The 114,425-nt window shown below is 71.2% G+C and carries 109 protein-coding genes, 1 tRNA gene, 1 other RNA gene, 2 pseudogenes and 1 riboswitch (1 of these 114 cut by a window edge); of the genes and pseudogenes, 46 read left to right on the top strand and 67 right to left on the bottom strand.

Annotated elements, in window-relative coordinates:
- Positions 1-129 precede the first annotated feature (129 nt).
- Entirely contained in the window at positions 130-1,116 is a 987-nt protein-coding gene (locus M8C13_RS18945) for a glutathione S-transferase family protein (RefSeq protein ID WP_252481947.1), read from the bottom strand.
- Between the two features lie 46 nt (positions 1,117-1,162).
- Here M8C13_RS18945 and pip point away from each other — a divergent pair, with 46 nt between their 5' ends.
- Complete coding sequence (gene pip / locus M8C13_RS18940; protein WP_308202818.1) at positions 1,163-2,119, top strand: prolyl aminopeptidase; 957 nt, start codon at positions 1,163-1,165, stop codon at positions 2,117-2,119.
- Here pip and M8C13_RS18935 read toward each other — a convergent pair.
- From M8C13_RS18935 to cobC, 18 genes and pseudogenes are all read right to left on the bottom strand, one after another.
- Positions 2,109-2,867, bottom strand: a complete 759-nt coding sequence (locus M8C13_RS18935; RefSeq protein ID WP_252481946.1) for a helical backbone metal receptor — start codon at positions 2,865-2,867, stop codon at positions 2,109-2,111. The two genes, pip and M8C13_RS18935, sit on opposite strands and share 11 nt — an antisense overlap.
- The gene (gene npdG, locus M8C13_RS18930) at positions 2,868-3,539 is read right to left on the bottom strand and encodes an NADPH-dependent F420 reductase (protein ID WP_252481945.1); all 672 of its coding nucleotides are present in this window, start codon (positions 3,537-3,539) and stop codon (positions 2,868-2,870) included.
- 61 nt (positions 3,540-3,600) lie between these two features.
- The gene (locus tag M8C13_RS18925; RefSeq protein WP_374213094.1) at positions 3,601-5,025 is read right to left on the bottom strand and encodes an RNB domain-containing ribonuclease; all 1,425 of its coding nucleotides are present in this window, start codon (positions 5,023-5,025) and stop codon (positions 3,601-3,603) included.
- 11 nt (positions 5,026-5,036) lie between these two features.
- Complete coding sequence (locus M8C13_RS18920; protein WP_256509311.1) at positions 5,037-5,225, bottom strand: hypothetical protein; 189 nt, start codon at positions 5,223-5,225, stop codon at positions 5,037-5,039.
- A gap of 78 nt (positions 5,226-5,303) precedes the next feature.
- A complete protein-coding gene (locus M8C13_RS18915) occupies positions 5,304-5,744 on the bottom strand; it encodes a hypothetical protein (protein WP_252481942.1) in 441 nt (146 codons plus the stop codon).
- A 41-nt stretch (positions 5,745-5,785) separates the two neighbouring features.
- Positions 5,786-6,229: a hypothetical protein gene (locus M8C13_RS18910; RefSeq protein WP_252481941.1), complete on the bottom strand. Its 444-nt coding sequence runs from the start codon at positions 6,227-6,229 to the stop codon at positions 5,786-5,788.
- Positions 6,230-6,290: 61 nt separating this feature from the next.
- Positions 6,291-7,106, bottom strand: coding sequence for a hypothetical protein (locus M8C13_RS18905; protein WP_252481940.1), 816 nt, complete (start codon positions 7,104-7,106; stop codon positions 6,291-6,293).
- Positions 7,107-7,129: 23 nt separating this feature from the next.
- Positions 7,130-8,125 carry a C40 family peptidase gene (locus tag M8C13_RS18900; RefSeq protein ID WP_252481939.1) on the bottom strand — a complete coding sequence of 332 codons (996 nt, stop codon included), beginning with the start codon at positions 8,123-8,125 and terminating at the stop codon, positions 7,130-7,132.
- Position 8,126: 1 nt separating this feature from the next.
- Positions 8,127-8,732, bottom strand: a complete 606-nt coding sequence (locus tag M8C13_RS18895; RefSeq protein WP_252481938.1) for a hypothetical protein — start codon at positions 8,730-8,732, stop codon at positions 8,127-8,129.
- A gap of 14 nt (positions 8,733-8,746) precedes the next feature.
- The gene (locus M8C13_RS18890) at positions 8,747-10,696 is read right to left on the bottom strand and encodes a chloride channel protein (RefSeq protein WP_252481937.1); all 1,950 of its coding nucleotides are present in this window, start codon (positions 10,694-10,696) and stop codon (positions 8,747-8,749) included.
- Positions 10,693-13,521, bottom strand: coding sequence for an ATP-binding protein (locus M8C13_RS18885; RefSeq protein ID WP_256509307.1), 2,829 nt, complete (start codon positions 13,519-13,521; stop codon positions 10,693-10,695). Before M8C13_RS18885 ends, M8C13_RS18890 begins: the two co-directional genes overlap by 4 nt.
- 268 nt (positions 13,522-13,789) lie before the next feature.
- Positions 13,790-14,167, bottom strand: a pseudogene (locus M8C13_RS18880) (hypothetical protein); the annotation flags it as partial.
- 6 nt (positions 14,168-14,173) lie between these two features.
- Positions 14,174-14,443, bottom strand: a complete 270-nt coding sequence (locus M8C13_RS18875) for a hypothetical protein (protein ID WP_185002384.1) — start codon at positions 14,441-14,443, stop codon at positions 14,174-14,176.
- Positions 14,444-15,022: 579 nt separating this feature from the next.
- Positions 15,023-15,423: RNase P RNA component class A (rnpB, locus tag M8C13_RS18870), an RNA gene on the bottom strand.
- A 551-nt stretch (positions 15,424-15,974) separates the two neighbouring features.
- Positions 15,975-17,087 carry a bifunctional RNase H/acid phosphatase gene (locus tag M8C13_RS18865; protein WP_252481957.1) on the bottom strand — a complete coding sequence of 371 codons (1,113 nt, stop codon included), beginning with the start codon at positions 17,085-17,087 and terminating at the stop codon, positions 15,975-15,977.
- Positions 17,088-17,089: 2 nt separating this feature from the next.
- Positions 17,090-17,821 (bottom strand): zinc ribbon domain-containing protein, encoded by a 732-nt coding sequence (locus tag M8C13_RS18860; protein WP_252481936.1) that lies wholly within the window; start codon positions 17,819-17,821, stop codon positions 17,090-17,092.
- A complete protein-coding gene (locus tag M8C13_RS18855) occupies positions 17,818-18,969 on the bottom strand; it encodes a Nif3-like dinuclear metal center hexameric protein (RefSeq protein WP_252481935.1) in 1,152 nt (383 codons plus the stop codon). The genes M8C13_RS18860 and M8C13_RS18855 overlap by 4 nt, the downstream gene beginning before the upstream one ends.
- Positions 18,966-20,018, bottom strand: coding sequence for an Rv2231c family pyridoxal phosphate-dependent protein CobC (gene cobC, locus M8C13_RS18850; RefSeq protein WP_252481934.1), 1,053 nt, complete (start codon positions 20,016-20,018; stop codon positions 18,966-18,968). The genes M8C13_RS18855 and cobC overlap by 4 nt, the downstream gene beginning before the upstream one ends.
- Before the next feature lie 99 nt (positions 20,019-20,117).
- Between cobC and M8C13_RS18845 the strand changes: the two genes are divergently transcribed.
- From M8C13_RS18845 to M8C13_RS18830, 4 genes are all read left to right on the top strand, one after another.
- The gene (locus M8C13_RS18845) at positions 20,118-20,489 is read left to right on the top strand and encodes a PIG-L family deacetylase (protein WP_252481933.1); all 372 of its coding nucleotides are present in this window, start codon (positions 20,118-20,120) and stop codon (positions 20,487-20,489) included.
- A 67-nt stretch (positions 20,490-20,556) separates the two neighbouring features.
- Positions 20,557-21,009 carry a low molecular weight protein-tyrosine-phosphatase gene (locus M8C13_RS18840; RefSeq protein ID WP_252481932.1) on the top strand — a complete coding sequence of 151 codons (453 nt, stop codon included), beginning with the start codon at positions 20,557-20,559 and terminating at the stop codon, positions 21,007-21,009.
- A complete protein-coding gene (locus tag M8C13_RS18835) occupies positions 21,006-21,857 on the top strand; it encodes a fructosamine kinase family protein (protein ID WP_252481931.1) in 852 nt (283 codons plus the stop codon). Before M8C13_RS18840 ends, M8C13_RS18835 begins: the two co-directional genes overlap by 4 nt.
- A 22-nt stretch (positions 21,858-21,879) precedes the next feature.
- On the top strand, positions 21,880-22,701 hold the full coding sequence (locus M8C13_RS18830) for an SURF1 family protein (RefSeq protein ID WP_252481930.1): 822 nt from the start codon (positions 21,880-21,882) through the stop codon (positions 22,699-22,701).
- Here the strand turns inward: M8C13_RS18830 and M8C13_RS18825 are convergent.
- Positions 22,642-23,607, bottom strand: a complete 966-nt coding sequence (locus tag M8C13_RS18825; RefSeq protein ID WP_252481929.1) for a cobalamin biosynthesis protein — start codon at positions 23,605-23,607, stop codon at positions 22,642-22,644. The two genes, M8C13_RS18830 and M8C13_RS18825, sit on opposite strands and share 60 nt — an antisense overlap.
- A 103-nt stretch (positions 23,608-23,710) precedes the next feature.
- Here M8C13_RS18825 and M8C13_RS18820 point away from each other — a divergent pair, with 103 nt between their 5' ends.
- From M8C13_RS18820 to M8C13_RS18805, 4 genes are read left to right on the top strand one after another with little or no spacing between them, the layout of a single operon-like run.
- On the top strand, positions 23,711-25,243 hold the full coding sequence (locus tag M8C13_RS18820; protein ID WP_252481928.1) for a DUF2397 family protein: 1,533 nt from the start codon (positions 23,711-23,713) through the stop codon (positions 25,241-25,243).
- A complete protein-coding gene (locus tag M8C13_RS18815) occupies positions 25,240-26,475 on the top strand; it encodes a TIGR02678 family protein (RefSeq protein WP_252481927.1) in 1,236 nt (411 codons plus the stop codon). The genes M8C13_RS18820 and M8C13_RS18815 overlap by 4 nt, the downstream gene beginning before the upstream one ends.
- A complete protein-coding gene (locus M8C13_RS18810; protein WP_252481926.1) occupies positions 26,472-30,569 on the top strand; it encodes a TIGR02680 family protein in 4,098 nt (1,365 codons plus the stop codon). The genes M8C13_RS18815 and M8C13_RS18810 overlap by 4 nt, the downstream gene beginning before the upstream one ends.
- Before the next feature lie 34 nt (positions 30,570-30,603).
- Positions 30,604-31,200, top strand: a complete 597-nt coding sequence (locus tag M8C13_RS18805; RefSeq protein ID WP_252481925.1) for a Uma2 family endonuclease — start codon at positions 30,604-30,606, stop codon at positions 31,198-31,200.
- Here the strand turns inward: M8C13_RS18805 and M8C13_RS18800 are convergent.
- Positions 31,197-31,781, bottom strand: a complete 585-nt coding sequence (locus M8C13_RS18800; RefSeq protein ID WP_252481924.1) for a TIGR03086 family metal-binding protein — start codon at positions 31,779-31,781, stop codon at positions 31,197-31,199. The genes M8C13_RS18805 and M8C13_RS18800 overlap by 4 nt on opposite strands.
- 158 nt (positions 31,782-31,939) lie before the next feature.
- On the opposite strand from M8C13_RS18800, the gene M8C13_RS18795 reads away from it, so the two are divergent.
- Positions 31,940-33,352, top strand: a complete 1,413-nt coding sequence (locus M8C13_RS18795) for a M14 family zinc carboxypeptidase (protein ID WP_252481923.1) — start codon at positions 31,940-31,942, stop codon at positions 33,350-33,352.
- A gap of 69 nt (positions 33,353-33,421) precedes the next feature.
- Here M8C13_RS18795 and M8C13_RS18790 read toward each other — a convergent pair whose 3' ends face one another.
- The 7 genes from M8C13_RS18790 to M8C13_RS18760 all read right to left on the bottom strand — a co-directional run bounded on the left by M8C13_RS18790 (position 33,422) and on the right by M8C13_RS18760 (position 40,064).
- Complete coding sequence (locus M8C13_RS18790) at positions 33,422-34,465, bottom strand: trans-acting enoyl reductase family protein (protein ID WP_252481922.1); 1,044 nt, start codon at positions 34,463-34,465, stop codon at positions 33,422-33,424.
- Positions 34,466-34,680: 215 nt separating this feature from the next.
- On the bottom strand, positions 34,681-35,460 hold the full coding sequence (locus tag M8C13_RS18785; RefSeq protein WP_252481921.1) for an ESX secretion-associated protein EspG: 780 nt from the start codon (positions 35,458-35,460) through the stop codon (positions 34,681-34,683).
- A 2-nt stretch (positions 35,461-35,462) separates the two neighbouring features.
- Entirely contained in the window at positions 35,463-36,674 is a 1,212-nt protein-coding gene (locus M8C13_RS18780; RefSeq protein ID WP_252481920.1) for a hypothetical protein, read from the bottom strand.
- A 68-nt stretch (positions 36,675-36,742) separates the two neighbouring features.
- Positions 36,743-37,306, bottom strand: a complete 564-nt coding sequence (locus M8C13_RS18775) for a DUF3558 domain-containing protein (protein WP_252481919.1) — start codon at positions 37,304-37,306, stop codon at positions 36,743-36,745.
- Between the two features lie 53 nt (positions 37,307-37,359).
- On the bottom strand, positions 37,360-37,779 hold the full coding sequence (locus M8C13_RS18770; protein ID WP_252481918.1) for a hypothetical protein: 420 nt from the start codon (positions 37,777-37,779) through the stop codon (positions 37,360-37,362).
- A 188-nt stretch (positions 37,780-37,967) separates the two neighbouring features.
- Positions 37,968-39,029: a hypothetical protein gene (locus M8C13_RS18765; RefSeq protein ID WP_252481917.1), complete on the bottom strand. Its 1,062-nt coding sequence runs from the start codon at positions 39,027-39,029 to the stop codon at positions 37,968-37,970.
- A gap of 693 nt (positions 39,030-39,722) precedes the next feature.
- Positions 39,723-40,064: a hypothetical protein gene (locus tag M8C13_RS18760; RefSeq protein WP_252481916.1), complete on the bottom strand. Its 342-nt coding sequence runs from the start codon at positions 40,062-40,064 to the stop codon at positions 39,723-39,725.
- Between the two features lie 160 nt (positions 40,065-40,224).
- Between M8C13_RS18760 and M8C13_RS18755 the strand changes: the two genes are divergently transcribed.
- Complete coding sequence (locus M8C13_RS18755) at positions 40,225-41,157, top strand: helix-turn-helix transcriptional regulator (RefSeq protein ID WP_252481915.1); 933 nt, start codon at positions 40,225-40,227, stop codon at positions 41,155-41,157.
- 941 nt (positions 41,158-42,098) lie between these two features.
- Here M8C13_RS18755 and M8C13_RS18750 read toward each other — a convergent pair.
- On the bottom strand, positions 42,099-42,380 hold the full coding sequence (locus tag M8C13_RS18750; protein WP_252481914.1) for a hypothetical protein: 282 nt from the start codon (positions 42,378-42,380) through the stop codon (positions 42,099-42,101).
- A gap of 223 nt (positions 42,381-42,603) precedes the next feature.
- Between M8C13_RS18750 and M8C13_RS18745 the strand changes: the two genes are divergently transcribed.
- Together M8C13_RS18745 and M8C13_RS44550 are read left to right on the top strand one after the other, a co-directional pair.
- Positions 42,604-43,491 (top strand): helix-turn-helix transcriptional regulator, encoded by an 888-nt coding sequence (locus M8C13_RS18745; protein ID WP_252481913.1) that lies wholly within the window; start codon positions 42,604-42,606, stop codon positions 43,489-43,491.
- Positions 43,481-43,687: a DUF397 domain-containing protein gene (locus tag M8C13_RS44550; protein ID WP_256509263.1), complete on the top strand. Its 207-nt coding sequence runs from the start codon at positions 43,481-43,483 to the stop codon at positions 43,685-43,687. Before M8C13_RS18745 ends, M8C13_RS44550 begins: the two co-directional genes overlap by 11 nt.
- Here the strand turns inward: M8C13_RS44550 and M8C13_RS18735 are convergent.
- Complete coding sequence (locus tag M8C13_RS18735; protein ID WP_252481911.1) at positions 43,684-44,928, bottom strand: helix-turn-helix transcriptional regulator; 1,245 nt, start codon at positions 44,926-44,928, stop codon at positions 43,684-43,686. The genes M8C13_RS44550 and M8C13_RS18735 overlap by 4 nt on opposite strands.
- 496 nt (positions 44,929-45,424) lie before the next feature.
- Here M8C13_RS18735 and M8C13_RS18730 point away from each other — a divergent pair, with 496 nt between their 5' ends.
- From M8C13_RS18730 to M8C13_RS18720, 3 genes are all read left to right on the top strand, one after another.
- Complete coding sequence (locus M8C13_RS18730; RefSeq protein WP_252481910.1) at positions 45,425-45,901, top strand: recombinase family protein; 477 nt, start codon at positions 45,425-45,427, stop codon at positions 45,899-45,901.
- Positions 45,898-46,326: a hypothetical protein gene (locus tag M8C13_RS18725; RefSeq protein ID WP_252481909.1), complete on the top strand. Its 429-nt coding sequence runs from the start codon at positions 45,898-45,900 to the stop codon at positions 46,324-46,326. The genes M8C13_RS18730 and M8C13_RS18725 overlap by 4 nt, the downstream gene beginning before the upstream one ends.
- Positions 46,327-46,943: 617 nt before the next feature.
- The gene (locus M8C13_RS18720) at positions 46,944-47,147 is read left to right on the top strand and encodes a hypothetical protein (RefSeq protein WP_252481908.1); all 204 of its coding nucleotides are present in this window, start codon (positions 46,944-46,946) and stop codon (positions 47,145-47,147) included.
- A 100-nt stretch (positions 47,148-47,247) separates the two neighbouring features.
- Here the strand turns inward: M8C13_RS18720 and M8C13_RS45795 are convergent.
- A pseudogene (locus tag M8C13_RS45795) lies at positions 47,248-47,457 on the bottom strand (GntR family transcriptional regulator); the annotation flags it as partial.
- Between the two features lie 388 nt (positions 47,458-47,845).
- Between M8C13_RS45795 and M8C13_RS18715 the strand changes: the two are divergent.
- The 7 genes from M8C13_RS18715 to M8C13_RS45790 all read left to right on the top strand — a co-directional run bounded on the left by M8C13_RS18715 (position 47,846) and on the right by M8C13_RS45790 (position 53,672).
- A complete protein-coding gene (locus tag M8C13_RS18715) occupies positions 47,846-48,034 on the top strand; it encodes a hypothetical protein (RefSeq protein WP_252481907.1) in 189 nt (62 codons plus the stop codon).
- Positions 48,035-48,171: 137 nt separating this feature from the next.
- On the top strand, positions 48,172-50,328 hold the full coding sequence (locus M8C13_RS18710; protein ID WP_252481906.1) for an FtsK/SpoIIIE domain-containing protein: 2,157 nt from the start codon (positions 48,172-48,174) through the stop codon (positions 50,326-50,328).
- A gap of 5 nt (positions 50,329-50,333) precedes the next feature.
- Entirely contained in the window at positions 50,334-50,702 is a 369-nt protein-coding gene (locus tag M8C13_RS18705; protein ID WP_252481905.1) for a hypothetical protein, read from the top strand.
- Positions 50,703-50,734: 32 nt separating this feature from the next.
- Positions 50,735-50,965 (top strand): hypothetical protein, encoded by a 231-nt coding sequence (locus M8C13_RS18700; RefSeq protein WP_252481904.1) that lies wholly within the window; start codon positions 50,735-50,737, stop codon positions 50,963-50,965.
- A 24-nt stretch (positions 50,966-50,989) separates the two neighbouring features.
- Positions 50,990-51,343, top strand: coding sequence for a hypothetical protein (locus tag M8C13_RS18695; RefSeq protein WP_252481903.1), 354 nt, complete (start codon positions 50,990-50,992; stop codon positions 51,341-51,343).
- 228 nt (positions 51,344-51,571) lie between these two features.
- Positions 51,572-51,841, top strand: coding sequence for a helix-turn-helix domain-containing protein (locus M8C13_RS18690; protein WP_252481902.1), 270 nt, complete (start codon positions 51,572-51,574; stop codon positions 51,839-51,841).
- Positions 51,831-53,672, top strand: coding sequence for a recombinase family protein (locus tag M8C13_RS45790; protein WP_374213093.1), 1,842 nt, complete (start codon positions 51,831-51,833; stop codon positions 53,670-53,672). The genes M8C13_RS18690 and M8C13_RS45790 overlap by 11 nt, the downstream gene beginning before the upstream one ends.
- Here M8C13_RS45790 and M8C13_RS18680 read toward each other — a convergent pair.
- The 3 genes from M8C13_RS18680 to M8C13_RS18670 form a co-directional block, all read right to left on the bottom strand.
- Positions 53,632-53,703, bottom strand: a tRNA-Val gene (locus M8C13_RS18680). The two genes, M8C13_RS45790 and M8C13_RS18680, sit on opposite strands and share 41 nt — an antisense overlap.
- Positions 53,704-53,752: 49 nt before the next feature.
- Complete coding sequence (locus M8C13_RS18675) at positions 53,753-54,217, bottom strand: peroxiredoxin (RefSeq protein ID WP_252481900.1); 465 nt, start codon at positions 54,215-54,217, stop codon at positions 53,753-53,755.
- Between the two features lie 74 nt (positions 54,218-54,291).
- Positions 54,292-54,723: a DUF3052 domain-containing protein gene (locus M8C13_RS18670; RefSeq protein ID WP_252481899.1), complete on the bottom strand. Its 432-nt coding sequence runs from the start codon at positions 54,721-54,723 to the stop codon at positions 54,292-54,294.
- Between the two features lie 332 nt (positions 54,724-55,055).
- Here M8C13_RS18670 and aceE point away from each other — a divergent pair, with 332 nt between their 5' ends.
- On the top strand, positions 55,056-57,824 hold the full coding sequence (gene aceE, locus M8C13_RS18665) for a pyruvate dehydrogenase (acetyl-transferring), homodimeric type (protein WP_252481898.1): 2,769 nt from the start codon (positions 55,056-55,058) through the stop codon (positions 57,822-57,824).
- A gap of 62 nt (positions 57,825-57,886) precedes the next feature.
- On the opposite strand, the gene M8C13_RS18660 is transcribed toward aceE, so the two are convergent.
- Entirely contained in the window at positions 57,887-59,140 is a 1,254-nt protein-coding gene (locus M8C13_RS18660) for a M14 family metallocarboxypeptidase (protein ID WP_252481897.1), read from the bottom strand.
- Positions 59,141-59,200: 60 nt separating this feature from the next.
- Complete coding sequence (locus M8C13_RS18655; protein ID WP_252481896.1) at positions 59,201-59,836, bottom strand: nicotinamide mononucleotide transporter family protein; 636 nt, start codon at positions 59,834-59,836, stop codon at positions 59,201-59,203.
- A 96-nt stretch (positions 59,837-59,932) separates the two neighbouring features.
- Positions 59,933-60,061: riboswitch (FMN riboswitch) on the bottom strand.
- Between the two features lie 104 nt (positions 60,062-60,165).
- Here M8C13_RS18655 and M8C13_RS18650 point away from each other — a divergent pair.
- Positions 60,166-61,440, top strand: coding sequence for a phytase (locus M8C13_RS18650; protein WP_252481895.1), 1,275 nt, complete (start codon positions 60,166-60,168; stop codon positions 61,438-61,440).
- A 1-nt stretch (position 61,441) separates the two neighbouring features.
- Here M8C13_RS18650 and M8C13_RS18645 read toward each other — a convergent pair whose 3' ends face one another.
- On the bottom strand, positions 61,442-62,221 hold the full coding sequence (locus M8C13_RS18645; protein ID WP_252481894.1) for a hypothetical protein: 780 nt from the start codon (positions 62,219-62,221) through the stop codon (positions 61,442-61,444).
- A 217-nt stretch (positions 62,222-62,438) separates the two neighbouring features.
- Positions 62,439-64,079, bottom strand: a complete 1,641-nt coding sequence (locus tag M8C13_RS18640) for an alpha/beta fold hydrolase (RefSeq protein ID WP_252481893.1) — start codon at positions 64,077-64,079, stop codon at positions 62,439-62,441.
- A 188-nt stretch (positions 64,080-64,267) separates the two neighbouring features.
- Here M8C13_RS18640 and M8C13_RS18635 point away from each other — a divergent pair, with 188 nt between their 5' ends.
- The 5 genes from M8C13_RS18635 (at position 64,268) to M8C13_RS18615 (ending at position 69,123) form a co-directional block, all read left to right on the top strand.
- Positions 64,268-65,473, top strand: a complete 1,206-nt coding sequence (locus M8C13_RS18635; RefSeq protein WP_252481892.1) for a CdaR family transcriptional regulator — start codon at positions 64,268-64,270, stop codon at positions 65,471-65,473.
- A 231-nt stretch (positions 65,474-65,704) separates the two neighbouring features.
- Entirely contained in the window at positions 65,705-66,592 is an 888-nt protein-coding gene (locus tag M8C13_RS18630) for an ACP S-malonyltransferase (RefSeq protein WP_374213092.1), read from the top strand.
- A 20-nt stretch (positions 66,593-66,612) separates the two neighbouring features.
- Positions 66,613-67,578: a beta-ketoacyl-ACP synthase III gene (locus M8C13_RS18625; RefSeq protein ID WP_252481956.1), complete on the top strand. Its 966-nt coding sequence runs from the start codon at positions 66,613-66,615 to the stop codon at positions 67,576-67,578.
- A 79-nt stretch (positions 67,579-67,657) separates the two neighbouring features.
- A complete protein-coding gene (locus M8C13_RS18620; RefSeq protein ID WP_252481890.1) occupies positions 67,658-67,900 on the top strand; it encodes an acyl carrier protein in 243 nt (80 codons plus the stop codon).
- Positions 67,897-69,123 (top strand): beta-ketoacyl synthase, encoded by a 1,227-nt coding sequence (locus M8C13_RS18615; protein WP_252481889.1) that lies wholly within the window; start codon positions 67,897-67,899, stop codon positions 69,121-69,123. Before M8C13_RS18620 ends, M8C13_RS18615 begins: the two co-directional genes overlap by 4 nt.
- Before the next feature lie 41 nt (positions 69,124-69,164).
- On the opposite strand, the gene M8C13_RS18610 is transcribed toward M8C13_RS18615, so the two are convergent.
- Positions 69,165-69,749 (bottom strand): hypothetical protein, encoded by a 585-nt coding sequence (locus tag M8C13_RS18610; RefSeq protein ID WP_252481888.1) that lies wholly within the window; start codon positions 69,747-69,749, stop codon positions 69,165-69,167.
- 35 nt (positions 69,750-69,784) lie between these two features.
- Complete coding sequence (locus M8C13_RS18605) at positions 69,785-70,288, bottom strand: DUF3145 domain-containing protein (protein ID WP_252481887.1); 504 nt, start codon at positions 70,286-70,288, stop codon at positions 69,785-69,787.
- Positions 70,289-70,590: 302 nt separating this feature from the next.
- On the opposite strand from M8C13_RS18605, the gene M8C13_RS18600 reads away from it, so the two are divergent.
- Positions 70,591-71,907, top strand: a complete 1,317-nt coding sequence (locus M8C13_RS18600) for a hypothetical protein (protein ID WP_252481886.1) — start codon at positions 70,591-70,593, stop codon at positions 71,905-71,907.
- Positions 71,908-72,065: 158 nt separating this feature from the next.
- Here the strand turns inward: M8C13_RS18600 and M8C13_RS18595 are convergent, their stop codons facing one another.
- Together M8C13_RS18595 and M8C13_RS18590 are read right to left on the bottom strand one after the other, a co-directional pair.
- Positions 72,066-72,881: a cytochrome c biogenesis CcdA family protein gene (locus M8C13_RS18595; RefSeq protein ID WP_252481885.1), complete on the bottom strand. Its 816-nt coding sequence runs from the start codon at positions 72,879-72,881 to the stop codon at positions 72,066-72,068.
- Positions 72,878-73,735, bottom strand: a complete 858-nt coding sequence (locus tag M8C13_RS18590; RefSeq protein ID WP_252481884.1) for a thioredoxin domain-containing protein — start codon at positions 73,733-73,735, stop codon at positions 72,878-72,880. Before M8C13_RS18590 ends, M8C13_RS18595 begins: the two co-directional genes overlap by 4 nt.
- 137 nt (positions 73,736-73,872) lie before the next feature.
- Here M8C13_RS18590 and M8C13_RS18585 point away from each other — a divergent pair, with 137 nt between their 5' ends.
- Positions 73,873-75,219, top strand: coding sequence for an acyltransferase (locus M8C13_RS18585; RefSeq protein ID WP_252481883.1), 1,347 nt, complete (start codon positions 73,873-73,875; stop codon positions 75,217-75,219).
- Here M8C13_RS18585 and M8C13_RS18580 read toward each other — a convergent pair.
- Both M8C13_RS18580 and M8C13_RS18575 read right to left on the bottom strand, forming a co-directional pair.
- Complete coding sequence (locus M8C13_RS18580) at positions 75,184-76,515, bottom strand: glutamate-1-semialdehyde 2,1-aminomutase (RefSeq protein WP_252481882.1); 1,332 nt, start codon at positions 76,513-76,515, stop codon at positions 75,184-75,186. The two genes, M8C13_RS18585 and M8C13_RS18580, sit on opposite strands and share 36 nt — an antisense overlap.
- Positions 76,515-77,198 (bottom strand): GNAT family N-acetyltransferase, encoded by a 684-nt coding sequence (locus M8C13_RS18575; RefSeq protein ID WP_252481881.1) that lies wholly within the window; start codon positions 77,196-77,198, stop codon positions 76,515-76,517. Before M8C13_RS18575 ends, M8C13_RS18580 begins: the two co-directional genes overlap by 1 nt.
- A 15-nt stretch (positions 77,199-77,213) precedes the next feature.
- Between M8C13_RS18575 and M8C13_RS18570 the strand changes: the two genes are divergently transcribed.
- Together M8C13_RS18570 and M8C13_RS18565 are read left to right on the top strand one after the other, a co-directional pair.
- Positions 77,214-77,966 carry a WecB/TagA/CpsF family glycosyltransferase gene (locus M8C13_RS18570; RefSeq protein ID WP_252481880.1) on the top strand — a complete coding sequence of 251 codons (753 nt, stop codon included), beginning with the start codon at positions 77,214-77,216 and terminating at the stop codon, positions 77,964-77,966.
- Positions 77,967-77,986: 20 nt separating this feature from the next.
- Positions 77,987-79,081: a glycosyltransferase gene (locus M8C13_RS18565; protein WP_252481879.1), complete on the top strand. Its 1,095-nt coding sequence runs from the start codon at positions 77,987-77,989 to the stop codon at positions 79,079-79,081.
- Between the two features lie 38 nt (positions 79,082-79,119).
- Here the strand turns inward: M8C13_RS18565 and M8C13_RS18560 are convergent, their stop codons facing one another.
- The 9 genes from M8C13_RS18560 to M8C13_RS18520 all read right to left on the bottom strand — a co-directional run bounded on the left by M8C13_RS18560 (position 79,120) and on the right by M8C13_RS18520 (position 88,788).
- Positions 79,120-79,485 (bottom strand): hypothetical protein, encoded by a 366-nt coding sequence (locus tag M8C13_RS18560; RefSeq protein WP_252481878.1) that lies wholly within the window; start codon positions 79,483-79,485, stop codon positions 79,120-79,122.
- Position 79,486: 1 nt separating this feature from the next.
- Positions 79,487-80,092, bottom strand: a complete 606-nt coding sequence (locus tag M8C13_RS18555) for a DUF1707 domain-containing protein (RefSeq protein WP_252481877.1) — start codon at positions 80,090-80,092, stop codon at positions 79,487-79,489.
- A gap of 108 nt (positions 80,093-80,200) precedes the next feature.
- The gene (locus tag M8C13_RS18550; RefSeq protein WP_252481876.1) at positions 80,201-81,199 is read right to left on the bottom strand and encodes a glycoside hydrolase family 6 protein; all 999 of its coding nucleotides are present in this window, start codon (positions 81,197-81,199) and stop codon (positions 80,201-80,203) included.
- Between the two features lie 202 nt (positions 81,200-81,401).
- The gene (locus M8C13_RS18545; RefSeq protein WP_252481875.1) at positions 81,402-82,886 is read right to left on the bottom strand and encodes an oligosaccharide flippase family protein; all 1,485 of its coding nucleotides are present in this window, start codon (positions 82,884-82,886) and stop codon (positions 81,402-81,404) included.
- Positions 82,883-83,707: a glycosyltransferase gene (locus M8C13_RS18540; RefSeq protein WP_252481874.1), complete on the bottom strand. Its 825-nt coding sequence runs from the start codon at positions 83,705-83,707 to the stop codon at positions 82,883-82,885. The genes M8C13_RS18545 and M8C13_RS18540 overlap by 4 nt, the downstream gene beginning before the upstream one ends.
- A gap of 2 nt (positions 83,708-83,709) precedes the next feature.
- A complete protein-coding gene (locus M8C13_RS18535; protein WP_252481873.1) occupies positions 83,710-84,651 on the bottom strand; it encodes a glycosyltransferase family 2 protein in 942 nt (313 codons plus the stop codon).
- A complete protein-coding gene (locus tag M8C13_RS18530; RefSeq protein ID WP_374213091.1) occupies positions 84,648-85,931 on the bottom strand; it encodes an O-antigen ligase family protein in 1,284 nt (427 codons plus the stop codon). Before M8C13_RS18530 ends, M8C13_RS18535 begins: the two co-directional genes overlap by 4 nt.
- A gap of 2 nt (positions 85,932-85,933) precedes the next feature.
- On the bottom strand, positions 85,934-86,659 hold the full coding sequence (locus M8C13_RS18525) for a hypothetical protein (protein WP_252481871.1): 726 nt from the start codon (positions 86,657-86,659) through the stop codon (positions 85,934-85,936).
- Positions 86,660-86,673: 14 nt separating this feature from the next.
- Positions 86,674-88,788 carry a glycosyltransferase gene (locus M8C13_RS18520; protein WP_252481870.1) on the bottom strand — a complete coding sequence of 705 codons (2,115 nt, stop codon included), beginning with the start codon at positions 88,786-88,788 and terminating at the stop codon, positions 86,674-86,676.
- Between M8C13_RS18520 and M8C13_RS18515 the strand changes: the two genes are divergently transcribed.
- A complete protein-coding gene (locus M8C13_RS18515; protein WP_252481869.1) occupies positions 88,787-89,362 on the top strand; it encodes a dTDP-4-dehydrorhamnose 3,5-epimerase family protein in 576 nt (191 codons plus the stop codon). The genes M8C13_RS18520 and M8C13_RS18515 overlap by 2 nt on opposite strands.
- 5 nt (positions 89,363-89,367) lie before the next feature.
- Here M8C13_RS18515 and M8C13_RS18510 read toward each other — a convergent pair whose 3' ends face one another.
- The 6 genes from M8C13_RS18510 to M8C13_RS18485 all read right to left on the bottom strand — a co-directional run bounded on the left by M8C13_RS18510 (position 89,368) and on the right by M8C13_RS18485 (position 95,780).
- A complete protein-coding gene (locus tag M8C13_RS18510) occupies positions 89,368-90,402 on the bottom strand; it encodes an NAD(P)-dependent oxidoreductase (protein WP_252481868.1) in 1,035 nt (344 codons plus the stop codon).
- A gap of 5 nt (positions 90,403-90,407) precedes the next feature.
- The gene (locus M8C13_RS18505) at positions 90,408-91,061 is read right to left on the bottom strand and encodes a PIG-L deacetylase family protein (RefSeq protein ID WP_374213090.1); all 654 of its coding nucleotides are present in this window, start codon (positions 91,059-91,061) and stop codon (positions 90,408-90,410) included.
- A gap of 1 nt (position 91,062) precedes the next feature.
- A complete protein-coding gene (locus M8C13_RS18500) occupies positions 91,063-91,887 on the bottom strand; it encodes a sugar phosphate nucleotidyltransferase (protein WP_252481866.1) in 825 nt (274 codons plus the stop codon).
- Positions 91,884-93,152: a class I SAM-dependent methyltransferase gene (locus tag M8C13_RS18495; protein ID WP_252481955.1), complete on the bottom strand. Its 1,269-nt coding sequence runs from the start codon at positions 93,150-93,152 to the stop codon at positions 91,884-91,886. The genes M8C13_RS18500 and M8C13_RS18495 overlap by 4 nt, the downstream gene beginning before the upstream one ends.
- Entirely contained in the window at positions 93,149-94,522 is a 1,374-nt protein-coding gene (locus M8C13_RS18490; protein WP_374213089.1) for a sugar transferase, read from the bottom strand. Before M8C13_RS18490 ends, M8C13_RS18495 begins: the two co-directional genes overlap by 4 nt.
- 442 nt (positions 94,523-94,964) lie before the next feature.
- Positions 94,965-95,780: a hypothetical protein gene (locus M8C13_RS18485; protein WP_252481865.1), complete on the bottom strand. Its 816-nt coding sequence runs from the start codon at positions 95,778-95,780 to the stop codon at positions 94,965-94,967.
- 35 nt (positions 95,781-95,815) lie between these two features.
- Here M8C13_RS18485 and M8C13_RS18480 point away from each other — a divergent pair, with 35 nt between their 5' ends.
- The 4 genes from M8C13_RS18480 to M8C13_RS18465 all read left to right on the top strand — a co-directional run bounded on the left by M8C13_RS18480 (position 95,816) and on the right by M8C13_RS18465 (position 99,245).
- Positions 95,816-96,283, top strand: coding sequence for a MarR family winged helix-turn-helix transcriptional regulator (locus tag M8C13_RS18480; RefSeq protein ID WP_252481864.1), 468 nt, complete (start codon positions 95,816-95,818; stop codon positions 96,281-96,283).
- Positions 96,283-96,903 (top strand): TetR/AcrR family transcriptional regulator, encoded by a 621-nt coding sequence (locus M8C13_RS18475; RefSeq protein WP_252481863.1) that lies wholly within the window; start codon positions 96,283-96,285, stop codon positions 96,901-96,903. Before M8C13_RS18480 ends, M8C13_RS18475 begins: the two co-directional genes overlap by 1 nt.
- Before the next feature lie 10 nt (positions 96,904-96,913).
- Positions 96,914-98,932: an MFS transporter gene (locus M8C13_RS18470; RefSeq protein ID WP_252481862.1), complete on the top strand. Its 2,019-nt coding sequence runs from the start codon at positions 96,914-96,916 to the stop codon at positions 98,930-98,932.
- Between the two features lie 109 nt (positions 98,933-99,041).
- On the top strand, positions 99,042-99,245 hold the full coding sequence (locus M8C13_RS18465; protein WP_252481861.1) for a hypothetical protein: 204 nt from the start codon (positions 99,042-99,044) through the stop codon (positions 99,243-99,245).
- Between the two features lie 807 nt (positions 99,246-100,052).
- On the opposite strand, the gene M8C13_RS18460 is transcribed toward M8C13_RS18465, so the two are convergent.
- From M8C13_RS18460 to M8C13_RS18435, 6 genes are all read right to left on the bottom strand, one after another.
- On the bottom strand, positions 100,053-101,384 hold the full coding sequence (locus M8C13_RS18460) for an FAD-binding oxidoreductase (RefSeq protein ID WP_252481860.1): 1,332 nt from the start codon (positions 101,382-101,384) through the stop codon (positions 100,053-100,055).
- A gap of 29 nt (positions 101,385-101,413) precedes the next feature.
- Positions 101,414-102,385 carry a penicillin-insensitive murein endopeptidase gene (locus tag M8C13_RS18455; protein WP_252481859.1) on the bottom strand — a complete coding sequence of 324 codons (972 nt, stop codon included), beginning with the start codon at positions 102,383-102,385 and terminating at the stop codon, positions 101,414-101,416.
- Between the two features lie 53 nt (positions 102,386-102,438).
- Positions 102,439-103,413, bottom strand: coding sequence for a hypothetical protein (locus M8C13_RS18450; protein WP_252481858.1), 975 nt, complete (start codon positions 103,411-103,413; stop codon positions 102,439-102,441).
- Positions 103,410-105,611 carry a hypothetical protein gene (locus tag M8C13_RS18445; protein ID WP_252481857.1) on the bottom strand — a complete coding sequence of 734 codons (2,202 nt, stop codon included), beginning with the start codon at positions 105,609-105,611 and terminating at the stop codon, positions 103,410-103,412. The genes M8C13_RS18450 and M8C13_RS18445 overlap by 4 nt, the downstream gene beginning before the upstream one ends.
- Positions 105,605-106,285: a hypothetical protein gene (locus tag M8C13_RS18440; protein ID WP_252481856.1), complete on the bottom strand. Its 681-nt coding sequence runs from the start codon at positions 106,283-106,285 to the stop codon at positions 105,605-105,607. The genes M8C13_RS18445 and M8C13_RS18440 overlap by 7 nt, the downstream gene beginning before the upstream one ends.
- An 84-nt stretch (positions 106,286-106,369) precedes the next feature.
- Positions 106,370-107,026 carry a Crp/Fnr family transcriptional regulator gene (locus M8C13_RS18435; RefSeq protein ID WP_185002317.1) on the bottom strand — a complete coding sequence of 219 codons (657 nt, stop codon included), beginning with the start codon at positions 107,024-107,026 and terminating at the stop codon, positions 106,370-106,372.
- A 207-nt stretch (positions 107,027-107,233) separates the two neighbouring features.
- Between M8C13_RS18435 and M8C13_RS18430 the strand changes: the two genes are divergently transcribed.
- Positions 107,234-108,178, top strand: a complete 945-nt coding sequence (locus M8C13_RS18430) for an NAD-dependent epimerase/dehydratase family protein (RefSeq protein WP_252481855.1) — start codon at positions 107,234-107,236, stop codon at positions 108,176-108,178.
- Positions 108,179-108,193: 15 nt separating this feature from the next.
- Positions 108,194-108,808, top strand: a complete 615-nt coding sequence (locus tag M8C13_RS18425) for a flavin reductase family protein (protein ID WP_252481854.1) — start codon at positions 108,194-108,196, stop codon at positions 108,806-108,808.
- Positions 108,809-108,824: 16 nt separating this feature from the next.
- On the opposite strand, the gene M8C13_RS18420 is transcribed toward M8C13_RS18425, so the two are convergent.
- Positions 108,825-109,172, bottom strand: a complete 348-nt coding sequence (locus M8C13_RS18420) for a hypothetical protein (protein WP_252481853.1) — start codon at positions 109,170-109,172, stop codon at positions 108,825-108,827.
- Positions 109,173-109,284: 112 nt separating this feature from the next.
- Between M8C13_RS18420 and M8C13_RS18415 the strand changes: the two genes are divergently transcribed.
- The 5 genes from M8C13_RS18415 to M8C13_RS18395 all read left to right on the top strand — a co-directional run bounded on the left by M8C13_RS18415 (position 109,285) and on the right by M8C13_RS18395 (position 114,257).
- Positions 109,285-110,268 carry an RNA polymerase sigma factor gene (locus M8C13_RS18415; protein WP_252481852.1) on the top strand — a complete coding sequence of 328 codons (984 nt, stop codon included), beginning with the start codon at positions 109,285-109,287 and terminating at the stop codon, positions 110,266-110,268.
- A gap of 9 nt (positions 110,269-110,277) precedes the next feature.
- The gene (locus M8C13_RS18410; protein ID WP_252481851.1) at positions 110,278-110,613 is read left to right on the top strand and encodes a nucleotide pyrophosphohydrolase; all 336 of its coding nucleotides are present in this window, start codon (positions 110,278-110,280) and stop codon (positions 110,611-110,613) included.
- A 25-nt stretch (positions 110,614-110,638) separates the two neighbouring features.
- Positions 110,639-111,601 (top strand): LysR family transcriptional regulator, encoded by a 963-nt coding sequence (locus M8C13_RS18405; protein ID WP_252481850.1) that lies wholly within the window; start codon positions 110,639-110,641, stop codon positions 111,599-111,601.
- A gap of 78 nt (positions 111,602-111,679) precedes the next feature.
- Positions 111,680-113,107, top strand: a complete 1,428-nt coding sequence (locus M8C13_RS18400; RefSeq protein WP_252481849.1) for a S1 family peptidase — start codon at positions 111,680-111,682, stop codon at positions 113,105-113,107.
- A gap of 97 nt (positions 113,108-113,204) precedes the next feature.
- Complete coding sequence (locus M8C13_RS18395) at positions 113,205-114,257, top strand: NAD(P)-binding domain-containing protein (protein ID WP_252481848.1); 1,053 nt, start codon at positions 113,205-113,207, stop codon at positions 114,255-114,257.
- Here the strand turns inward: M8C13_RS18395 and M8C13_RS18390 are convergent.
- A protein-coding gene (locus M8C13_RS18390) for a PH domain-containing protein (protein ID WP_252481847.1) crosses the window boundary here: on the bottom strand, positions 114,168-114,425 show its final stretch. Its footprint extends 1,293 nt past the window's final position; only the last 258 of its 1,551 coding nucleotides appear in the window; the start codon falls outside the window, past its right edge — the gene reads right to left on this strand; the stop codon is at positions 114,168-114,170. The two genes, M8C13_RS18395 and M8C13_RS18390, sit on opposite strands and share 90 nt — an antisense overlap.

Raw genomic sequence — 114,425 nt, 5'->3', positions numbered from 1 at the left:
AAAAATCAAACCCACCGCTGGGTTCAGAGCCCGGCGTGTCGCTGGCGCGCCACGCCTCTTTCGCGGGACGTTGCCGCCTGTGGGGTTTCGCGTGCCGTTCGGTGTGCGTGCCGTTGCTCCTGATGGTTGTCAGGCGTGTGTGGCGGGTGCGGTGCCGTTGCCGAAAGGCCTGCCGCCCAAGGCTTCCCGGCCGTGTGGCTCGTACCAGTGGGTCAGGTCGGGGCCCAGTGGCACGATCCGGGTCGGGTTGATGTTGTCGTGCGTGACGTAGTAGTGCCGCTTGATGTGGTCCCAGTCGACCGTGTCGCCGAAACCCGGTGTGGTGTACAGGTCTCGGGCGTAGGCCCACAGCACCGGCAGCTCGGCGAGCTTGTGCCGGTTGGCCTTGAAGTGGCCGTGGTAGACCGCGTCGAAGCGGACCAGCGTGGTGAACAGCCGGATGTCGGCCTCGGTGATGGTGTCGCCGACCAGGTAGCGGCGGGTGGCCAGGCGGTCGGTGAGTTCGTCCAGGCGGGCGAACAGCGCGGTGAACGCCTCCTCGTAGGCCTCCTGGGTGGTGGCGAAGCCGCAGCGGTAGACGCCGTTGTTGACGTCGGTGAAGATGCCCTCGCTGACCTCGTCGATCTCCGCGCGCAGCGCCTCGGGGTACAGGTCCGGCGCGCCCGGGCGGTGCAGCGCGTGCCACTCGGTGTTCAGGTCCAGGGTGATCCGCGGGTAGTCGTTGGTGACCACCTCGCCGGTCCGGATGTCCACAATGGACGGAACCGTGACCCGGCCGTCGTACTCCGGATCGGTGCGGTGGTAGGCCTGCGCGAGGAACTCGATGCCCAGCACCGGATCGCGACCGCCGGGGTCGAGGGTGAAGCGCCAGCCGCGCTCGTCCCGGATCGGGTCGACCACGCCGAGGGAGAGCGCCTCCTCCAGGCCGAGCAGCCGCCGCACGATCAGCGCGCGGTGCGCCCACGGGCAGGCCAGTGAGACGACCAGGCGGTAGCGGTCCCGTTCGGCCGGGAAGCCGGAGGAGCCGTCAGCGGTGATGCGGCGGGTGAACCGGTTGCCCTGGCGTACCCACTCGCCGCGGGCGGAGGTCTCCTTGCCGAACTGGGCAGCAGCCATACGCTTGAATCTACGGGCTGGCAGACCTTCAGGCGAGGAGAGACGCGTGCGCACGTTGTACCCGGAGATCGAGCCCTACGAGCACGGCTGGCTGGAGGTCGGCGACGGCCAGCGGGTCTACTGGGAGACCAGCGGCAACCCCGGGGGCAAGCCGGTGGTGTTCCTGCACGGTGGTCCCGGCGGCGGCACCTCGCCCGCGCACCGCAGGCTGTTCGACCCGGCGGCGTACCGGATCGTGCTCTTCGACCAGCGCGGCTGCGGCCGCAGCACCCCGCACGCCAGCGATCCGGCCACCGACCTGTCGGTGAACACCACCTGGCACCTGGTGGCCGACCTGGAGCGGCTGCGCGAGCACCTGGGCATCGACCGGTGGCAGGTCTTCGGCGGGTCCTGGGGCAGCACGCTGTCGCTGGCCTACGCGCAGACGCACCCGGACCGGGTCACCGAACTGGTGCTGCGCGGCATCTTCACCCTGCGCCGCACCGAGCTGGACTTCTTCTACCAGGGCGGCGCCGGGTTCCTCTTCCCCGAGGAGTGGCAGGCCGTGCTGGACGTGCTGACCGAGCCGGAGCGGGCCGATGTGCTGCGCTCCTACCACCGGCGGCTGGCCGACCCCGACCCCGCGGTGTGGCAGCCCGCCGCGATCGCCTGGAGCGTCTGGGAGGGCTCGACCACCCGGCTGTACCCGGACGCCGAGCACATCGCGCACTACGCCGACCCTTCCTTCGCCGCGGCCTTCGCCCGGATCGAGACGCACTACTTCGTCAACGGCGGTTTCTACGAGGAAGGCCAGCTGATCAGGGACGCGGGCAAGCTGGCCGGCATCCCGACCGTGCTGGTGCAGGGCCGCTACGACGTGGTGACCCCGGCGCTGACCGCGTGGGAGCTGCACCGCGCGCTGCCCGGCTCGGAGCTGATCATCGTGCCGGACGCGGGACACGCGTTCAACGAGCCCGGCATCCTGCACCACCTGATCGAGGCCACCGACCGGTTCAGGAGCTGAAGGCCGCCGCCAGCTCGGTCCTGGCCCGCACCAGCGAGGGTCCGTGCCAGGTGAGCAACCGGCCTGACAGCAGCACGCACCGGCGGCCCGGGAACGCGTCCGGGCCGTCGGTGGCGGTGAACTCGTACGGCTCGTCCGGCAGCACCACCAGCTCCGCGCCACAACCCTGGAGCTCGGCCAGCGGCGGGCGCGGGTAGCGCTCCGGGTGACCGGCGTAGACGTTGGTGAAACCCAAGCGGCGCAACACATCCCCGGCGAAGGTGTGCCGCCCGAGCACCACCCACGGCCGCCGCCACACCGGCACCAGCACGGTGGCCGCGGGCTCGGGCACCTCCTGCCAGAGCTCGCGGGCCTCGGCCAGCCAGCCCGGTTCGGCGGCCCAGACCTCGCGGAAGAGCCGCGCCAGGGAGTCCAGCGCCTCGGGCACCGTGGCCGGGGCGGCGGTCACCCACACCGGGACGCCCGCGGCGCGCAGCTGGGCCACGTCCTCCGGCCGGTTCTCCTCGGCGTTGGCCAGCACCAGATCCGGCCGCACGGCAAGGACATCGGTCACCCTGGGGTACTTGGAGCCGCCGATCCTGGGCAGCTCCAGCACCGGGTGGGTGCAGTAGTCGGTGATCCCGGCGAGCACGCCCGGCACGGTCTCCGCGACCGCCTCGGTGAGCGAGGGCACCAGCGAGACGACCCGCCCCGGCCCAGAAGATGTCACCGGGCCGAGGCGGACCGTCGCGCCGAGGTCGTCGCGCACTCAGACGCCGGTGACCCGGATGCCCGCGTGCGTCTTGTACCGGCGGTTGACCGCGATCAGGTTGGCGGTCAGCGCCTCCACCTGGTGCGCGTTGCGCAGCCTGCCGCCGAAGACCCCGCGCATGCCGGGCACGGTGTCGGCCAGCGCGCGCACGGTGTCGGTGGCCTCGCGGTCATCGCCGAGCACCAGCACGTCGATGTCCACAGTGGACACCTCGGGGTCGGCCAGCAGCACCGCGGAGACGTGGTGGAAGGCGGCGGTGACCCTGGAGTCCGGCAGCAGCCCCGCCGCCTGCTGGGCCGCGCTGCCCTCGGCCACCGGCAGCGCGAACGGGCCCTGCTTGTCGAAGCCGAGCGGGTTCACGCAGTCGATGACGATCTTCCCGGCGAGCTGCTCGCGCAGCGCGGTCAGCGTCGGCTCGTGCGCCTCCCACGGCACCGCGACCAGCACCAGGTCCGCGGCGGTGGCGCAGGCGGCGTTGTCCGCGCCGGAGACCGCGCCCCCGCTCAGCTCGGCCAGCTCGGCGGCGGCGGACTCGGCGCGGGCGGCGTCACGGGAGCCGAGGACGACCTTCAGCCCGGCCTTCGCCCAGCGGTAGGCCAGGCCCTTGCCCTGCGGACCGGTGCCGCCGAGCACCCCGACCGTCAACCCGCGCACGTCCTGCTCGCTCACTTCGCCTCCAACGACTGTGGTGGAACTACCCGCACCCTACGCAACCGTCTGGTGTGGAGGGTCATTCCGTCTCGAAGGACACCTTGCGCCGCACCGGATCCGCCTCCACCAGCCGCACCCGCACCCGCTCGGCCTCCACCAGGCCCGCACCCCGGCACTTGGCCAGCACCGGCGGCTCGGTGACGAAGATCTCGCCGCCCTCGCTGTTCGTGCGCAGCACCACCGCGTCGAAGCTCTGCCCCACCGCCTCGGCCAGCAGCCAGGACTCCACCTGGTCGATGCAGGCCCGGTCGACCTGCGCGGCCAGCCGGTCGGAGGCCTCCATCAGCGGGGGCAGCTCGGGCAGGGCCGCGCGCAGCCAGGCCGGCACCGGATCGCCCGCCACCACGGCCAGGCAGACCTCGGTGGCGAACCGGTCCACCAGCCGCCGCAGCGGCGCGGTGACATGCGCGTAGGGCGCGCCGATCCCGGCGTGCGTGACCACCTCGGGAGGCGCGCCGTCGAAGGCGGTGTAGCCCGCGCCGCGCAGCAGCCGGGTGGCATCCGCGGACAGCGCCAGCGAGGTCGGCTCGGCCGGGTCCAGGCTGGCCAGCAGCTCCGCCGCGCCCATCCGCTCCGGCCAGTCCAGGCCGAGCGCGGCCGCGGTGCGGCGCAGTTCGTGCACCGCGCCCTCGTTGGCATCGGGCAGCGTGCGCAGGATGCCGATCCCGGCGTCGAGCATGATCCGGGCCGCGCACATCCCGGTGAGCAGCGAGATCTCCGCGTTCCAGCCGTCGACCTCGGTCCGCGGCCGCACCACCAGCCGCCAGCCACCCTCACCCGCGGGCTGGATCTCCTGTTCCGGCAACGCCAGCTCGATCGCACCGCGCCGCACGGCCAGTCCCCGCCGCAGCCTGCCCAGCTCGGGCAGCGCGGCCACCGAGGGGTGCACGGTGCCGTCGGCGATGGCGGCCTGCACGGTGGCGTAGTCGAACTGCGCGGTCGAGCGGACCACCGCCCGCTCCACGTGCACCCCGGCGGGCTCGCCGTCGTCGTCCAGGTCGATGGTCCACAGCACCGCGTTGCGAGACTGCTCCGGCAGCAAGCTGGCCGCGTCCTCGGAAAGCACCGGCGGGTGCAGCGGCACACTGCCGTCCGGCAGGTAGAGCGTCTGCCCGCGCCTGCGCACCTCGGCGTCCAGCGCGCCACCCGGCGGCACCACCGCGCCCAGGTCCGCGATCGCGTAGTGCACCCGGAACCCGGCGGGCAGCCGCTGCACGAACACGGCCTGGTCCAGGTCCTTGGCGCCAGGCGGGTCGATGGTCACCAGCGGCAGGTCGGTGGCATCCCGCCTGGCCAGCCGGTGCACGGTCTCACTGGAGGTCTGCTCCGCCTCGGCCAGCGCCGCGGTCGGGAACTCCCCCGGCAGGCCGAACTCCACCCGGATCGCGGCGAAGTCCGCCGCGGCCCTGGTCCCGCCCTCCGGCGTTCGACCCACGCCGGCCAGCCTATGCGCCGTCAGTCATCGTCGTCGTCCCACTTACGCCGCTGCGCGTCCGCGGCCTCGTTGCGTTCCTTCGAGATCTCCAGCGCGCGCTCGGCCGTGGCCTGGTCCGGATAGGGCCCCATGCGCTCCGCGGCCTTGCACCCGAGTCCGTGCTCGACCTCATGGTGCCGCAGGCAGAAGTACCAACCGTTGAGATCCACCACACACTGACCCTTTCATGCGAGGCAGCGCATGTCACTCCGACGCCACGGTGGCAGTGCGATCGCCGCCCGTCCGGATCAACGCAGCCTGCCGGTCAACGCCCTGGCCTGCTCCCGCATCCGATCCACCAAGCCGCCCAGCTCCTCGCCCAGCGCGGGCGGCTTGCCGTCAGCGGCGCAGCAGGGCGGCTTGGTCCGCTTGCCGGTCGGCACCGGGATGCCGGCCAGCGCGTACAGCCTGGTGTAGACGTCCAGTCCGGGATCGGTGTCATCGTGCGGCCCGAGCAGCACGATGACGGCTGACCTGGGACTCTCGAAGGCCACCACGACCCGCAGCGCCTCGTAGAGGTGGCTGACGCACAGGTGCTCGACGACCTCGCCGTGCAGGCGGTACTGCATGGCGGCGCAGCCGCGCAGCTTGAGATCGGCCAGCCAGCGGTCATAGCTCTTGCGCTGCCTGCCCTTCAGGCCCTTGCTGTGCTCGACCGCCAGCCGGTCCGCGGTGACCCGGACACTCATGCACGCAGAGTGCCACAATGATCACCCAAAGCGACAATCGGTCACAGCTCGACGAGGTCTCCACGCCGCACGCGGGCCAGCGACTCGCGCAGGTCGCTCCGGTCCAGCAGTGCCTGGTCGGCCAGCCGGTCCCACAGCTGGTCCAGCAGGTTGCCCGGTTTCGCCCCGGCCGCCCTGAGCTCCCGCACCAGCCCCATGACCGCGTGCAGACTGCGTGGGTCAACTCGCCGAGTGCTCGCGTCACCCTCGGCCTCGGCCAGCACACCCCGGTCCAGCCAGGCGCGGACCGTTGGCGTGGTCACGTCGAGCAGCTTCGCCGTGACCGAGACCCGCACCGGGGCCAGGCAGGCGACCTGCTTGCGCACCAGCGCGCGCAGTCGGTCGGCGGTCTGCGGGTCAGCGTCCTCGGCGATGCCCTCCAGCTCTCCGATGAGGCCGAACTGCTCGCTCGTCTCCTGGCACTCACGCTCGACGGCGTTCCCCATGACCCACCTCCCTCACCTGGGCTACTTTCCAAAAGTGTAGCGCTTTTGGAAAGGACAGGGGTCACCAGGACGGGTTGGGCCGGTTTCCGCTGCCGGTCGGTCCGAACGGCTGGTCGTAACCGGTGTCCTCCGGCTCCTCCGGCGGCGGTCCGAAGGTCCGCTGACCAGGCACGTTGGCCGGCGGCACGGGCGGCGTGCCCAGCCCCGGCCCACTGGCATAGCCGGGCGGTGGCGCGCCAAACCCCGGCACCGGCGTACCCGCCGGCGGAGTCTGCTGCGGACCGGCCGGGACGCCGGCGCCGGCCGCGAACGGCGAGGGCGTGGGTGGCGGCGGGAACTCGAAGATCGGCGGCTCGCCGCGGGGCGGGGTCGGTGGCGGGGCGGGTGGGGGCGTCGGGGGGACCGCGGGTTCGTTGGCGGGCAGGGGCGGCACCGGGCGGGGGGCGACCGCGGGCTGCACAAAACCCGACTGCTGGTTCGGGATCGGGTCCAAGCAGGAGACCAGGACCCGCTTGTCCTCCGGGTTGGGGATGCGGGCGCCGTTGCGTTCCCGGTAGACCAGCTCGCCGTCGCCGTCGATCTCCACGATGCAGCCGACCTCGGCCAGCTGGTCCTCGTCCAGGTCGACCAGGAACTCATACCGGGACGGCACCACCCGGTACACCGGCCACGGCAGGTGGCCGTAGGCCTGGTGGAACTCCGCGAGCAGGTGCACCATCTGCTGCTGCCAGGGCAGCGGCATGGACTCGGCCAGTGACCGGGGCAGCACCGCGTACCCGCCGTCCACGCCGTGCCGGGCGCCGCTGAGGTAGTCCGCCAGCGGGCTGCTGGAGGCCGGGGGCCGTCCAGGGCGCGGGATCGGGTCGTTGCTGAACATGCGCTGCCTCCCTTGGGGTCGCCTCAGGCCGACTTGTTCGACTTCGGGCGGACCGCCATGGACATCAGCTCGCCCTCGGTCCACTTCAGGTTGCGGATGTGCACCGGCACCCCGCTCTGCTGCGCCTCGAGGATCTTGTTGTCGCCCAGGTACATCGCGACGTGGTGGATGGTCTTCGGATCGGCGGGGTTGTTCGCCCAGAAGATCATGTCACCGGGCTGGGCCTCGCGCAGCGGGACGTAGGCGCCGGCGAACCACTGCTCGCGGGAGGTGCGTGGCAGGTTCAGCCCGGCCAGCCGATAGGACCACTGCATCAGCCCCGAGCAGTCGTAGGTGTCCGGGCCCTCCGCGCCCCACACGTACGGCTTGCCCAGCTCCTTCATCGCGAACTGGATCGCGGTGGCCGCGACCTCGCTCGGCTGCGGGAGCTGCTTGCAGCTGACGAAGGAGGTCTCGTCGGTGATCTGGTTGATCAGGTGGACCGCCATCGACTCCCACCGGTGGTACCGGTCGGGGAAGGCCGAGCGCTCCACCGCCTGGGCCGCGTCGCCGGGACGCCTGCTCTCCCAGTTCGGCACCTTCAGCAGCACGTCGTAGAACTTGTGGATCTGGTACGGGATGTCCTGCAGCTGCTGCGGCGTGCCCCAGCCCATGGAGGTGCGCATCTGGAAGATGCCGACCGAGTCGCGGTCGCCGTAGCTGAGGTTGCGCAGCCCGGACTCGGTGCGCCCGGCCTGGATGGCCACCTGCCAGGCCCTCGGCGGCAGCTTCCGCTCCCGGCCGATGGTGATGATCATCGCGACGATCATCCTGGACTCCTCGGCCAGCTTGGCCGCGTCCTGCGCGCCCAGGTGCGCGCCGCCGATCCCCCAGTCCATGTCCGGGGTGCACAGGCTGTTGGCCACGGCCTTGGGCTGGTAGGTCTCGGTGCCGCCGACCACCGTGCGGATCACCCCGGTGGTGGTGACCGCGACCACCACGGTGGCCGCCAGGGCGACACCGGCGAGGGCGAGCTTCATGTCAGTCCGCCTTGGTGTACGACGCGACCCGCCACCCGGCCCCGGTGGAGATCACGGTGAGCCGCAGCACGAGCGCGTCCGTGGGCAGCTTCACCTCCACCGAACTGGCCGTGGCGCTGATCGAGGACGGCTTCCCGGTGACCTTGCCCGCCGGCACCATCCTCGGGTCCACCGAGGCCAGCTGCCCCAGGTACTCGTCGGTGGTGAACGGCTTCAGCTTCGCCAGCCACTGCTCGCTGGTGATCCCCTCCGGGTGGTCCACCCAGGCCTTGCCCCAGGACTCGGCCACCGCCAGCGCTTCCGGCGCGGGCGCGGCAGGCGGCGGGGCGGCCTGCGGGTAGGAGGTCACCGGCGCGTGCGTGCTGGTGCTCGGCGCGGCGAAGGCCCTGGTGCCGCTGGTGGGCGCGCCGCTGGTCTGCTGGCTGATGCCGCCGGTCTGCGGCAGCGGGTCAGGGCGCGGTTCGGTCTCCGGCAGCAGGATGCCCACCCCGATGATCACCACCGCGAGCAGGACCAGCGTGGTCACGAAGTGCCGGGGCGAGCGCAGCGGCCAGCCCCACAGCCTGCGGTAGACCGCGGCCCGGCCGCGGTTGGTCCGAATCGGCATGTCTCCCCCTCTCGCTACCCGCGCACCGCGTCGCCGTCACGGAGCTCCACCCCGCGCGACGGCCGGTACACCGCCCACACCGGCCGTCCGGCGACGACCTCCATGTCCGCCCGCCGGGGGCCTGGCAGGTTGTTCGCGTTGCCGTCCAGGCGGGAGGGCACCACCACGGCGTCCTCGTCGTTGCGGTCCCAGCTGCGGTCGAACACCGAGGCGGTGTCCACCGTCCGGCTGCCCCGGCCCGACGGCAGCGCCGCCGTGGCCCGGTTCGCGCCCAGCGCGCCGCCACCGGACTCGTGCAGCCGGTCGCTGACCGTCCCGGTGAGCGCGCCAGCCGTGGGCAGCGCGCCGCCGGAGGCATCGCCCCGGAACCCGCCGGGCCCGGCCGCCTCGTAGGAGGCCTCTGGCCGGTCCCGCCGCCGGGCCCGCCTCGGCTCGGTGACCCCGTCCGGATCCACGTCCCGCACCTGCTCCCAGAACTCGTCCTGCGGCGTCCGCTCCTGCCCGCCGCGGCCACGCAGCCGCGACCACAGGCCGGTGCGCGGCGCGGGCATCGCGTTGCCGACCGCGCCGACGGAGAGCTCCACCATCTGCCAGATCCGCCGCACCGGCTTGCCCACCAAGAAGAACACCAAGGTGACCAGTCCGGCCAGAGCCATCTGGGCGAGCAGTCCCAGTCCCCTGGTCGGGGCGAAGATCCAGGTCAGCAGGAGGGTGTGCAGCCCGGCCAGCGCGGCGATGACCACCACGTTGAGCAGGGCCGCGCCGATCGCGCGGCCGACACCGCGCAGGATCGCGTGGTAGAGCATCGCGATCAGGCCGATGATCGGCCCGGCCAGGATGACCACCCGCAGCAGCACCTGGGCGAGCAGGATGGCGGCCTTGGCCAGCAACTGGAACAGCGAGTAGACGATCGACTGGAACAGCCCGAGCGCGCCCGCGCCCATCCGGCTGCCGTCGATGCCCTGGATGTGCCCCTTGGCCCCGACCTCGTCGGCGCGGGCGACCACGCCATCGAACGCGGCCTTCTTCGCGGTGATCGGCTCCTTGCCCTGGTCCTTGCCCTCGGCCACCTCCTGCTTGCTGAAGGCCTGGGCGCGCAGCAGGTCCCGGCCGAGGTCCTTGGCCGGGGTGCTGTCCGGGGAGCCGAACTCCCCGCGCAGCCAGTTGCGGTAGATCACCTGGTCGTGCAGCACGGTGGGCAGCGAGTTCCGCTCGTCCACCCCGACCTCGCGCAGGAACCCGGCCTGGATCTGCGAGGTGCCCTTGATCAGCACGTCGTCCAGCAGGCGGGTGTAGAGCAGCGGGGTCAGGTAGGTGGCCGCGGCCAGCCAGATCGCGGCCAGCGCCCACATCGAGCGCTTGCCGATGCTGGCCAGGTCGCCCTGCCAGATGTGGCGGAACAGGAAGATCGCCAGGATCAGCGCGGCCAGCCCGAACCAGGGCGCGTAGACCGTGTCGTACAGCGCGATGGTGCCGGTGGAGACCAGGTCGTCCAACGGCTTCATCAGCTCGCCGCCGAGCAGCGCGTAGTGCAGGCCGTTGGTGGCGCCGACGATGACCTTGGCCATGTTGAAGGTCTGGTTGCCCGCCCAGGTGTCGATCACCGCGTTCGGGTTGCGCAGGCCCTCCGGACCACAGCCCAGGTCGTAGGTGTGCCAGACCAGGCCCGCGTAGCCGACCTCGTCGTAGGCGCTGCCCGGCACACCGGTGCCCAGCGGCGCCGCGTCGAAGGCGCCCACCATGCCCGAGCCGGGGCGGTCCGGGTTCGGCGCCTCCTTGCAGATGCTCTGCGCGTGGGCGGTGCCGCCCAGCATGATCTGCAGACCGAGCAGGCCGATGACCGCGGTCAGGGCCAGGCGGCGCCTGCCCCGGCCGGGGGCCGGGAGCGGTCGGGGGTTGCGTTTAGCCCGCCGCCGCGCCGCGATCAGCAGCACGGCGGCGACCACCGCCAGCAACATGATCATCGTGCGCTGCCCCGGCCGACGTGGTGCCTGTCCCCGTGCCCTTCGTTGTCCGGTGCGGTCGAAGGGGTGTACGGGTCCTCTAGGTCGTCCTCCGCCAGGCCGAGCTCGGCGGCGAACTCCGCCTCCAGCTCCTCCTCGGGGGGCAGGTCGGGCAGCACGCCGTCGACCCGGCCCGCGGTCAGGGCGGGCGCGCCGGTGGGGTTGTGCCGCATGGCATCGGGGGTGGTGTCCATGACGCCGCGCAGGTGGTTCAGGTGCGGGCCGCCGAAGTCGATCCGGATGCGCTCCACGCCGCCGGCGCCGTCGCCGAAGATGAACTGACGCGGCGAGCGGTCGCGTTCGGTGTTGGAGGTGCGCACCCCGCCGGGGCGGCGGCCGAGGCTGGCCACGACCTGCTCGTAGCCCGCGCCGACCGGGACCTTGAGCAGGCGCAGCGCGTCGGCCTGGGCGTGCTCGTCGTCGAGGCGGCCGACGAAGACCGAGTCGAGCAGCGAGACGAAGCCCTGGATCTTGAGGAAGTCGGCCGGGATCTGGCTGGAGAGCAGTACCCGGACGTTCCACTTGCGGGAGTCACGGGCGAAGCGGTTCATCAGCACCCGGCCGGTGGGCACCTCGGAGAGGAAGAACGCCTCGTCGATCCAGACGCCCTTGCGCATGTCCTTGGGCCGCTCGTAGATCGAGCGCTGGGTGAGCCAGGCGGCCAGGTTGAGCATCTCGACGCCGAGGGCCTCCGCGTCGGTCCAGTGCTCGCGGCCGACCCCGTCCTTGGGCAGGGTCAGCCCGGCCATGGTGAGCACGGTGAGCCGGTCGTCGCGGGTCTCGGCGTACGGGTCGGCGTCCCGCTCCGGGATGAGCAGCGACATCCGCTCGCGCATCTCGTCCAGGAAGTCGGCCACCACCACCGCGTGCTCGTGGTGCTCGCCCGCGTCCCGGCGCAGCGCGTCGAAGACCAGGCCGGGGTGCGCGGTGGCCCGGCCGCCGACCGCGCGGACCGCGCGCAGCAGCACGATCCTGGTCTGCGGCATCCGGGCCACCTCGTAGGGCAGCAGGCCGTTGAGCACGTCCAGCACCAGCCGCCGCCGGGTCGCGGCGGCCAGCGCCCGCTCCCGCCGCCAGGCGCGTTCCGGGTCGTCCTCGTCGGTGAAGTGCTCCAGCATCGGCTCGGCGACCACCCGGTACGGGTTGAGGATGCCGGGCTGGGCGTTGAGCAGGTTGATCGGCCGCGCGTAGGGCCGCAGCTCCGGCAGGTCGCACAGCTTCGCCAGCGGACCGGAGGGGTCCAGGATGGTCCAGTAGGCCCCGGCGCGCAGGGTCTTGTAGACCACGCCGCCGCCGAGGAAGGACTTGCCGCCACCCAGCCCGGCCACCATCGCGGTCAGGCCGGAGGACTCGCGGACCTCCTGCGCCATCCACGGGTCCCAGGCCACCGGGCGCCGGGTCGCGGTGCAGGTCTCGCCGAGCAGGATGCCGCGCCGGTCACCGACCTCGGCGGTGGCGGTGGGCACCGCGGAGGCGGCCCAGGACACCGAGCCGCGGCGCAGGTAGGCGGCCGAGGCCAGCGGCTCGCCGGGGATGAACTCCCTGGCCATCGCGAACTGGGCTTCCGGGTGCTCGATGGCGATCTTCGGCTTGTACAGGTCCACCAGCTGCTGGGCCAGCCGCAGCGCCTCGCGCTCGGTGGCGCCGGAGACCGACAGCCGCCACCAGGAGCGGACCCTGGTGGCCAGCGAGGTGAACCCGGTGGTCATCTCGTCGTCGATCTCCAGCACCCGCGCGGCCTGGCGGGCCAGCGACTGCGGCGGTTCCAGGTCGTGCTCGTCGGTGTAGTGCCGGACCTGGGAGCGCACCTTGTTCATCTGCCGCTGCAGCTCACCGGTGACGTCCTCGGGTTTGCGCACGTAGATGCGGGCAGACCACTCCACCGGCGCGGGCAGCCGGTCCGAGCGCTGCAACCACGGGTCGTCGATCTCCGGGATCTGCAGGCCGTGCATCAGGCCCACGGTGAGCACCACGACGTGCCGCTTCACCCCGGCGTTGGAGCCGGTGCGGCCGCGCACGGTGACACTGGGCGAGTACGGCTCCTGGTGGAAGTCCGCGGCGTCGGTGAAGGAGGCCAGGTCCTCCGGCTCCCAGGCCGCGCCGGGCACCGCGGGCAGGTTGCGCGGCGCGGGCAGGCCGAGTGAGCAGGAGCGGTGCATCAGCCAGGACATCTCCTCGGCGGTGACCGGCCTGCCGTCCAGGCCGGAGGAGCCGAGGATCTGGTCCAGGTGCTCCACCTCGCTGTCCAGCGCGACCAGCTCGGCGTCCACCGCCTCCGGGAAGATCTTGCGCAGCACCGGCGCGGCCCGTTCCACCGCGCGGTCCATCACGTTGCGGGTCTGCACCTGGACGCCGAGGTAGACCTCCTTCTCGGCCATCGAGCGCCCCATCAGCTGCTGCTGCTCGCCGACCATGTAGTCGTCGAAGGAGAGCGTGCCGGGGGTGTCGGGCAGGCGGCCGACCGCGTTGTGCACGTGCGCCTCGGCCCACATCCGGATCGGATAGGGGCGGGTGGTCACCCGCAGGTGCAGCCAGCGGCCCTGCAGCTCGGCGTACTGGCCGGCGATGGCGTGGATGAGGTCCTGGCGCTGGGAGTCCGAGCGGAAGGACCAGCGCTGCGGGGCCAGCCGGTACCAGGCGTAGACGTCCTGACCGGTGCGCACCAGGTGGCCGTCGATGCTGCGCGCGGAGATCGACGGGGTGTAGGTGGGGATGGCCGACTCGCCGGGTAGGCGCCTGCCCCGCTTGCTGTACACCCGCTGGTCGTTCACCTGCCCCGGCGGCAGCTGCCGCGCGTGGCGGCCGTTCTGCTCGGCGGCGCGACGGTCACGGTCACGGTTTCGACGGCGACGAAACACCGCGAACCTCCTTGGTGCGAGCACGGCGCGAACGTCCACGCCGTGACGGGGAAGAGGGTGACGGCGCGTCCGTGCCGTGACCAGATGGCATTGAGGCTGCTGAACCAGCGGCCCTCGCCGCTGTATCAGAGATCACAGAGCCATCGGAGATCACAGAGCCGGACTGGCTCTTCCCCCGTTGCTTCTTCTGCTCGGTCTTCTTGGGCTTGGGCCGGGGCCGGGCGGCGCTGACCCGGATCCTGGCCGCGGTGGCGGCCCCGCCGTTGCCCGAGGTGGTCTGGCGGGGCGCGGTGAGCTCACGCAGCCACATCACGCTGACCGCGCCCAGCGGCCGCTCCTGGTTGATCCGGGAGCAGATGACGCGGGTGATCACCACCGTGATGATGATCGCCCACGCGGTGGAGAAGAAGCTGAAGCCGAAGCCCATCCGGCGTTCGACCGCGAGGACCAGCAGGAACACGACGAGACCGACTCCCCAGGCCACGTAGCGTGCCCGCCAGGGGAAAGTGGCCTTGGGCGGGCCGAGCCACACGGCGTCGACCCGGTACACCTCGTCGTCAGTACGAATCCGCAAGCTCGATCACCCGGTGAACAGACTGGCGATCCACTTGCCGATGTTCACACCGGCGCCGCTGACCGCGAGACCGATGATGGCGAGCGCGACGATGACACCGCCGACCCGGCGCATCACACCCGCGTTGTCACCCTTGCTGCCGCCGAGCCAGAGCAGGAGCAGCGCCACCAGCAGGAGCAGCAGGGGGACGATGTTCTCCAGGATCCAGCGGGTGATACCCCCGGTTTGCAGTTGGTTGCCCTGGGCCAACGTATCCAGGAGGGTCATGGTCGTCATCGTGGGACTCCAGTGTGCTGGGGCGTGCTCAGGGCATCCGGACGCAGACGCCTGGCTTGCCCAGCGGACGGCGGTGGACGTTACGAGTAGAGCATGAGTGGCTGACAAGGTGTAGTGGACGAGGTCCCGTGAGTGGACCCGTGAGTTGCTCTCCCGGAACCGGCGCTACCTCCGAACTGACCACTCCATGATGGCTGTGCGCCACTCAGCGGTAAGCACACGACGCGGTCTTCTTGCACCAGCAAGCAGAGTTCACCCACTTGCCCAGAGAGCCGTCACAGATTGTGTTCGAGGCAACCGAACAATCGGTTGCCGATGCACATCTTCGGGCTAACGCGGGCCACATCAGGGGATTGTCGACATGGTCGAACCTGTACCCGCAAGCCAGTCCTCGCCGGTTCGTCGGCACGAGTGCCGTTGATCTGAGGCAGTCCGGGTGGGTGCGATGACCCCTCCCGGTGACCACGATGTTACCGGGCGAGCACGGTGCGACCGAGCCCGGGGTGGCCTACGCCACGCCGGTCCGCCCGAACGGAGGAACCCGTCCGGGCGAGCGGCTGACGCCCGGTGCGGACCGGGCGGATGAGCCGGCCTGTAAGCCGGATCCTGTCCCCGCCGGACCTCGCGGTCGGCGGGTGGCGGCCATCCATCTCGGCCTGCCGTCGCCGGCAGGCTCCAGCGGCCTACCCGCAGGCTCGGGCGGGCCGCCCTCGAACGCCTGCGCAGACGCCTCGCGGCGCCCTCTTGGCCTTGCTCCGGGTGGGGTTTACCTAGCCATCCCGGTCACCCGGGATGCTGGTGGTCTCTTACACCACCCTTTCACCCTTACCCGGCTCGTTCGCACGATCCGGGCGGTCTGCTCTCTGTGGCACTGTCCCGCGGGTCGCCCCGGGTTGCCGTTAACAACCACCCTGCCCTGCGGAGTCCGGACTTTCCTCGGCGGGGGATCTCGCCCCCGACGCGGCCGCCCGGCCGACTCATCCGCTTGCCGCAGTGTACGACCCCTGGTGAACGGGCTCACGCCTGGGGCGGGTGAAACACGGATGCGCAATCAACGTGAAGACTGGTCACAATTGGCGACCAACCCATTACGCGGAACGGACCAAGGGCGTTAAGTCACCGAGCGCGATAGGTTGAGCGTGTCGCGTGACGACGCGCGGCGGATGCGAAGTTTGCGCAGGTCAGCCCAGATTGGTTGGACCACTTAGCGCAGCCCGGGAATTCATTCGGTGCAGCCGAACGAGTGAATGAATGTCATCCTGATTTTTCGTGCTTGCGGCTGCCTGCCCGGCTCATTACCGTCATTGCCACGGCCGCAGAAAATAACCCCGGCGATGCAAAGGCCGCCCTCCCGTCCTTCGTTGTGAGCTGCCCCCCAGTGCACGGTGAACGGGAAACGCCGTAGGCCGCCGGTTGTCCGGGTGGGAGCAGGTGTTCCGCGCCGTTGCCTGCTCCCGCCCGGTGCGGTTGTTTTACGAGCCCGGTTCGTTTTGGGAACTTCTGTCCGGTTTCAGACGCCGGTGTCTCGAGACTAGTCCAGATGCGCGGTGTCGTTCACCAGGCGCACCGAGGCGTTGCCGTCCGGGTAGAACTCGGCGATCGAGATCGAGGCCAGGTCCAGGTGCAGCCGGAAGAGCAGCTGCGGGCCGACGTCCAGGGCCAGCCGGAGCAGTGACTTGATCGGCGTGACGTGGCTGACCAGCACCACGGTCTGCCCGGCCCGGCCGGCCAGCAGCTCGTCCCTGACCCCGGCCACCCTGCGGTGCACCTGGTCGAAGCTCTCCCCGCCCGGCGCGGGCACGCTCGGATCGGCCAGCCAGCGGGAGTGCAGCTCCGGGTCGCGCTCGGCGGCCTCGGCGAAGGTCAGGCCCTCCCAGGCGCCGAAGTTCGTCTCCACCAGGCCCTGGCTGGTCTCCGGCGCGATGCCCAGCGCCTCGCCGACGGCCTCCGCGGTCTGCCTTGTCCGGGTCAGCGGGGACGCGATCACCGCGCTGACCTCGGTGAACGCGCTGAGCCGCTTGGCAGCGGCGGTGGCCTGGCGGCGGCCGAGGTCGGTCAGCGCGGGGTCGCCGTGGCCGGAGTAGCGGCGCTGGGCGGACATCTCGGTCTGGCCGTGCCGGAGCAGGATCAGGCGGGTGGGGGTGCCCTTGGCCCCGGTCCAGGAGGTGGGCGCGGCCTGGGTGTCCGAGCGGGCCGGAGCAGCGGGCTGAGCCTCGGAGCGCGCGGGGATGGTGAGCTGGGCGCCGTCGGCCTGGGCGTCCATGGCCTGGTTGGCCAGGCGGTCGGCCTCGGTGTTGCGCTCGCGCGGGATCCAGGTGTAGCCGACCCGGTCGAACCCGGCGGCCAGCTCGCGGGCCTGGGCGGCCAGCGGTTGCAAGGCCGGGTGCTTGATCTTCCAGCGCCCGGCCAGCTGCTCCACCACCAGCTTGGAGTCCAGCCGGCACTCCACCTCGGTGGCGCCCAACTCGGCCGCGGCGCGCAGCCCGGCGAGCAGGCCCTGGTACTCGGCCACGTTGTTGGTGGCCGTGCCGATGCCCTGCGCGCGTTCGGCCAGCACCGCCCCGGTGGCGGCGTCCTTGACCACCGCGCCGTAGCCGGCGGGGCCGGGGTTGCCCCTGGACCCGCCGTCGGCCTCGACCACCACTCTCACAGGCCGGACTCCGCGGTGCGCACCAGGATCGCGCCGCACTCCTCGCAGCGGGCGACCTCGTCCGGGGCCGCCTCCTTCAGCTTGCTCATCGCGATCCGGTCCAGCTCCAGCCGGCAGGCGCCGCAGCGGCGGGCCTTGAGCAGCGCGGCGCCGGTGCCGCCCTTGGCCCGGATCCGCTCGTAGAGGGTGACCAGGTCGCTGGGCAGGCCGGCCAGCACGGTCTTGCGGCGGTCGCCGGAGCGGGCCTCGATGGTCTCCAGGTCGGCGAAGGCCTCGTCCCGGCGGCGCTGGGCGTCGGCCAGCTTCTCCTGGGCCAGGCCCTCCTGGGCGCGGGCGTGCTGGACGTCCATCTCGACCGCCTCCCGGCGCTCCATCAGCTCCAGCGACTCGTCCTCCAGGATGCCCCTGCGGCGGGCCAGGGTCTCCAGCTCGTGCTGGAGGTCGACCGAGCGCTTGGCGTCGGCGGAGTTCAGCAGCGTGCGGTCCCGGGCCTCGCGGGCGCGGACCTGGTCGATCTCGGTGTCCAGCCGCTTGGCGTCCCGGTCCAGGTCGGCCAGCGTGGTCTCCACCGCCACCACCGCGTCCTTGCGGGTGCGCAGCTCCTGTTCGGCCGTCGTGATCTCGGCCAGCTCCGGCAGGGTGCGCCGCCGGTGGGTGGCACGGTTCAGCTCGGCGTCGACCTCGGCGAGGTCGAGCAGCCGCTTCTGCACGGCGGGATCGGCTTTCACGCGGTGGTCCTCCCTGTCGCGGACGCGGCAAGCGTCCACGGATCGGTGCGTCGTGTGGAGACGTGGGCCTCGACGGTACCGGGGAACGCCCGGCGGATGACGTCGGCCGCCTGTGCGCACCACGGCCACTCGCTGGCCCAGTGCGCGACATCGACGAGCATGGGGGTGCCGGACTGGGCCAGGTGCTCCCCGGCGGGGTGGTGGCGCAGGTCGGCGGTGACGTAGGCGTCGACCCCCGCCCTGGTCGCGGCGCCCAGCAGCGAGTCGCCCGCGCCGCCGCAGACCGCGACCGTGCGCACCAGGCGTTCCGGCTCGCCCGCGGCGCGCACGCCCCAGGCGGTCTCCGGCAGGGCCACCGCCACCCGCTGCACGAACGCGCCGAAGGGCTCGGGCTCGGCCAGCTCGCCGATCCGGCCGATGCCGAGACCGGAGGGCTCCTCGGCCAGCTCGTGCAAGTCGTAGGCGGGGCTCTCGTACGGGTGCGCGGCGCGCAGGGCGGCCAGCACGGCCGCGCGCCGCCGCCGGGGCAGCACGGTCTCGATCTTGGTCTCCGGGCCGCGGTGCAGCTCGCCGCGAGCGCCGGCCGCGGGATCCGCGGTGGCCAGCGGGCGGAACTGGGCGGTGCCCTCGGACAGGAACGCGGCCTCGCGGTAGCCGTCGCCGAGCTGGGCCGCGCCCGCGGCGAACAGCGCGGCCAGCAGCGCCTCGGTGTGCCCGGCCGGGACGACCACGCTCAGCGCGTCCACCGGGTCGGCGGGCTTGGCGTCCAGCGGTCCGGTGACCCGCAGGCCGAGCGCCTCGGCCAGCGCGTCGGAGACCCCGGGGTCGGCGGAGTCGGCGTTGGTGTGCGCGCAGAGCAGCCCCGCGCCGTTGCGGATCAGCTTGTGCACCAGGCGACCCTTGGCGTCGTCGGCCGGGACCCCGTGCACCCCGCGCAGCAGCAGCGGGTGGTGCGCGAGCACCAGCTGCGCGCCGATCTCGATGGCTTCGTCCACAGTGGACTCAACGGGGTCGACGCAGACCAGCACCTTGCGCACCGGTTCGGCCGGGTCGCCGCACACCAGGCCGACCGCGTCCCAGGACTCGGCCAGCCGGGGCGGGTAGGCCGCCTCGATCGCCGCGACCACCTCGGCCAGGGTCGGGCTCATCCGCACACCACTTCTTCCTCCAGTGCCTTGAGCAGCACGGCCGCCTGCTCCGGCGGCCGTACCGCGACCCGCAGGTGGTCGGCGTCCAGGCCGGGGAAGGTGTCGGCCCGCCGCACCGCGACGCCCCGCTCCCGCAACCGGATCCGCACCCGTTCCCCGTCCCGCACCCGCAGCAGCAGGAACGGCCCCGCCGCAGGCCCGCACACCTCGATGCCGGGCAGCTCGGCCAGCGCCGCCGCCAGCGCCACCCGGTGCTCGACCCCCTCGTGCGCGGCGATCTCCGCCTCCCGCACGGCTTCCGGGGCGCAGCAGGCCGCCACCGCGGTCAGCACCAGGCTACTCACCGGCCACTGTGGACGAAGCGCGGCCAGCCGCCCGAGCAGCTCCGGCGCGCCGAGGGCGTACCCGGCGCGCAACCCGGCCAGTCCCCAGGTCTTGGTCAGGCTACGCAGCACGAGCAGACCTCGGATGTCTTCCCCCGCCACCGACTCCGGTTCGCCGGGCACCGCGTCCGCGAAGGCCTCGTCCACCACCAGCACCCGCCCCGGCCGGGCCAGGGCACGCAGTGTCTCGGCCGGGTGCAGCACCGAGGTGGGGTTGGTCGGGTTACCCACCACCACCAGGTCGGCCTCCGCCGGCACCAGCTCGGGCCGCAGCGCGTAGCCGTCCTCGGCGCGCAGCTGCACCCTGGTCAGCGGCACCCCGGCGTCCAGCAGCGCCACGTCCGGCTCGGTGAAGGACGGGTGCACCACCGCGGCCAGCCGCGGAGCCAGCCTGGGCAGCAGCGCGAACCCCTCGGCCGCCCCGTTGAGGACCAGCACCTCCTCGGGCGAACGGCCGTGCCGCTGGGCAGCGGCGACCCGCGCGGCCAGGTCCTCCTCGGCCCCCGGGTAGCGGCCGAGGCCGTCCAGCGCAGCCGCCAGCCGGTCGCGCAGCCAGGCCGGCGGGCTGGGCAGGCGCACGTTGACCGCGAAGTCGGCCAGGCCGGGCGCGGCCTCGACATCGCCGTGGTGGCGGAGGAGGGCACGCTCGGCGCTGTGGCTAGTCACAGTGGCAGGCTAAGTCATCGGATCTATAGCGTGACTCCATGACCGACCTCGACGGACTCTCCCGCCGCCGCCTGCTCGGCGTCTCCGCGGCGACCCTCGGTGGACTGGCGGTCGGGGCGGGCACCGCGGCCGGTGTACCTGGTGCTGCTCACCAGGGGCGAGAACGGCGGGCTGATCGACGTCGTCAACGGCGGCTGCGACCTGAGTTCCGCCTGTCCCGCAGGCTATCCCGGCCACCGGATCCAGCTCAGCCCGGACGACGTGGTGGCCGCGCGCACCGCCGAGTTCACCGCGGCCGCCCGGCGGCCCGGCGTGGACAAGGTGATCAACATGCGGCAGCCGGACGGCGCGTGGACCGACTACCCGGCCTCCGTCGACTACGTCCGCGGGACGATCCTGGACTTCGAGACCCGCCGCGCTGGGACCCGTCTCGCGGCCGGTACGCGCTGGGCTACCACAGCGTGCGGCTGATGATCGATCCCGCCGCGGCCGACCCCAACGAGTACATCGACGTGCCGAAGTAGCGCAGACTGGCCTGGTGCACCTCAGCTTCGTCTGCACCGGCAACATCTGCCGGTCCCCCATCGCCGCCATCGTCGTCCGCGAGCACCTGCGCCGCGCCGGACTCGACGGGCGGGTGACCGTGACCAGCGCGGGCACCGGGTCCTGGCACGTCGGTGAGCAGGCCGACCACCGGGCACGCGCGGTGCTGGCCCGGCACGGCTACCCGACCGAGCACACCGCCGCGCAGGTCGGCCCCGCGCACTCGGAGGCGGACCTGTTCCTGGCGCTGGACTCCGGGCACCTGCGCGAGCTGCGCCGCCTGGTCACCGGCGAGGTCCGGCTGCTGCGCTCCTTCGACCCGGCCGCCGACGGCGACCTGGACGTGCCCGATCCGTACTACGGCGAGGACGCGGACTTCGAGGAGGTGCTGGCGATGGTGGAGGCGGCCACGCCGGGCCTGCTGGACTGGGTGCGGCAGAAGCTGTGACCGCGCCGATCGGCAGGCTCACCGGCAGCGAAGTCGTGCACGTGCGCCCGGCGGGTGGCAGCGCGGCCGAGGTGTTCCGGGCCACCCTGGCCGACGGCCGGGAGGTGGTGGCCAAGTCCGCGGCCGAGGGCAGCAGCGTGGCCGAGGCGGCCGGGCTGAGCTGGCTGGCGGCCGCGAACGCGGTGCCGGTCCCGGTGGTGCACGGCCACGACGAGCGCTGGCTGGTGCTGGACTGGGTGCCGCCCGGCGAGCCCACGCCCGAGGCGGCCGAGCGGTTCGGGCGGCAGCTGGCCGCGCTGCACGCCAGCGGCGCGAGCGCGTTCGGCTGCCCGCCGCCGGGTGGCCCGGCCGACGCCTGGATCGGGGCGGCGCCGATGCGCAACGAGCCCGGGCCGGACTGGCCGGAGTTCTTCGTCAGCCACCGCATCGAGCCCTACCTGCGCGCCGCCGACCTGCCCGACCCCCGGCCGGTGCGCGAGGTCTGCGAGCGGATCGCCGAGCTCGCTGGACCGCCGGAGCCACCGGCCCGGCTGCACGGCGACCTGTGGTCCGGCAACGTGCTCTGGGGCTCCGACGGCGTGCACCTGATCGACCCGGCCGCGCACGGCGGGCACCGGGAGAGCGACCTGGCCATGCTCCGGTTGTTCGGCTGCCCGCAGCTGGACCGGATCCTGGGCGCCTACCAGGAGGTCGCGCCGCTGGCCGAGGGCTGGCGGGCGCGGGTGCCGCTGCACCAGCTGTTCCCGCTGCTGGTGCACGTGGTGCTCTTCGGCGGCGACTACCCGGCCCGCGCGGTCGAGGCGGCCAGGGCCGCGCTGACCGGCAGGGGGCGGCCACCGACCGGGTGACCGCGCCGCCTACCGTGGTGGGGTGCGTTGGAAGTTCGTGCTGCGACCGGGCTGGCTGGCCCTGATCGGGTTCGTGCTGCTGTTCTCCGCGGCCTGCCTGTGGATCCTGGCGCCCTGGCAGTTCCGGCAGGACCAGCGCAGGGAGGCGCAGAACAGCGCGATCACCGGCTCGCTGGACTCCCAGGCCGCTGACTACGAGACCGCGCTGCCCCCCGGCACCAACCCGGCGGACAAGCAGTGGCAGCAGGTCAAGCTGACCGGGCGGTACCTGCCGGAGGCCGAGACGCTGGTCCGGCTGCGCAAGGCCGAGGGCAAGGCCGCCTTCGAGGTGCTCACCCCGCTGCGCCTGAACTCGGGGCAGACCGTGGTGGTCAACCGCGGCTACATCAAGGTCGAGCAGGGCACCAAGCCGGTGGCCTACGACCCCGCGCCGGGCGGCGAGGTCACCGTGGTCGGCCGGGTGCGGGCCAGCGAGATCGACTCCAGCCGGCAGGAGGTGCTGGACCAGGACGGCAAGCGGCAGATCTACACCATCGACCCCACCGTGCTGGGCAAGGCCACCGGCCTGGACCTGCGGCCGGGCTACGTGCAGCTCAACGCGGACCAGCCCGGCGTGCTCGGGCTGCTGCCGCTGCCGGAGCTGGTGTCCGGGCCGTACTTCTCCTACGCCCTGCAGTGGATCGCCTTCGGCATCATGGCCCCGGTCGGGCTGATCTTCCTGCTCTGGCGCGAGGCACACCCCGAAGCGGACGAGGACGAAGAAGACGAGGACGGGGACGACCCGTCAACCCCGGCGCCGACGCCCGCGGCGCAGACCGCCGATCGCTACGGCGGCCGCCGCTGAGGCCACCGCGGACAGCCCGCCGACCACCCTGGACAGCTCCACCGCCCTGGTGACGTGCCCGGCGTCCGGGTTGCGCCCGTCGCCGAGCACCGGCCGCTCCTCCGCGCCGTGCTTGTACACCGTGCGCCCGCCCAGCCGGATCTCCAGCGCGCCGGCGAAGGCCGCCTCCACCTGACCGGCGTTCGGGCTCGGATGCGCCGAGGCGTCCAGTCGCCAGGTCCGCCAGGCGTGCTTGGCCGAACCGCCGACCACCGGCGCGCCGGCCGCGGTCAGCATCGCGGCCAGCCGGGACGGGACCAGGTTGACCACATCGTCCAGCCGGGCCGCGGCCCAGCCGAAGTTGCGGTAGCGCGGCGAGCGGTGCCCGACCATCGCGTCCAGGGTGTTGATCGCCCGGTAGGCCAGCAGGCCGGGCACCCCGGCCACCGCGCCCCAGAACAGCGGGGCGACCTGCGCGTCCGAGGTGTTCTCCGCGACCGACTCCACGGTGGCCCTGGCCAGGCCCAGCGCGTCCAGCGCCTCCGGGTCGCGGCCGCACAGGTTCGGCAGCCGCTCCCTGGCCTCCGCCAGGTGCCCGCCGTCCAGCGCGCGGCCCATCAGCGTGCCCTCGTTGGCCAGCGAACAGCCGCCCAGCACCGCCCAGGTGGCCACCGCGGTGGTCGCCGCCTGGGTCACCGGGGACCGCCTGCCCAGCTTCTCCGCGGCCGCCCCGAGCAGCACCGCGCCCCCGGTCAGCACCAGCACGTGCGCCACCCCCGGCGCCCGGTGGTCCCGGTAGAGCAGCTTCTCCAGACCTGCGGCCACCGAGCCGAAAGCGGCCACCGGATGCCCGCGCCGCGGGTCCCCGACCACCACGTCGGCGGCCGCGCCAAGTAGCAGACCGATCGCCCGAGCCGCGCCACTCATCCCCTGCCCCCCTTGCCTCACGTGAAGTCTGACGGGTGACGTTAGCGCCCCCGGCGACCCAGGATTCTGCCCGGCCAGCCCCCAGCCTCTAATGTGGCCGTCCGTGACTCAAAGCGACCCAGCGGGCGGTGAGGGCCGGCTCCGGCTCTACTCCTACCTCAACGCTGAGCACACCAGGACCTACGTGGCGATCATGCGGCTGTTCACCGCGACGCTGCTGCCCGACCTGTCCCCGAACGAGGTCGCCGCCGCGTTGAAGCCGCTGGAGCGCGAGGGCCGCCTGGACATCGGCGAGTCCGACCCCGACACCGTGGCCGACCGGCTGAAACGGCTCAAGGACTGGGGAAACCTGGTGCAGGGGCGGCGGGAGACCATCGCGGCCAGCATCGCCGAGTTCGTCCGCGGCGCGTTCCGGTACCAGATCAACAAGCTCGCGGTGCGGGTGCAGCGGGACGTGGACGAGCTGCTCAGGGTGCCCGAGGGCGCGCGCGAGGTCTCCCGCGAGCTGCTGCCCGCGATCGAGCGCGGCCTGGCCAAGCTGGGCGGCACGTTGTCCCAGGCCATGGTCGCCGAGCGGCAGGCACCGGGCTCGGCCAGCGCGAAGCGGGCCAAGGAGGAGCTGGCCGAGCAGGTCACCACGCTGTTCCTGCAGCACGCCGAGCTCGCGGTCACCGTGCGTGACTTCTACGCCTACCTGGGCCAGGTGGTCACCCGGTTCCACCTCGACCCGGAGGAGATCTCCGGCTTCCGCAACCTGCTGGTCGAGTACATCCAGATGGTCGTGGAGGACGTGCTGCGGCACACCCCGGCCATCGCCGAGTCGCTGGCCGGGCTGGCCAACGCCCGCGGCGAGCTGCTGCGCATCCTCGGCCCCACCGAACGCCTGGGCATCGCGGTCGAACGCGGGCGCGGCCGCTCGGAGACCGACTGGCGGGAGCTGACCGACTGGTTCGCCGACCGGCCCGGCCGCCCGAGCCAGGTCACCGCGCTGCGCGAGGCCACCGCCCGCGCCATCGGCTCGCTGCTGGCCAGCGTCAAGCGCGCCACCGCGGGCGGCGGGCTGCTGCCCAGCCGCCGGGCCGAGCTGCTGCAGCTGGCCGGCTGGCTGGACGCGGCCGGTCCGCACCGCTCGCACGAGCTCTACGCCGCCGCCTTCGGCCTCTACTCCGCCCGGCACCTGCTGCCCGCGCCCGAGCACGACGGCGACGACGAGCACACGCCGTGGCGGGACGGCCCGGTGGTGGAGGTGACGGTCAGCGTGCGCAGCCGGGGCGACCGCGGCGCGCGCGGCCGCGCCTCGCGCATCCAGGACGACCCGATGCTCCAGGAGACCCTGCTCGCCCAGGCCAGGGAGGCCGACCGGCAGCGGGCCGCCGCGGTGGCCGAGCTCTCCGCCGCCGCGCCCGCGCTGGCCACCAGCAACCTCTCCCCCGCGGCCCTCGAGGTGCTCTGCGAGCTGCTGACCATGGCCATGGCGCAGCGCGAGCGGGACACCGACACCGGCTCGGCGGCCGACCCGGTGCACGGGCTGCGACTGACCATTGACCACGTTCCCGATCAGGTGACCCAGATCGCCACCTCGGGTGGGGTGCTGACCCTGCACCACGCGGCCGTCTCGCTGGGAGCCCAGCAGTGAGCCGCAGGCCGAGCGGGATCGGCATCCTGGACGAGCTCTCCGACATCGACGCGGCCAACGTCACCCGCTGCGCCCGCACCCTGCTGCGCCGCCCGCTGCTGCGCGCCGACGGCCCGGACGGCGACCTGCTGCCACTGGTGTTCCGGCACCGCAACGCTTTGCACGACCTGTTCGCCTCGCTGCTGGGCTACCGCCTGGTGGTGCAGCGCCGCTACGCCCGGCTGTACAAGGCGGGCCCCGGCGCCGACCCCACCAGGGGCGAGCCCGGCCTGTCCCCGCGCGGCTACGCCTACGTCGCGCTGACCATGGCCGCGCTCACCGGCGTCGGCCGCCAGGTGCTGCTGTCCCGGCTGGTCACCGAGGTGCGCGCGGCCGCGGTGGAAGCGGGCATCGAGGTGGTCGACGACCTCGGCGACCGGCGCGCGCTGACCGCCGCGCTGCGCCACCTGCTCGGCCTCGGCGTGATCACCGAGACCGAGGGCTCGGTGTCCACCTGGTCCGGCGACGCCATCTCCGAAGCGCTGATCACCGTGGACACCGACGTGCTCGGCCACCTGCTGGCCGGGCCGGTCGGCGACGTGGACACCCCGGAGGAGCTGGTGGCCAAGGCCGCCGAGGCCGGACCGGCCGGGATGGAGCAGACCACCGAGCACGCGGTGCGCCGCAGGCTGGTGGAGAACCCGGTGGTGCTGCACGCCGACCTGCCGCCGGAGCAGGCCTCCTGGCTGAAGAAGAACCAGCGCCGCGAGTCGCTGCTGCTGGACCGCTGCTTCGGGCTGGTCACCGAGGCGCGGCTGGAGGGGATCGCGGTCACCGACCCCGAGGAGTACCTCACCGACCTGGCCTTCCCCTCCACCGGCACGGTCGCCCGGGTCGCGCTGCTGGCCCTGCCGGAGCTGCTGGCCGAGCACGAGGCGCGCGCCGACGGCAGGCACCCGGTGTCCCGGCAGCGGTTGCAGCAGATCTGCGCCGAGCTGGTCGAGTCCTACCCCGCCGCCTGGTCCAAGCAGGCCACCGAGGACATCGACGGACTGGTCGACGAGGTGCTCGAACTGCTGGTCAACACCGGCCTGGCGCGCTGGGAGGAGCCGGACTGGCTGCTCTCCCCGGTCGCGCACCGCTGGGTGCCCGAACCCGATGACACCCCTGGCAGCAACACTGCCCAGGAAAAGGAAGAAGCGCCGCCGCCACCGGCGAGCTGGTCGCTTTTTGATGAGGAGGGACCCGCGTGAACCGCTGGCGGCTCAACCGGGGCGGCATCGTCAACATCTGGCAGTACGCCGAGCAGGAGTTCGACTTCTCCGGCGGCCGGGTGATCTTCCAGGGCACCAACGGCTCCGGCAAGTCCCGCACCCTGGAGCTGCTGCTGCCGCTGTGCCTGGACGGCGAGCTGCGGCAGATGGGGTCCAAGGGCTTCGACACGGTCAGCATCCGGCGGCTGATGCTCGATGACTACCAGGGCGGGCCGAACCGGATCGGCTACGCCTGGATCGAGCTGGTGCGCACCGACGACGCCGGCCAGGACGAGTACCTGACCTGCGGCATCGGCGTGAAGGCGTCCAAGACCTCGCAGCAGGTCAGCGACTCCTGGCGGTTCATCACCCCGTGCCGGGTGGGCAAGGACGTCCTGCTGGTCGGCGCGGACCGGGTGCCGGTCGGCCCCGGCCAGCTGCGCGAGCTGCTCGGCGCGGACGCGGTGCTGGAGGAAGCGGGCTTCCGGGCCCGGATCGCGGAAAGCGTCTACGGCGTGCCCGCCGACCGCTACGGCGACCTGCTGCACCTCCAGCGCACCCTGCGCAACCCCGACGTCGGCCTCAAGGTCCTAGAGGGCCAGCTGGAGCAGATCCTCAGCGACGCGCTGCCGCCGCTGGAAGCCGGGCTGATCGAACGGCTGGCCACCTCCTTCGACGACCTGGAGTCGATCAGGGAGAACATCGTCCGGCTGACCACCGCCGACGGCGCGCTGCGCACCTTCCTCACCGCCTACTCCGGCTACGCCCTGGCCGCGCTGCGCACCGCCGCCGAAGGCGTCAAAGCCGCGCACGACACCCTCCAGCGCCTGCTCGCCGAGCTGAGCAGGCTGGAACGCCGCAAGGCCACCGCGCAGGAGGAGCGCACCGCCGCCGACGCCCAGGTCGCCGCGCTCGAAGAAGCCGAGAGCGAACTGGCCATGCGGATCGAGGCGCTCAAGGCGCTGCCCGCCTACCAGGGCATGCGCGACCTGGCCGACCGGGAGAAGCTGGTCGCCAACACCCGCAAGGCCGCCGAGACCGCGCTGGAGGTGGCCAGCAGGCAACGCGCCCAGGAGGACCGCGGCGTCGACTCGGTGCTCTCCGTGCTGGACCGCCTCGGCCGGGACACCGCCGCCGCGCAGGACCTGGCCGACCGGGCCGGTCAGCTGCTGCACACCGCGGGCCTGGACCGCGGCCTGTGCCCGGTGGTGCCGACCGTGCCGCCCGCCGAGGTCACCGAGACCACCGAGCCGGTCAGGGCCAAGCCCGAAGCCGAGGCCGCGCCGCTGTCGGTCACCCGCCGCGCCGTGCCCGACCTGGACCCCGACGAGCTGCTGGAAGCGCTGGCCACCGCCGCGAACCAGGCCGCCGAGGCCGCCACCGAGGTGCGCCAGCGCGGCGCGCTCACCCTGATGCTGCACCAGCGGGCGGTGGAGTCCGACCGGGCGCTGCGCAAGGTCGAGGAGCTCCAGCGCAACGCCAAGGAAGCCCAGATCGGCGCCACCGACGCCGCGGGCCGTCGCAACCAGACCGCGCAGGAGCTGCGCGAACACGCCGAGCACTGGGCCAACCAGGTCCGCGAGTGGGCCGAGGCCGCGCCCGAGGGCGGCGCCGAGGTGGACCGGCCCGCGCCGCCGCAGCCGGAGAGCCTGGTCATCGACCGGGCCGGGGCGCGCGCGGTGCGCGAGGAGTTCCGCCAGTGGGGCACCCCGCACCTGCAGTCCGCCACCCAGCGGGTGGTCGCCGCCGACCAGGCCTGCGCCACCGTCCGCGAGGCCATCCGCGAACGCGAGACCGAGCTCGCCGCCCTGCGCCGCGGCCAGGAACGCGCCCCGGCGCTGCCCGCCGGTGACCGGCCCGCTGACCTGGGCGAGTCCTTCTACCGCCTGGTCGACTTCGCCGAGAGCCTGCCCGAGGCCGAACGCGCGGGCCTGGAAGCCGCGATGCAGGCCAGCGGCCTGCTCACCGCCTGGGTCCGCGCCGACGGCACCCTGGCCCGGGCCGGCTCCGCCGAGGTGGTCGCCGGCGCCGCCGCGCCCGTCCCCGGCCGCACCCTGGCCGAGGCGCTGACCACCGCCGCCGAACCCGACAGCCCCGTCCCGGCCGACCTGGTCGGCTCACTGCTGTCCGCGGTCGCCCTGGCCGGTCCCGGCGAGGACCTGCCGGACACCGCGCTGGCCCTGTCCACCGACGGCCGCTGGCGCGCCGGCGTGCTCTCCGGCTCCTCGGTCAAGGAGGCCGCCGAGCACATCGGCGCCGGCGCCCGCGAGGCCGCCCGGCAGCGGCGCATCCTCGGCCTGGAGGACGAGCTGGAGCAGCGGCGCGGCGAGCTGGCCACCGCCCAGCAGCGCCTGGAGGCCCTGCGCAGGCAGGCCACCGGCTGGGAGAAGCACCTGGCCGCCTTCCCGCACGACGACGAGCTGATCGCCGCGCACGCCCGGCTGGCCGGGGCCAAGGAAAGCGCCGAGGAGGCCGAGCACCGCGCGCTGACCCTGCGCGAGGAGCACTCGCACGCCGAGGACCACTGGCGGGCCGTGCAGTCCGAGCTGACCCACGCCGCCACTGAGGCCGGGCTCTCCGCCGACACCGCCGCGCTGGAACAGGCGCACCGGGCCGCCGAGCAGGTCCGCGGCACCGTGGACAGCCTCAAGGAGGCCCTCACCGAACGCTGCGCCGGCTCGATCCGCCAGCTGGCCGACGCCCTGCACAACCACCGGGTCGCCCTGGGCGACCGGGAGCAGGCCGAGGCGCAGGCGGAGTCCCGCTGCGCCGAGTACGCCGAGCAGGCGGCCGCGCTGGCCGAGCTGACCTCGGCCATCGGCGGCGAGGCCAAGCAGGTCGCCGAGTCGCTGGCCGCGCTGGAGGCCGAGCACAAGCGGGCCAAGGCCGACCTGCCCGGCGCGCGTGAGCGGGTGGCCGAGGTCCGCGAGGAGGCCACCAAGATCGCCACCCTGCTGGAGACCAAGCAGCAGCAGCGCACCGGCCGCCAGCAGGAGGTCAGCACCGCCGAGGCGGCCTTCCGGGACACCCTGGCCGCCCCCGGCGTGTGGAGCGCCGCCCTGCCCGATGCCGAACCGCCGGACACCGACAACCTGCTGGCCACCGCCGACCGCCTCGGCGCGGCCGAGGACCGCCGCCCGGCCAGCGAGGGCACCGTGATCGGCCGCCTCCAGGCACTCCAGTCGGCACTGGCGGGCTCGCACAACATCACCGCCGAGACCACCGCGGGCATCCTCACCGTCACGGTCACCTCCGAGGACGGCCCGCGCCCCGTCGCCGACGCGGCCGCCCTGGTCGCCACCCGCCTCGCCGACCAGCGCGGCTACCTCGGCGAGCGCTACCAGGAGATCTTCTCGGATTATCTGATGCGCGACCTGGCCGAACGCCTGCGCAGCCAGATCGCGGTGGCCGAGGACCTGTGCCGCCGGATGAACGAGGTGCTCGACCGGGCCCGCTCCAGCCAGGGCGTGCACGTCCAGCTGGAATGGCGCCCCTCGGCCGCCCTGGACGAGGCCACCAGGGACGCCCTGGAGCTGGTCCGCACCCCCTTCGCCCAGCGCAGCCAGGACCAGGACGCCACCCTGCGCCGCGCCTTCACCGAACGCATCGAGGCCGAACGCGACGCCCACTCCGCCGGCTACGCCGAGATCCTGGGCCGCGCCCTGGACTACCGCTCCTGGTACTCCTTCACCGTCCGGGTCCGCGACACCGGCCCGGACAGCAAGCCCAGGGTCCGCCGCCTCCGCCAGCTCTCCTCCGGCGAGACCCGCCTGGTCTCCTACGTGACCCTCTTCGCCGCCGCGGCCAGCTTCTACGACGCGGTCAGCGCCAACGAGGAAGGCTGGCACCCACTCCGCCTGGTCCTGCTGGACGAGGCCTTCGAACGCCTCGACGACCCCACCATCGCCCGCATGCTGGGCCTGCTGGTCGACCTGGACATGGACTGGATCATCACCTGGCCCAGCGGCTGGGGCGTCTCCGGCAAGATCCCGCGCATGCACATCTACGACGTGCTCCGGCCGAAGAACGGGGGCGGCGTCGCCTGCACGCACACCACCTGGGACGGCGCGGGGCTGGACCGGGAGGACGTCTGATCACGACTAGAGTGCGATAATGCAGGTGAGTCGAGTGTTGGAGGTGGAGGCAATGTCAGCTGCCATCGAGCACCCCATCGGCCCCTACACGGTTGAGGACTGGCTGGCGTTGGACCCTTCGGTGGACGGGTCCCGCCTCGAACTGATCTTGGGATACCTGCACGTGACTCCAGCTCCGACCGGCGAACACCAGTGGGCCGCCTCCATCCTCGTTCAGCTGCTACGCGAGACGCTGGTTTCGGCTGACCGGACTGACCTGTATGTGGTGCCCGCTGTGAACGTTCGGATCAGCACCCCGTGGCGGACCGCGCTGATCCCCGATGTGGTCGTGCTCGATGTCAAACCGCGTGGCGTGAGCTTCGCTCCGGACAACCTCCAACTGGCGGTGGAAATCTGGTCGCCGGGCAACGATCGCGCGGAGCGGGAGACCAAGCTCTCCGCTTACGCCGGTGCCGGGGTCCCCTTCGTCTGGACCTTGGAGCAGGACAAGCTGGGCGCGATGACGGTCACCGCCTATCGGCTCGACAAGGGCAAGTACGTGGAAGAGTCGCAGGTCAAGCCGGGTTCCTGGGCCACGATCACCGCAGCGCCGGTCCCGGTGCGCCTGGACCCTGCGCAGCTCACCGTCTAGCTGTCCCAGTCCCGGCGGCGGCCCAGGATCGCCAGCAGCCGGGTCTGGTCGTCGGCGTCTGCCTGCACCTCCACCGGCTCGCCGAAGTACTGCCCGTCGGCGAACTCATCCGCCTTCGGCAGCACCCTGGCCAGCGCGAACTCCACCAGCTGCGCCGGCAGCCGGTCATCGGAGCCGATCGCCTTGGCCAGGTCCCAGCTGTGCACCACCGCGTCCAGGGTCATCTCCGCGCAGTAGTCGGCCACCGGGCTCGGCCCGTAGGACAGCGCGACCGTGCCCTCCAGCGCGCCCGGCTGGTTGAACGCCGCCCTGGCCTGCTCGGCCGCCTTGGCCCACACCCCGGCCGGGTCGTCGCCGAGCACGTCGCCGTCGAACTCCGCGCCCACCTCCGCCGGGCTCCGCCGCTGCGAGACCAGCGCGGGCACCCACAGCTGCTCGCCGGTGAGATGACCGACCAGGTCGCGCACCGACCACTCCGCGCACGGGGTCGGGGCGTCCCAGGCCGAACCGCGGACCGCGTGCACCAGCCCGCCGAAGAGGTCCAGCGCTTCCGCGTGGCGGGACAGCAGTGCCGTGGTCATGGGGTCCCCGTTCCCGGGCGGGTACCTCTTAAAACTGAATCTCGTCGTCCATTCGTAGGGTTATGGCGATAAGTGCGCGCGTCCTAGCGTCCAGACCCAACTGCCGCATCCACCCTGCTGCGCGCAGTGCATCTCGGCGAAAATGCGAGAGGACGGACATGTCCGTATCACGGCGGATCCCCATCGCGGGCGTGGTGGCCGCGCTGGCGACCAGCGCCCTGTTGTTGTTCCAGCAGACCGGGGCCCCTGCGCCCGAACCAGCCGCCAAGGCCGACAGCGCCCAGGCCGAGCAGAAGCAGGCGATGTTCGTCTACCGCGTCGTGGACGCGGTCAAGGACTCCGAACGCCTCATCCAGGTCGGCTCGGACGTGCTGGAGCAGCGCGACGGCGATGACCTGTTCGTGCTGGGCAACGCCGAGGAGGCGAGCCGCCTGGCCAAGGCCGGGTTCAGCACCAAGGTCGAGTCGGTCATGGCGCCCGCGCCGTGGACCGCGCCCAAGCCGCACAACAACAGCGAGCCGCTGGGCGTCAACGACATCAACGAGACCTACTACGGCGGCTACCGCACCGTCCGGGCGCACCACTCGCACCTGGACAAGGTGCTCGCCGACTACCCCGCGCTGTCCACCGGCGTGACCTACGGGCAGTCCTGGCGCAAGAGCACCGGCAAGCCCAACGGCTACGACCTGCGCGCCATCTGCCTGACCAAGAAGCAGGCCGGGGACTGCGCGCTGAACACCAGCGCGCCGAAGCCGCGCTTCTTCCTGATGGCCCAGATCCACGCCCGCGAGATCACCACCGGTGACATGGCCTGGCGGTGGATCGATCACCTGACCCAGGGCTACGGCAAGGACGCCGAGGTCACCAAGCTGATGGACACCACCGAGATGTGGGTCGTCCCGATCACCAACCCGGACGGCGTGGACATCGTCCAGCAGGGCGGCAGCTCGCCGCGCCTGCAGCGCAAGAACGCCAACAACACCAACGGCTCCTGCGGCACCGGCGGCCAGATCGGCGTCGACCTCAACCGCAACGCCAACTCCCACTACGGCCAGTCCGGCACCTCGACCAACCCGTGTGCCGAGACCTACCGCGGCCCGCGCGCGGACTCCGAGACCGAGCTGAACTCGCTGCAGTCGCTGTTCACCAAGCTCTACCCGGACAAGCGCGGCGACGGTGACACCACCCCGGCGGCCAAGGACACCAAGGGCCTGATGATCACCTTCCACAGCTACACCAACGGGATCATCTTCCCCTGGGCGCACCGGGCCAACACCTACACCGGCAACGACGCCAGCCTGCGCCGGATGGCCAAGGACATGGCGGGCATCACCGGCTACACCTACGGCACCGCGCCGCAGGTCGTCGGCTACGCCGCCTCCGGTGGCACCGAGGACTGGCTCTACGACAAGCTCGGCGTGCCCGGTTTCACCTTCGAGATCGGCCCGGCCAGCGGCACCTGCGGTGGCTTCCTGCCGCCGTACTCCTGCCAGACCAGCACCTTCTGGCCGAAGATCAAGCCGGCCCTGATGTACGCCGCCAAGCAGGCCGCGGCGCCGTACGCCAGCTGACCCGCTCCACGGGAAACCGGGGCGCCCCGCATCTCTGCGCGGGGCGCCCCGGCCCGTGTCCGGAGCCGGTCAGCCCACCTGGACCTCGTGCACCTGCACGCCGGTCAGCGAGCGCACGAAGCTGGCGCCGAAGGCCGAGGACGGCGTGTGCGCCCCGCTGGCCACCTCGCCGGTGCGGATCCGCTGCACCGCGCGCACCACCGCGTCCGCGGTCAGCTCGTAGCCCTCCGGCGCGGTCAGGGTCCGGCTCACCGTGCGCCCCTGCGCGTCCCGCACCTGGCCCCACACCTCGGAGCTGGACACGGCCCGCTCCGCCTCGGTCGGCCCGGCGACCCGGTTGGCCAGTGCGGTCAGTCCCTTGCGCACCAACGAGTTGCGGAACACCGGCAGCACGTACCGCTGCGCCTTGAACAGCGGGGCTGGCACGCCGAGCGCGGCGTAGACCACGATGTTGGGGATGCCGGTGGAGCGGTAGGCGGTGCTCACATCGCCCCACGGGATGGAGATGACCTCGCGGCGCTTGCTCGGGAAGTCCACCGAGCGCACCCGCCACCCCGGCGGCACCGGCCGGATCTGCCCGTTGATCCGGGCCCGGCCGCCAAGGCCGAGTGACTCCACCGTGGTGCGCAGCGTGCCGGCGCTGGCGCTGGCCATCCCGGCGAAGGCGAGCTCCAGGTGGGTGGCGCCGGGCAGGTCCGCGGCCAGCATGGCGGCCAGGCAGTCGGTGGGCACCACGTCGAACCCGGCCCCCGGCAACAGCACCACCCCGGCCCGCTCGGCCTCGGCGGAGCGCTGCGCGATCTGCTCGAACACCGCGATCTCGCCGGTGATGTCCAGGTAGTTGACCTTGGCGTCCAGACAGGCCCGCACCATCGGCGCGGCGGTGGCCGAGAACGGTCCCGCGCAGTGCGCCACGGTGTCCACCCCGTCCAGGTGCCCGGCCAGCCGCTCGTCCAGCCCGAACACCCGGTACGGCAGCCCCAGCCGCTCGGCCAGCGGGACCACCTTCTCGGCGGCCCGGCCAGCCAGCACCGGCGTCTCGCCGCGGCGCACCGCCAGCTCGGCGATCAGCTGCCCGGTGTAGCCGTTGGCCCCGTACACCATCCACGTCATGCCCAGCAGCATGCCCAATTCGAACGGGAGTTACCAGGGGGTAGCCATGCTGCTGCCCAAAAGACCTGCCGCGGCCCGGACGGGTGAGGGGACGCCCGTCCGGGCCGCGTGCAGGGTTTCGCCAGTTGGTCCGTGTGCCCCGCGGCGCCAGTGGGACATACGGACCGGAGGCTCATGACGCCTCAACGGATGTGACCTGGGAAACATCCCACCGCTCAGTTCGGCGTGCTGGCCACCAGCTCGGTGAACCGCTCCACCAGCTGCGCTCGCCCACCGGGCGCGACCACGCCCCAGCCGACCCCGTCACCGCGACTGGGCAGGTAGGTGACGTACCGCCCGCCCGCCACGTCGTAGTAGTCCACCGGCGAGGGCGTGACCTGCCGCCGCCCGTGCCGGTCCCGCCCGGCGGCGCGGAACTGCCCGGCGCCCAGCCGGGGCTCGGCGAACAGCCGCCGCACCCTGGCCAGCTCCGCGCTCCGCCCGGCGGCGGACCCCGCGGTCTCCAGGTAGCCCTCGCCGGACTGGCCGCGGCCACCGCCGTTGAGGTCCTCCAGCGGCACCGAGTAGGTCGGTATCCGCAGCGGCTGGGCCTCCGGCAGCACCCCGGCCACCGCCGAAGGCAGCTCCCTGGCGTCGATCGGCTGCAAGTGCAGCTGTTCCCCGGTGAGCACCGCCAGCAGCGCGTCCCGGCCGCTGGCCACCGCCAGCACGGACTGGGTCGGCGCGTCCGGCTCCGGCGTGAACCAGCCGTAGAGCTCCCGGTGCGCCCGCACGATGAGGTGCATGGCCGCCTTCAGGTCCGGGTGCACCTGCCGCCCGTCGAACAGCCCGGCCCGCATCAGCTCCTCGATCGCGGGCCGCCCCAGCTCCAGCCGCTCGGCCATGGTCGCCCCTGGTGAGGGCGTGAGCAGCGCGTTGTGTTTGTCCCCGATCTCCTCTGCTTCCCAGACCAGGTCGTAGGCGAGCGCGGACAACGTGACAGCGGAACGCAGCATCACTACTCGCCGATCACCGGCGGAGCCACGGACCGGTTGTCCCCGAAGATGTCCTCGGTCTCCATCAGGAAGGAGGCCCGCTCGTGCTCCTCGTCCTCCTCCTTGCGCCCGGCCCCGGCACCGCCCATGGGCATCCCGCCCATCCCCGGCGCCCCAGGCCGCCCGGCGCCACCGGCCCCAGCGGGCCCGAACCCGCCACCAGCCCGGCCGACCCCGGCGCTCCCCCCGGCCCCAGGCCCGCCAGCAGCCCCGCCACCACCGAACCCGCCACCGAAGGCACCCCCGGCAAACCCACCACCGGCACCGCCCCCGAAGCCACCGCCACCGCCGCCAGTCCCGCCGCCGGTGTTGCCACCCCCTGGCAGCACCGGAACGTCATTGGACGCGTACCCAGCGGTCCCGGTCTGATCCCGAGGCGGCTCGATCGGCCCCGGCACCACACCGATCGGCACCTGACCGGTCCCGCCACCACCGGCACCGCCGCCACCGCCACCAGCACCGCCACCGGCGCCGCCGCCAGTCCCGCCGCCGAAGCCACCCCCGCCGCCACCGCCGCCGAACTGCCCAAAACCGCCGCCCTGCCCGCCCTGGAAGCCACCGCCTCCGCCACCGGGACCACCGGGCCCGCCAGGGCCACCGGGTCCACCCGGGCCGCCGGGACCGCCCGGCTTGACCACGGAGACATCACCGCTGACCTCCGGCGGCGTCATCCAGGTCGGCAACGACTGCACGTTGCCGTCCGTGCGCACGCCATACCCGGCATAAACCCGCTGATTGTCCCCGGTCGCGGCCTTGAACTTCTCGATCTCCGCGTCGAGGTTGGTGGAGAACGGGTTCAGCTTGTTCGCCAGGTTGTTCTGCGGCGGATCCGTCGGCACCGGTTTCAACTGGTTCTTGCACCCGAACCAGTCAGTGCCCTGCTGACCAACGGCCTTGGACGTCGCCCCGGCCATCGCCTTGGCGTGATCGGCGAACGCGGCCAGCGGACTGAACTGCTGCCGCGCCGCATCCGCCGCCTTGCCCTCCCACACCCCGTGCGAGTCCCGGATGACCTTCTCCACCAGCCCCCGAACCTCGTCGTACTGCTTGCCGACCTTGTCCCAGGTCTGCTGAATGGGCGAGATCCCCGGCCCAGGCCCCTTGCCTTCCTGGAACCACTTGTAGATCTGATCCCCGCGAATACCTTCCGGCCGCGGCGTGTCAATGGACCACATACTGGCCCCGGCCGCGCCCCCGGCACCGATCAAAGCCCCAACCCCGATGACCAGCAATGGAATTGGCATCAGTTTCCCCCCTTCAACGTGGCGACCACCATCTCGCCGATCGCCAGTGTTCGCTGGCACGGATTGGCGTAGTCCGCCGCCGACACCGACAGCCGGGTGTCAACGGAAACCATCGTCTTCTGCGCCGTGCCGATCTCCAGTGCGCACAACCCCATGTTCCGGGCGTCCGAGTCAAGTGCGATCACCGCCGGGTAGCCGCCCACCTGCACCGGCTCCCACACCTTGAAGGTCGACTTGCGCGCGTAGAACTGCGCGATGCCGCCGATCTGGTTGTTCACCGTGATCGCGAGGTTGTTCTTCGCCGCGGTGTCCGCGGCCTTCCAGTTGCAGGACGGACCGAGCGCGCTCTCCCGCACTTCACCGGGCAAGCCCCCGGCGACCTGCTTGGCCTGCTCGGTGGTGAGCATGCCGCACGGGTTGGCGGCGAACCGATTGGTGTCCAGGTCCGGGGACGGCACCGTGGGCGCGTCACTCGGCGCGGAACTCGCCGGGGGGCCGCCGCCGCTCGTCGCCGGAAGCGTGGTGCTCGGGGCAGGCGGGCCGTCACAGCCGGCGAGCAACACCCCGGCTACCGCGCCGAGCACAACCAGCGCACGAGTTCCCTGACCGGTCACAATCAGCCCCCTGGCTTCAGCTTGTTCTGGTTGACGCCTTCGGTCCCGGCATACTGGTCACGGGCCGCCTTCAGCTTCTGGATCATCGTATCCAGGGCGGCGTGATACGCCCGGTTGGCTTTAGTGTGCGTGCCATCCCGGTCGGAGATGGTGCGCTCGATGATCTGTTTGATCGCGTTCTGGCTGTACTGCTCTTCGCTGGGCGCGTTCGCCATCCGGTTGGTCTCCCGCGCCATCAGGTCGATGGCGTCGACCTTGTCCCTGGCCTCCGTCAGCCCCTTGATCAGGTTGTCCAGCTGCGCTACATCGACCGTGAACTTCGCGCCCCCGCCGAAGTCGATCGTCGCCTTCGCATCGCGAGGCCCCATGGCAAAACCCCCCGTCCCCTGGCAAATCTCCCCAAGGGACAGTAACGCGATCACAGCGACGTCACGACCGCTTCACCACTGATCCACACGTATTCGCGATCACATCACCCGAATGGCGGCTATCAGTTCCGGAGACAGTACGGACCGAACTCACAATAGGGCCTCTGGCCAGCGAAAATCTCCGTTTCCTTCCCGCCGGGGCAGGTGCTGGGACCGGCCCGCCGGGAGCCGGTCCCAGCGGATCACCACCTCATCGAGAGCACCAGCACGGCGAGCAGACCGCCCAGGCCCCAGAGCACGTTGGCGCGGGTGGACCGGGAGCGCGCCGGGCTCGTCACGGGCAGTCGCGCGGGCAGACCGGCGGCCGGTGGTGCGGTGGCGGCCTGCGCCATCGGCGTGCACGGCCCGCCGCCGCGTTCGAGCATCGCCGGGTGCCGGGGCGCCGGTGGCAGGCCCGGCGGGTGCTGGCCGGGCTCCGCCGGGTCCGCGGCCACGATCTCGCCTGCGGGCAGCTGGGCCAGAGTCTGCCGGACCGTGATCCAGTCGTCGATCAGCGGTGGCGGGGCGCCGAAGGCGGTCAGCATGCCCATCAGGTGCTGATCCTTGGGCAGCCTCAGGTCCTTGGGGGACTTGGCCGGGACGCAGTGGCTGCGGATGGTGGTGAAGGCCACCGGGTAGCCGGCGGCCGTGGCGCGCAGCTCCAGGTCCCGGAAGCTCACCCCGACCGCCTTCTTGATCGCCATCATGGCCGCGCGGAACTGCTCGACGCTGCGCACGGACTCCGGCCGCGGCCAGGTGGCGACGTTGGTCCTGGGCTCCATCGGCGGGGCGATCCGGCCACTGAGCCTGCGCGCCTCGGCGACCCTGGACCGGATCGCCTCGGCCTGCTCGGTCTCGGCGTCCAGGCGAGGGGCCGGCGCGCTGAAGTTGTCCGGGTGCTCGATGTCCTTCCGGTAGTTGCGCAGGTACAGGGCCTCGAACTCGGCCTCGACCTTCGCCAGTCCGGTCCCGGCCTGATCGGATGCGCCCGCCGGTTCCGCGCTGCCGCGGAACAGCTCGCCGACCTGCCCGCGGAGCGCGTCCTCGTCCGGCACCAGGTCGAAGTAGGCCTCCAGCACTCGCCAGGTCGGCGCGGCCACGCCGAACTCGATGTCGTCAATGATCTGGACCGAGGTGTCGGCGAAGTCGGCGACCACGCCGGTGTCGACCTGGGCCCGGCTGCGCACTCGTTGAAGCAGCAACCCCAGCTCACGGGAGCCGATGGGTTGCGCCTGCCCGCCATTCGGGGTGGCGTTGTTCGTCATCTCGGGTACGGATCTTTCTGTCCTGGTCAGCGCCGGGGGGAAACCGTGGCCGGGTCTGGTCCGAACCGCTGGGCCAGCTCGGCGCACAGCCCGCCGAGCGCGATCACGATGGTCGCCGCGGTGACCGGCGTGGCGCCGAGGTGCCGACAGCACCGAGGTGCCGGCCAGGGCGATCAGCCAGGCCAGCAGGCCCAGCGGCGGCGTCGGGGCGGGCTACTGGACCGGCAGCGGTGCGATCATGATCGAATTACCCCTTTCCAGCGCATGCAACATGCGCTGTACGCATTGCGGACAGCTATGCGTGATCTTAGGAACCGCTACCCTCGGGGTCTCGCAGTTGTCGTCATCATGGCCAAATTCCGGCGTTCCGCCATCCAATACCGGGCATTTCTTGCCACTCAGGCAAGAGAGGACCACCCGAATGCCGGATACCAAACACGGTAGCCGCGCAAGCACTCGCAAGCATCACCAGATCGGGTGTTTACGCAGGTCAAACGGCCCGCCAGCAAAATGAACAAAGACGAACGTGCAGCGACGTTGATGATTGGACAAGCATTGCCAATGGGTCAACGAGAACTGGCGGATGAATCCACCGGGGTTCCGGACTCGGACCGGCAGACAAGAACAGGCCCGGGTCTCGTGACGACCGACGTCACGAGACCCGGGCCTGTGGGATTCGAACGGCTCAGGGCACTAGCCCACGTAGTGCAGGCAGTACGGCAGCTTCTCCCCCCACATGATGTTGATCCGGGTGAGGACCGCGTTGTTGACGACGGTGACGTTCTCGACCATCATCCGGGCGTCGCCGAGCCCTTCGGCGTTGAGGACGCCCTCACTGATGGACACCGCGACCGGCTGACTGGCCGAGACCGGTGCGCCGTGCCAGGCGACGGGGTTCACGCCTTTCGCCGCCGGATAGCAGATGGTCCGGGTGAACCGCTCCTGCTGCGGCCCGGCGGTGGCCACCGCCGTCAGGGCCGCGCTGCCGAGGCCGACCACCAGCAACGCGGTGACGGCTCGTTTCGAGATGCTCACGGGAATCCCCTTTCATTCGGGTCCGGCTGACCCGGATCCACGGTGTCCTGCCGCCGGTGAGGCCGGTATCCCGGAACTTGGGTGCGTAACGCCGGGACTCGAGGGCGGACGAACGGGCAGCCCGGTGCCACGGCGGCCGAAGTCGGCAACACTCGAGGTCATGACACCGTGGGGGGAGCGGCTGCGGGCGGAACTTGTGGCTGTGGCCGGGCAACGCCTGGACATGGGAGAGCTGGGCGCGCTCGTCTCGGCCGCCCTCGCGCCCTGGTTGCCACACCACGGGGTGCGGCTGGTCGCCGCGGCTCCGGTGGGCGAGCCGATGCTGGGCTCGTTCGCCTTCTGGCACGGCTATCCGCCGTCGTTCATGCAGGCGCTGTGGACGCAGGCGCTGTGGCACCACGCGGACGAGAAGTTGCTGGCCCGCCACGGCATGGCCGAGGCGCGGGTACGGCTGCGGGACGCCCGCGGGGTGTGGGGTGTGCTGGGGTTGTTGCGCGGCTGGCCGTTCACGACGGCGGAGCTGCGGTGGCTGGCCGGTCTGGGCGAGGAGCTGCCGGAGGTGCTGCGCGCCTACGTGCGGGCGGGCCCCCTGATGACAGAGGCGCCCGCGCCCGCGGCGGGCGTGCTGGTGCTGGGCGAGGACCACCGGGTGCGCGCGGCGACCGGGCAGGCGCTGCTCTGGCGGGAACAGCTGCGCGCCGGCTGGCCGACCACCTCACCAATCGCGGAGTCCTTCCTCGCGGACATGTCCCGCCTGGCACGCCGCAGCGCGTCGACGGTGGTGGCCCACGCGCCCTCGGCCAGCCACGGGCGGTGGGTGGTGTTCGAGGGGCAGCGGCTGGGGCCTGGTGAGGTGGCGGTGACGGTGCGGGCCGCGTCGGGCACCCAGCTGCTACCGGTGTTCTGCGACTGGTACGGGATCACGGCCAGGGAACGCGAGGTGCTGGCCGACCTCTACGACGGGGCCACGCCCAAGCACATCGCCCGGTGGCGCGGGCTGTCCGTGCACACGGTGTACGACCACGTGAAAGCGTTGTGCCGCAAGACCGGGGCCGACGGGCGCCCCGAACTGGTCAAGGCGATCGCGGGCTAGCCCGAGCGGTGGCGTTCGTCCGCGGTTCGCGCTGCTGCCCGGCGTACGCCGTCTACGCGCGACTTCCGCAGGGGCCACGGAGCCAGAGCAGGCCGGTTCATGTCACAAGTCATGTCACACGAGCCGGTTCTCACTGGTCCCCGGGCCTCTGACCTGGTGGCCCTAGTAGCGGGTTGTTCGAACCGCCCGGACCAGGTGAAACACCTGCAAGCCACGGCGGCAAACCTGGCGCGGGTAGGTCGCACAGACGAGCGCATGCACTGCCGGGCCTCCGCTCACACCGAGCGGTCACCGTCTCGGAAGCTCTGCGACAGGTTCAGCCGGGCCGAACAGCAGACCATGATCAACAGGTTTAAGGCGGGCGAGTCAGCCCAAGCAGTTGCCAACGCCTACGGCGTCAGCGTTGAAGCGATCAAGCGCCTACTGCGCAAGCACGGTGTACGTCGGACACCGAAAGCGGCATAAGACAATAGAAGGGGGCCGGGTAGTCGGGACTACCCGGCCCCTGACGGTTGTGGCTCCCACTGCGGACCTGTCTCAGATAGGCCAACAGCGCTCGGGGCAGAGCCACGCCGCCCTATGCAGAGCCCTTACTCGGTTTCCCCCCAATGCAAGGGCTCGCGGCATCGATGGGTCATCTCAGCCCAGCCATTGGATAACTCCCAGGTAGTACCGGCCAGGATCCGTTGCCGTTGAGGATCTGCGCGTTCCATTTCTGCCGCTATGAGCATGTGGGCAGCCGCTAGGCACGCATCAGCAAAGGTGATAGCGCTGTTGCTATCGAAAAACTCGATAACAGGCCCGCCATCTTTAGGGTGGATGCGCGCAGACCCTTCAAGATTGTCGTCAAGCGTAAGAATCGCACGGAATTCGATCGAGCCAGAAACAGTGATGAGCGAACCGCCAGGCTTAATTGATATAACCGTCATCCTTGCCGCCCCCTAGCTTTTAGCAGGCGGTTGCGATTTGCTTTTCTTGATGTAGTAATTCGCCGGATTTGGGAAACCGGTTCTTTCGATATCATCCAAGGCTTGCTTCATGATCAGATAAAGATCTTGACTCCCTTCAAAAAGACCGTGTGCAGCCTCGATATCCTCACATCGGAGCACAAATCCGTTGTGAAACTCGATTACTCCTAGGACTCGACCGCCCTCAAACGGGATGGCTGCGGCAATAGTTTCTTGCGGTCCCGTAAAATGAAGCTCTGCCTTCTTTTTATCCACGCAGCCATGCCCCCGCCTCTAGTTGGATAGTCGAATGCAAAACCCAGGCGCGAGTTCGCCATGGCTTAAGAGCATTCATTAAGTGGTATGGATACCACTTAACAAAGCTGAAATTAAAGCAATAACGCCGTTTGTGTCATTCCCCCATTTGGGTAAATAATCAAAAGCGCGCCGGGCGACTTTTAGTAACAGAAGGTAATACCAGAAATGGGGACGTTACAGAATGTCAACACTGCGCACTGAGGAGCGCATCAAACTTGGTGCCGCATTAAGGCAACATAGGCTCAGAAGCAACCGCACTCAACTAGAGGTTGCCCGACTGCTTGATTGCGCCGAATCTAAAGTAAGCAAAATTGAAGAAGGTATCGCAAAGCTTAACGCTTCAGAGCTGTCCGACCTCCTAAGATTCCTCCAAGTTTCCGAGAAGACCAGCGCGAGCATTCTCATCTTAGGTGCCCAGGCGGCACGCAAACTGAGGCGCAAACCATCGGAATATAAAAGCTACGAGGGTGCGCTATCAAACGACTTTCTGCGACGGGCCAATCTGGAAGTAGGGGCGGACACAATATGCACATACTCACCCGGAGTGATACCCGGACTATTGCAGTCTCCCACCTATGTACACGCAGTAATCAAAGCGGGCGATGGCGTCTTTTGGGAAAAGTCCGACGCCGAAGTAGAACATCGGGTCAAGTTCAGGCGAGATCGACAACGCGCCGTATTAGCTGATGAGTGTAAGCAGTTGCAGTTTGTCTTTACTTCGGACACTTTAGAGGCCAGCGCCCTCTATGTGTCGGTGCTTCGCGAGCAACTCAAGCATCTTCTAGGACTGCTTGACTCCCATCCCAACCTAACGATTCAGCTGGTCCATCCCATGGGCGGACTGGATAACCCGATATCAAGTGGTGGCCTCACCGTGCTCGACTTTGAATCGATCGAGTTACGCATAGCTTTTGCTCATGTCATTTACGGCCCAGCCGTCTACCTCGATAGCGACATGGAAACGGCGGGATTGACATCCGCGTTTAATGCCGTCCGAGAGTTAGCGCTAAGCCCAGAAGACAGCGCCAAGTACATACGGCGCAAGTTAGAGGCTCTCAATGGTGCCTAAGAGACAATCTCCTTGGCTGGTAAGCAGTTACAGCGACGACGGACCCGCTTGTGTCGAATGCAGGATGCTGCACGGTATCAGTACCGACGTCCGCGACTCGAAACACCGTAGTGGCCCGGTGTTGTCGTTTAGCCCGCTGGCGTGGCGGTCCTTTGTGGATGGTGTGGTCGCCGGCCGGATCCGCCCCATTTCCTAGTTGCCGCGTTCGAGTTCGGTGAATGCTTCGCGTAGCTCGACAGCGGCGGCTAGCCCGCGTCGTTCAGTCGCTGTAACGATTTCTAGGGCGCGCCACCGATTCGAGGGCACGATGCCGGACGCTATGGCTGTATGGGTGTGGGCTACGGCTTCATCCAACTGGTCGGTCACCACCAAGGTACGGGCCAAATCCAAATGCGCGGCGATAACCCGGCGCGGCCAGATTCCGGTATCGCCCACAGCGGGGGTGAGGTTGGTGATGAGTTGGCGGGCATAGGATTCCGCTGCCGGGTCACCGGCCCAGGCTAGTGTGGTGGCGGTGTAGGCCAGGGATTTGGTGGCGTCGTATTGATAGTGGTGCTGCATCGGTTTGACCACTGGTAGAGCCTCAGCAAGCTGCTGCACCCGGTGAATGGTCGTAGCGGTGGCGGCCCGCTCACCCAAACGCGCTAGGGCGCGCCCGGCTTGGGCAGCGGCTTGTACTTCGACTGAACTGCCCGGTGGGGCGATATCTTGCGCCACCTGTGCAAGGGTCAGAGCCTTGGCATACTCGCCTGCGGTCAACACCTGCCACGCCCGCGTTTCATAGGCCCACGCCCGAATCTCGTGATGGCCGACGTCTTTGCCGATGCTTTCCGCTGCCTGGAGATAGGTGCCCGCGGTGCTGATGTTGTGCAAATCAATATGGACTGTGGCCGCCAGCAACGATAGCCAGCCGGTCACCACGGCCAGCCGCCGCTTATCGCTCACGGTGGCACGGGCATCCATAAGTTTTTGGGTGTAGGACAGATAGCGGCGCAGGAACGGCAACAACTGTTCCGGGTGACTGCTGGCATAGGCCACGGCTAGGGCATCGGCGTGTTCTTCCAGTGCGGCAAGGGTTTCCTGGCCCACATCCGAGGCATGCACCCGGCGCACCAGCTCTAGCGCGTGCAGCTCATCATCTGCGCATACTCCCGCTGGGGACACCAGCGCACCAGCAGCCGGGCTATCACGTTGTGCTTGGTGGTGCTCGAATTCGGCCAGCAACGCACCCTGGGCATGAACAATCTCGTCTGCGATAGCCCAAAAATCCCGGCGCGCGGGAACATCATCCCCGGCAATGATGTGGGAAATGTAGGAGCGGCTATAGCCGGTGGCGGTAGCCAACTGCTGATGCGTCACCCCCGCTTGCTTGGCCATACGGCCAAGCAACGCCCCGAGTTTGCCTTGTGCCGCACGGGTTTGGTGCTGGTGTGCCATGGGTGCCGCCTGTGGCGCTGGGGTGCCGGGTAGGGACACCGCCAGCCTAGCCACGGTGCGCCAGCTGCCGCACCGACTGAGCGGGGGGTGGTGGGTGAAGGTGGGAACAGGTGGGCACCTATCGCCCACACTGGATTAATCCGGGCAATGTGCCCAGCGGCAACCGGGGCCGGGTGCCGCTGGTGAGTAGCCCCCGACGCTGACCAGCGGCCCGCTCCCCCCTCCCGGCCCGGCTCCGGTTGCCCCTGACCTGTTGTCCATTGAGGACACTGGAGGCGAACCGGATCATGGCCACCACCCACAGCCCGCGCACTCCCGCACCCTCTGCACCCGCTTCGGCAGTGACCTCCGCCGAGGTGCCCACCGGCCCGGCGGACATCCAGCTGGTGACGGTGTCCGGCTGGGTGCAGCGGCTGCGTGTGGTGACCGCCGCGAAGCTGTTCGCCCACGCCCCCGCCGGAACCGGCCGCTGTGTCCACTGTGCACAGGTGTGGCCGTGTCCGGTGGCGTGCAGTGCCTCGGCGTGGTTGGCGGTGATCTGATCATGTGCCGCGAACGCCTCACCCGCCTCCCCTCTGGCACCGGTGTGGTGGCCGTGGGTTATGGCCGGGTGGCCCACCCCGACGACGCTGCACGGGTACGCGCCCGGCTGACCGCGTGGTGCACCAAAGCCGGATACGAGGTCCTAGCCGTGCCGATCGACACCGGCCGGAACCCACGCGCCGGACTACACCGGCCCGGCCTGACCGCCTGCCTGGACATCGCTGCCCTGCTCGCTGTGGACGTCGTCGTCATGCCAACCTTGTGGCACCTCTCCCGCGACCCCCACGCCGCCGCCCGCGCCTACAGCCTGCTGGCCGCGGTGGCGCAGGTGCTGACCGTGGGCGGACCCAGCATCACCGAGCTACGCGAGCGCGCCACCACCAACGGCACCAGCGCCAGCGGCGGCAGCGACCCGGATGGACAGCGGTGACCGGGCCGTCTGCGGTGGGCCAGTACCGGGCCGTGACCGCCTACCTGAGCACGATCACCCAAGCCCTGCAGAACGCTGAGACCACCAACAGCCCCGCGCCTGCTGGCCTGCGCCGAGGCTTGGTCCGGACCCACGGCGCGCTGTGGGCGGTGCTGGGTCCACACCAGCTCAACCACCGGGGCCGGTGCCCAGCCTGCCGCACCCGGCTGGGCCTGCCCGGCCCCTGCGCCCTGGTGCCCGTGCTCGCTGCCTACCTGCTCTCCCCGCTTCCGGTGGTGTGGTGGCAAATCCTGGCCGCCACCGCTGGCCCCGATGACCCACCGGTCACCATGACCCAGGTCAGCACCTGGCTCGGAGTGGACCCGGCCACCGGCCACAGCGGTAAGCCCCTGCACACCGCCAAGAACGTCACCCAGGAGTTGTGAGCGCCCTACCTGCCCGCGCTGAGTGTCTGATGTGGACCGCGATCACCACCCGTGGTGAGGGTTGACCGCCCACTACTGGTCCCCGATCGGGTGATGGCGCGACGCTACGTTAGCGCCCCATGGGCGCGGGCCGGGGGCAAAACGGCCTACTGTAACCGGTGCCGGGCACACCGTGAAGGTTTCCGCTAGCCCTGGGGTGCGCCGAAGGTCTCTAACGAGCGACCCTGACCCGGTTTGGCCGCTCTGAGCAGGTCATACCGTCTTGGGTGCTGCGCGCTACAGGATCACCGGCTTAGCGTTGGTGTTGCGTTGCAGCACAACAGTTTGGGAGTTGATCGACCATGACGGCCACCAACACCACCCCCCTGCCCCCTCCCGCCTGCTGACCCGGTTCAGTCGCTGACCCAAGCGCCCACGGCCCCGATGGGGCCATGACTTGCGCCCACCGGGGCGTCTTTGTTCGTTGCTCCGTTTCAGTGGCATATCGCCAAAGGCCCACGGGGCTCATGGTTTCTGCGTACACACAGGACAGACACCACACGTAGCCGCGCTACCCATTGTCGTTCATGGGGGCGCTTCGGGGGTCTGGCCGCGTACGCGCCGACCAAAGGATTTAGATGGACCGGCTTAACCGCATCCTGGCCAAAATTCGTTACCTGACACTGGCTCAGCGAGAGACACGCGAGCAGGTGGAGCAGCTCGCCGAGGAACTCAGGGGGTTTCGCGACGATCTGGACGATCTTCTGTATGAGGCGGACGATCTTCTCGACGAAGCCCGCGCCGCCGAGGCCGAAGCCGCAGAGCGTCCCGAAGCCGGTTAACCCCAGCGCGAAGCTCGACAACGAAGGCATGAGCTTCCGCTAGAGCCATCTGCGAACCCTCACTAGCGCTCTGATGCCCGGACGTGACCACCCAGGTGCCGCGTCCGGGCTCAGAGACCACATAGCCCTCCTCCACCAGCACACCGATCGCGGTTTGGATCGTGCCGACCGAGACGCCGTATCGCTTAGCCAGCAACGAAAACGCGGGGAGCTGCTTACCCACGGCGATCGTGCCCGCGATGATCTTGGCACGTAGCTCATCGGCGATCCGTTGATACGCAACAAGGGGACTACGCCGTCTGTACCGCATAACTCCATACTATGGCATATGCAGTGCATGCGGTGTACATGCTTTTTGTTTCATGCCAACGGTTTCTAGACTTTGCGGTGGATCGCCGTACGGTGAGATTTGTGCGTCCACAATGGCCGCCACTCACCGTTAGCGGAGGCAATTTCCCTATGGCATCAACGATCCGCGCCGAAGTCTGTGCCGCGATCCGCGCACACCTAGCATCCATCCCGGCCTACGACGCACCAGCGCGGGCTTGGGTGCGGTTTTGGCTCCACAAAGCCGAAATGTATGAGCTTCTGGCCACAGTGGACCCCATCTCTACGCACACCGCCCGCGTTGTGGCATACACCGCACGCATGCGGGCACGGGCGGCGCATACCCGCCGCTGGCTCTAGGGGGCAGGCACATGGCCAAGCATCAACGGCACCGCATCCGGGCGCATGTGCACCTGCGCCGCAAGATCGACGTGATCCTGTTGGCACACGCGGTGATTGCCTACGCCCGGCACCTGCAACGGCAACAGGAGCAGGACAGCGAAGCAGCCCGATCGCAGTCGGACGAGCCGAAGCACCGCGATGGCGAACGCGAGGACTAACCCCCTCCAAGGCGTTGCGCCACAAGGGATGTGCCCGGATCAGTCAGGCACCGCGGCCACCGTCCCCACCACTGTTGGTGCGGTGCCTGGCTTTCCTTTCCCTTCTGCAGCATCCCCCCGCCGACTACAGGAGTGCCATGAACGCCACCGGCGACCCCCACCACACCGACGACATCGACCGGGACCAGGTCGAGCTGGTGATGGTTGATCAACCCCACACCACTAACCCGGATTCTGTTGTGCCGCAACGAGAAGAGCGGCGGCCCATCATCCCGGCCTGGCTGCGCTCCTGGACTGCCCTGCGAGCCGCGCTGGTGTTCCTAGCCCGGCATGGGGCGTATGCGGCCGGGTTTCATCTGGTGCGCCTGCCGAAGTACGTTGCTGTGGCGCTGTTGTGGCGCGCCCCGGCAGGGGCGTGGATCATCCTCACGGCGTTGTGGCGGTGGATGATCGATGCCGAGACCCGCCCCACCAAGCCCGCCGCTGCCCCACCTAGTGCCGCCGCATCAGCGGCCAGCAAGCCAGGTCCCGGCCTGCCAGCAGCGGCCACACCGCCACGCGGTGAAACCTATTTTTTCTTCACCCAACTGAGGAATCGACGCATCAGCAAGCGCATCCGCATGGTGTTGATGGGAGCAGCGGTGACAGCCCTGGCCTGTGTGGCGCTGTGGGTGTTCGCTCCCGTGTGGATGATCGCCGTCCTGGTCGCCGGCCTCGCGGTGATCTTGGCCAGGGTTGGCACCCCAGCAGATAAGCCGATCGTCACCCGCGCCGTCGTGGTCCCCACAGCCCGACCGTTGCACAGCAACGACGTGCTGGGCGCGTTGGAGGCCATCGGCATCCGCAACGCCAAAGCCGCGCACTTCCCGGCCCCGATCACCCAGGACGGCCCCGGCTGGCGCGCCGTGGTCGATCTGCCGCCGGGTGTGGTCGCGGCGGAGGTGATCGAACGCCGCCCGAAGTTGGCTTCGGCGCTGTCCCGGCCGTTGGGCTGCGTGTGGCCCGAAACCATGCCCGAGGTGCACCCCGGTCGGCTGCTGCTGTGGGTCGCCCACACCGACATGGCCACCACCAAGCAACCCCGCTGGCCCCTCGCATCCAAGGGCACCGTCGACCTGTTCGACGGTGTGCCGGTCGGGACCGATCCGCGCGGGCGCTGGGTCACCGCCGTGTTGATGTTCACCTCCATCGTCATCGGTGCCTTGCCGCGCATGGGTAAAACCGTGTGGCTGCGCCTGCTGCTCCTAGCCGCCTCCTTGGATGTGCGCGCCCAGTTGCACGTCTATGACCTCAAAGGCACCGGGGACCACGCCGCCCTGGCCGCCATCGCCCACCGGTACCGGGCCGGTGACGACCACGACGACATCGCCTATGCCCTCACCGATCTCCGGGAACTGCGTGACGAGCTACGCCGCCGCGCGACGGTGCTGCGTGAGCTTCCCCGCGACCTGTGCCCAGAATCCAAGATCACCCCCCATCTAGCCGGTCAGCGTGACCTTGGCCTGCATCCCATCGTTCTGGGTGTTGATGAATGCCAGAACTGGTTTACCCATCCCGAGCATGGCCAGGACATCACGGCCCTGGTTGACGATCTAGTGCGCCGGGGTCCAGCGGTCGGAATCATCACCATCCTGGCCACCCAACGACCCGATGAAAAAAGCCTACCGCCAGGAATCCGGGCGAACGCCGCCGTCAGGTTGTGCCTGAAAGTCATGGGACAGACCGAAACCGACATGATCCTAGGCACCTCGGCATGGCGTAACGGTATCCGCCCTTCGATTTTCTCCTTGCGGGACAAGGGAATCGGATACCTGTTGGGCGCTACCGATGAGCCGGTGATTGTGCGCGGCGTCTACACCGACGCCCCCAGCGCCACCGCCATCGCCGAACGCGCCCGCCAACTCCGCCAAGCCCAGGACCGGCTGACCGGCTACGCACTCGACACAACCGCCGGAACCACCACCCAGGACACCACGCGCACCGATTCGTTGCTGGCCGACATCAACGCCGTTTTTCCCGTTGATGCCACGGTGATGTGGAACGAGTCCATTGTGGACCGCCTCGCCCAACTCCGACCCGACATCTATGGGGCCTGGGCGAAGTTGGAGCGCGGGGCGAAAGCCACCCAGCTCACCACCGCCCTACGCCCCTATGGCATCCGGCCGGTTCAGCACTGGGACACCGACCCGGACACCGGCGTGAAGGCCAACCGCCGCGCCATCACCCGCGCCGATCTCCACACAGCCCTTGCCGCCGCCAAGATTCCGCACCCCCGCACACCGAACGAAAGGTAAAAACCGTGGCCACACACCAGAACACCGCGATCGTGTTCACCGCCTACGACTTCCCCGCCTACCAGATTGCCGCCTGCCGCATTGCACGATGGCACGGCTACACCGTCACTGACACCTTCATCGCCACCATCCCGCGCAACCTGCTCTCAGAAAAACTCATCGACGCGGTCTATACGGCCGACCCTGTGCATGACCCCAACACCCAACACCGAATCAACCGACTGCGTCACCAGTTCACCGCCCTCGGAGTGGAGTGGGTCGACGTCTCCGATCACATGCGCCTAGACGGCAACGCTCTAATCCTGCACACCGAGCCCATTCCCGAGGACCAGTACCCCTCGCCACCCACCACCACGAAAGGCACTATGTCATGACCAGGAAAGGTAAAACCGCGGTGGTGTTCACAGTGGACACCAACCCCACCTACGCCGACACCGCCGGGCACACCGCTAAAGCCAAGGGCTACCGGGTGAGCGAGACCATTCGCCACGACATCGACGAACTCCTGACCTACGTCACCACCCACACCACCGCCGTGGTGTTTTTCGCCGACACCATCACCGACCCCGCCGCACAGGCACGTATCGAACTCCTCGCTGAACAACTCGCCGCCATGGGCATCACCTGGATCACCTGACCCACCCGATAAGGAGACAGCGCCATGGCTCGACGTAACCCAACCAACCCCGTCGGAGTGCTGTACATCGCCTTCGACCAACCAGGAACCGTTAACCCTGAACGAGTTTTCTGCCAAGAACTAGCCCAAAATCTTGGTATTCCTATCGTTCGCGAGTTCGCCCGGCCCGCCGATCTTGATGACGGGACACCCATCCTTGAAGAGATGTTCGACTACCTAGCCGCCAACGAATCCGTGACGCACGCCTTCGTCTGGGCGCACATGCACCTCGCCCGCTCACGACTGGACTTCATGCCCCGTGGCCTTATCGGCGACTTGCTCGTCCATCAGAAACTCGCTGACCTAGGGATCACTGTGGCCTGCCCCGACCCGTTCTAGCGCTAGCAGCTGCTCGCTGTCACCCCCCCCCCCCCCACCCAGGCCCAAACCGAGGCCCTCGCCGGCCTCACCCGCTAGAGACACAACCCCAGGTCAGCACACCCGCCAGGCGCTAGAGGGACTGCTAGAGCTAGCAGGCCCGGCTGCTAGAGGCACCGCAGCTGAACCGGCTCAGCGCGACCGGTTCGGCGGTGGTGCAACCGTGCACCAGCTGCCAATCTGGACACCGTGACACCACCGCCCGCAACCCCCGCCCCGAACAGCTTCGGTGAACTGATCACCGCAGCACGCACCACCAAAAAAATCAGTCAACGCGCACTTGCTGACCAACTCGATATCAGCCATACGACAGTGGCCCGGATCGAAAACGGCACCACCCCCACACCAACCCCGGAGGTCTTGATTGGACTCATTGAGGTTCTTGCGGTAGACGTTCGAACCGCTTTCGAACTGCTGCCGCCGTATCAACGGCTCGCCGAACTCCTCAATGGGGGATGAGATGAAACGAACCACCGTCCCACGCGACACTGTTGCCGGACCACGGCGTAAACGTGCAGTGCGCTACCTGCGAGTGTCCACACTCAAACAAGCCCAAACCGGCCGCACCCGTGACGGCGACTCCATCGCAACCCAACGCACCGCCACCGATGACACCGCTGCAGATTGGGACGCCGATATTGTCGATGAGTACCTCGACAAAGGCACCGCCACATCTATCGTGAAGCGCAAGGATTACCAGGACATGATCCGGCGCATCACCACAATCAAAGATGTTGACCTGGTCATCATGTACCAGTTCTCGCGGATCTTCCGCAACGCCCTAGAAGCCCGACTGGTCAAACTCGAACTACACAAGCTCGGCGTACGACTGATCACCCCCGAAAGCCGCTTTGAAGACAACCCCGATACCCAACTGCTGGAAAACCTCAAACACGATCTAGATGAGTACTACTCGGCCAAACTCAGCGAAGACGTCCGCTACAAGATGGCCGAAAAAGCCAAACGCGGCCACACCGTACGCCGCGCCCCCATCGGCTACCTCAACACCCGCGAAACCATCACCATCGGCAAGGAAAAACGCAGCGTTCCCACCATCATGATCAACCCGGAATGCGCCCGCCACATCCGACGCGCCTTCGAGCTGTACGCCACCGGAAAATACAGCCAAGCCCAAGTCTTAGAGATGATCACCGCCGCCGGGCTACTCATGCCCCCGTGGAAAGACCTCCCCGAACGCCCGCTTTCCCTGACCCAACTCGGTTACCTGCTTCAAAATCGCTACTACTGCGGCTATGTTGAACAAGACGGCCAATGGTACCCCGGTTTGCACGAACCCCTTGTCACAGAAGACCTGTTCAACCGGGTGCAAGAAGTGTTGACCGTGGACCGCAACGGCGGAGCCGGTACCCGCGACCGTAAACACCACCACGACCTCAAGGGCTATCTGTGGTGCGGGCGCTGCGGCAACGAGCGGCTGATCTACACACCCGCCAAGGGCAACGGCGGCATCTATGAATACTATTATTGTATTGGTATCAAAGACAAACGCTGCACACTGCCGTACCTGCCCGTGGCCGAGCTGGAGCACGCCGTAGCCGCACACCTGGACACCATCACCCTGCCCGAACCGGTACGGCACGCCCTCGCCCGCCAACTCGATACCATCGTCCGGGATGAACGCACCGACTCCGCCGCCACCCGCAAAACCCTGAACCGCCAACTCAAACTGCTCAACGACGCGGTACGCGGCTGCATCCGCAAACTCGGCGACCCCCGCTGGCCCGAGGACGCCCTGGACGATGAGATGCGCGACATTCGGGCTGATATCGCCAATGTGACCCAACAGCTAGCCGACATCGACACCGTCCTGCACACCGGACGCGACTACCTCAACGCCGCCGCCACCATCTTGGCCCAACCAGGCCCCGTCTACCTCTACGGAGACGACACCGCCCGCGCCGCCTTCCTCAAATCAGTGATCAACCGGATAGACATCAACACCGACACCGAACGCGCCATCACCGTCACCAGCCACAGGCTGAACCAACCCTTCGATGTGCTCAGCACCGCCGCACCAGAGCGCTACCGGCTCACCGAAGCTATCCCCGCCCCTCGCCCCGCACAGGGCGACACAGGCAACCTCAGCGCCTCCCAGTTCGTGCCCTGGGACGGCTCAGCACACAGCAAAAACGGCACCACCCTCACAGGTGGTGCCGCCGCTGCTATCAACCTTGCTGACCTGCTCAAACCCGACCCCAAGGGTCGCGGTTCGAATAAGCGGTACTGGGTGGGCACAGTTGGGTTCGAACCAACGACCCCTCGCTTGTAAGGCGAGTGCTCTCCCACTGAGCTATGCGCCCCCGCAGCGGCCCCGAGCGTACCGCCCGGGGCGCTGCGCGATCTTGTGGTTCAGCTGGCCAGCTCGGTCAGCGCCTTCTTCCACGCGGACTGGTCACGGGCTTCGCCGGGGCCGTTGACCTCGGCGAAGCGGACGATGCCGTCCTTGTCGATCAGGAAGGTGCCGCGGACGGCGAAACCGGCGGTGTCGTTGAAGACGCCGTAGGACTTGGCGACCTCGCCGTGCGGCCAGAAGTCGGACAGCAGCGGGAAGGTGTAGCCCTCCTGCGCCGCCCACGCCTTGAGGCTGAACGGGGTGTCCACGGACACACCGATCACCTGCACGGCGTCGTTCTGGTAGTCGCCGATCTCGTCCCGGACCTGGCACAGCTCACCGGTGCAGATGCCGCTGAACGCGAAGGGGTAGAACACGAGCAGGACGTTCTTCTCGCCACGGAACGAGGAGAGGGTGACCTTCTCCTTGTTGCTGTCCGGCAGCGTGAAGTCCGGGGCCTGCGTACCGACCTCGATCGTCATCGAGCACTCTCCTGGGAGTCTGGCTGGCTTCGCGAGCCAGCCTAGACCCTCAGGGAGAACTCACAGACTTGGTCTCAGCGCTTGGGCTTCCCGGCCCGAGCGCCGACCAGCCGGGTGGCCGTCCAGCCCTCCGACACCGACAGTGTCGAGGTGACGGACAGTCCCGCCGTGCTGGACGCGTCGCCGACGTCACTCGGCTCCACGTAGCCCGGCTTTCCGGTCTTGGGTGTCAGCAGCCAGATCACGCCCTCGTCGGCGAGTGGTGTGATGGCGTCGACGAGGTCGTCGGTGAGATCACCGTCACCCTCTCGCCACCAGTACAGCACCACGTCGATGACTTCCTGCGCGTCCTCGTCGAGGAGTTCGCCTCCACAGCGCTCCTCCACGGCGGCGCGGATGTCGTCATCGACATCCTCGTCCCAGCCGAGTTCCTGGACCACCATGTCCGGCTCAATACCGAGCCTCTCGGCGACGCCGACCTTTTCAGCGCCTTCCGCGGCGACCACGAGTGTCACTCCTCCAACTACGCGAGTGCGGCAAGCCCAACGGCCGCCGCACTGGTGTGTCCAACCGATCCCGGCTAGCGAACACTGCGAGTGGCCACCTGCGCAACTGCACGAGGCGGGACACGCCGGAATGGCTTCCCAACTGGCGGCATCCGGCTGCCCTCGATCGGACTATTGACAGTTACCGGCCGGTAGCGGTGACGCGCGTGCGCGCACGCGTAAGGATGGGGGACGATGACACGGCAGCGCCAACGCGTGGGATGCTCAACTGACACCGCGTGGCCGAGAAAGGCTGCCCCGAAACTGACGACGAAGCATGGCGAGGAGAACCCTTGGCCCCGCAGAACACCGGCGCCGGCACCCCTGAGCGGGTGCGCGTCATCCGCGACGGGCTGGCCGCCCACCTGCCGGACATCGATCCGGAGGAGACCGCCGAGTGGCTGGAGTCCTTCGACGCCGTCCTCGCCGGGGCCGGTCAGCAGCGCGCCCGGTACCTGATGCTCCGGCTGCTGGAACGTGCTCGTGAGAGCCACGTCGGCGTACCCTCGCTGACCAGCACCGACTACGTGAACACCATCCCCACCGAGCGGGAGCCCTGGTTCCCCGGCGATGAGGAGACCGAGCGCCGCTACCGGGCGTTCATCCGCTGGAACGCCGCGGTGATGGTGCACCGCGCCCAGCGGCCCGGCGTCGGTGTCGGTGGTCACATCTCCACCTACGCCTCCTCCGCCGCGCTCTACGAGGTCGGCTTCAACTGGTTCTTCCGTGGCAAGGACCACCCCGGCGGCGGCGACCAGCTCTTCATCCAGGGCCACGCCTCCCCCGGCATCTACGCCCGCGCCTTCCTGGAAGGCAGGCTCTCCGCCGAGCAGCTCGACGGCTTCCGCCAGGAGTTGTCGCACGCCGGGCCGGGTGGCGGCCTGCCGTCCTACCCGCACCCGCGGCTGATGCCGAACTTCTGGGAGTTCCCGACGGTGTCCATGGGCCTCGGCCCGATGAACGCCATCTACCAGGCCCGGTTCAACCGCTACATGCACGACCGCGGGCTGGCCGACACCTCGCAGCAGCGGGTGTGGGCCTTCCTCGGCGACGGCGAGATGGACGAGCCGGAGTCGCGTGGCCTGATCCACGTCGCGGCCTCCGAGGGCCTGGACAACCTGACCTTCGTGATCAACTGCAACCTGCAGCGCCTGGACGGGCCGGTGCGCGGCAACGGCAAGATCATCCAGGAGCTGGAGTCGTTCTTCCGCGGCGCGGGCTGGAACGTGATCAAGGTCGTCTGGGGCCGGGAGTGGGACGCGCTGCTGCACGCCGACCGCGACGGCGCCCTGGTCAACCTGATGAACACCACGCCGGACGGCGACTTCCAGACCTACAAGGCCAACGACGGCGCCTACGTGCGTGAGCACTTCTTCGGCCGCGACCCGCGGACCAAGGAGCTGGTCACCCCCTACAGCGACCAGGACATCTGGAACCTCAAGCGCGGCGGGCACGACTACCGCAAGGTGTACGCGGCCTACAAGGCGGCCACTGAGCACCACGGCCAGCCCACGGTCATCCTGGCCAAGACCATCAAGGGCTACGGCCTTGGCCCGCAGTTCGAGGCGCGCAACGCCACGCACCAGATGAAGAAGCTCACCCTCGACGACCTGAAGCGCTTCCGCGACACCCAGCGGATCCCGATCACCGACGCCGAGCTCGACCGCGACCCGTACCTGCCGCCGTACTACCACCCCGGCAAGGACTCCGCGGAGATCCAGTACCTGCTGGACCGCCGTCGTCAGCTGGGTGGTTCGGCGCCCGCTCGCCGGGTCAAGGACAAGCCGCTGGTGCTGCCGGGCGACAAGGTCTACGAGGTCATCCAGCGCGGGTCCGGCAAGCAGGAGGTGGCCACCACCATGGCCTTCGTCCGGCTGGTCAAGGACCTGGCGAAGGACCCGGAGATCGGCCCCCGGCTCGTCCCGATCATCCCGGACGAGGCGCGGACCTTCGGCATGGACTCCATGTTCCCGACGCAGAAGATCTACAACCCGCACGGTCAGCTGTACACCTCGGTGGACGCCAAGCTGATGCTCGCCTACAAGGAGAGCGAGAAGGGTCAGATCCTGCACGAGGGGATCAACGAGGCCGGGTCGACGGCGTCGTTCACCGCGGCGGGCACCTCCTACGCCACGCACGGCGAGCCGATGATCCCGATCTACATCTTCTACTCGATGTTCGGGTTCCAGCGCACCGGCGACGGCCTGTGGGCGGCGGCGGACCAGATGGCCCGCGGCTTCGTGCTCGGCGCCACCGCCGGTCGCACCACGCTGACCGGCGAGGGCCTGCAGCACAACGACGGGCACTCGCAGCTGCTGGCCTACACCAACCCCGCGGTGGTGGCCTACGACCCGGCCTACGGGTACGAGGTGGCGCACATCGTCAAGGACGGTCTGCGCCGGATGTACGGCGAGAACTCCGAGGACATCTTCTACTACCTCACCGTCTACAACGACCCGTACGTCCAGCCCGCGCAGCCGGCGGACCTGGACGTGGACGGCCTGCTCCGCGGCCTGTACCGCTTTAAGCGGGCCGAGGGCCAGGGCGGGCTGCGGGCCCAGGTGCTGGCCTCCGGGGTGGCGCTGCCGTGGGCGATGCGCGCGCAGGAGCTGCTGGCCCAGGACTGGGGCGTGCACGCCGATGTGTGGTCGGCCACCTCGTGGTCGGAGCTGCGCCGCGAGGCGGTGGCGATCGAGCGGGAGAACCTGCTGCACCCCGACCAGGCTCCCCGGGTGCCGTACATCACCCAGGCGCTGGCCGAGGGTGAGGGCCCCGTGGTCGCGGTGTCGGACTGGATGCGCGCGGTGCCGGACCTGATCCGGCCGTGGGTGCCCACCGACATGCTGACCCTGGGCACCGACGGGTTCGGTTTCTCCGACACCCGCCCGGCCGCCCGCCGCCACTTCCTGGTCGACGCCGAGTCGATCACGGTGGCCACGCTGGCCGCGCTGGCCAAGCGCGGTGAGGTGGAGCGGTCGACGGTCGCCGAGGCGGCGCGCAAGTACCGCATCGACGACGTGCAGGCCGCCGGTCCGCAGACCTCGGACCCCGGTTCCGCCTGAGCGAACGCGAAAAAAGGGGCTCCCGATGGTGGGGAGCCCCTTTTTTTGTCGCTTGGCGCGGCTCAGACGCAGTGCGGCGCGGGGGTGGCCTTCACCAGGCCGTAGTCCGCGCGCGGGTCCAGCAGCAGCGGGACCAGCTTCCCGGCTTCCTGGTGGCGCGGCACGATCCGGCCGCCGGGCACCGGCACCGAGAAGATGCCGTGCAGGCCCAGCACCTCGCGGTGCGCGGCGAACTGCTCGGCGGTCAGCCGGTACCCGCAGGCCGGGTTCTTTTCCACGTCCTCGGGCTTGGCCGGCTCGTTGTCCGCGCCGCCGAAGTAGACCGGGCCCTGGCCGAGCACCGCGGCCAGCCTGCTCTTGGCCACCGCCAGCTGGATCGGCGCCCAGCGGTCGGCGACCAGCTTGACCGTGCCCGCGACCGCGGCCAGCTGGCCCTGCACCCGGCGGCGCTGGTTGAGCGCGGGATCGGCGGCCTCGGCCGCGTCCTTGGCGTCCACCTTGGTCTCCAGCAGCATGCCGACCGCGTGCTTGAGGCCCGCGGTGTTGCGCAGGATGCGCTCCTGGCCGTCACCGGCGACCTGGCGGATCGGCTTGCCGGTCACCGGGTCGGTCCAGATGCCGTACTCGCCGGTGGTCTGCCCCGCGCGCTCCACGTGTGGCTTGGCGTAGTCCTGGGACAGCGCGACGGACTCCTCGTGCAGGTGGCCGTCCACGTTGAGGTTGCGGGACCACAGGTACAGCACGTCCTTGTCGTAGACCTTGGGCGTGGCGCCGTACTCGTGCAGGTCGTGGATGACCTCCGGCCGGTAGTCCTTGATCACCTTGGCCAGTGCCTTCGCCTCCGGGGAGACCAGCAGCAGGTGGTCGCGGTTGATGTCCACGCCCTTGGCGTTGGTGCGGGTGTCCGCGGCCCGCCCGTCCGGGTTGGCGGTGGGCACGAACAGGTACCGCACCTTGGGGTCCGCGCGCTGGAAGGCCAGGTCGCGCAGCTTGCTCAGGCAGCCCTCGCGGCCGGAGGGCTCGTCGCCGTGCTGGGAGCAGATGAACAGCACGGTGCTGATGGCGTGCGCGGGGCCGACCCGGACCAGGTTGATCGGGCGGCCCTGCACGCTCTCGCCGATGCGGGAGACGGTGGTGTGGCGGCTCGCCCTGTCCACGGCGGCGAGGAAGGCCTGCTCCTCGTCCAGGCCGGTCCAGCTGGCGCCGTTGGTCTGCTCGAAGCCGGTGCGCGGCGGGGCGGGCGCCGCGGTCGCGGCGGGTGTGACGAGGCCAAGGGCGGCTGTGGTCAGCGCGGCCAGGGCGATGAGTCGACGCACGTGACTCCTCGGTGGGTTCGGGTGAGGCCCCCAGTGAGCCCCGGCCCGAACCCATCACCGTCACCCGATCGTGTCAACCGTCATTCGTTGCCGGGCGGCGGCCGCGGTGCGGTTCCAGTCCCGCCAGCCGCGGATCACCAGCACCGCGAACACGAGGTAGACCAGCGCGGAGAACCACAGCCCGGACATCAGCTGCAAGGGCACGCCGACCGCGTCCACGGCCAGCCACACCAGCCAGAACTCGACCAGCCCGTAGGCCTGCGCGCCGTAGGCGACCAGGGTGCCGATGAAGATCCACGCGTCCGGCCACGGCGCCCAGGAGGCGTCCAGCGCGTCCAGCAGCAGCGCGAAACCGGTGGTGCCGACCAGCATCAGGCCGACCATCACCAGGCGTTCGGTGGTGGTGGCCGCGCGCACCGCGACGCCGAAGACCGGGTCGCGGCGGCGGGTCCAGGCCCACCAGCCGTAGAGCGCGATGGCCAGCACCGCGACCTGCCGGGTGGCCAGGCCGCCGAGCTGGGCGGAGAGGTAGACGCTGAACAGCAGCACCGCGGTGACGATCTGCACCGGCCAGGTCCACAGGGTGCGGCGCTGGGCCAGGAAGACCACGGCCAGCGCGCCCAGTTGGCCGATCAGCTCGGCGTAGGCGACCCGTTGGCCGAAGAACTCGAACCCGTGGTCCATCAGGAACCGCATCTGCCTCTCCCCACAGTCCAGGCCCCCGGGCCTGCTTCTGGGAACGGCGACGCGACACCGGCGTGCGGACTCAGACGTCAGCGCACGCGGGCGCGCGTGCGCTGCCTCCCATCCGGACTGTCACCGTCGGCCACGGAATTTCACCGTGTCAACCGCCGGCTGGCTGCCGGCGGGTCGCGGGCTTTCACCGCCGGCTCGGATTTTCACCGACCCCGGAGCGCACGACACTTCTGCTCTGGCCAACACTGTCCTCCCCCGTCGCTATTCCGCCCAGGGGATAGTGACCTGAAAGACTGTTCGCGTTCATCTGCGACCGCCAGGGTTGAGCCATGCGCAACCTGCTGGTCCCCCCAGTTGTCGCCCTGCTCGTGCTCGGCTTGCCCGGCCTCGCGAACGCCGGGCCCGGCACCGTCGTCCCCGTCGCCCAGACCCCGCCGTTCGTCGACGATCCCAGCGGCGTCCCGCCCAACTCCAACGCCGACGACCCGGCGATCTGGACGCACCCGTCCCGGCGGGAGCACAGCGTGGTGCTCGGCACGCTCAAGGAGGGCGGCCTGGCCGCCTTCGACCTCGCGGGCAAGCAGTTGCAGCTGGTGGCCGCGCCACCGCCGCCGCGGGCCGGGGCCGCGCCCGGCCGGTTCAACAACGTGGACCTGCTGGGCGACCTGGCCTTCGTCAGCGACCGCGGCCGGGACCGGGTGCGGGTGTACCGGGTCGACCCGCGCGGCGCGGCGGCCGGGAAACAGGTGCTCACCGACGTGACCGCGGCGGAGACGCCCAGGGTGTTCAGCGCGACCGAGGCCGAGGTGGACGAGCAGCGCACCGCCTACGGCCTGGCCGCCGGCACCGACCGGGGCGTCCCGCTGGTGGTGGCCAGCCGCCGCCACGAGACCCGGCTGGCCCTGCTCACCCCGGTGCGCACCGGCGCCGGCGTCAGCGTGCGCCAATTGTCCACTGTGGACATCCCGGCCAGCTTCCGGCTGCCGGACGGCAAGACCTGGACTCCGTGCGCCGAGCCGGGTGAGCGGCCGCAGCTGGAGGGCATGGTGATCGACTCCCGGCACCGGGTGCTCTACGCCGCCCAGGAGGATGTCGGCATCTGGCGGATCCCGTTGTCCGCCAAGGGCTTCGGCCAGCCGGAGCTGATCGACCGGGTGCGCGAGTTCGGGGTGCCGGCCAAGTACGACGAGCAGACCGAGGAGTGCGTGCCGGACGGCCCGGACCCCGGCTTCGGCGGCAAGTGGCTGACCGCGGACGCCGAGGGGCTGACCATCGCCGACGCCGGCGAGGGCGAGGGCGAGGGCGAGGGACAGCTGGTCGCCTCCAGCCAGGGTGACTCGCGGTTCGTGGTCTACGACCGGGTCAAGCCGGGCAAGGTGCTCGGCACTTTCCGGGTGCGCGAGGGGCACGGGCGGGACTCGGTGGAGCACTCCGACGGGGCGGCCGTGGTGACCACGCCGCTGCCCGGATACCCGGCCGGGCTGCTCGTGGTGCACGACGGAGAGCGGAAACCGGTGGCCACCGATCCCTCTGGCGAGGAACTGGAGACCACCGGTTTCGCTTACCTGAGCTGGAAAGACGTGCTGGCGTCGCTGGCGCGCTGAGCTACTGCGCGGGCGGCATCGGCGGGATCGGCGTGCCGGCCGGCGGGGTCGGGTCGTTGTTCGGCGGCGGCCCCGGCGGCGTTGAGGTGCCCGGCGCGGGAGCGGGGTTGCGGCCAGCCGCGGCCTCGCTCTCGATCCGGCTCAGCCAGCGGCCCCAGCGGTCCTGCATCGGCCGGATCAGGCCGCCGCCGACGCCGACCACCAGGATGCCGCCGACCGTGGCCAGCACCGTGATCAGCACCGGCAGGGTGACCGCGGTGGCGATGCCGAGCTGGTTCAGCGCGGCGATCACACCCAGCGCCAGGATGAAGACGTAGGTGATGCCGCGCAGCAGCGGGGTGAACGGGCGGGCGCCGAGCGCGGCGCTGACCATGTCCCGCACCACCCTGGCGATGGCCGCGGCCACCAGCAGCAGCACGATCGCCACGACGATCCGCGGCAGGTAGCTGACGATGTCGGTGAGCAGCTGGCTCACCGCGTTGCCGGTGCCGAAGGCGCTGAAGGCCAGTTGCAGTGCGATCAGCAGGACGAAGTAGTAGACGAGCTTGACGATGATCTCGGCGGCGTCCACCCGCTGGCTGGCCAGCAGCGAGCCCACGCCCGCCTTGTCGGCCAGCCGGTTGAAGCCGGTCTTGCGCAGCAGCAACGAGACCACCTTGGCCAGCGCCTTGGCGATCAGCCAGCCGACCAACAGGATCAGCAAGAAGCCGAAGAGCTTCGGCACAAATGTCGCCACCATGGACCACGCGTCCGCGAGTCCCCGGCGTAGTTCGCCACCCACGACTTCCTCCTCTGTCCGCGACGGCTTGTCGCTACCGGAGTTGATCGTGGGCTGGTTGGGCTAAACCAGCAAGGCACCACACAGACCCGATAGGAGTAATGGACTGGCCCGAACGGCCCTGACCGTCCACAGTAGAACTACCGGTGGGGACCGGAGGGATGAGAAGGCCCGGCGCGAGCGCCGGGCCTTCTCCTTTTTTTGTTGTCTCAGCGATGAATCAGAACGGCAGGTTGGTCACCTTGTTGGCCACCGCGGCCGCGCGCACCTTCTCCGCCAGCGCGGACGGCGGGGTGGGCGCGGACCGGCGGGACCGCGCGGACTCGGTGTCGGCCGGCACGTCCGGACGCGGGGTGCCCGCGCAGATCACCCGGCTCGGCGGCAGCACGCCGTCGACCAGGTACCGGTTCACGTGCTCGTCCACGCAGGTGTTGCCGCCGAGGGCGTACAGGCCGTGGCGGCCCTCGTCGGCCACCGAGATCAGGTGGTTCTCCAGCCGCTCGGCCATGGCCGGGCCGCCGTCGTAGTGGGTCTGGGTGTCGCCGTCGGCCTGGATCACCAGACCGGTCTGGTAGCCCTTGCGCTTGAGCTTGACCGGCTGCTCCGGCGGGGTGAAGGAGCGGAAGGTGCAGGTGCGCGGCGCGGCGCGGCCGACGCCGAGGCCGTAGGGGTAGCGGTCCCGGAACTCGCGCATGTCCTGGTAGTAGGTGTTGAGGTCGGCCGGCCAGTCCGCCTCGCAGGTCACCGTGTCGAACACGCCGGCCCGCAGCTGCGCCAGGCCGAGCGCGGCCAGTTCCTTGCCCGCCTTGACCGCCTCGGCGAACTCGGCGGAACCCGGCTGGAAGTCCCGGAAGTACTTCACGTCCTCGGCCAGGAACTCCCAGTTGAACCGGTACCGCGCGCCGCCGCCCATGCCCGCGTCGAACTGGGTGCGGTCGAAGCCGTCCACCGGCTTGGCGTGCAGCTTGGCCGCCACCTGCTCGACCGTGGCCAGCACCTCGGCCTTGGTCTTGCCGATGCCGAAGCGGTTGTTGCGCTGCCCGGCCCACTCGGCCCACAGGTCCACGTTCTCCCGGAAGGCCACCGACTGGCGCTTGAACTGCTCCCGCCAGATCCACTCCGGGTGCACCGCGGAGTCCAGCACGCTGCGGTCCAGCTGCTTGGGGAACAGGCTGCCGTAGACCGCGCCGAGGTAGGTGCCGTAGGAGTAGCCGACGTAGTTGAGCTTCTTCTCCCCCAGCACGCCGCGGATGACGTCCATGTCGCGGGCGGTGTTGGGCGTGTTGACGTGCTTGCGCAGCGCGCCACCGGCCTTGCGGCAGGCTTCCTCGCTCTGCCGGGCGCTGGCCGCCCAGGCCGGGAAGTCCTTGTCCTCCGGGCGGGAGTTCAGCTTGTGCAGGTCGGTGGTGACCTCGCAGCTGAGCAGGGTGGACTCGTTGACCCCGCGCGGGTCGAAGCCGATCAGGTCGTAGACCTCGGTCAGCGGGGTGCCGTAGAAGTAGGTCGGCATGGCCAGGCCGCTGCCGCCGGGACCACCGGGGTTGGTCAGCAGGATGCCGCGCCGCTTGGCCGGGTCGCCGGCCTTGAGTCTGCTCACCGACAGCGAGATCTTCTCCTGCTTGGGCTTGCGGTAGTCCAGCGGCACCACCAGGGTGGCGCAGTCCAGCCCGGTGTTGAACTTGCACGGCTGCCAGTTCGGGACCTGGCCGTAGAACTCCTTGAGCGCGGCCGGGTTGGCCGTCTCGGCCGCGTCGGCCGCCGAGGTCGCGGTCACGACCTGGGTGCCGAGCAGCCCGAGCAGCGCCAGCGTCAGCGCGGCCGCTCGCGACCACCTGCCGCGGATGGCGGTTGTGCTACGCACAGTGGAACCTCCTGCATCGCCTGTGCCCCTTTCGGGCGAGCAGCTCGTTCCTACCGACGGGTGAGCAGGGAAAACAGGGCGAACTGGCCGCACATTAATCTGGGATTTTCCCCGTATAGAAGGTCCCCCGACTGTAGTAACGCTCAGCGTGCGCCTGAGTACCGGCCCGACGTGGGATTCTGGGCGGCATGAGCACCGAGGCCGGGCCGGGCACGCATCCGCCGGAGCTGTCGCCGGCCACCCTGCGCGGACTGGAGCGCGCCTCCGGTGACCTGGCCGCGGCCAGCATCGCCGCGATGGACTCCCAGCTGCCCTGGTTCCGCCGGATGCCCGCCGACCAGCGGGCCAGCGTGCTGCTGGTGATCCAGACCGGCGCGGCCAACTTCGTGGAGTGGCTGCGCGATCCCCGGCAGGCCATCCGGCTGACCGCGGAGGCCTTCCGCGCCGCGCCGCGCGACATCTCCCGCTGGGTCAGCCTGCGGCAGACCGTGGAGCTGGTCCGGATCGCCATCGACCAACTGGAGCAGCAGCTGCCGATACTGGGCAGGGACACCGCGGAGCGGAGCTGGCTGACCGAGGCGGTGCTGCGCTACGGCCGGGAGATCGCCTTCGCCGCGGCCACCTCCTACGCCGCCGCGGCCGAGGCCAGGGGCGCCTGGGACGCCCGGCTGGAAGCGCTGATGGTGGACGGCATCGTGCGTGGCGACGCCGAGGAGTCGCTGCTCTCCCGGGCCGCCGCGCTCGGCTGGGACCTGGCCGCCGAGGCCACCGTGCTGGTCGGCAACCCGGCCAGCGACGACCCGCCCGCGGTGGTCTTCGACGTGCGCAGCCGGGCCGCCCGCACCGGGCGCGCGGTGCTGCTCGGCGTGCAGGGCTCCCGGCTGGTGGTGGTGCTCGGCGGGCCGGTGGCCGGGTCCACCGGGCACGACGTGCTGGCCAAGATGGCCGAGGCCTTCGGCGACGGGCCGGTGGTGGCCGGGCCGACCGTGCCCAGCCTGGCCGAGGCGCACCACAGCGCGGCCGACGCCATCTCCGGGCTGCGCGCGGTGGTCGGCTGGCCCGCCGCGCCGCGGCCGGTGCGCTCCGGCGAGCTGCTGCCCGAGCGCGCGCTGGCCGGGGACCCGGAGGCGGAGCGGCAGCTGGTGGAGCGGGTGGTGCGGCCGCTGGTGGAGGCCGGCGGCTCACTGCTGGAGACGGTGGAGGCCTACCTGGAGGCCGGTGGCGTGCTGGAGAGCTGCGCGCGGACCTTGTTCGTGCACTCCAACACGGTGCGGTACCGGCTGCGCCGGGTGGCCGAGATCACCGGGCACAACGCCACCGACCCGAGGGACGCGCTGGTGCTGCGGGTGGCCCTGGCGGTCGGGCGGCTGGCCAGGGCTCGCGGGCTCTGGTGATCCCGGTCTCACCACTCACCCGTTCGGTCTAGCCAGCGGGCGGAGTTTCTAGCGCTGACCACAATGAAACAGACATATGCGGGGCGGTTTTTGCTCACCGCTTGTAGACACTCCACAAACAGAGCCCCCGAAGTTAGTTCCCGGCGGCATGCCAGCGGACCCCCCGGAGCGTGTTCAGTTACCGACGTGATCGCGCTCCTCGCTCCCGGACAGGGCTCGCAGTCCCCCGGCATGTTCGGCCCCTGGCTGGAACTGCCCGGCACTGCCGAGCGGCTGTCCCACTGGTCCGAGCTGACCGGGCTGGACCTGGTCCGCCTCGGCACCACGGCGAGCGCCGAAGAGATCAAGGACACGTCGGTGACCCAGCCACTGGTGGTGGCCCTGGCGCTGCTGGCGTACGAAGAGTTGGCCCGCCGGGTCGAGTTGCCCACCGACGTCCCGGTTGCCGGCCACTCGGTCGGTGAGCTCGCCGCCGCAGCAGTTGGTGGCGTGCTCACCGCCGATGACGCCGTCGCGCTGGCCGCGGTGCGCGGGGCCGAGATGGCCGCCGCGTGCGCGCTCGAACCGACCGGCATGGTCGCCGTGATGGGCGGCGTGGAATCCGAGGTCCTCGCGCGGATCGAGGAGCTCGGCCTGGTTCCCGCCAACCGCAACGGCGCCGGGCAGATCGTGGCGGCGGGCAGCCTGGCCGGGCTGGACAAGCTGCTCGCGGACGCGCCCGAGCGGGCGCGGGTCAAGGCGCTGCCGGTGGCGGGCGCCTTCCACACCCACTACATGGCCCCCGCGGCCGAGGCGCTGCGCGCCCGCGCCGCCTCGGTGGCGGTGAACAACGTCACGCGCCCCTTGTTGTCCAACGCCGAAGGCGCTGTGCTCCCTGTGGGCACCGACGGTGCCGATGTGCTTGGCCGGCTGGTCACCCAGGTGACCTCGCCGGTGCGTTGGGACGCCTGCATGACCACCCTCGGCACTCAGGGGGTCACCGCGGTCGTCGAGCTGCCTCCGGCCGGGACGCTGAGCGGACTGGTCAAGCGGGAGCTTCCCGACCTGACGCGGCTCCCCCTGAAGTCCCCGGCCGACCTCGACAAGGCGGCCGACCTGTTCGCCGGTGGTGCGGCGTGAGCAACGAGGAGCGACCAACGATGCAGCTGGCCCCCGGCCCGGTCGGCACCAGGATCATCGGACTGGGCAGCCACCAGGGCGACCGCGTGGTGACCAACGACGACATCGCCAAGCTGGTGGACACCTCCGACGAGTGGATCCAGAGCCGGGTCGGCATCAAGACCCGCAGGCTCGCCCGCGAGGACCAGTCGCTGACCGACATGGCGGTCGAGGCCGGCAAGAAGGCCGTCGCGAACTCCGGGCTGAACCCCGATGACATCGACACGGTCATCATCGCCACCTGCACCATGCCCAGCACCATCCCCAACGCCGCGGCCCAGGTCGCCGCGCGGATCGGGGTCGGCCGGGCCGGCGCCTTCGACGTGAACGCGGCCTGCGCGGGCTTCTGCTACGCCATGGCCACCGCCTCGGACCTGGTCCGCGGCGGCTCCTCGCGGTACGCGCTGGTGATCGGCGCCGAGCGCTTCACCGACTGGGTGGACTGGACCGACCGCTCGACCTGCATCATCTTCGCCGACGGCGCGGGCGCCGCGGTGATCGGTCCCTCGGACGAGCCCGCCATCGGGCCGGTGGCCTGGGAGAGCGCCGGCGGTCTGGCCGAGATGATCGGCGTGACCCCGCAGCGCTACCTCTACCAGGAGGGCCAGTCGGTCTTCCGCTGGGCGACCACGGAGAACTGGCCGGTGGCCGAGCGCGCGGTGGAGCTGGCCGGGCTCAAGCTCTCCGACATCGACGCGCTGGTGCCGCACCAGGCGAACCTGCGCATCGTGGAGTCGATCGCCAAGGAGCTGCGTGGCCGGGGCGCCCGCGAGGACCTGGTGGTCGCCCGTGACATCGTCACCAGTGGCAACACCTCCTCCGCCTCGATCCCGATCGCGCTGGACCACATGCGCGAGGCCGGCGAGATCTCCAGTGGCGATGTGCTGCTGCTGATCGGTTTCGGCGCCGGGCTGGTCTCGGCCGGACAGGTGGTCATCTGCCCCTGAGCGCGGGGGCGGGCGCACAACAGACTCCGGGACGGCCGTTGCCGTCCCGGTCGGTGGGTAACTAGAGAGGAACAGCTTCATGGCTTCGGAAAAGGAAATTCTCGACGGCCTCGCGGAGATCATCGAGGAGGTCGCGGGTGTCGACCAGGCCGACGTGGCCGCCGAGAAGTCCTTCGTGGACGACCTGGACATCGACTCGCTGTCCATGGTCGAGGTCGCGGTGCAGGCCGAGGACAAGTTCGGCGTGAAGATCCCGGACGACGAGCTGGTCAACCTGAAGACCGTCGGTGACGCGGTGGCCTACATCTCGAAGAACCAATGACATCTGCTGACGTTGTCGTCACCGGTCTCGGTGCGACGACCCCGCTCGGCGGCGACGTCGCGTCCACCTGGGACGCGATGCTCGCCGGGCGCAGCGGGGTCGGCGAGCTGAAGGCCGACTGGGTGGACAGGTTCGAGCTGGACGTGCGGATCGCCGCCCAGCTCGCTGTCGAGCCCACCGAGGTGCTGACCAGGGTCGAGGCTCGCCGCCTGGACCGGTCGGAGCAGGTCGCGCTGGTCGCCGCCCGCCAGGCGTGGGCGGACGCCGGTTCCCCCGAGGTCGAGCCCGAACGGCTGGCCGTGGTGGTGGGCACCGGCATCGGTGGCGCACTGACCATCCTCGGCCAGGACGACATCCTGGAGCAGTACGGGAAGCGGAAGGTCTCGCCGCTGACCGTGCCGATGCTCATGCCCAACGGCCCCGCGGCCGTGGTCGGGCTTGAGCTGGGTTCCAGGGCCGGGGTGCACGCCCCGGTCTCGGCCTGTGCCTCCGGCGCCGAGGCGATCGCCTGGGCCTGGCGGATGCTCAAGGCCGGGGAGGTCGACGTGGTGGTCTGCGGCGGCGCCGAGGCGAGCATCTGCGCGCTGCCGGTGGCCGGGTTCTCGCAGATGCGGGCGATGAGCACGCGCAACGACGAACCCGAACGGGCCTCCCGCCCGTTCGACCTCGCGCGGGACGGGTTCGTGCTGGGTGAGGGCGCCGGGATCATGGTGCTGGAGCGGGCCGAGTACGCCGCGGCCCGCAAGGCCAAGGTGTACGGCAGGCTGGCCGGTGTCGGCACCACTGCCGACGCCTACCACATCACCGCGCCCGAACCCGAGGGCAAGGGCGCCAGCCGGGCCATCACGGCCGCGCTGCGCACCGGGGGCCTCCAGCCCTCGGACGTGGGACACGTGAACGCGCACGCGACGTCGACCCCGGTCGGCGACGTGGCCGAGGCGGCGGCCATCCGGTCCGCCATCGGCACGCACGCGGTGGTCACCGCGCCGAAGTCCGCGCTGGGTCACCTGCTGGGTGGCTCCGGTGCGGTGGAGGCGATCGCCACCGTGCTCGCGGTCCGCGACGGCCTGATCCCGCCGACGCTGAACCTGGAGAACCTCGACCCCAAGGTCGGGCTGGACGTGGTCTCGGGTGCGCCCCGCCGCGTCAACCTGCACGCCGCCGTGAACGACTCGTTCGGTTTCGGCGGGCACAACGTGGCATTGGCCTTCGCCTCGGTCTGAGCAGCACCTGCCTCAGACCGGGGCGCAAGTCCGTTTCCGCCTCAGCAGACGGTGACCACGGTGCTCTGCGGGGAGCCCTTGTCGATGCGCAGCAGGCGTCCCTCCCAGGCCAGCTGGTAGGTCGAGCGCCAGCGGTTGCAGTCCGAGCGGGCCGAGGCGGGCGACTTCGCCTCGTCCTGGGTGCTGGTGAAGGTCAGCATGATCCGCAGCGTGTTGCCGGGTGAGTTGATCACTCGGCGGACCAGGATGCTGCCGTCCTTGGTGCTGGCGTAGTCCGCCAGCCAGTTCGCGCGCTGGTACTCCAGGGCGACCTTGCTGGTCACGTGCGCGCGCCACTTGTCGAAGTCGCGGTTGTTGATCGCGTCGAAGTAGCCGGTGAGCGTGCTCCTGATGGCGGCGGCGTCCGGGTGCGCGCTGGCGTCCGGGGTGAACTCCACTGTGGACGGTCCGGGCTCCTCGGCGCGCGGCCGGGCCGAGGTGGTGTCGATGACCGCGGGCACCTGGGGGTCCTCGCTGACCCGCGACTCGGCCTGGCGCAGGGTCAGTCCGGCCGCGCCCGCGCCGAGCAGCACCAACCCGACCAGGAACAGCGGCCAGAACCGCCGCAAGCCACCCGAGGCACTCACGCCACCAGGGTGCCACACCGGTCCGACGTCGCTGGTCAGCCCACCCGGTGCAGCCAGGTCACCGGCGCCCCGTCACCGGCCCGCCGGAACGGCTCCAGCGCGTCGTCCCACGCCGCGCCGAGCAGCTCGCCGATCCGGTGCGTCATCGCCTCGGCGGCGCGGTTGGCCGCCATCAGCGTGCGCAGCTGGTCCTCGGTGACCACGATGTCGCCGTTGGCGCTGGTGCGCGCCCGCCACAGGCCCAGACCCGGCACGTGGCAGAACCGCTCGCCGTCCACGCCTGGACTGGGTTCCTCGGTGACCTCGAAGCGGAGCATCGGCCAGGCCCGCAGCGCGGACACCAGCGACGCCCCGGTGCCGGCATCGCCGGTCCAGGCGCACTCGGCGCGCAGCTGTCCCGGCGCCGCCGGTTGGGCGGTCCACTTCAGATCGGCCCGGCCACCCAGGGTGCCCGAGATCGCCCACTCGACGTGCGGACAGACCGCAGACGGCGACGAGTGGACGTAGACAACGCCACTGGTGCATCCCCGTGCGCTCACTGCTGACCTCCGCTACTCGACGAGGGACGTCTTCCCCGCGGCCCTCGTCTTGTGCAACGGACGGTGCGTCGAACGATCGGCGATCACCCGTGCGGTCATTCTGCCCTGCACAACCTCCAATGCGCCAGAAGAACCAACCGACACCCCGATCAGTGTCACCCGGCCGGGGGCCTTCACGCATTGTGTTCAAGAACAGACTGCGATTTGGGTGGTTGCCGGTAACCCAGCGGGGGTCTCCCGCTACGGTTTGAGCCGACCGGAGCAACCGGGACTGGGACGAGTCACGCGCGGAGGTGGTCAGCGTGCGGTTGGTGCGGCTCGGTGACGACCCGTCAGCCCGGGTGGACGGGGTCGAGGCCGACCTGCGCGCGGCGCTGTCGACCTGGGGCGCGGGCACCGACCTGGCCGGCGGGGTCGCGCTGCTGGACTGCACGCCGCCGGGCAGCCTGCGGCCGCTGGACGCGGTGATCGTGCTGCCGCGCGGGGTGATCGTGGTGGTCGGGGTCGACCTGCCCGGCCCCGCGATGAAGCTGGAAGCCCCGTTGCAGGGCCAGTGGAAGGTCGACGGCTGGCCGCTGATCAGGGACGACGGACTGCTCAACCCGGCGGTGGAGGCGCTGTCCGCGGCCTCCGCGCTGACCCAGCGGTTGCAGGCGGAGCGGATCGAGCCGTTACCCGTCTCCACCGTGGTCGCGGTCGGCCCGTACGTGGCCCAGGTGTTGCAGCCCACCGGCGACCTGCACCGCGGCATCAGGGTGCTGCACCCGGCGCCGACCGCGCTGCTGGCCGCGGTGAAGGAGCTGTCCACCTACGAGCGCCCGTGCACCGCGGAGGCGGCCAGGCGGCTGCTGTCCAGTGTGGACCGGCGGACCGCCACGCTGACCGCCGGCGAGCTGGTCGCGGAGGGCTTCGCCGACTCGGTGAGTCCGGATCTGGCCAGCGCCAGCACCATGCTCATCCCCCGCTTCACCGCCGACGGCCGCCCCGCTCCCCCGCGCCCGGCCGCGCCGAAGCCCAAGTCCAGGCGCCCGCCGTGGCTGGCGCTGGGCGGCCTGGCCGTGGCCGGGCTGGCCCTGGTGCTGCTGATCGGCACCGTGGCCCGCTCCTGCGGCAGCGAGACCCCCCAGTCCGGCGGCAGCGGCGCGGTCTCCGCGCTGCACAGCCCGGAGCCGCCGGAGTCCACTGTGGACGGCCTGGACTTCGTGCCGCGCGGCTCGTCGCGGGAGACCGACTGCGGGCCCAGGGCCTTCGGCCAGGTGCAGCAGTGGCTGCGGGAGAACCCGTGCACCGCGCTGGTGCGCAGCCTGTTCGAGGTCAACGAGGAGCGCAAGGCCGCGGTGTCGGTGGTGGTGGTCAGCTTCGCCGACGCGGTGCAGGCCGAGCGGTTCCAGTCGCTGGCCGACGACGAGCAGAGCGGCGGGGTGACCGAGCTGCTGCGCGAGGGCCGCAGCTGGCCGGGCGGGCCCAGCTCGTTCGCGCAGGCGGTGTCCTCGACCTCGCGGGACGGTTCCCGGGTGCGGATCGTGCGCGCGGTGTGGGTGGGTCAGGAGACCAAGCCGACCGATGTGGTGCTGCAAGGCATCGCGGAACGCGCGCTGCGGCTGCCGCTGCCGGGCTAGGTCGTGTCCGCACAGTCCCGTCTGCGAGAGTCGTGATCGGTTCGGCCGCTGGCGGGACGGCCGGGACGCCCTCATACCGGACGTATTCGGGCGTTTCGGCCGTGCCGCCAGCGGCCGAACCGGCGCGGCTATCGCGGGCGGGACTGTGCGGACACGACCTATCCCTTGCGCAGCCGCCAGACCAGCACCGTGGTGGCGACCGCGAGCACTGGGAGCAGGACCAGCAGGTCCGGCACGCCCGCGGCGAGTTCGCCCGCGCGCTCGGCCAGTGCGGACTCGGTGTCCACGCTGACGATTCCCGGCAGTGCCGCGGTGCCGTCGGTGAGCAGGAACAGCACGCCGATGCCGATGAACAGCAGCCCGGCCACCAGGTTCGTCGAGTGCAGGCGCAGGCGGCCCAGGCTGACCTCGCGGCCGCGCAGCCAGCTCCGCTCGCCCAGCTTCAGCCGGTCCCACAGCGTGGCCAGCACGAACAGCGGCAGCACCATGCCGAGGCCGTAGACCGCGAGCAGGGCCGCGCCGTAGCCCGGGTCCCCGCCGGCGGCGGCCACGGTGAGCACGCCGCCGAGGATCGGGCCGGAGCAGAACCCGGCCAGGCCGTAGGTGGCGCCCAGCACGTACACCGAGACGGCCGAGGAGATCCGGGTGGTGGCCGCGAAGCGCTGGGACAGCCCGGAGCCGAAGCCGCGGCCGAACAGCTGGGCGGTGCCGAAGACGATCAGCAGCACCGCGGCCACCGCGATCACCGTCTGCCGGTGCGCGGTGAGCAGCCCGCCCAGGCTGGCCGCGGCCGCGCCCAGCGGCACCAGCGTGGTGGCCAGGCCGAGGTAGAACACGCCGGTGCGGGCCAGCAGCCGGGCCGGGTGGCCGAAGGCGTAGGCGAAGAAGGCGGGCAGCAGCAGCGCCGAGCAGGGACTGGCCAGCGCGAGCGCGCCGCCGAGCAGCGCGCCCAGGTAGCCCAGCTGCCCGCTCACTTGCGGGCGGCCTGCTCGATCAGCTTGGTGAAGGTCTCCAGCGGCTGCGCGCCGACCACGGCCCTGCCGTTGATCAGGAAAGCCGGGGTGCTGGTCAGGCCCATCTCCTGGCCCTCGGCCGCGTCGACCCTGACCTCCTCGCGCAGCGCGGGATCGGTCATGTCGCGCTCGAACTTGGCCAGGTCGGCCACGCCGGAGCGGCGGGCCAGGTCACGCAGCCGGTCCGGGCCGAACTCGCCGTGCCCGGAGCGCGGGGCCTCGGCGAAGGCCAGCTCGTGGAACGGCCAGAACTTGCCCTGCCTGCCCGCGGCGCGGGCGGCCAGCGCGGCGGCCTCGGACTGCTCGCCGAACAGCGGCAGGTCCCGCCACTCGATCCGCAGGATGCCCTGCTCCACGAAGCGGCGGATGAGCTCGGGGCGGGTGTCGGTGCTGAACTTGGCGCAGTACGGGCAGCGGTAGTCGGCGTACTCCACCAGCACCACCGGCGCGTCCACCCGGCCCTTGGCGTAGGGGTCACCTTCGCGGCGGCGGGTGAACTTGGTGTCCAGCTCCTTGGCCGCCGCGTCGATCTCGCTCTGGCTCGGCCGCTGGGCGGTGGTGTTCTGGGCGGCGGTGTCCTGCGCGGCAGGCGGGTCCGCGGGCGGGGTGTCGCCGGTGCGGCCCAGGGCCAGGTAGGCCAGCAGCACGCCGACCACGACGACGACGGCGGGCAGGGCGAGCTGCCAGCCGGGGCGCTTGGCGGGCTGGTCAGTCGCGGGCTGCGCGCCTGCGGGCTGCGCGTTCTCGGGCTGCGCGCCGGCGGGCTGGGCGGGCTGGGCGGCGGGGTCCGGCTGTTCGGGCTGCGGCTGGCTCATCGCCTGCCACCGTAGCGGCGGGCCGGTCACCGACCAAAGGTGGTGTCAACCCCCCTACCTCCGGGGGAGCCAGCCCTGAGACGACTCGGGAGTCCACCCCATGGTTCCGGCAGGCCCCGCCCGCGAGGCTCTTTTCCATGAACAGCATGGGGGTCCGCGACGCGGCGGCGATCAGTACCGGCAACCGGAACACGGTGGTCGACCTGGTCCGGCTGGTCGCGGTGGGGATGGTCGTCTTCCTGCACTGGCTCAGCCCGGTGATCACCGTCACCAACGGCGCGGTGAAGGCGGGCATCGCCTTCTCCGGCCCGGTGACCTGGGTGGTGACCTGGTTCCTGCAGGTGATGCCGCTGGTGTTCATCGCGGGTGGGTTCGTCAACACCGCGGGGGTGGACGCGACGGCCCGCAAGGGGCAGTCCGCGGTGACGTTCCTGGCCCGCCGGGCCCGGCGCCTGGTGGTGCCGACCCTGCCACTGGTCGGCATCTGCGCGGCGCTGGCCACCGCGGGTTCGCTGCTCGGTATGCCCGCGATCGCCATCGTGGGCGACCAGGCGGCGAACCCGCTGTGGTTCCTCGCGGTCTACCTGGTGGTGGTCGCGCTGGCACCGCTGATGGTGCGGCTGCACGACCGGTTCGGGCTGGCCGTGCCCGCGGTGCTGACCGCGGCGGTGGCCGGGGTGGACGCCTACCGCTTCGCCACCGTGGGCCTGCACGGGCAGGCGAACCTGCTCGGTGACGTGAGCCTGGTGCTGGTCTGGCTGACCGTGCACCAGCTGGGCATCGTGCTGGCCCGCGGCGGACTCTCCGGGCTGGGCAGGCGGGGGCTGCTCGGCATCGCGGGGACCGCGGCGGCCGGGATCCTCGGGCTGATCGTGTTCGGGCCGTACCCGCCGGCGCCGATCGGGCTGCCGGACGTGCCGGTGTCCAACCTGGCCCCGCCCACGCTGCTGATCGTGCTGCTGGGCATCGCGCAGGTGGCGCTGCTCGCGCTGGCCACCCCGTGGCTGGAGCGCAGGCTGGACGGCGCGCGGACCAGGAAGGTGTTGCTGCGCGGCAACTCCGGGCTGATGACGGTGTACCTGTGGCACATCCCGGCGGCGCTGGTGGTGGCCGGGGCCTGCCTGCTCGCGCCGGAGCTGCTGCTGCCCGCGCCGGGCGCGGCCTGGTGGTCCTCCCGGCCGATGTGGCTGCTGGTCTGCGGGCTGGTGCTGCTCGCGCTGGTGAAGTGGTTGCGGCACTTCGAGACCGGCGAGCGGGAGACCCGGCGCGGCGGGCCGGTGTCCGCGCCGCTGGTGGTGCTGGGCACGGTCGGCGCGGCCTTCGGACTGCACGAGATCTTCATCCACGGCCTGGACCTGGCCGGGCAGGACGCGGCGGGGGCGTGGCGCGGGGTGCTCGCACTGGGGGTGGGAGCGGTCCTGCTGCGCCGGGCAGAGCGGGTCGGCGGGTCAGCCCAGCCGGCGCGGGTGGGCGCGGCTGCGTAGCGCCGGGGCCACCGGACGGCCCTGGAGCAGGCCCTCGACGGTGCCTGCCTCCAGGGCCTTGCGGTACACGCCCAGCGCGCCCCGGACCGCCTCGGCGGTGTGCGCGAGGTCGGCGTCGGTGTGCGCGGCGGAGATCACGAAGGACTGGCCGAGCACGCCCCGGCTGAGCAGCTCCTGCAGGAACAGCGTGCGGTAGGCCTGGGACGGGTTGCCGTCGGCGTCGCGGGTGGTGAACACCAGGCAGGACGGGCGGCCCACCGCGGCCACCGCATCCTGCACGCCGAACTCCCTGGCCAGCTGGTTGACCGCGGTGGCCAGCGTCGCGCCCTGGCGTTCCATCAGCGCCACCGGGTCGGTCTCCCGGTAGGCCCTGGCCACCGCGCGGAAGGCGGCCAGCGAGACCGACTCCGGGCCGTGCGTGGTGGAGAGCAGGAACACCCGGTCCGCGCCGGTGGCCAGCCCGCCCAGCTCCATCAGCTCGCGCTTGCCGGCCAGCGCGGCGATCGGGAAGCCGTTGCCCATCGCCTTGCCCCAGCAGGACAGGTCCGGCACCACCCCGTAGACCGCCTGCGCGCCACCGGCGGCCCAGCGGAAACCGGTGATCATCTCGTCGAAGATGAGCACGATGCCGTGCCGGTCGCAGATCTCCCGCACGCCTGCCAGGAACCCCGGCTCCGGTTCGGCCAGCGCGGTGGCCGCCTCCAGCACCACGCAGGCGATCTGTCCACTGTGGACGTCCACAATGGACCGCAGCGAGTCCAGGTCGTTGTAGCGGAAGGACACGGTGAGCGCGCGCACCGCCTCCGGGATGCCCGCGGACATCGGCACGGTGCCGATGAACCAGTCGTCGGTGGAGAAGAACGGCTGGTCGGCGCAGATGGCGACCAGGTCGCGGCCGGTGGCGGCGCGGGCCAGCCGGACCGCGGCGGTGGTCACGTCGGAGCCGTTCTTGGCGAACTTCACCATGTCCGCGCCGGGCACGGTGGCCAGGAAGTCCTCGGCCGCGGCCAGCTCCAGGGTGGTGGGCCGGGTGAAGCTGAGGCCGTCGGCCAGCACCGCGCGCACCGCCTCGGTCACCGGGGCGTAGCCGTGGCCGAGGGTGACCGCGCGCAGGCCCATGCCGTACTCGACGAACTCGTTGCCGTCGGCGTCGACGACCCTGGCCCCGCTGCCCTTGACCAGCACCGGGGTCATGAACTCCGGGTACTGGTCGGCGCCCCTGGCGTAGGTGTGCGCGCCCCCTGGCACCAGCTGGTGCAGCCTGGCCTGGAGCTCGGCGGAGCGGTGGAAGCTCATCACCCCACAATATTCGCCGGGTCCCGCAGCCATTCGGCGTCCTCCGGCAGCAGGCCCCACAGCTGGTGGTCGAGCAGCTTGCCGCCGACGTGCATGTGCGAGCGCAACACGCCTTCCTTGCGGAAACCGTTGCGCGCCACCAGGATGCCCGCGGCCCGGTTGCCCACCCCGACCGGCGCGGTGAGCCTGCGCAGGCCGACCGGGCCGAAGCCGTGCCGGATCAGCTCGCGCATCGCGGTGGCGGCCACCGCGGTGCCGTGGAACTCCGAGTACACCCAGCCGCCCAGCTCGGCCAGGCCCTGGTCCCGGTCGATCCGGTCCAGCATCATCTCCCCGGCGAAGCGGCCGTCGACCTCCACCACCATCGGGATCATGCCGCCGCGCCGGGCCGAGCGCAGGAAGTTGTCGCAGCGGTCCCGCCAGCCCTGCGCGCAGCTGCGGCTGTCCCAGGAGGCCGAACTGGTGGGCCACCAGGGTTCCAGCCACTGCCGGTCGTGCCGGACCGCGGCACACCAGTCCGCGGCGTCACCGGGACGCGGCGGGCGCAGGGCGATCGCGCGACCGTGCGCGCGGACCGGGCCGAGCACCGCGGGCCAGCCCGGGTGGTGTGGCCGCAACCGCCGGGTCACCGCGGCCAGGAGAACGCCGCTGCGCATGAACTCCCACTCCTCGAAGCGAATCAACGGCAAGATACTGACATGCGCTCGAACGTCCCGACAGTGACCGTGCTCGGCATTCGGGTGGTTTGCCTGCCCAGGCAACAGGTGCTCTCGGTAGTCGGTGAGCTGCTCGACTCGCCGGAGCCCGGCCTGCTCGCCTACGCCAACGCGCACTCGCTCAACCTGGCCGCCCGCCACGCCGCCTACCGGCGCGTTCTGCACGACGCGGCGCTGGTGCTCAACGACGGCTCCGGTCTGGCGATCGCCGCGAAACTACAAGGAAAAAGCTTTCCGGACAACCTCAACGGCACCGATCTGACGCCGGAGATCCTGCGGCTGGCGGCGGAGCGTGACGCCCCGGTGTACTTCCTCGGCGGCGAACCGGGCATCGCGGAGACCGCTGCGAGAAACCTCACTGCCAGGATCCCCGGACTGCGGGTTGCGGGCACCCGGCACGGCTTCTTCACCTCTGCCGAGGAGCCGGAGGTGATCGCCGCGATCAAGGCCAGCGGGGCGCGAATGCTGGTGGTGGCCATGGGAAATCCGCGTCAGGAGCTGTGGCTGGACCGCCATCTGGCCGGCACCGGCGCGCGGCTGGGTGTCGCGGTCGGGGCCTTCCTGGACTTCGCCGCCGGCAAGGTCTCCCGCGCGCCGGGCTGGATGCGCAAGGCGGGCATCGAGTGGCTGTACCGGCTCGCGCTGGAGCCGCGCAGGCTGTTCACCCGCTACGTGCTGGGCAACCCGCTGTTCCTGGCGCGGGTGCTGCTGGAGCGGTACAAATCGAGGTCGTGACGACTTCCCGGGTGTGCTTCGTGACCACCTACCCGCTCGGCCGGGCCGAGCTCGGCGGCAGCGGGTGGGTGGATCGCAGGCTGGTCGCGGTGCTGCGCGCGGCCGGGGTGGCGGTCGAGGTGGTGTGCGTCACCGGCCCGCCCGGCCAGTGGGCCGAGCAGGAGGTGGTCTGCCGCGCCGACGGCGATGTGCCGCTGGAGATCCGCGGCGACCGGGCCAAGCTGCTGCGGGTCGCGCTGGGCATGGCGGTGACCGAGCAGCCGTACCTGTCCCGCAAGTTCACCGCCTTCCCCGGCTGGCGGCGGGCGGCGGCGCTGCTGGCCGAGCGCGCGGCCGGGCGGCGGGTGGTCACCAGCGGCTGGCCGGGCCTGCTGCTGGCCGAGGCGGCCGGGGTGCCGGTGGCCGCGCACATCGCGCACAACGTGGAGAGCACGATCGCGGTGGAGCATTCGCCCCGCGCGCTGCGCCTGCTGGGCGAGACCTGGCGCCTGCCGAAGGCCGAACGCAGGCTGCTCCGCTTGCCGCGCAACGTCTTCGCCCTCTCCCGCACCGACGCGGAGTTCATCACCCGCTGGGCCGCGCCCGCCCGGCCGCTGCCGCTGACCGTGCGGCCGGTGCCGGATCCGGTTGCCGCGCAGGCGGTCGGCTTCATCGGCAAGGCCAGCTGGCCGCCCAACGAGCGCGCGCTGGCCAGCCTGCTGGGCCCGGTGCACGAGGAGCTGACCCGGCTGGCGGTGGACGTGAAGTTCGTGCTGGCCGGGTCGGGAACCGAGGTATACCAAGGACATCCGCGCACCACCGCGCTGGGCCGGGTGGCCGGTGAGGCCGAGTTCTACCGGCAGGTCGGCCTTGTCGTGGTGCCCAGGTTCGGGGCCAGCACCGGGATCAGCGTGAAGATGCTGGAGGCGGCCGAGTACGGGCTGCCCTCGGTGGTGCCGCCGCAGCTGGCCGAGGCGGTGGACCCGGCCGGTCCGTGGCTGCTCGCCGACGGCCCGGCGGAGACCGCGGCGGCCATCCGCCGCTGGCACCGGGGCGAGGTCGAGGTGGACGTGGCGGCGTGGACCGCGGCGCACGACGGCACTGAGACCGCGCGAGCCTTGCTGGCGGCGCTCTAGGAGGACCGGCGGCGCGGCCCGGCGCTCCTGGCGGCGCGCTACAGGTCCGGCAGCGGATCGGGTGGCAGGAAGGACTCCTGGTCCACCTCGGCGTCCGCGCAGCGCACCACCGAGATGTACTCGTCGTCGATCTCCAGCATCAGGTTGCCGAACTCGATGGTCGGCGTGGTCCTGGTGTCCACCGGGCCGAGCTGGATGGTCCTCGGGTAGTGCACCAGCACCCCGGTCGGCCGGTTCCGCCGGAGAAAACTGCACGTCAGCACGGTCACCGTGCGGCTGGTGACCGCGACCAGCACCGGCGCCATGCCCGGGTTGAGGCTGAGCGCGGGGAACAGGTAGCGCAGCTCGGCGCCCGCGGGCAGGAAGCCGCGGCAGCGGTCGCGCACCTCGCTGGAGAGCGGCACCTCAGTCGTCGTCCCCGCGTGAGACCGACTTGCGCACCGGCTTGGTGCGGATGTCGATGCCGCCCATCAGGGCGAAGCCCTTGACGTGCACCACGGGCGCGTTCAGCGGCAGGTCCTCGTCGTCGACCTTGACCTCCTTGCCGCCCATGAAGCTGAACCCGCCGACCTCCACCCGCACCCCCGGCGGCACGGTGATCTCCACCCCGCCCATCACGGCCACCGCGACCACGGTGATCTCCGGCGCGCTGAACTCCGCCCGGCGCAGGTCGATCTCGGTGCCGCCCATGACCGCGATCGCCGCGGTCCTGCGGGTGACCCGCCAGCGTCCCTTGCGCACCGCGCCGGACATGAAGGACACCACCCACTTGGTCTTCTCCCCCACCGGGCTGGGCCGCACCGGCACCGGGCTCGGCGCGGGCGCGGTGGTCATCGGCAGGTCGGCGACCACGCGGTCCAGCTCGCCCCTGGTCACCGCGGCGTAGGCCTGGCCGACCCGCTCGTTGTACTCGGTCAGGGTGAGTCGCCCCTCGCCCACAGCGAGGTTGAGCCGCTGGGCGATCAGGTCGCGTTCGGCGTCGCTGACCCGCATCTCGGGGAGGTCGTTCATGCCTGCCAGGCTAGTAGCAGAGGCCAACCCGAGGCCGGGTGTTGGCCGAACTGGTACGCCGGGGCTGGCCGACGGGATGGCGCGACCCATCCCGGTGGCCGACCCGGGTCAGAGGCCGTTGAGCAGGTTCATCGCCAGTTCCGGCACGAAGGCCCCGGAAGTGGTGCCCTTGCCGGTGCCGCAGTCGCCGTCGGAGGCGCCCGGGTGCTTGATCCACAGCAGCGCGTCCGGCGTCTGCGGGCCGGACCCGTCCACCGCGGGCGACTGGCCGACCTTGCGGCCGGGCGGGTTGCACCACTCGCCGTTGGAGCCGTTGCCGTTGCGGCTGACGTCGATGACGAACCCGGGTTTGCCGCCGCCGCGGGCCGAGACCGCGGCCTGCACCTGGCGGCCGTAGGCGATCGCCTCGGCGGTGGTGTTGAAGTTGGACACGTTGACCGCGAACCCGCGCGCCCCGCTCACCCCGGCGTCGATCAGCCGCTGGGCCAGCGTGCCGGGCGGGTTGTACCGGCCGTCGCCGCCGTCGAGGTAGGTCCAGGCGTTCGGCGCGCGCTGGCTCAGGGTGGCCACCGCCTCCGAGAGCATGCGCAGCCGTTCCTGCTTGCCGGTGGGGTCCAGGCAGGACAGGTGGATCAACGCGTCCGGTTCGAGCACCACCAGCGCGGGGGACTTGCCGATGGTGTCGGCCACCATCTCCACCCACTTGCGGTAGTTGTCCACCGAGCCGGCGCCGCCCGCGGAGTGGTTGCCGCAGTCCCGCTGCGGGATGTTGTACGGCACCACGACGGGCAGCTGGTCCTCCTTCTCCGCGGCGCGGATGTAGGCGCCGAGCCAGCCGCGGATGTCGCCGTCGCCGCCGATCCAGCGGGCCATCGGCTGGGCGGCGATGCGTTCGTTGATCAGGTGCGCCCGGCCGTCACCCTTGTTCGCCCGCACCCAGCGGGCAGCGTTGCTCTCCCAGTCCACGAACAGGCCCCTGGTCTCGCTGAGCGGGCTGGGCGCTGGTGGCTGGGCTGGCGGGCGGGGCTGGCGCTCCGGTTTGCTGGTGGACGGTTTGGGGGGCGGTTCGGACGAGGCCGGCGGCGGGGAGGTCGACTCGTCGGGCACGGAGGTGGACTCCGCGAGGACGGACGGTTCCGTCGAGCTGGAGGGGGCGGCCGCGGGCTCCGGTGTTCCGCACGCGGCCACGGCTAAGAGCGCCGCGATCCCGGACGCCGCCAACCCCCGTCGGCGCGCTGTGTTCGATCCCATCAGCTTTGCTCCCGTGTGGGTTTGTTTTCCCCTGCTGGGGGTGCCAGAACCTGTGAGACTAGGACCCTTCCCTGAAGGTCGCGACCGGTCGATCGGCCGCTGCCCCGTTCAGCGCACGGTCGATGTGGTGCCGCCGGGCGTACCAGCCCACGCCCACGACGGCGGCGGTGAGCGCGCCGCCGAGCACCACGTCCAGCAGCGGCGAGTCGGCGAAGGCGCGGATGGCGAGCAGTCCGGCGACCGCGAGCAGCCCGGCCAGCGCCGGGTAGGCCAGCCCCTTGGCCAGCGCGGCCAGCGAGATGCCTGCCCGGTGCAGCCGCCAGGCGTGCACCGGCACCGCGACCACGAAGGCCACCGCCGCCTGCGCCCAGCCGATGCCGACCAGTCCCCACAGCATGGCCGCGACCACGGTCGCCGGCACCAGCGCGACCAGCCAGGACACGTTCACCAGCGCGGAGGACAGCGGGGCGCCCACGGCCAGCAGCAGGTGGAAGGCAAGATCGGTGAGAACCCTTGCCACCGCGGCGATCGCGAGCGCGCTGAGCACGTGCGCGGCCGGCGCCCAGGCCGAGCCGTAGACCACCTCGACGATCGGCCCGGACAGGATCGCCAGCGCCAGGCCGCCCGGCAGCACCGCGATCCCGACCAGCCCGACCACCTCGCCGGCGGCCAGGTTCAGGTCCACGCCGCGGTCCCTGGCGCGGGAAAAGGTGGCCAGCGCAACCCTTTCCAGGGTGGTGGAGACGATCGAGACCGGCCAGTTGGCCACGTTGTTGGCCAGGTAGAAGAAACCTAGAGCGGTGGCGCCGAGGATGCTGCCGGTGACCACCTGGGGCACCGCGTTGGACAGCACGATCACCATCCCGGAGGCCACCACGGTGACCCCGTACCGGCCGACCTCGCCGAAGTGCTCCCGGTCGAAGCCGAACCGCGGCCACTGCTTGCTGACGAACAGCAGCACCACCACGACCACCGCGGTGCCGGAGACGTGCCCGATGGCCAGCGACCAGGCGCCGAAGCCGGAGAGCGCGAGCGCCCCGGTCAGCGCCAGGTTCACCACCACGCCGGAGAGGTCGGCCACCAGCCTGCTGGCCTGGCGCAGCTCCCTGGTCAGCAGCGCGCCCGGCACGGCGGCGAAACCGTCCAGGAACACGTTGGCGGCCAGCAGCCGCACGATGTCGGTGGCCTGCGGGCTGCCCAGTCCGGTGGCCAGCGCGGGCGCGGCCACCAGGCACAGCGCGAAGGCCGTGGTGCCGCCGCAGACCGCCACCGTCCACGCGGTGGGCAGCAGCGGCCGCACGTCGCCGGAGTGGCGCACCACCGAGGCGGCCGCGCCGAGGTCGTTGAAGGTCAGCAGCAGCATCTGCACCACCAGCGCGGCGGCGTAGAGGCCGAAGTCCTCCGGTGCGAGCAGCCTGGCCAGCAGCACGCCGAGCAGGAAGGTGCCCATCCGGGAGAGCAGGGTGTTGAGCAGGCTCAGGCCCAGTCCCCTGCGGAACCGGCCGCCGAGTTCGGCCTGCCCGATGGCGCCGTCCGTGCTCACTTGCCCGCTCCCAGCGCCTCGGTGGTCCACTCGCTGAAGTAGCTGCCGGCGTGCACCGCGTAGTCCACGGTGACCTCCGGCAGGTGCCGCACCCGCAGCGCGGCGGAGAGCCGGTGTACGAACTCCCAGTCCTCCCTGGGATGCACCCAGTTCGGTCTGGCCCACGGGTCGAAGCGCAGGCCGGGGAAGCGGCGCACGGCCACGGCGTTGACGTCCACCCACGCGGTGTCGGCGTGCGCGCGCCGGTCGAAGTCCCGGCCGAGGATGTCCACAGTGGACCCGTCCGGCCTGCTCCGGTGCAGCGCGGTGTAGACCAGCCCGGCCCCGGCGCGCAGCGCGGGCAGCACGGTCGCCAGGTGGTGCGGGCGCCAGGTGTTGTCGTCGTCGAGGAAGGCCACGAACGGCGAGCGGGTCAGCCGGATGGCCGCGTTGCGGGCCAGTCCGGGGCTGTGGTGGTTGCGCGCCAAGGACAACACGGTCAGCCGGGGGTCCTCGGGCAGCGCGCCGAGCTCGCCACCGCCGTCGTCGACCACCACCACGGCGACGTCGGTGACGGTCTGCGCGAGCGCGCTGCGCACCGCTCGGGCCAGGGCCTCCGGCCGCTGGTAGGTCGGGATCGCCACGGTGAACAGGGCGGTCGGCGTGGCGGGTAAAAGCGTTGCCAGGCGGGCGATCTCGGCGTCCTCGGCCCGGCGCGCGGCGGCCCGCTCGGCGGCGAACTTCACCCGCCACCAGGCCTCGCCCACCACGTAGCGGCCGACGGTGCGGCGCAGCGCCTGTTTCACCCCGCCGGGCAGTAGCCCGTAGTCCCGGTTGCCCATGCTCACCTTCCCGCGAGTTGTGCTCGGACCTCGGCGGTGGCGGCCGGGTTGGTCGGCAGCCCGGCGAGCAGCCGGGCACGTCCACGCAGCAGCTCGCGCAGCGCGCGCAGGTGCGTGCCGCGCCGCAGCGGCAGCCGCAGCGCCTGGCTGAGCACCAGGGCCAGCCAGCCGGCCGCGGCGGCGGCGCGGGACTCCCAGGTGGCCAGGTGCACGACCTTGTTGGTGACCAGCTGCGCCCACAGCGCGGGCGAGACGCCGTACTCCCCGCCCCGGTGCAGCGCGTGCGCGCGCGGGGCCTGCCGGACCTGCCAGCCCGCGTCGGTGACCCGGCGGCAGTAGTCGGTCTCCTCGGAGTACAGGAACAGCTCCTCGCGCCAGCGGCCGACCCGGTGCGCCACCCCTGGCGCGATCATCAGCGCGGCCCCGTTGGCCCAGTCCACCCGTTCCCGCGCCGGTCCGGGCGGCAGCTGCTCGCCGAGGGATCCGGCGCGGGCGCCCAGCAGCGCCTCGGCCAGCACCCGCCGCGCGGTCGGGCGGCGGCGCAGGGTCGCCTCCGGCGCGCCGTCCGGCCTGCGCACCAGCGGCGCGGCGATGCCCACCGCGGGGTCGGCGCAGACCTCCAGCAGCTCGCGCACCGCGCCGGACTCCAGCCGCACGTCCGGGTTGAGCACCAGCACGGCCTCCTCCGGCGTGGCCAGCTCCAGGCAGGCGTTGATCCCGGCCGCGTAGCCGAGGTTGCCGCCGGTGTGCAGCACGGTGGCCTTGGGCGCCAGCTCGGCCACCAGCTCGGGGCTGCCGTCGCTGGAGGCGTTGTCGGCCACCACCAGCCGCCACTCCGGCACTCCGGCCAGCGCGGCGGGCAGGGCGTCCAGGAAGTCGGGCAGATCGGCCGCGGAGTTGTAGGTCACCACGGCCAGCAGCACGCCTGGGATTGGCTGGCTCAACGTTGTCCTCCGGCTTGGGTCACGACCGCGCCTGCCAACCCGATCATCAGGAAGGTCAGCGCCTGGAACTGGGGGAAGGACAGCGCGTCGAAGGTGGCGAAGCACACCGTGCACACCAGGAGTCCCGTCGCCACCGCCCACGCGGCGTCGCGCAGTTCGGCCGGGATGCTGCCAGGGCGCCGGAAGGTCCGCCAGGCCAGAAAGGCTGGCAAAACCAGGAGGGCGGCGAGTGCGAGCACCCCGGGCAGGCCGGATTCCACCGCGGTCAGCAGGTACTGGTTGTCCAGGTATGGCTGCGGCGGCGCGGTGTAGGTGCCGAACCCTTGACCGCTCAACGGCGCGGCGGCCAGCTTGTCCGCCACATAGCCGTAGTCGTCCAGGCGGCCGGTGAGGCTGTTGTCGGTGCGCGCGCCCAGGATCGTGTTGGCCAGCACCTCATACAGCCGGGGCACCGCGGTCGCGGCCAGGCTGACCGCGACACCGAGCAGCAGCACCCCGGTGCCCCAGCGCAGGCCGCCGATCCTGGGCAGGCTGAGCAGCAGGACCAGCGCCAGGCCGAGCAGGCCGGTGCGGGAGATGCTGACCACGATGCCGCCGCTGAGCACCGCCGCGCAGGCCCACCACAGCAGCGGGTGGCGCCCGTGCCGGATCAGGTGCAGGGCCAGCGGCACCGCGGCGGCGCAGACCGCGGCCAGCTCGATGGGGTGGTTGGCGAAGCCCAGCGCGCGTTCCAGCCCGCCGCGGGCCAGGTCCACCGTGCCCAGTCCCTGGGCGCTCAGGCCAGGGAAGCTCAGGTAGCTGCGCAGGTCGATCTTGGTGGCGAACTGCACGCCCGCGGTGAAGGCCGAGGCGCTCGCGCCCAGCACCACCGCGCCGAAGACCGCGCGCAGCATGCCGGGCCGGTCCAGGCCGTCGCAGGCCAGCAGCGCCAGGCCGGTGCACACCGCGAACAGCAGCGTGTTCCGGTCCGCCGCGCCCAGCCGGTCATCCGGCACGCCGAGGAACAGCGCGAGCACGTTGGCCGCGGCGAAGACCAGCAGCGCGCCGAACAGGGTGGCCCGCACCGGGTTCGGCGCGGGTTTGAGACCGAGCCCGCCGCCGAAGCGGGCGACCAGCCACCAGAGCAGGCACAGCGCGCCCAGCAGGCGGCCGGGGGTGAGCGAGCCGCCGACCCCGGCGATGACCAGGTTCTGCGGCAGCGCGAACAGCAGCACGGCCGCCACCAGCACCCGGTGCGGTGGCAGCCGCCGTGCCGGGGCGGCCGGGGCCGCCACCCGCATGCTCACTGACGTTCCTGGGGATCCACGTCGGGCACCTGGTCGCGGTGGATGTGCTCGGTGACCTCGGCGTCGGAGTCCTGCAACCGCTTGCGCGGCGAGGGTTTGGGCTCCGGCCCGGCCGGCTTGGGCCGGTTGCCGCGGCGGTCCACCAGCACCACGGTGAGGATCACCGCGATCAGGCCGATACCGGCGGTGAGGCCGAGCGCGCGCAGCTGCGCGGCCCTGGTGGTGGTGATCTCGTTGGGCGAGAGCACCTCGTTCAGGGTGAGCTGCTGTTCCACCGGCACCAGCAGGGTGTCCTGCCGCCGCTTGAGCTCGTCCTTGATCCGCTGCATGGCCAGCTGCCCGGTCTTGCGCACCGCGGCCTCGCTGGTCCCGGTGGCGATCACGGTGATGAACGGACTGTCCGTTGTGGACACTCCGCCGCCCTCGTTGGAGACCTCCAGGCTCGCGGTGCCGCCCTGGGCGGCCAGCTCCCTGCGGGTCTGCTGGGAGTTGAGCACCGCGATCACCACCACCGCGGCCTGGCCCTGCGAGCGGTCCACCGCGGCGAAGGGGTTGCGGTCCTGGCCGCCGTACTGGCGCAGCACCATGGTGAGGCTGGTTCCCCGGTACTGCTGCGGCACCGCGAAGGCGACCGCCGCGAGTAGCAGGACCAGCCCGGCGAGCAGCAGGGCGGTGAGCTTCCACCGCTGCCGCAGCACCCGAAAGACATCCAGTGCGTCCACGCGCTCTCTCCCGATCACCGATCGTCCGGGCGTCCCGGCCCGGTGATCATTCTCGCTCCGTCCACCGCGGCCCGCGCCACGTTGCGCGCCATCGGCACCGCGTTGGCCTTGAACCAGGGCCGCAACGCCCACAGCGCGCGGCCGAACTCGGCGCCCCGCAGCGGTGAGTTGCGCACCGCCTTGAGGTACCAGCCGGCCTCCTCGACGTTGGGCAGGACCAGCTTGCGGCCGTCGGTGCGCTGCTGCCGGTACCAGTCACGCTGGGAGACACTCTGGGTCAGCCTGCGCTCGTGCAGCCGGTGGAAGAGCAGGTCCTGCTCGACCTCGGCGAAGGGCCCGTGCAGCGCCAGTTCGGCGACCAGGATGCGGTCGTTGTTCTTCACCGGCGGCAACAACAGCGTACGCAGCAACACCTCCCGCTTCATCAGCCCGTAGCAGTGGTAGTTCTCATGTTCCAGCCCGATCAGGTCGGTCAGCCGCACCACCGGGTCCAGGTGGTTGGTGCGGCAGGGGTTGCGCCAGACCTCCAGGGTCTGCCCGTCCCGGTCGATCTGCCTCGCGGCGCTGAAGGACAGCACCGCGAACGGGTCGCCCTCCAGGGCCTCCAGCAGCAGCCGCAACCGGTCCGGGTGCGAGGCGTCGTCGGCGGCCGCCCACAGGAAGTAGGGGCTGTGCACCTCGCGGACCAGCATGTTGTGGTTGGCGGTGACCCCGACGTTCTCCGCCCGCCGCAGGTAGCGCACCCGCTCGTCCTTGCTCGCCAGCTCGCGGCAGATGTCCTCGGTGCCGTCGTCGGAGCAGTTGTCCGCGATGTGCAGCTCGAAGTCCGCCCCGCGCTGGGCCAGCAGCGAGTCCAGCGCGCCCTGCAGGTAGGGCTTGCCGTTGCGCACCGGGAAGCCGATCGCGATCGGCGCGGGCGCCTTCCGGATGAGCGCTGGGGTGGGTCGTGGGGCCTGCTGGGGGCGGTCGTCGGTCGGGGCGCTCATCGGGGGTTCCTCTCTGCGGACCGGCTCAGCCGGACGTGGCTCGGGTTCGGCGATGACCCAGCCGGTGATCTCCGGATAGGCGGCCCTGACCTCGTCGAGCAGGTCGGGCAGGAAGAGCAGCACCTCCGCGGGCGCGGCCTCGATCAGTCGTTCCGGCGCGATCACGGGCACCCCGCTGCCCGGCATCCGCCGTCCGTGCTTGCCCGGTGAGGCATCCGCCACCGCGGGCAGCAGCTCCCGGTCCACCCCGGCCGCGCAGAGCAGCGCCACCGCCCTGGAGGCGGCCCCGTAGCCCAGCACCCGCCTGCCCTCGGCACGCGCGTCGACCAGGTAGCCGCGCAGGGCCTGCGCGCTGGCGGTGACCTGGCGCTGCAAACCGCCCAGCACCGCCGGATCGGTGACCCCGAGCGAGCTCTCCCCGATCAGCAGCGCGGACAGCCCCGGATCGGGCGCGGCCGGCCCCTTGACCGCGGCCAGCAGCACGGTGCCGCCGTAGAGGTCGAACAGCCAGGCCGAGCGCGGGCACAGCCCGGCCACGGTGAGCATCCTGGCCAGCGCCGGGGTCGAGTAGTAGGCGTAGTGGCCGTGCCGCAACGCGTTCCACTGTCCACATCGGACGATCGTAGCGAGCGAGTGGAACTGGACCAGCAGCACGCCGCCGGTCTCCAGTCGGTCCACCCGCTCCTTGACCGCGGCGGCCTGGTCGGCGTGGTGCATGAGCCCGAAGCAGTCCAGCACCACCTGCGCGGACTGCCCGCCGGCGACCGGGTGCAGGCCGCGCTCGGCCAGCCTGGGCAGCCAGGAGCCGCCGTGCGGGCTGCCGTACTCCGCGACGGTGGCCCCCTCCGGCAGCAGCCCGGCCGCGGCCACCCGGTGGATCGCGTCCTCGGCCTGCCGCACGAGGGCCGCGGGTTCGGTGGCCAGCGGCTCCTCCGGCACGGTCGGGTCGTCCAGCAGCTGGGCCAGCCCGCAGTCCTCGCACAGCCACAGCTGCAACGGGTAGGCCGGGTCCGGGCCGGGGTCGGTGGCGGCCGGGAAGTGGTCGCAGGCAGGCTGGGTGTGCAGGTCCAGCACGATCCGCCCGCGGACGCCTCGGCAGAACCGGCAGGCGTGCCGGGCGCCACCCGTCTGGTCAGTCCCCATGGCGAGTCCGCTCGTGCAAGATGCCCGGGTGGAGATCCGCCGCACCGACCTCGCCGACGTCCTGCTGTTCCTGCCCAGCCCGCACCGGGACGACCGCGGCCTGTTCACCCGCACCTTCGACGCCGACATCGCCGCCGCGCACGGCCTGGACCCCGGCGCCTTCCGCCAGGACTCGCAGTCCCGCTCGCACCGGGGCGTGCTGCGCGGCCTGCACGGCCGGCTCGGCCGCGGCGAGGCCAAGCTGGTCCGCTGCGCCCACGGCGCGGTGCACGACGTGCTGGTCGACGCCCGCCCCGCCTCGCCCACCTTCGGCCGCCACCAGGCCTTCCGCCTGGACGACGAGGCCTTCGCGCACCTGTACGTGCCGCCGGGTTTCCTGCACGGCTTCCTGGTGCTCAGCGAGACCGCCGACGTCTGCTACCGCATCGACCGCCCGCACGACCCGGCCGAGGACGTCGCGGTCCGCTACGACGATCCGGACCTGGCCATCGACTGGCCCCAGGAGGTCCGCACGCTCAGCCCCCGCGACGCCGCCGCCGGCGCCTGGGCGGCCTTGCGCGACGCCCTGGGCTAGGCCGGTCACGAGACCGGCTCCCACACCGGCCGCAGGTCAGGGGCCAGGGTGCCGGCGTCCCTGCGGTCGGACAGGCGCGGCAGGCGGGTGAAGCGGCGCTGGAAGGACTCCAGCGTGAGTCCATGTTTCCGGTAGGCGTCGGCCAGTTCCGCCGCGCCGCCCAGGACAGTCCACTGTGGACGGTACTCGGGCAGCACCTCGGTGATCTTGGCGAAGTCCACCCGGTAGGAACGCGGGTCGTTGCCCGCCTCGCCGGTGATCAGCAGCTCGGAGCCGGGCACCGCGGCCACCACCGACTCGGCGATCTGGGCCACGGTCAGGTTGTTCTCCACCATGCCCACGTTGAACGCTTGGCAGTGCACGGCCTCGGCGGGCGCGTGCAGCGCGGCCAGGAAGGCCGCGGCGATGTCCGCGGCGTGCACCAGCGGCCGCCACGGGGTGCCGTCGGAGAGCACCCGGACCTGGCCGGTCAGGATGGCGTGGCCGACCAGGTTGTTCAGCACGATGTCCGCGCGCAGCCTCGGGGAGAAGCCGAAGGCGGTGGCGTTGCGCAGGAACACCGGGCTGAAGCCGTCCCCGGCCAGGTTCACCAGGTCGTCCTCCACCCGGACCTTGCTCTCCGCGTACGGGGTGACCGGCCGCAGCGGCGCGCTCTCCCCGACCAGCTCCTCACCGGCCGCGCCGTAGACCGAACAGGTGGAGGCGTAGAGGAACCGGGTCACCCCGGCCTCCTTGGCCAGCCGGGCCAGCCGCACCGAGGCGGCGTGGTTGATGTCGTAGGTCAGGCCGGGCTCCAGCGACCCGAGCGGGTCGTTGGACAGCGCGGCCAGGTGGAGCACCGCGTCGAACCCGGCGACGTGCTCGGCGGTGACGTCCCGCAGGTCGACGGCGAAACCGTCCGGGTCGGCCGGTTCCGGGCCGAGCACGCAGTCGGCGAACAGGCCGGAGTCCAGGCCGTGCACCTGGTGCCCGGCCGCGGTCAGCGCCGGGGCCATGACGCTGCCGAGGTAACCCTGGTGGCCGGTGAGCAGCACCCGCATCGTTCTCACCCTTCCGCGTCCAGCCGGAGCTGGACCTTGTCCGTGTGGAAGGCCTCCGCGTACCGGGCGCGGGTCTGCACGCCGCGGATCCGGGCGAGGCCGAGGAAGGTCTCCCGGTCGAACCAGTCCTTGTCCCGCTGGGACGGGTAGTGCGCGTCGAGCAGCGTGGCCTTGGCCTGCGCGACGGCGGGTTCGAGTGGCTGGAAGACGGTGGGCTGGGCGAGGTCGCTCTCCCACTTGAGGATCTCGTAGCCCAGCCGCAGCTGGTCCCGGAACACCTGCGGGACCAGCTCGGCCAGGGCGCGGTGGTCCTGGTGCGCGTCGTGCGGCGCGGGCGCGAAGACCACCTCGGCCTCGACCCGCGCGCGGAAGGCGGCCAGCTCGTCCTTGGCCCGGCCCCAGTGCTGGGGCACCCGGCCGTCCGGCAGGTCGAGCACGGTGACGTCCAGGTCGGCGCCGGGGCAGAAGGCGGCCAGCGCGGCCCGCTCCTCGTCCTCGCGCTTGCTGCCCGCGCCGGTGAGCACCAGCGCGCTCACCCGTTGCCCCGGCCGGGCCGCGCACAGCGACAGCAGCGTGCCGCCGCAGCCGATGGCGATGTCGTCGCAGTGCGCGCCGAGCACCACCACCGACGCGGGCCCGGCCGGGGACAACGAGAGCACCTCAGACCCCGCTCAGCCGGAGCACCTTGGCCACGGGCGCCGATTCCTCGGCCTCGTGCTCCCACAACATCCACGGGCGTTCGCCGTTCTGGTAGCCCTGCTCCAGCGCCACCCGTTCCTTCACCGTGTCCGCGGGCTGCCAGAAACCGCGGTAGGGATAGGCCAGCAGCTTGCCCTGCTTGGCCAGTTCCCCGCAGCCGTCCTCGACCAGGTCCCCGTTCTCCGGGATGTGGTCGAAAACGTCCTGGCGGAGCACGAAGAAACCGCCGTTCTCCCACAGCGGCAGGCTGCTCACCGGGATGATCCCGGTGACCTTGCCGTTCTCCCCCATGTCCACGCAGTGGAAGGAGGACTGCGGCGGCACCACCATCATCGAGGCCGAGGCCCCGCTGGTGGCGAACCGGCGGACCATCTCATCCAGCGGCGCGTCGGTGAGCACGTCGGCGTAGTTGGCCAGGAACATCTCCTCGCCGGCCACCAGGTGCCGGACCCGGCGCAGCCGCTCGCCGATCGGCGAGTTCTGCCCGGTCTGCGCGAAGGTGATGGTCCAGTCGCTGATATCAGTGGAGAGCAGCTCGACCTTGCCGTTGCGCAGCACGAAATCGTTTGACGCGGTTTCCGAGTAGTTCAGGAAGAAATCTTTGATGTACTGCGCGCCGTATCCCAGGCACAGGATGAAGTCCTTGTGCCCGAAATGCGCGTAGTACCGCATCACGTGCCAGAGCAACGGACGTGGGCCAACCGGGTGCATCGGCTTGGGCAGATCGTCGGCCGAGCCGTTGCGCATGCGCATCCCGTACCCGCCGCAGAACAGCACTACCTTCATGGGTTCACCTCATTGTGCCCGTCGGCCGTGCCGGCTGCGGGGTCGACTAGCGAGAGCTCGGGAATGGGAAAAACCAGACGTCCGCCCCATTCGGCCACATATCGGAGTTGCTCGGTCAGCTCGGCGCGCAGGTTCCACGGCAGCACCAGCACGTAGTCCGGCCGGTCCTGCTCGATCCGCGCCACCGGCAGCACCGGGATCCGGGTGCCGGGGGTGAACCGCCCGTGCTTGTACGGGTTGCGGTCCACGGTGTAGCGCAACAGGTCCGGCCGGATCCCGCAGTGGTTGAGCAGTGTGTTGCCCTTGCCCGGCGCGCCGTAGCCGACCACGGTCTTGCCCGCCTCGGCCGCCTCGACGAGGAAGCGCAGCAGGTCCCGGCGGACCTTGGCCACCTGCCTGCCGAACTCGGCGTACCCGGCCACGGTGTGCAGCCCGGCCGCGGCCTCCTCGGCGAGGACCGCGGCCACCCGCGCCTCCGGCTCCCCGGCGACCTCGCTGGGCCGCGCCCACAGCCGGATGGACCCGCCGTGGGTGGGCAGCAGCTCGACATCGAGGAGGGTCAGGCCGCCGCTGGCCAGCGCGCGCTGGGCCGCGGCGACGGTGTAGTACTGGAAGTGCTCGTGGTAGATCGTGTCGTACTGGGTGTGCTGGATCAGCGTGAGCAGGTGCTGGACCTCGATGGAGACCCAGCCGTCCTCGGCCACCAGCGCCCGCAGGCCCTGGGTGAAGCCGAGCACGTCCGGGATGTGCGCGTAGACGTTGTTGGCCACCACCAGGTCGGCAGGCCCGTGCTCGGCGCGCACCTTCGCCCCGGTCTCCGCGGAGAGGAACTCGGTCACCGTGGGCACGCCCTTGGCCCGCGCCGCCTCGCCCACGTTCACCGAGGGCTCGACGCCGAGGCAGCGGATGCCCCGCGCCAGCACGTGTTGCAGCAGGTAGCCGTCGTTGCTGGCCACCTCCACCACGAAGGAGTCGCCGCCGAGACCGAGGCGCTGGGCCGCCTCGGTGACGAACTTCTCCGCGTGCGCCACCCAGGAGGTGGAGAAGGAGGAGAAGTAGGCGTACTCGGTGAAGGTGTCCTCCGGCGTGATCAGCGGCGGCAGCTGCGCCAGCAGGCAGTCCCCGCACACCCGCAGGTGCAGCGGATAGGTCTGCTCCGGCGCGTCGAGCTCGGCCGCGGTGAGGAAGTGCTCGCACGGCGGGCTCGCGCCCAGGTCGACCACGCTGTGCAGGGTGGCGGAGCCGCACAGTCGGCAGGTCATCAGTACGCACCCCGCCCACCGACGACCGCCGAGGCGGTCTTCCACAGGATCACCAGATCCATGAACAACGACCAACTCTCCACATAGCGCAGGTCGAGCCGCACCGACTCCTCCCATGACAGGTCGCTGCGCCCGCTGACCTGCCACAACCCGGTCAGGCCCGGTTTGACCAGCAGTCGCCTGCGCGCGTCGGGGCCGTAGCGGGCGACCTCCTCCGGCAGCGGCGGACGCGGACCGACCAGGGACATCGAGCCGGCCAGCACGTTGAACAGCTGGGGCAGCTCATCCAGCGAGTAACGGCGCAACACCGCACCCACCTTGGTCACCCTGGGGTCGCGGCGCAGCTTGAACAGCGGTCCGGCCGCCTGGTTGGCCGACTCGAACTCGGCCTTGCGGCGATCCGCGTCCGGCACCATGGACCGGAACTTGAGCATGGTGAACCGCCGCCCGTCCCGGCCCACCCGCGACTGCCGGTAGAGCACCGGGCCGCGGCTGGTGCACTTGATGGCCAGCGCGATGCCCAGGAACGCCGGGCTGAGCAGCACGGTCAGCAGCAGCGCGGACAACCGGTCCACCACCGCCTTGACCAGCCAGCCGACCCCGCTGAAGGTGGGCGCGCTGACCCAGAGCATGGTCAGCCCGAACACCGGGGCCACGTGCAGCCTCGGCCCGGCGATCTCCACCAGCGAGGGCGCCACCACCAGCTCGGCGGTGCTGCCCTCCAGCTGCCAGGCCAGCTGCTGCAACCGCGGCGGGGTCCAGTCGGTGGACCCGGCCACGGCCACCATCCGGTAGCCGCCCAGCCGGACCCGGTCGACCAGGTCGTCCAGGTCGCCGACCACCGGCACCCCGGCGATCTCACCCGGCACCCGGACACCGGCGCCCGCGCCGTGCGGCGTGCACACGGCCTCCACCCGCCAGCCCAGGTGCGAGTCCCGGCGGGTGCGCTCGATCAGGTCGCGCACCGCCTCCGGACTGCCCGCGGCCAGCACCGGCAGCAGGCAGCTGCCCTGCCGGCGCCGCCGGTGCAGCACCCGGCGCAGCAGGTAGCGGACCGGGATCGCGATCCCGGCGAAGGCGGGCAGCGCGGCGAACACCCAGCCCCGCATCCCCTGTGCCTGGATGGCCAGCGCGGCCAGCGCCAGCACCACCATGCCGGTCAGCGCGGCGCGCCCGACCCGGCGGAACTCCTCAGGACCCTGCCCCAGCACCCTGGGGTCCCAGGCCCGGCTCAACGGCAGGGCCAGCACCGCGGTAGCCGCGGTGACCAGACCCAGCAACAGCTCAAGGCGCCCCGTTCCCGGCGCCCCGTTGATCACGAACACTCCGACCGCGACCACCGCACACACGATGGCCAGCAGGTCTCCCACCACGACCGCCAGCTGGTATCGCAGCTCCCACCCTGCGAAAACCTTCCGGGCCTGTAACGCGGGGGCCTCGGTTGCCGATATCTTTTTCTCTCCCGTTTGCCACAAAGCGGCTCGCACTTATTCACCTCGCGGTAACGCCACCATTTTTTGGGCATGGGAGAGCCACGTGTGTTACCTAATCCCCCGTGACCAGGTAACGGTCAACGCCTGCCTGTCGGTGACTTACTGAAAGCCGCCTGGCCGCGCCCAGGCTGAAGCCCCTGTCCCCGTAGATTCCGCGCTGCGTGAAACTCCCCCGCCGTTCGGAAGGTAGTCGACGCCAAAAACAGACAAAAATCGTCCGAACGGGGGACGCAACTGACCGATAGTCAGGTTTTACGCCAAACGGCGTAATACTTAGACCCAGCTGGCCTAACCGGGTCGCTACCGTTCAGCCCCATCTCGATCACTCGGAGACATCGGCCACAGTCGACTCGTTACGACTCGGTGACCTCATTTCACCCGCATGAGGGACCTTCGGCGGGGTAATCGCCTCGACTGGCGGGCGCGCCGCCGGGATGACCGGCCGGGAGGGGTCCGGCCGGGCGGGCTTGGTCAGGTAGGGCCGCAGCAGCCTGGTGACGGCCAAACCCGGCGCGAGCAGCGGAACCATGCCCGAAAGGGCAGCCGCGACCGCCCCAGCGGTCAGCACGTCCACCGGCAGCAGCCGCGCCCTGCGGTCGACCAGCTTGCCGCGGTTGGGTAGCGCGCACAGCGCCAGCAGCGCGATGAAACCGGCCAGCACCAGCACCGCCCTGGAGATCGCGGGCTGGTAGCCCAGTCCCTCGGCCGCGGCCATCACCAGCAGCCAGCCGGCCAGCGCGGGCAGCAGGGTCCGCTCGGTGGTGGCCGCCCACAGCAGCCCGGCCGCCCAGGCGGTCGCGGTGAGCAGCCCGGCGTGCGCCGGATCGCGCAGCCAGCCGCCGACCACGTCCAGCCAGCCCGCCGCGCCCTGGCCGAAACGCGACAGCACCGCGCGCGGCACGTCCAGCGGGGTGAACACCGCGCCGGTGGTGTTGAACTGGGCGCCGACCCAGACCAGCACCCACACCGAGATCGGGAAGGCCACCACCAACTGCCAGCGGGGACGGCTGACCGCGCTCGCCCAGGCACCGGGAAGTTCACGCCACCTCGACCACGTCACAGCCACGTCCTCGATCCTGGTGTGGTCGCCGTCGGTGAGCAACCCACAACGGAGCGCGTCCAGTGGAAAATCGTTCAACCAGGGAATTGTTGCCCCGGCAGTAGAGTGCCCCCATGCACCACGGCGGCTATCCCCATGGCGGCAGCTCGGCGTTCCTGTTGGCGCAGCTCGGGTTCACCGCGGCCAGGCGGTTCGCCGAACGGCTGGCCCCACTGGACCTGGAACCCAGGCACGTCGGCCTGCTGCGCGTGGTGGCCGCGGCCGAGGGGCAGTCCCAGCAGGCCATCGGCGAGCGGATGCGGATCGCGCCCAGCCGGATGGTCGCCTTCGTCGACGACCTGGAGGCGCGCGGCCTGGTGCAGCGCAAACGCAACCCGGCCGACCGCCGCGCCTACGCCCTGCACCTGACCGAGCGCGGCCGGGAGCTGCTGGCGACCGCGCTGGCCGAGGCGGCCACGCACGACGCGGAGATCACCGCCCCGCTCTCCGAGCAGGAGCGGCACAGCCTGCACCAGCTGCTGACCAAGCTGGCCGAGGCGCACGAGCTGGACCAGCACCGGCTCCCCGGCGGGCCGCACTGATGGCCTCGCGGAAGAAGGTCCCGCTCAGCGACCCGGACCGGTACCGGGAGGTGCTGACCGCGGCCCGCGCGGTGCTCGCCGAGGTCGGCTACGAGCGGTTCAACATGGACCTGGTGGCCCGCCGCGTCCAGGCCAGCAAGGCCACCCTGTACCAGCGCTGGCCGTCCAAGGCCGCGCTGATCATCGACGCCATCCACACCTACCAGGCCCGCCCGGACTGCCCGGACACCGGCTCGCTGGTCGAGGACTTCCGGTTCCTGGGCCGCTGGGCGGTCACCCAGACCAACGCCGACACCCGCGGCCTGGTCATCGGCCTGCTGGAGGGCAGCCGCCGGGACGAGGAGCTGGCCAGGCTCTACCTGGAGCGGATGCAGCAGGGCGGCCCCGACCTGGCCCAGCTGGTGGTCCAGCGCGCCGCCGAGCGCGGCGAGCTGGCCCCGGAGGTGGACGCGGAGATCCTGCAGGACCTGATCGGCGCGCTGTACCTGTTCCAGCTGCTGGTGCGCGGCGTGCCGCCGGACGAGCAGCTCATCGACCGGGTGGCCGACGGGATCATCGGCCCGCTTTCAGCCAAACGAGCGACCACCGCCGCCCAGCAGACTCAGGGGAACCCGCCCTAGTTTGCCAAGCATGACGGCTGCGGCAGAGGTGGAGCGCGGTTCCCGGACCAACGTGGTCTTCGGCGCGATGGTGCTCGGCCTGCTGCTGGCCGCACTGGACCAGACCATCGTGGCCACCGCGCTGCCCACCATCGTCAGCGAGCTGGGCGGGGCGAACCACCTGTCCTGGGTGGTCACCGGCTACATGCTGGCCGAGACCATCGCCACCCCGCTGTTCGGCAAGTTCGGCGACCTGTTCGGCCGCAAGATCGTCTTCCAGGTCTCGGTGGCGCTGTTCACCGCGGGCTCGCTGTTCTGCGGGATGGCCACCGGCATGTTCGGCCTGGTCGCGGCGCGGGCGTTGCAGGGCTTCGGCGCCGGCGGCCTGATGGTCACCTCGATGGCGCTGGTGGCCGACCTGATCCCGCTGCGCGAGCGCGGCAAGTACCAGGGCCTGATGGGCTCGGTGTTCGGCGTGGTCACGGTGGCCGGCCCGCTGCTGGGCGGGCTGTTCGTGGACCAGCTCAGCTGGCGCTGGGCGTTCTACGTCAACGTGCCGCTGGGCCTGCTGGTGCTGCTGGTCGCGGGCGCGGTGATGCCCAAGGTGCCCAAGGGCGCTCGCCCGGTGATCGACTACCTGGGCATCCTGCTGCTGGCCCTCGGCGCGGGCGGCCTGACCCTGCTGACCAGCTGGGGCGGCACCACCTACGCCTGGGACTCGCCGGAGATCCTCTGGCTCGGCGTGCTCTCGCTGGTCGCGGTGGCGCTGTTCGTGCTGGTGGAGCTGCGCGCCACCGGACCGGTGCTGCCCATGCGGCTGTTCCGCGGGCGGGTGTTCTCGGTCTCCGGCGTGCTCAGCTTCGTGATCGGCTTCGCCATGTTCGGCGGCATCACCTACCTGCCGATCTTCCTGCAGGTGGTGCAGGGCCACTCGGCCACCGGGTCCGGCCTGCGCATGCTGCCGATGGTCGCGGGCCTGATGGCCGCCTCGATCTTCAGCGGCAGCTGGGTCGGCCGCACCGGCCGCTACCGGCACTTCCCGATCATCGGCACCGGCGTCACCGCCGTCGGTCTGTGGCTGATGTCCCACCTGGACCGCGAGACCAGCTTCGTCACCGCCTCGCTGTACATGTTCGTGCTCGGCGCCGGCCTGGGCCTGGGCATGCAGGTGCTGGTGATCGCGGTGCAGAACACCTGCGACTACGCCGACCTGGGCGCGGCCACCAGCGGCGTGACCTTCCTGCGCACCCTGGGCAGCTCCTTCGGCGTCGCGGTCTTCGGCGCGATCTTCTCCGCCCAGCTGACCGCGAACCTGGCAGGCGCCAACCTGCCCCCCGGCTTCGACCCCGGCGCCGCGGCCAACCCGGAGATGGTCCGCCACCTGCCCCCGGAACTGCTGACTCCATTGGCCACCGCCTACCAGGACAGCCTGCAAACGGTCTTCACCTGGGCCGTCCCAGTGGCGCTGCTGGCCTTCGCCATCGCCTGGCTGCTCCCCGCCGTGCAGCTCCGCGACTCGGTCCGGGACAAGGCAGGCGACCTGGGCGAGGGCTTCGGCATGCCCGAGTCCCACACGAACGAACAGGAGCTGGAGAAGTCCGTCGCCGCCGTCTGGCAACGCCGGCGCAAGGAGCTGCGCCCCCTGCTTCGCGAACGCCTGCGCGACTGCATGGACGAGGCCGACGCCTGGTTGCTGGCGCAGATCTACCGCAACAGCAAGCAGGAAGGCCGCACCACCCTCACCGAGATCGCCGACCCCCTGGACCTGCCACCCCGGATCCTGGAACCCACGGTCACGGACCTGGTCCAGCGCGGCCTGCTCGCCCGCGAAGGCGACTGGCTGAGCTTCACCCCCGACGGCGAACAGGCCATCGTCCGCCTCACCGCCGTCTGGCGAGACTGGCTGACGGAGCTGCTGGCCACCGAAGACCCCACCCGCGAAGCGGAGCTGACCGCCGCCGTCGACCGCCTGGCCCACCGCATGATCGCCGACCACACCACCCTGCGCGAACGCCGCTGGGAACGCCCCACCCACGCCACCCGCGCCTGAGCCACACCCCCCTGGCCGCACTCGGATAACCGTTGCGCCAAATCCACTCCTGGCAGCCCCCCGAACGGGTTACAGTCCACCGCTCGTTCCACTGTTCAAGGAGTACACCGTGCAGTTCGGCATCCTGCTTCTCATCCTGGGCGTCGGTTCCTTCCTCCTGCCCATGATCGGTTTCCAGTTCACCTTCATGAGCCTCATCGAGGACTACCAGCCCTGGGCCGGCATCGGCGTCGCCGCGGTTGGCGCAATGATCACCATCGCGGTGCTGATGAACCGCAAGCCGGAGACGGCCGAGGGCCAGCAGGCGGTCTGATCAGGGCTTTTCTGGGGGATGACCACCTGCGGAGTCGGGTGGTCTTCTTCTTGGTGACGCGTCTCCGGTTGGGTTGACGAGACAAGTCCGCCGCCCGTCATCGCGGGTCTCGCGACGGGTTTGGCCAGTTGAATATGACCGGTCGTCTTGAGATGTCGGAGCCTCAATATGACCGGTCATCTTGGCCTAGCCACCGCCCCGTTTAAGACGACCGGTCATATTGAGCGGGTTCCCAATGTGACCGGTCGTCTTAACCCGCCCGTCCTTCAATATGACCGGTCATCTCAAGCCAGCTCTGTATATGACCGGTCGTCTTCACCTGGGTCCGTATATGACCGGTCGTCTTGAAGCCGAGAAGGATCACCCGGTCGCAGCCGCCCACGCCCCTGGGGTCGACCCACGTCCGCCGCCAACCCACGGTCCGCCCGCCAAGCCCACGTCCGCCACCAGCCCCACGACTGCCCCTGCCAGGCCCGCCGAGCTCAGCCGCCCCACCAAGTTCAGCCGCCCCACCGACCCTCGCCCCCAGCAAGCCCCCGGTCGACCGCGCCAAGCCTCGACCGGTCCGCCAGCTCAGCCGTCCACCAACCCCGCGACCGCCGCCAACCCCCGACCGGCCCCACCAAACCCAGCCGCCACCACACCTACCGCCCCGCCAACCCAGCCACCCCGCCAAGCCCCAGCCACCCACCGGATCCCAGCCACCTCACCAGACCCCAGCCGCCCCACCACACCTACGGCCCCGCTAACCCAGCCGCGCCCGCCAACCCTCGACCGGCCCCACCAAACCCAACCGCCTCACCGCACCTACGGCCCCGCCAACCGCCGATCCCCACCAAACAACCCCGCCGGGTCGTAATGCGCCTTGACCTCCGCCAACCGCCCCCGATACTCCCCCGGCAACGCCCCAGCCACCTGCTCCGCCAACCCCCCAGCCTCCGCGGGCGCCAGCAAGAAGCTCAACAGGTTCCCCCCGGTCCGCCAAGGCGCGCAGGCCGCTTCCACCCGCCGCCCGAAGTCCCCGGCCTCCGCCACGCTCGTCTCATCCGGCGTCACCGCCATCGTGTACACCAGGAACTCCGCCCCCGTCGCCCCCAGCCGAGCCCCCTCGCCCGCGACGTGCCGGGCCTCCAGTGTCACGAACGACTCCCCCGGCTTGGCGAGTTCCAGCAACGCCTCCGGCAGCTCCGTCACCGCGGTCGAATATCCCGTGCGCGGCAAGGGTTTCACCGGGTCGTTCGTCACCGTGTCGATCTCGCGGTACGGCATCTCCCGGAACGTGTCCAGCACGACTCCGGGCCGGGATCGCAAGGGGCGCAACAGCTCCTCGGCCTCGCCAGCGCCTCCGGCGTAAGCGGCGCGCAGCGCGACCAGGGTCCGGTTCCGCAGTGGTTCCGGGAGGGCGGGGCTGGCCGGGTACTGGAGGAAGGTCAGGGCGGAGGTCAGTTCCAGCGGGGTGTCGCCAGCCCATTCCCGGTACAGCGCAAAGATTTCCGGGGCGGACTCGATCGGCCAGTAGGTGGCGCCTGCGTAGACGCGGGGGACCTCGAACAGGCGCAGGCGGAGCTTGGTGACCACGCCGACGTTGGGGCCGCCGCCGCGGACCGCTTGCCACAGCTCGGGTTCGCGGTCGGCGTCGACCCAGCGGAGGCGGCCGTTGGCGGTGACGATCTCGGCGGCCAGGATGGTCTCGGCGCAGAGTCCATATTTCCTGGCCAGCCAGCCGGAGCCGCCGGTGAGGGCGTAGCCGGTGACGCCGACGTTGCCGGAGGAGCCGGACAGGCCGGCCAGGCCGTAGGGGTGGGCGGCTTCCAGCAGTTCCTGCCAGCGGATGCCCGCGCCGATCTCGGCGGTGCGGGCCACCGGGTCCAGGCGGATGCCGGTCAGGCCGCTGGTGTCGATCAGCAGGCCGCCCTCGGCCGGGGCCAGGGCGCCGTGGCCGGTGGACTGGACGCGGACCGGGAGGCTCAGCTCGGCGGCGAAGCGGACCGCGGCCTGCACGTCGGCGGCGTCAGCCGGGGCGATCACGACCTCGGGGCGGTGCCGGATCCGGCTGTTCCACCCGGTGCAGACCTCGTCGTACCGGGGCATGTCCCGGGTGATGATCCGGCCGGTCAGCCAGCTCAGCTGTTCGCTCACCCGGGAAGCAGACCACAGACCGGCGGAGATCAACAGGCGTAGAGCGGATTGGGGTGCACCGGGGCGCAGTAGCGGATGTGCAGGTGGTTGTCGTGGTTGTCATACCGGGTGGTCAGGCCCTCCCTGATCAGCTCGGGGTCGTTGAAGAAGATCAGTTTCACCCGGCCGGCCGCGGTCGAGCGCAGCGCCCGCACCAGCGTCCTGGTGGCGGCGCGGTCGTAGGCGGGGTCCCGCCAGGTGATCCGGCCCGCGGTGCACTGGGCGCGGTCGGCGCGGATCGGCCACAGGTCGACGTCCATGCCGGCCTCGTGGCTGGCGTGGCCCGCGATGTCGCCGCCGTGCTCCTTGCTGACATCGCCCAGCGGCACCTTGCCCTGGCCGGTGCCGGCGAAGGACCGCGCCGCCGCCTCCAGCTGGCCGATGGTCGCGCCGGTGCCCCAGTTGGCCGTGCCGTTGCCGTCGGGGTCCTGGTCACACAGGGCGGCCAGGTCCGGGTAGTCGTAGTGCCACAACAGGTTTCGCCAGGTGTCCGGGCCGGCCACGCCGTCCGCGCCGAGGCCGGCGTGCTGCTGGAAGGCCAGCACCGCGGACCGGGTGGCCGCGTCGAAGCTGCCGCTGACCGGCAGGCTCAGCCTGCGTTTGGCGTTGAGCTGGGCCTGCAACGCCGACACCGCGGGGCCGGTCGCGCCCTGGCGCAGGGTCACCAGCAGCGCGCCCCAGGTCACCGGGCCCGCGATGCCGTCCACGGCCAGGCCCTTGGCCTGTTGGAAGGCGCGGACCGCAGTGGTGGTGCTCGCCGCGTACACCCCGTCGGCCGGCGGGCTCTGCCCGTGCTGGCGCAGCAGCTGCTGGAGCGCCAGCACATCGGCGCCCCGGTTGCCCGCGCCCAGGGCGGGCAGGAACGCGCCGGGGAGGGCCGCGGCCGGAGCGGCCGTGCTCACCAGCGCCAGGGTCGTCACCAGCAGGGCGAGCGCCGCCCGGCCGAGCACACGCGCGAACATGTCAAACTTTTTCGCACATGACCAACTTCAGGACAATCCTCCACCGGTCGGGTCTACAGCGACTGCTGGCCGTTGCGCGGGTCGGGCGGGAACCGCGAGGCGGCCGGGTAGTCCGGCATCTCCGGCAGCTGGGTGCGGTTGGCCGCGAACTCGCGTAGCGCCCGGCCGGGACCGGCCTGCAGGTGCGCCAGCACCCGGCGCAGCGCCTCGCCGCCGAGCTGGTCGATGTCCACGTCCTGGGCGAAACCGGAGTCCAGCAGGGACTGCACGATGCCCCGGCTGGTGTCCAGGCTGAGCTTCTCCTGCTCGGCCAGCAGCTGCACCACCTTCGCGGTGTCGCCGGGGTGCTCGGCCAGGTGCAGGGCGAGCACCGCGTAGTGCCCGTCCTCGACCAGCCTGCGCAGCCGCTGCGCCCTGGTCACGATCAGCTCGCCCTGCTGCTGGTCGGCCAGCATGGCCAGCCGGTGCTCGCGCAGCCGCTCGTCCTGGGTGATCCGGACGTGGCAGCGGAACAGCGTGACACCCTCCGGCAGCGCGGTCGGCGCGATCGCGGGCAGCTGGTTGAGCGCGGTCTCGGCCAGCGCGGTCGCCGCCGGGTCGAACCGGCGGGACTCCTGGCGCAGCTGGGCCAGCAGGTGCCTGCGGCACAGTTCGACCGCGTCGGTGAGCCGGTTGCGCACCACCTGCACCGGGTCGTGCACCCGCCAGCCGAACTCCAGCTCGGTGTGGAACTGGAACAGGTCGCCGTGGCAGGGCAGCAGCACGTTGGTCAGCGCCCAGTGGTCGGCCAGGTCCACCTCGTACAGCCAGCGCACGCCGCCGGAGCGCCACTCCCGCGCGCTGGGCATCCGGGACGGCACGTACACGTTGCCGTCCACCGTGGACAGCACGAACGTGGTGTGCGGGCGGGGCGCTGGGCGGCCGGCCAGCATTCTGCGGGCCGGTAGCTCGATCTCACTGCGGATGGGGCTGCGGAGGTCGGCGGTGAGGTGGGGTTCCGCCGTGTGCTCGTCATGGGGTGCGGTCAAGGCCGTGCTCCTCGGACTGGTGACGACAGCGCGTCGAGCACCGCGGCCGCGGCCGCGGTGGCTGGCGGGTCGGCGTCCGGCCAGGTGAGCGCGGCGCGACGCAGAATCTCAACCTCCCTCGGCAGTCTCGCGATGGAGCGGGCCAGCCTGGCCAGGGCCGTGGTGGCGGCGGTATCACCTTCGCAGGACTGTGCCCACCAGCGCAGCACCCACCTGGCCGGGCGATTGACGAGCGGGTCGATCAGCGCCCGCCGCCACAGCCCGGCCAGCGCCGAGGACGGCTCCGCCCCCTGGTCAGCCCACTGCAACAGCCGCGGCGCGCTGCTCTCGCCAGGGCGGCACAGGTCGGCGCAGAGCTGGAGGAACCCGTAGACCCCGACGTGCCTGCGGTGCGCCCGGTGCGAGGTCGCCCAGCTCTCCACGGTGGCGATCACGGTGGCCAGCAGCGCGTCGTCGGCGGAGCGGGCCAGCTCCACCAGGCTCTGCGAGATGGCGAACACCCCGCCGGGATCGGACTGCCCGGCCAGCTCGCCGAGCACCTCGAACGCGGTGTCCGGCACCAGGTGGCCCAGGGACTCGCCGAAGGCGCGGGCCGCGGTGCGGCGCAGCTGCCACTCCCCCGAGCGGGACCAGCTGTGCGCCAGCCGGACCACCGCCCCGGTCAGCTGGAAGTCGCCCGCGGCCACGCCCAGGGCCACCAGCGCGGCCTCCCGGCCCGCCGGGTCGTCCCCGGCGGCCCACGGCTCCAGCACGGCCCTGCGGAAGGTCTCGAACTCCCTGGACATCAGCAACCCGACCGCCGCGCCCGCCCCGCCGCGCACCGGGCGGGCGTGGTGCGTGCCCAGCTCGCGCAGCCAGCGCAGCAGCGCCGGGCGGCCGTAGTAGCCGGCGCACCACAGCTGGTCCACGATCCACGGCCGGTGGTCGGGCTGGCGCAGCCGGACGATCTCGGTGGGCACCCGGCCGTAGGGGGTGTGGCTCCAGGCCCGCAGGATCTCGGTGCGGGTGCGCTCGCAGCGGGCCTGCCGCCCGTGCGGCGGCCCGTCCACCCTGGCCGCGGCCCGGCCGGTGGTCAGCCGGTCCAGCCGTTCGGCCAGGTCCACCACGGTGCCGTAGGCCAGGCCGTCGAACATGGCCACGCACAGCAGGAACGCCCGGTCCGGCGAGGACACCTCGTCCAGCCAGGCGCGCAGCTCCTCCTTGGAGCGCACGGTCAGCCGCTGGGCGATCTCGGCCGCCTCCGCGCCGCGGTCCAGCCGGTCCAGCCTGGCCAGCTCCTCGGCCAGCCGGACCAGCGCGGCCGCCTCGAACGGCTCCTGACAACTGCCCTCGATGAGCTCGGCGACCGCGCGCTGCCTGGTCAGCTCGGCGATCCGGTCGGCGGCCAGCAGCCTGCCCAGGTGGGCCAGCACCAGCGCCTTGGGCTCGGGGTGGTCGGCCACCGGCAGCTGGCAGGGCTTCTCCGCCACGCCCGCCCCCGCCACGGTGAGCACCAGCCGGGCGCCGCGCGCGGTGACCTCCTCGTCCAGCCGGTGCAGGTCCGCGCCGCGGGCGGCGGCCAGCACGTGCGGCGGCAGGTCGGTGACCAGGTAGCCGCGGCCGGACTTGAGCGCGCCGGTTGGCAGCCGCAGCAGGTCCTCGATCGGCTCGAACTCATACACCTCGCCGTGGCAGCGCTCGTCCAGCAGCACCATGCCCAGCGCGGTCTTGCCCCAGCCCCTCGGCCCGGCCAGCAGCACCAGCCCCGGCCTGGCCAGCCTGGCCCTGATCGCCGCGGCGCTGCCGGGTTCGACGAAGGCGCCGCGGAAACCGGCCAGCACCGGCGCGGCCACCCGCCTGGCCACCGGCTCGGCGGTGTCCACCCCGCCGCCGCGGCGGCCGACGAAGGAGTCCCGGCCGACCACGTCGCCGGTGACATCGCCCATGATCACGATCGGCGCGGCGGCCTGCCCGCCGCCCGCCGGGCGCAGCGTGCTGACCTGGCGGTGGATCTCCTCCACCAGCGAGACGGAGTCCAGCAGCCGGGCCGGGCTGCTCAGCTGTTCCTTGATCTTGTCGAGGGTCAGCGCCCGCGCGGCGTCCCGGTTCGGGCCGCCCTCGCCCTCGGCGCCGCCTGACCGGCCGGTGTGGTCGACCCCGTGGTGTGCCCGATCCGGGAGCGGTTCGGCCAGTCCTCCGACGCGGTCGGCACTCACCATGGCCCGCCGACGTGCTTGTCCCTGCCGACCACGTCACCGTTGACGTTGCCGCGCACGGTGATCGCGGGCGGCCCGCTGCTGCCGCTGTCGAGCTCCAGCCGGGCCAGCGGGGCCAGGATGCCGGGCACGTGCACCCACGCCTCCGCGCTGACCTCCTTGCGGTGCACCTCGATCTGGTGGAAGGAGGCCGGGTCGACCGCGCCGTAGCCGTGCCGCACCACCGCGTTGTGGATGGCCTCGGAGACGATCACCACCAGCTCCGCCTCCGGCACCGCGGCCAGCACCTCGTAGAGCGCCTCGCTGCCGACCAGCCGGAAGGCGAAGTTCAGGTCGGTGCCGGACCAGCCGTCCCGGTCCCGGTGCACCTCACCGGCGTGCACCGACATGCGCAGCCGGATCTGGCCCTGCTCGCTGGTGAACTGGTTGTGCTGGCGCAGCGCGACGGCAAGCCTGCCGATCAGCGGGTCCAGCAGCCGGACCTTGGACACCGAGGCGGGGATGAGCAGGCACTTGCCGTCCCCGCGGTCCTCGATCGCGAGCTCGTCCCAGTCGATGCCGGACTCCTCGAAGGCCTGCTTGAGGACAGCCGTCAGCCCGCTGCGCAGCAGCAGCTGGAACCGGTCATCTCTGGTGCCGAACTTCGCGATGTCCACGACCACGATCGAGAAATGCACCGGGTGGTATTGCATCAGCGTGTGTTTACCCTAAAACCGCAGGTCAATCTGTGATCCAACGCACTTTCGAGGTGTGATTCAGTCTTACGTCCCAAGGTAGGAGTCCAGCCGGGTGGGGGCCAGAATCGTGATCCGCCGCCGCGCGGTGGACAGCAGGCCGTCGTCGCGCAGCTCGGCCAGCGCCCTGGACACCGACTCGCGGGTCGCGCCGATCGCGCTGCCCAGCTCCTCCTGGGTCAGCTGCGCGGCGATCTCCACCCCGCCGTCGGCCCGTTCGGTGCCGTGCGTGGCGGCCAGCTCGCCGAGGAAGCGGGCCAGCCGCTGGGACACCGTGCAGGTGCCCACCTCCAGCCGTCGCCGGTCAGATTCATCCACTCGGGTGACCAGTAAAGACAGCACGTCACAGGCGAGGCCGGAGAACTGGCGCAGCAGCGAGCGGAACCGGGCCGAGGCGATCACCACGACCGTCGAGTCGGTCAGCGCGACCACGGTGGCCGAGCGCCGACGTGCGGTTATCGCGCCGAACTCGCCCACCAGCTCACCGCTGCCGCGCAGCGCGAGCACGCTGTCGGTGCCGTCCTGGCTGACCACCGAGATGCGCAGCAGGCCGTGCTCGACCAGCAGGACCGAGTCGGACTCGTTGTCCTGCCTGAACAGCACCGTGCCCCGGCGCACGCTGCGACGACGCCCGACGTCGGCCAGTAAAACCCGGCTGGCCGCCCCGAGCCCTTCCACGCTCATAGAGGAAGGGTCGACGTTGGCGCTGGGGAATATGGAGGGGAAAGGTCCACTACTCACCCGATAGCCAGCAGATAATGCCCCGAACGGCCCAATGCGAACAACTCCCTGTCACAGCGTTTCTCCCTACCGGAGTAAGGTAATCCCGACCTCCGTGTGAAGGCCACAAAACTTGCCGGTGCACCCATTTCCTTCTGGTGAGATGGTGCTATGCGAGTCCTGGTCACCGGCGCGAGCGGCTATGTGGGACAGGCCGTCGTACGCCAACTTTCCCAGACCGGCCACGAGGTCGTGGCGCTGGTCCACCGCTCAGTGGTGAACGTGCCCGAGGGGGTGGAGCTGCGCAGGGGCGACGTGCTGGACGGCGAGGGCCTGCTCGCGGCCGCGGACGGGGTGCACGCGGCGGTGCACCTGGTCTCGCTGACCAGGATCCGCGAGGCCTTCGCGCACCCCACGCTGTACTACCGGGTCAACCTGGGCGGCACCCTGCACGTGCTGGAGGCGCTGGCCAGGCAGGCCGAGGTCACCGGGGTGAAGCCGAGGCTGGTGATGGCCTCCACCGCCAGCGTCTACGGCAACCCGGAACGCCAGCCCATCGACGAGACCACCCCGGTCGCCCCGCAGAACCCCTACGCCGCCTCCAAGGTCGCCGCCGAGGAGGCCATCCGCTGGCAGGTGGCCACCGGCGGACTGGGCGCGGTGGTGCTGCGGATCTTCAACATCGCCGGCGCGGTGGGCGAGCTCGGCGACTACGACGACACCCGGATCATCACCAGGACGGTGGGCGTGGCGGCGGGCCACCTGCCCTCGGTGGAGATCAACGGCGACGGTTCGGCGGTCCGGGACTTCGTGCACGTCAACGACGTGGCCAGGGCCATGGTGGCGGCGCTGGAGGACGCCACGCCGGGCCGGTTCGACGTGTACAACGTGGGCGCCATCCCGGCCAGCGTGGCCCAGATCGTGGACGCCGTGCGCGAGGTGACCGGCCGGGAGATCCGCGTCACGCACCGCCCGGCCAACCCCGGCGAGTCCGCGCGCTCGGTCGGCGACAACTCGCTGATCAGGCAACGTCTTGGCTGGTCACCGCGGCAGTCCACGCTCACCGAGATGATCCGCGGCCAGTGGGAGGCCGAGCTGCTGCGCCGGCACCGCTGAACGAGGATCAGGCCTATGCGCCTGGACTTCGCCCCGGAGGACACCGGCTCCGGCCAGTTCTACCGCCTGCTCACCGCCGTGGTGCTGCCCCGCCCGATCGCCTGGGTGTCCACGGTCTCGGCCGAGGGCGTGGACAACCTCGCCCCGCACTCGTTCTTCACCGTGGCCTGCGTCGACCCGCCGATCGTGCAGTTCACCTCGGTGGGCCGCAAGGACACCCTGACCAACGTGGAGGCCACCGGCGAGTTCGTGGTGAACCTGGCCACCGAGCCGAACTTCGCCCAGGTCAACGCCACCGGCACCGACTTCCCCCCGGCCACCAGCGAGTTCGACGCGGCCGGCATCCCCCGCGAACCCAGCCTCAAGGTCAAGCCGCCCAGGGTCGCCACCAGCCCCGCCGCGCTGGAGTGCGTGCTGCACAGCACGCTGCGGCTGGGCGACTCCACGGTGGTGTTCGGGCGGGTGGTGCACGCGGCGGTGGCGGCGGAGGTGGTCCGCGACGGGCTGCCGTCCGTGGAGCTGCTGCGGCCGTTGTCGCGGCTGGGGCGGGATGAGTGGGGGACGGTGGGCGGAGTGCGGGAGATCAGGCGGATCCGGCACGCGGACTGGCCGGGGCACTACCGGGGCTGAGCGGCCGAGGAGCCGCCTAGTACCGGCGCTCCCCTCCCCGTTCCTCCGGCGCCCTCGGCCGCAGCGCCCCTCTCGGCACCAGGTGCTTGAGGGCCAGCGGTGGCACCGTGCTCTCCGCCCGGCCCGCGATGCAGAAGGACACCAGCCCGGCCCAGTAGCCCTCCTCGGTGCGCAGCCAGGCGTGCAGGGTGCCCGGGACCCGGCCGCTGACCACCAGGCCCTGCTGGCGGATGAGCAGGGTGGCGGAGGAGGCGTCGCCGAGGAAGCCGTGCCGGTACAGCTCGTTGAGGTCCACCCAGACCGGTCTGCTGCGGTCGTAGACCCGGCCGAGGGAGGGAGCGAGTTGCACCGTTCGGTCGAACACGTGTGCGAGTCTGGATGACTAGGTAGATCGACAGCAAGCCGGGTCACGGGGGCTGACCAGGTCGTCACCCAGGGTCGTGAACCTGGCGGGGTGAATTGCCGACTGTGCTGGTGTGACCGACGACCGGAGTACCGCGTTGCTGGTGGTGCGCTGCCAGCTCGGGGAGCCCTCGGCGCTGGCCGAACTGGTGCGGGCCTGGCACCCACCGCTGTGGACCTACCTGCGCCGGATGAGCACCCCGCAGACCGCCGACGACCTGGCCCAGGAAGCCTGGCTCGCGGTGCTCAAGGGGCTGCCCCGGCTGCGTGAGCCCGCGCGGTTCGCGCCCTGGTTCTTCACCATCGCGCGGCGCACGCTGCTGGACCGGCTGCGCGAGCGCTACCGGCCGGAACCGGTGCTGCCCGAGGCGGTGTCGCCCTCGGCCGAGGTGGTGCTGGACGTGCTGGCGATCAGGGCGGGGCTGGCCGAGGTGCCACTGGTCGAGCGCGAGGTGCTGGCGCTGTTCCACCTGGCCGACCTGTCGCTGCGGGACTGCGCGGCGGTGCTCGGCGTGCCCGAGGCACGGTCAAGTCCCGGTTGTCCCGCGCCCGCGGCCTGCTCCGCGAGCGCCTGCTGGAGAAGGGGTTCGGCGATGAGTGAACGGTTCGACGAACCGTCGTTGTCCGCGGCGGAGGTGCTGGCCCGGCTGGCGCCCGAGCGCAGGCTGCGGCACGTGCTGGTCGGGCTGGCCGGGTTGAGCGGGGCGCTGCTGACCGGCGCGCTGTGGCTCACCGAACCGGCCCTGCCCGCCGTCACCCGGCTGGCCTTCGGGGTGCTGACCGCGATCGGGCTCAGCTGGGCCGCCTTCGCGGTGTGGGCGCTGACCCGGCGCGGGCCGCTGCTGGCCAGGGACAGCGTGGTCGCCGGGTGGCTGGCGCTGGGGTTCGCCTCGGTCACCGCGGCCGGGCTGGCGGTGGTCACCGCCTCGCGCGGCGGGCTGCCGGTGGCGCTCGCGCTGGGCGGCACGCTGGTGGCGCTCGCGGCCGTGGGCTTGACGAGGGCGCTGCGGCGGCGGCGGGAGCTGACCCTGCTCAGGCAACGATTGGATACGGCCTAGGGTTCGGGCATGCGTGGATTTGACGAGCTGGTGCCCCGGTTGCGGGAGTTCGCGGCGGCGCGGGAGTGGGAGCCGTTCCACACCCCGCGCAACCTCGCCATGGCGCTCTCCGGCGAGGTCGGGGAACTGGTCTCCGAGCTGCAGTGGTTGAGCGACAAGGAGATCGCCGAGCAGCTCGACGGTGGCGCGCTGCGCGAGCGGGTCGCCGACGAGGTGGCCGACGTGCTGCTCTACCTGGTGCGTTTCGCCGATGTCTGTGGTCTGGACCTCCCGGCCGAGGCGCATGCCAAGATCGATCGCAACGAACACCGGTTTCCTCCGCTGGAGGCAAACCCTTCCGCCTGAGCGGCAAGGGATTTAGCGTCGTCTTATGGAACTGGAGCTGCGGCATCTGCGGGTGATCTGCACCGTCGCGGACACCGGCAGCGTGACCAAGGCGGCCGCCAAACTCGGTCTGGCGCAACCGGCGCTCACCGCCCAGCTCAACCGGATCGAACGCGCGCTGGGCGGCGCCCTGTTCGAGCGGGACCGGCGCGGCTCCCGGCCCACCCAGCTGGGCGAGCTGGTGCTGGCCCGGGCCCGGCTGCTGCTGCCCGCGGTCAGCGAGCTGCGCGAGGAGGCCGCGCGGCTGGCCAACTCCGCGGGCGATGAGGGCGCCACGCACTTCCGGATCGGCTCGGCCAACGGGCCGATGCTGGGCGGGCTCATGCACCACCTGGGCGCGGACCGGCCGCAGGCGCGGATCTCCCCGCACACCTCCTACTCCAGCGACGAGCTGACCGAGCTCCTCTCCGCGGGTCGCCTGGACTTCGCACTGGTCGGGGCGTGCGGGGAGGCCCTGCCGCCGAACGCGCCCGGCGTGCAGTGGCGGCTGCTCGCGGTGGACCCGGTGTTCGTGCTGCTGCCGGAGGACCACCCGCTGGCGGACAAGGACGAGCTGGAGCTGGTCGACCTGGCCGAGGCGCGCTGGGCGGCCACCCCGGGCGACGGCTGTTTCGGCGACTGCTTCGCCGCCGCCTGCGCCCGCGCCGGGTTCGCGCCAAGGGAGCTGTACGAGGCGGACGTGGTCAGCTGCGTCGACCTGGTCCGCTCCGGGGACGCGGTGGCGCTGTGCCAGCCGACCTTCCGCGAGTGGACCGGCGTGGTCCCGGTGCCGATCGCGGGCATCCCGTTGCGCTGGCGGCAGTTCATCGGCTGGCACATCGACGGCCAGAGCACGGCGGCGGCGGAGCGGATGGCCGGGCACGCGCTGGCCGCCTACGCCGACGTGGTCAGCCGCAGCCCCCGCTACACCGAGTGGCTGGCCGGGCATCCCGGCTTCGGTATGAGGTAACTGGTATCTCCCTCCGCGGGCTGGGCCGGGCCTAACGTGCAGGTCCCTGCATCCCTGCCCATCCAAGGAGACACCGGCATGAGCCGACGCCTATCCGCGTTGCTGGTCGCCGCGTTCACCACCATGGCGCTCTCCGCCGCCGTGGCCCCGTCCTCGGCCGGCGCGCCCGCCGAGGTCGACCCCGGCCTGTTCGCCGCCCTCCAGCGCGACCTCGGCCTCTCCGCCGACCAGGCCCGCGCCCGGCTCGCCGTGGAGGACCTGGCGCGCTCGGTGCGCAAGCGGGTGGCCGCCAGCGCCGACGGCGGCTCCTGGCTCGGCCCGGACGGCCGCCTGGTCGCCGGGGTCACCAGCCAGGCCCGCGCCGAGGCGGTCCGCCAGGCCGGTGGCATCCCGAAGCTGGTGAGCCGCGCCGAACCCGCCCTGGACGCGGTCAAGTCCACTTTGGACAGTGCGGCGGCGAAGGCGCCGGACACGGTGCACGGCTGGTACGTCGACGTGGCCGGCAACAGCGTGGTGGTCCGGTCCCGGCCGGAGGCGCTGGCCGCGGCGCGGGCGTTCGTGCTGGCCAGCGGGGCGCAGGCGGGCGCGGTCCGGTTCGAGTCCAGCCTGGAGCAGGCCCGGCCGCTGATCGACGTGGTCGGCGGCAACGCCTACAACATCGGCTCCGGCTCACGCTGCTCGGTCGGGTTCTCGGTCACCGGCGGGTTCGTCACCGCCGGGCACTGCGGCAACACCGGGGCCTCCACCAGCAACCCCAGCGGCACCTTCCGCGGGTCCAGCTTCCCCGGCAACGACTACGCCTGGGTGCAGGTGGCCGCGGGCAACACCCCGGTCGGCGCGGTGAACAACTACAGCGGCGGCCGGGTGGCGGTGGCCGGGTCCCAGGACGCGCCGGTCGGGTCCACGGTGTGCCGGTCCGGGTCGACCACCGGCTGGCACTGCGGCACCATCCAGGCGCGCAACTCCTCGGTGACCTACCCGCAGGGCACGGTGTCCGGGCTGATCCAGACCAGCGTGTGCGCCGAACCCGGTGACTCCGGTGGCTCGCTGCTGGCAGGCAACCAGGCCCAGGGGGTCACCTCCGGCGGCTCCGGCAACTGCCGCTCGGGTGGCACCACCTACTTCCAGCCGGTCAACGAGATCCTGCAGACCTACGGACTGACCCTGCTCACCGAGGGTGGCAACCCGCCGCCCGGCGGTGAGTGCGGCAAGGGCACCTACTCCGGTTCGCTGGCCGCCAACGGCAGCGCGTACCAGCCGAACAACAGCTACTACCAGTCCACCGCCGCCGGCACGCACACCGGCTGCCTGAGCGGTCCCACAGGCACCGACTTCGACCTGTACCTGCAGAAGTGGAACGGCAGCGCCTGGGCGGACGTGGCCGAGTCGGCCAGCCCCGGCAACACCGAGAAGGTCAGCTACGCCGGCACCGCGGGCTACTACCGCTACCGGGTGCACGCCTACAGCGGCTCGGGCAGCTACACGCTGACCACCGGCGCCCCGTAGGTCCCAGTCGGCGACCGACCCTCGCGGTCGTCGTGCCGGTGGGCGGGTGTGACCTTCCTTCCGCAGGGGAATGGGCCACCCGCCCACCGGCGTTCCGGTGGTCGTGGACACGGACGTGGTGGTGATCGGGGCGGGCCAGGCCGGCCTGTCCAGCTCGTACTTCCTGCGCCGCGCCGGGATCGACCACGTGCTGCTGGACTCGGCCCCGCACGCCGGTGGCGCCTGGCAGCACTACTGGCCCTCGCTGCGCTACGCCGACGTGCACGGCTTCCACGCCCTGCAGGACCTGCCGCTGATCGTGCCCGACCCCGAGCGCCCGGCAGCCGAGGTGCTCTCCGCCTACTTCACCGAGTACGAGCAGCGCTTCGACCTGCCGGTGATCCGGCCGGTGCGGGTCCGCTCGGTCCGGCACGAGGGCGCGGACTTCCGCATCGAGGCCCCGGAAGGCTCCTGGCGGGCCCGCGGCGTGATCAACGCGACCGGCTCGTGGAGCCATCCGCTGTGGCCGCACTACCCCGGCGCGCGCGAGTTCCTCGGCCGCCAGCTGCACACCGCGCACTACCGCGGACCGGCGGAGTTCGCCGGGCAGCGGGTGGTGGTGGTCGGCGGCGGGGCCTCCGCGCTGCGCTTCCTGGACGAGCTGTCCCCGATCGCGGAGACGATCTGGGTGACCCGGCGGGAACCGGAGTTCAGCGAGGACGAGTTCACCCCCGAACGCGGCCGGGCGATCATCGCCAAGGTCGAGGAGTCGGTGCGGGCCGGGAAACCGCCGCGCAGCGTGGTCTGGAACACCGGCCTCGCCCTCACCCCGCTGATCAAGGACCTGCGGGCGCGCGGGGTGCTGCGCCGCCGCCCGCTGTTCGAGCGGATCACCCCCGATGGCGTCACCTGGGCCGACGGCTCGCACGAGCGGGCAGACACGATCATCTGGGCCACCGGCTTCCGGGCCGCGCTCAACCACCTGGCCCCGCTGAAGCTGCGCGAGCCCGGCGGCGGGATCGTGATGGCCGGTGGGCATCCCGCCGCCGAGCCCAGGCTGCACCTGGTCGGTTATGGCCCCTCAGCGAGCACCATCGGCGCCAACCGGGCCGCCCGCACCGCAGTGCACGAGCTCCGCCGGGAGCTGTTCCCCGCTGCCGTCGCGGTCTAGGAACTCGGTGAGGATGCCCGGCACGGCCCGCTCGGCGAACCCGGCCGAGTCCGCCTCGGCCATGTCGTGCACGTGGTACCCGCCCACCACGGTGGCCACCGCGGCGGTGAGCGTGACCACCCCGGCCCGCCGGGAGAACGGGGTGTCGGCGAAGGTCCAGGACAGCAC

Source organism: Crossiella sp. SN42, from assembly GCF_023897065.1.
Taxonomy (GTDB): domain Bacteria; phylum Actinomycetota; class Actinomycetes; order Mycobacteriales; family Pseudonocardiaceae; genus Crossiella.
This window is presented reverse-complemented; position numbering and strand designations above follow the sequence as displayed.

Bases quoted from the DNA above. Each gene is read 5' to 3' on its own strand.
- M8C13_RS18945 (WP_252481947.1), bottom strand. From the start codon at position 1,116: ATGGCTGCTGCCCAGTTCGGCAAGGAGACCTCCGCCCGCGGCGAGTGG.
- M8C13_RS18915 (WP_252481942.1), bottom strand. From the start codon at position 5,744: ATGAGTGTCCGGGTCACCGCGGACCGGCTGGCGGTCGAGCACAGCAAG.
- M8C13_RS18910 (WP_252481941.1), bottom strand. From the start codon at position 6,229: ATGGGGAACGCCGTCGAGCGTGAGTGCCAGGAGACGAGCGAGCAGTTC.
- M8C13_RS18905 (WP_252481940.1), bottom strand. From the start codon at position 7,106: ATGTTCAGCAACGACCCGATCCCGCGCCCTGGACGGCCCCCGGCCTCC.
- M8C13_RS18900 (WP_252481939.1), bottom strand. From the start codon at position 8,125: ATGAAGCTCGCCCTCGCCGGTGTCGCCCTGGCGGCCACCGTGGTGGTC.
- M8C13_RS18895 (WP_252481938.1), bottom strand. From the start codon at position 8,732: ATGCCGATTCGGACCAACCGCGGCCGGGCCGCGGTCTACCGCAGGCTG.
- M8C13_RS18890 (WP_252481937.1), bottom strand. From the start codon at position 10,696: ATGATCATGTTGCTGGCGGTGGTCGCCGCCGTGCTGCTGATCGCGGCG.
- M8C13_RS18875 (WP_185002384.1), bottom strand. From the start codon at position 14,443: ATGACGACCATGACCCTCCTGGATACGTTGGCCCAGGGCAACCAACTG.
- M8C13_RS18855 (WP_252481935.1), bottom strand. From the start codon at position 18,969: ATGAGCCCGACCCTGGCCGAGGTGGTCGCGGCGATCGAGGCGGCCTAC.
- M8C13_RS18825 (WP_252481929.1), bottom strand. From the start codon at position 23,607: ATGAGTGGCGCGGCTCGGGCGATCGGTCTGCTACTTGGCGCGGCCGCC.
- M8C13_RS18800 (WP_252481924.1), bottom strand. From the start codon at position 31,781: ATGACCACGGCACTGCTGTCCCGCCACGCGGAAGCGCTGGACCTCTTC.
- M8C13_RS18795 (WP_252481923.1), top strand. From the start codon at position 31,940: ATGTCCGTATCACGGCGGATCCCCATCGCGGGCGTGGTGGCCGCGCTG.
- M8C13_RS18790 (WP_252481922.1), bottom strand. From the start codon at position 34,465: ATGACGTGGATGGTGTACGGGGCCAACGGCTACACCGGGCAGCTGATC.
- M8C13_RS18785 (WP_252481921.1), bottom strand. From the start codon at position 35,460: ATGCTGCGTTCCGCTGTCACGTTGTCCGCGCTCGCCTACGACCTGGTC.
- M8C13_RS18780 (WP_252481920.1), bottom strand. From the start codon at position 36,674: ATGTGGTCCATTGACACGCCGCGGCCGGAAGGTATTCGCGGGGATCAG.
- M8C13_RS18765 (WP_252481917.1), bottom strand. From the start codon at position 39,029: ATGACGAACAACGCCACCCCGAATGGCGGGCAGGCGCAACCCATCGGC.
- M8C13_RS18755 (WP_252481915.1), top strand. From the start codon at position 40,225: ATGACACCGTGGGGGGAGCGGCTGCGGGCGGAACTTGTGGCTGTGGCC.
- M8C13_RS18745 (WP_252481913.1), top strand. From the start codon at position 42,604: ATGTCAACACTGCGCACTGAGGAGCGCATCAAACTTGGTGCCGCATTA.
- M8C13_RS44550 (WP_256509263.1), top strand. From the start codon at position 43,481: ATGGTGCCTAAGAGACAATCTCCTTGGCTGGTAAGCAGTTACAGCGAC.
- M8C13_RS18735 (WP_252481911.1), bottom strand. From the start codon at position 44,928: ATGGCACACCAGCACCAAACCCGTGCGGCACAAGGCAAACTCGGGGCG.
- M8C13_RS18720 (WP_252481908.1), top strand. From the start codon at position 46,944: ATGGACCGGCTTAACCGCATCCTGGCCAAAATTCGTTACCTGACACTG.
- M8C13_RS18715 (WP_252481907.1), top strand. From the start codon at position 47,846: ATGGCCAAGCATCAACGGCACCGCATCCGGGCGCATGTGCACCTGCGC.
- M8C13_RS18710 (WP_252481906.1), top strand. From the start codon at position 48,172: ATGAACGCCACCGGCGACCCCCACCACACCGACGACATCGACCGGGAC.
- M8C13_RS18695 (WP_252481903.1), top strand. From the start codon at position 50,990: ATGGCTCGACGTAACCCAACCAACCCCGTCGGAGTGCTGTACATCGCC.
- M8C13_RS45790 (WP_374213093.1), top strand. From the start codon at position 51,831: ATGGGGGATGAGATGAAACGAACCACCGTCCCACGCGACACTGTTGCC.
- M8C13_RS18675 (WP_252481900.1), bottom strand. From the start codon at position 54,217: ATGACGATCGAGGTCGGTACGCAGGCCCCGGACTTCACGCTGCCGGAC.
- M8C13_RS18655 (WP_252481896.1), bottom strand. From the start codon at position 59,836: ATGCGGTTCCTGATGGACCACGGGTTCGAGTTCTTCGGCCAACGGGTC.
- M8C13_RS18650 (WP_252481895.1), top strand. From the start codon at position 60,166: ATGCGCAACCTGCTGGTCCCCCCAGTTGTCGCCCTGCTCGTGCTCGGC.
- M8C13_RS18635 (WP_252481892.1), top strand. From the start codon at position 64,268: ATGAGCACCGAGGCCGGGCCGGGCACGCATCCGCCGGAGCTGTCGCCG.
- M8C13_RS18630 (WP_374213092.1), top strand. From the start codon at position 65,705: ATGTTCGGCCCCTGGCTGGAACTGCCCGGCACTGCCGAGCGGCTGTCC.
- M8C13_RS18625 (WP_252481956.1), top strand. From the start codon at position 66,613: ATGCAGCTGGCCCCCGGCCCGGTCGGCACCAGGATCATCGGACTGGGC.
- M8C13_RS18620 (WP_252481890.1), top strand. From the start codon at position 67,658: ATGGCTTCGGAAAAGGAAATTCTCGACGGCCTCGCGGAGATCATCGAG.
- M8C13_RS18615 (WP_252481889.1), top strand. From the start codon at position 67,897: ATGACATCTGCTGACGTTGTCGTCACCGGTCTCGGTGCGACGACCCCG.
- M8C13_RS18590 (WP_252481884.1), bottom strand. From the start codon at position 73,735: ATGAGCCAGCCGCAGCCCGAACAGCCGGACCCCGCCGCCCAGCCCGCC.
- M8C13_RS18585 (WP_252481883.1), top strand. From the start codon at position 73,873: ATGAACAGCATGGGGGTCCGCGACGCGGCGGCGATCAGTACCGGCAAC.
- M8C13_RS18580 (WP_252481882.1), bottom strand. From the start codon at position 76,515: ATGAGCTTCCACCGCTCCGCCGAGCTCCAGGCCAGGCTGCACCAGCTG.
- M8C13_RS18570 (WP_252481880.1), top strand. From the start codon at position 77,214: ATGCGCTCGAACGTCCCGACAGTGACCGTGCTCGGCATTCGGGTGGTT.
- M8C13_RS18555 (WP_252481877.1), bottom strand. From the start codon at position 80,092: ATGAACGACCTCCCCGAGATGCGGGTCAGCGACGCCGAACGCGACCTG.
- M8C13_RS18540 (WP_252481874.1), bottom strand. From the start codon at position 83,707: ATGGGCAACCGGGACTACGGGCTACTGCCCGGCGGGGTGAAACAGGCG.
- M8C13_RS18530 (WP_374213091.1), bottom strand. From the start codon at position 85,931: ATGCGGGTGGCGGCCCCGGCCGCCCCGGCACGGCGGCTGCCACCGCAC.
- M8C13_RS18515 (WP_252481869.1), top strand. From the start codon at position 88,787: ATGGCGAGTCCGCTCGTGCAAGATGCCCGGGTGGAGATCCGCCGCACC.
- M8C13_RS18520 (WP_252481870.1), bottom strand. From the start codon at position 88,788: ATGGGGACTGACCAGACGGGTGGCGCCCGGCACGCCTGCCGGTTCTGC.
- M8C13_RS18510 (WP_252481868.1), bottom strand. From the start codon at position 90,402: ATGCGGGTGCTGCTCACCGGCCACCAGGGTTACCTCGGCAGCGTCATG.
- M8C13_RS18500 (WP_252481866.1), bottom strand. From the start codon at position 91,887: ATGAAGGTAGTGCTGTTCTGCGGCGGGTACGGGATGCGCATGCGCAAC.
- M8C13_RS18480 (WP_252481864.1), top strand. From the start codon at position 95,816: ATGCACCACGGCGGCTATCCCCATGGCGGCAGCTCGGCGTTCCTGTTG.
- M8C13_RS18475 (WP_252481863.1), top strand. From the start codon at position 96,283: ATGGCCTCGCGGAAGAAGGTCCCGCTCAGCGACCCGGACCGGTACCGG.
- M8C13_RS18470 (WP_252481862.1), top strand. From the start codon at position 96,914: ATGACGGCTGCGGCAGAGGTGGAGCGCGGTTCCCGGACCAACGTGGTC.
- M8C13_RS18455 (WP_252481859.1), bottom strand. From the start codon at position 102,385: ATGTTCGCGCGTGTGCTCGGCCGGGCGGCGCTCGCCCTGCTGGTGACG.
- M8C13_RS18445 (WP_252481857.1), bottom strand. From the start codon at position 105,611: ATGGTGAGTGCCGACCGCGTCGGAGGACTGGCCGAACCGCTCCCGGAT.
- M8C13_RS18435 (WP_185002317.1), bottom strand. From the start codon at position 107,026: ATGAGCGTGGAAGGGCTCGGGGCGGCCAGCCGGGTTTTACTGGCCGAC.
- M8C13_RS18430 (WP_252481855.1), top strand. From the start codon at position 107,234: ATGCGAGTCCTGGTCACCGGCGCGAGCGGCTATGTGGGACAGGCCGTC.
- M8C13_RS18425 (WP_252481854.1), top strand. From the start codon at position 108,194: ATGCGCCTGGACTTCGCCCCGGAGGACACCGGCTCCGGCCAGTTCTAC.
- M8C13_RS18410 (WP_252481851.1), top strand. From the start codon at position 110,278: ATGCGTGGATTTGACGAGCTGGTGCCCCGGTTGCGGGAGTTCGCGGCG.
- M8C13_RS18405 (WP_252481850.1), top strand. From the start codon at position 110,639: ATGGAACTGGAGCTGCGGCATCTGCGGGTGATCTGCACCGTCGCGGAC.
- M8C13_RS18400 (WP_252481849.1), top strand. From the start codon at position 111,680: ATGAGCCGACGCCTATCCGCGTTGCTGGTCGCCGCGTTCACCACCATG.